Origin of the sequence: Winogradskyella sp. J14-2, assembly GCF_001971725.1 — a bacterium.
GTDB lineage: Bacteria > Bacteroidota > Bacteroidia > Flavobacteriales > Flavobacteriaceae > Winogradskyella.
On record NZ_CP019388.1, the window covers coordinates 3,025,929 to 3,141,271 of the forward strand.

Here is a 115,343-nt window from a genome sequence, read left to right on the forward strand (position 1 = left end):
TGCTAGGTGAAATCAAAGACTTGTTAAAACAGGTTTTATAAGTTGTCTTATTTGTTACTTTTGCATGAACGAACATAACGGTAAGATACTTTAATCAAATATTTTATTGTCAGTTTGCGTGGTTTTGTTTCCAAAATAGATTGGAAACAAAATTGAATCGAGAACTTGTTAGATAAAATTCTTTTTCTCGATACATATTTTGCTCAGGTTCAATCGTAAAATACACCCGAAATGACGAATTTCATTAAAGCCTCGTTAAAAAATAAAAATTTATAATGGGATTATTCAAAAAAAATCCTTTTGGTCATATACTTTGGGTAAAAAAATGGTTAATCAGAATCTTAGGCCTTTTAACGCATAGACGTTTTAGAGGTTTTAACGAGTTACAGATTGAAGGTTCTGAAATTATAAAAAACTTACCAGATACCAATGTGCTATTTATATCTAACCATCAAACATACTTTGCAGATGTTATAGCTATGTTTCATGTGTTTAATGCCAGTCTTAGTGGACGATTAGATAATATTAAAAATGTTGGTTATTTATGGAATCCTAAGCTAAATATGTATTATGTTGCTGCTAAGGAAACTATGAAATCGGGACTTATACCTAAGATTTTTGCATACACTGGTTCTATAAGCATTGAAAGAACATGGAGATCTAAAGGGCAAGATGTAAATCGCCAAGTAAAGATGAGCGATATCACCAATATTAAAAAAGCGCTTGATGATGGTTGGGTGGTTACGTTTCCGCAAGGGACCACGACACCTTTTAAACCCATTAGAAAGGGTACAGCTCATATTATAAAAACATACAAACCTTTAGTTGTGCCTATTGTTATTGATGGTTTTAGACGCTCTTTTGATAAAAAGGGATTACGCATTAAGAAGAAGAATATCTATCAATCTTTTGAAATTAAACAACCTCTAGAAATAGATTATGACAACGAATCTATTGCAGATATCGTAGAAAAAATTGAATATGCTATTGAGCAGCATCCTTCGTTTCTAAAGGTAATTCCGCAAGAAGAATTAGAGGAAAAAGAGCGCTTAAACAAAGAGCTTAGGGATTGGTAGATTTAGTAAACAGTAGACAGTAGACAGTAGACAGTAGACAGTAGACAGTAGACAGTAGACAGTAGACAGTAGACAGTAGACAGTAGGCAGTGGATACTTAAGCTTGTTTATGCAATACTTGTCTAACAAGTCTAAAACTCTAATAATCTAAACTTCCAGCTTTTTTAACTCATTGTAGTTTCTGTTAAGGCGTTTTAATAGAATACCATAGATAAGCTTATAAAACAGCCATATAATAACTAAGAAAACGGCTGTTATCAATATTGTTATTACTACTAAAATTGACATTTGAGTTGCGTCAAAAGCAGCTACCTGATCATGAAAATCTGAGTTTTGATTGAATTCAAAATAAAGCGAAAGTGGTATAGAAATAAAGATCATAACAAGATTATACAATACGTAGTACTTAATGACTTTTCTTGTTCTAAGAATACTCTCCATTAATTTTTTGGCATTATCTGTAGTAGATATGGACTTATGCGATTTGTAAAGTAGATATACAAATAATGCAACCACCGCAAACCCAAAAATAGTTAATCCTGTAAAAAGAGGGTTTTCATAGCTGGCTTCTAATTTTGCTCGCATTTTGTCTGAAAAGAAATACGGAACGTAACTAACAAGGATCCAAAAAATAAGCTCAGCAACACTAATGTGAAACAAGGTTTTTACAATAGATGATGATTTTTTGTGCAACATTGGGTAGATATCAGAATCTGAATAGTTTTTAAACTCATCACTTCCTTTGTTCCAATCCTTCTTTAATAATTCTAATTCATCCATAAGTTTACGGATTTAATATTGTTCTTAATTTCTTTTTTACACGGTTCATTTTTACGCGTGCATTAACTTCGGTTATACCAAGGGTTTCACTTATTTCCCTGTAATCTTTATCTTCTAAGTATAAAAAAACTAAGGCTTTTTCAATGTCATTTAGTTGTTGTACGGCTTCATACATTAACTTTAATTGTTGTTCTTCTGTATCGTCGTACTCCTCAGCTTTTATCTTAAACTTAACGTTATCAAACTCTTGTGTTTTAATTCTCCGTTTCGATTTTCTATACAACGTAATCGCTGTATTTAATCCCACACGGTACATCCATGTACTAAATTTTGAGTCGCCTCTAAACTTAGGATAGGCTTTCCACAATTGTATAGTGATTTCCTGAAACAAATCGTTGTGCGCATCAGCATTGTTGGTATACAAACGGCATACCTTATGCACAATGTTTTGATGCTTTTGCAACTGCTCTACAAAACTATGTTCTAGCTCTTTGTTCAATTAATCGTTTTGGTTAGTTAACTATAAGTAGCTCAATTTTAATTATTGTTACACAAATATTAATAAAGTATCATTTACGTACCTTAAACCGTATCTTTGTGAGTGTCCTTTAACCTCTGTTTTTTATGAATATACCTGAGTCTAATTTACCAAGAATTGTCATTGTTGGTGGTGGTTTTGCTGGCATAAATTTAGCAAAAACCTTAGCGAATAAAAAGTTACAGGTTGTGCTTATAGATAAGCATAACTATCATACATTTCAACCACTTTTATATCAAGTGTCTAGTTCTGGATTGGAGCCAGACTCTATAGCTTATCCTTTGAGGAAAATTATAAAAAAGCACAAGACCTCATTTTTTAGATTGGCTGAGGTAAATGAAATACAGCCAGAACAAAAAAATATTAAAACCAGTATTGGAGATTTAACTTTTGATTACTTAGTGTTGGCAACGGGAACAAAAACCAATTTTTTTGGAAACAACGAGATTGAAAACAACAGTATGCCAATGAAAACAGTGCCTCAGGCATTAAATATTAGAAGCTTAATTCTTCAAAATTTTGAAAAAGCTGCTATTGCAAATACTAAAGAAGAGCGTGAAGCCTATCTTAATTTTGTAATTGTAGGTGGCGGACCAACAGGTGTAGAACTGGCTGGTGCCATTGCAGAATTAAAGAATAATATTTTGCCAAGAGATTATCATGATCTTAATGCTAATGATATGCATATTCATTTGCTTGAAGGCTCAACAAGAGTATTACCTCCAATGAGTAAGCACGCTTCCGAAAAGGCAGAAAAGTTCTTAAAAACTTTAGGTGTCAACGTGCATTGCAATACGCAAGTTACAGATTATGATGGGTTAGAGGTATCGACAAACACAGATTTACAATTACAATCTGAAACTTTGATATGGGCAGCTGGTGTCACTGGTGCTCCAGTCAATGGTTTAAATGCTTCTGCTTTGGTAGAACGTGCCAACAGATACAAGGTTAACGAATTTAATCAAGTTGAAGGTTATGACAATATTTTTGCCATTGGAGATATAGCACAAATGACTTCTGAAGATTACCCTAAAGGCCATCCACAAGTAGCACAACCAGCTATACAGCAAGGCATTTTGTTAGGGAAAAATCTACTGAGATTAATTAATAATAAGCCAATGAAATCCTTTGTTTACAACGATAAAGGGTCCATGGCCACAATTGGTAGAAATAAAGCTGTTGTAGATTTAAAAGCCTTTAAATTTGGTGGTTTTTTCGCATGGTTCATTTGGATGTTTGTACATCTTATGTCTTTAGTAGGTTTTAGAAATAGAGTCATTGTATTCTTCAACTGGACGTATAACTACATTAATTTTGACAAAGCAGCAAGACTCATCATTAGACCGTTTAAGAGGTAGAGTTTAAACCGTTTTTATCTTAATAAAATTTGTCAGTTCGAGTGATTCTGAGGTACGAGGAATCGTATCGAGAACTTTTTTAATTGATATAATTCTAATTCTCGATAATTCTGCTGATGAGCTACGTCGAAGTACAAATTTTTCTCATTTCAATCGAAAAATCCACTCGAATTGACGCATCAATTAAAACATATTTTTAAAATACTAAAGTCGTGAGTCTTAACTCCTTTTCAACTTTAAAATTCCTATCACAATAAAAAACTGCGCCAATGCATAAATTAGCATAATACTTATGTTAGAAAAGGGTAGTGGCTCATAGAATTTGTTCAATGCTAAAATGCTATCAGAAATCATAAAGAAAATAGCACCAACAAAAACCAGATTGTAACTGAGGTTGTTTACCTTGCCTTTTCTCATAAATGCTGTGGTTGCCATGCTCAAAATTACAACCATATAGACAATTACAGGAATAAGCATTTCTCCCAAACCATCTTTTAACAAATAGAATAGTCCTGAAGCATAAGCTAATAGCAGTATCACAAAGCCTATAATTGGCTTTTGGTTATTTCTATGTTTTAAAAATACAAGGATGTACATTACATGTGCTAACAAAAAAGCAACTAGCCCAATGGTAAAAAAGTGTGGTGATTGATCTACAAACATTAATAGAATATCACCCAAAACCGAAAATCCTAATGCCAAAAGCGTAATCCGTTTTATAGATTTTGAAATGCTTCCAGACGTTTTGATAAATAGGAACATTAAGCTGAAGACTATAGCAGGTTTAGCTATATAATGTACTATTTCTAAGGTTCTTGTACTTCCTGTTATAATTTCAAAAAGTACAATTATGGAGTATAGAATACTAAATTGTTTCTCAGTGTTGGTTAGTTTCATGACTTTGAAATTAATTAAAAATATTCAATTCGTCCTTTAAAAATTACAACTCAGTAACATAGAATTTAGTAATAGATCATAATGATTGAAGTTTGTCACATCAAAACAAGATAAATCAAATCAGTCATACTGAACTAAATTCAGCACAAGAAAAATGAACAAATTAATTACACTAATAGTTTTATGTCTCATTAACCTAAGCTTTGCTCAGACCACGATCTCAGGAAAGGTATTGGATAACAAAAAACGACCTATTGAGGGAGCAAATATTTATCTCGACGGAACTTATGATGGTGCAACCTCTAACGTAGATGGGCAATTTTCATTTACGACCGAAGAAACCGGAACGCAAGCTTTGGTGATTTCTTTTTTATCGTATGAAACAAAAACCATTGTGAATGATGTTTCAAATTTTAATAATGTATCTGTTGTTTTAAGAGAAGATGTAGAATCGTTAGATACGGTAGTTTTGAGTGCAGGTACTTTTGAAGCTAATGACAATAGTAAAGTCTCGGTATTAAAACCACTAGATGTGGTAACTACAGCTAGTGCTCTTGGTGATTTTGTCGGTGCATTACAAACGCTTCCTGGTACTTCTAACAATGCAGAAGATGGTCGTTTGTTTGTGCGAGGAGGTGATGCCAACGAAACCCAGATTTTTATCGATGGTATACGTGTGTTTACACCATTTACTCCTACTACCAACAATCTACCTGCTCGCGGACGCTACTCGCCATTTTTATTTGATGGTATAACCTTCTCAACAGGTGGCTATTCTGCTGAGTACGGCCAAGCTTTATCTAGTGTATTGTTGTTAAATACAATAGACGAACCCGACCAAGAAAAAACCGATATTGGCATTATGAGTGTTGGTGCTACGCTAGGAAATACACAAAAATGGGAAAAGTCTTCATTAAGCTTTAATGCATCATACATTAATCTTGCACCATATTTTGAAATCTTTGATAACAGAAACACATTTCAGAAGCCATTCCAGGCAGCTCAAGGCGAAATGGTATTTAGAAGAAAATTAAACAATGGTCTTTTTAAATTCTACTCTGCTTTTGATACAACAGATTTTGAATTGACACAACAAGATATCAATTTTGAGGACGGCTTAAACTTTAGCTTAAACAACAGAAATTTTTACCTTAATTCCTCATACAAAGGTGTTCTAGGAAATAGTTGGTCAATACAAACTGGATTGAGTTTTACGCATGATGATTCTAAGAATGGTATCGAGACTATTGCTATTAATAGCTTTGAGAATTCAGCACATTTAAAGCTAAAATTAAAAAAACGATTTAGCAGTCGTTTTAAAGTGAGTTTTGGTGCCGAACAGTTCATAACTGGCTATAACGAAAATTTTAAAGACGATTCCTTTAATGTGTCTTATGGTTTTGAGAATAATATAACTGCAGGCTTTGCCGAGGCTGATGTAATTTTTTCTAAAAAATTAGCATTAAAAGCAGGTATACGAGCAGATTACAGTTCAGTTTTTAATGACACTGAATTAGGTCCGAGAGCAGCTTTGGCATACAAAAGTTCTAAGAATGGACAGTTTTCTGTAGCCTATGGTAACTTTTTTCAAAATCCAAGTAATAATATTTTGAGATTTGAACAAGATTTAGAAGCTCAAAAAACAACACAGTATATTCTTAATTATCAATATGTAAATAATGGTAAGATTTTTAGAGCTGAGGCCTACAGAAAAGATTACGACAATTTAGTAAAGTTTGATAGTGATTTTACCAATTTAAATAACGACTTAAACAATACTATAAATACCAATTTCAACACAAGCGGTAATGGTTATGCTCAAGGTGTTGATTTATTTTGGAGAGACAATACTAGCGTTAAAAATCTAGATTATTGGTTAAGTTATTCATACTTAGATACAGAACGTAACCATCAGAATTTTCCTGTAGCAGCACAGCCAAATTTTGCATCAAACCATAATTTTTCAGTAGTTGGTAAGTATTGGATAGATAGTTGGAAAAGTCAACTCGGTATAGACTACACTTTTGCTTCCGGAAGACCATACAATAACCCAAATACAGATGAGTTTCTTGCAGAGCGCACCAAACCGTTTAACAGCATAAGTCTTAATTGGGCTTATTTAATAGATCAACAGAAAATCTTATATTTTTCGGTAAACAATGTTCTTGGCTTTAGAAATATTAATGGCTATCAATACTCAAATACACCAAATGTAAACGGTCAGTTTAATCGTATGGCATTTCGGCCAGCAACGGATCAATTCTTTTTTATAGGCTTCTTTTGGACCATTAGTGAAGACGGAAGTGACAACCAATTAGACAACCTTTAAGATGTTAGAGTAGCTGGCTGGTTTTAAACATGACAAAAGTCATATGTTTTACGCTTTATGATGGGTAACTTTATAATATAAAATTAAACGTCATGGAATTAAAGAAGAACCCAAAAGCCAATGTAGGTCGAAACAGCAGTTTGTATTTTGCTGTTGGCTTAAACGTAATGTTACTCCTTACATACTTAGGACTAGAACATAAGACTTACGAAACTGAGACGGTTAAGGCTGATATCTTAATGATGACAGAGCAGTTAGAAGAAGATATTCCTATTACAACAATTAATATTCCGCCACCGCCACCACCTCCCAAACAATTAGTTACAGAGGTTATTACCGTAGTTGAGGATGTGGAAGAAGTAGAGGAGACCTTTGTTGAAAGTAGTGAAGTAGGTCAGGATGATATTATTGAAGAGCGCGTAGTAAGTGTAGAAGAAGTAGAAGTTGTGGAAGTAGAGGAAGATGTAGAAGTGCCATTTGCAGTCATAGAAAGAGTGCCACAGTTCCCAGGATGTAAAGGTAATAATGCTGAGTTAAAGGCTTGTTTTCAAGAAAAAATGCAAGAGCACTTACAAAAGCATTTTAGATATCCACCTACTGCAGCAGAGCTTGATATACAAGGCAAAGTATTTGTGTTTTTCTTAATAGATAAGTACGGTAAAGTAGCTAAGATTCAAACTCGTGGACCCAACGAATTGCTGGAGACCGAAGCAGAACGTATTATAAGTTTATTGCCAAAGATGGAACCAGGTAAACAGCGAAATAAACCAGTAGGTGTTCCTTATAGCATACCAATAAACTTTAAATTACAAGAACAATAAATTACATCTAAAAAGACGGTTTAGATAAGTTTTTGATTGATTGCAGAACCGCTTCGAAAGAAGGGGTTCTGTTAGTTATAGGTCTGGGTTTTTTAATGTGTACCAATTACAAAGTTCATTATCATAAGTGAAAGTGCCAGAAGGCTTTAAACCTATTTTTTTAAGAATTATATTAGAAACTTTATGTCTGGTATACGCAGCTGCACAAATTTCTTTGAGATTTAAATCATTAAAACCATAGCTTAAAGACGCAATTGCAGCTTCAGTTGCGTAACCATGTCCCCAAAATCTCTCTTTAAGTCTGTAGCCCAAATCATAATAATCAAATCCTTTACGTACTTCACGTTCAAATTTTAGTCCACACCAACCAATAAACTCACCCGTATCTTTTTTTATCATTGCTAAACGACCAACTCCATAATCTTTATACTGCTGTAAAATGCTTTTAATGTAGGCACGAGATTCTTCAATCGATGTTACTGGATTGTTTCCTAAAAACTCGTGTACTCTAGGATTAGAGTCTAACTCAAAGAAGTCTTGGTCATCGTCTTCGTTGATTGGTCTAAGGTAAAGGCGTTCTGATTCTATTTTGATGTTCATTTCCATTTAATATTGCAACCCATACTAGGTTTTTGGTTAGGGTTTATGGTGTCGTTATTTAGAAGTGCATCCATAGCAGATCTTAAATCTTCACCAGTAACAGGAATATCATTTCCTGGTCTAGATCCATCCAATTGCCCAGCATATACCAATTTTAAATCGTCATTAAAAAGAAAAAAATCTGGTGTGCAGGCAGCGTCATAAGCTTTTGCTACTTCTTGTGTTTCGTCATACAAATACGGAAAAGGATAGTGGTTTTCTTCGGCATGTGTTTTCATTTTATCAGGACCATCTTGTGGATAGTTTTCTACATCATTACTAGAAATAGCAATGCAATAAATGCCTTTTGACTCGTAATCTTGAGCTAATTTTACTAATTGTTCATTAACATGAATTACAAAAGGGCAGTGGTTGCAAATAAACATAATCAAAGTACCGTTTTTACCTTTAAGTTCGGTTAGTGATTTTTTTTGATTGTCTTTAGTATCTACTAAATTAAAATCTGGAGCCTTTGTGCCTAAAGGCAGCATATTTGATGGTGTTAGAGCCATTATATTTTTGTATTTTAGAAGTTTATTTAAAGGATTAAAAGAAGCTGAAATCAAAGATTCGGCTTAGCCAAACAAGTTCAGCATGACAACAAGTAATATAATAACATTTGAAGACTTTACAAAGGTAGATTTAAGAGTAGGAACTATTGTTGAAGTCAATGATTTTTTAAACGCACTTAAACCTGCTTATCAACTCACTATAGATTTTGGGGATTTAGGTGTAAAAAAATCTTCTGCTCAGATAACAACGCAGTACAATAAGGAAGATTTAAAAAATCGTCAGATTGTAGCTATCGTAAATTTCCCAAAAAAGCAAATTGCCAATTTTATGAGCGAATGTCTCGTTGTCGGAGCTGTAAAAGAAAATGATGTTTTTTTATTACATCCTGAAAGTAAGGTAAAGAATGGCTCGCAAGTATCGTGATATTTAATGTTTAACTGTGGAATTGCGTAAACGGTTAATCGTTGGTTCGTTGGGTTGTTGAGAAGTTTTTGAATCATCCTTTTTTGTGGATTTAGGCTATTCTTAGTTTCACTACTTACTACTCACTACTCACTACTCACTACTCACTACATCTCATTTCTAAAGAAAATAGCGTTCATCAATAATTTATTAGTACCATACCAAAACGCTCTAAAATTAGTGTTATCTGTAAAGGCCATGATTTTTCCTCTTCCAACTCTACCTGTTTTAAAGGGAATGGTTTGTTTTAAGCTGTCTAAATTTTCTTCAGAAATATAACCGCTCATTAGTGGGTTTGCGGTGTATTGAATGGGATTGTCATAACTATTCTTATTCGGTTTTATAAACAATGTTGTGTTTCTAAATAGCGCTAATTTATCATTTTTGTATCCAAAATTGACTGGGTGAGAACGGTCTAATGTTGTTTCAAAAATAGCACCACCAATAACTTGTGCTCCTCTAAAATTGCTTCGTTCTTCAAAAGATATAGTTTTTGCTTTTAGTGATTTTCTTTTCTTAAAATTAATCATCATTAATTCTTTAGAATTTAGCCAACGCAATGTATTTCTGTAGGCTATAAGAGAACCACCATCTTGTAACCATTGCTTTAGCTTTTTAGTGTTACCATCGTCTAATGCCGAATAAGAATTTACCATAATAATGGTATTGTATCTGCTTAAATCAGCTCTGCCAAAGTTCTTTGTGTCTAGTTTTGTAGGAATGATATCGTATCTATTATCCAACAAATGCCAAATCTCGCCAGCATCATAAGATGTGACTCCATCGCCAACTAACAACGCTATTTTAGGAAGCTCTAAAGCTCTAAAATTTCGGCTTCCGAGATCTATACCTTCATTTAGTCCTGTGGATACTGCGTCGATTATAATATGACTTTCTTGAGCAGCAGTATTTAAGAATGCATACAAAGCAGAAGAATCCATATCTTGATTTTGTACAGGAATCATAATTGTACCATAATCGTAAGCCTTTCCATTAGCTTTAAAGTTTTTCATGCTTACCTTGGCACGAATTCCTTTTTTAAGAATTGAATTTAGAAGTTTTGGTGCATAATATTCATTCCAAGGAAATAGATAAGCATATTCGCTTTTTGAATTTACTCCACCTTGTAAATGTTTTAAATCATTTACAATATTGCCGGCCTTTTCCATGCTGGTTTCTGCATAATCGAGGTTAAATGCAAGAGGAAATGTCCATGCAGAAATATCATAAAACAAACTATCTTGAAACGTTGTGCGCTTTTCAAACATGGCATTTATGAGTCTTGTATTCTTTTGGTTTTTAGGAATCACGTAACTATACCCTTTTTTATAGGTTTTACCATCTAAGCCAACATCAGATTTTAAATGATGAAATTTTATTTTGTGACGTTTAAGGATTTCTGCTAAATGGTAGGTTTTGGCTGCATCCTTTTCATCACCAAAGATTATGGCTTTGTTTCCTTCTTTTGAAGCTTCTCTACGTGCGTTTTTATAAAAATTATGTTGATATTCTAATAGTTCTTTTCGCATTCCATTTGCCGCTTCAAGCGTAGATAGTGCAGCCGTAAACTGATTTTTTATAGTAAATGGAAATGAAAGAAGTCCGTTTTCACTTTCTTGAATATGGCCACGAGAGCTGGCTTGCTCAAATAAAATACCAATACCACCATTTATATCGGGAAACGTAGAACCCTTACCGTAATAGAAATCATCAAAACTTTCTTCAGAATAATATAAAGAGCCTATTTTATCTAACGCTTTAGCATGAAATTTGGCAATATCTTTTGTTAATTCCTGATTTAATTTTGGAGTTAAAGGATGTGTGCGTGATGGGATACCAGGTTGAAAAAAGAAACTCGCATTAGTGCCCATTTCATGATGATCGGTTAAGATATTAGGTAACCACTCGTGAAATGTTTGTATACGTGCTCTAGACTCTGGTAACTGTACAGGTAGCCAATCTCTATTCATATCAAACCAGTAGTGATTGGTGCGTCCGCCAGGCCAGACTTCACTAAATTCTCTATCGTTAGGATCGGCATTAAGATTCATGCCACGATTAGTATTTGCCCAATATGCAAAACGTTGTAAACCATCTGGATTTAATGAAGGGTCGAAGAGTATTACAGTGTTTTCTAGTAAATTTTCAATTTTAGAACCTTCAGCAGCAGTGAGATAATAGGCTAGAGCTAGTGCTGCATTAGAGCCACTGGGTTCGTTACCATGTATAGAAAATCCCTGATACACTACTATGGGCATATCTTTAAAATTAGCCTTGTCTATATCGGTAGCTTCTATATGTTGTGTTTTTATATGGTCTAACTTAGAATGATTACTTGGTGAGGTTATGGTTAGTAGAATTAATGGCCTGCCTTCAAAAGTTTGCCCTCTATCTTCTATACTTACACGATTTGAAACTTCAGCAAGTTCTCGCATATACTGCACAAGTTTATCGTGTGTAATGTGCCACTCGCCAACTTCATGTCCTACGATACTCTTGGGAGTTGGTATATTAGGATTATATATAACACCGTCTGGTAGATAATATGATAGATCTGTTTGTGGCTGTGAGAAAAGAATAGCGGTAAATAAAAAGAAAACTAAAGCAATACGTTGCATGTACTTATTAGGTGTTGGTTAAGTTCTAAAAATAAAAAACCCTGACAAATTTTTGTCAGGGTTTTTATAATTTAACAGAAGTTGATTTTAGATGTCATCAAAACTTATGTCTGTAAAACTATCTGTACCATTTAAATCTTTTGAGGTTTTAGCTTCTTGAGCTACAAAATCGTCTTCTCGTTTAAAGTCTTTTTGGTGGCGCTCGCTTATCACTTCTTCACCTTTTTCAGAAATGATGTAGTCCGTCATTTCAGCTAAAATTTCTCTAAACTCAGAAAAATCTTCCTTATAAAGGTAAATTTTATGCTTTTTATAATGATAAGAGCCGTCGTCGTTTGTAAATTTTTTACTTTCTGTAATGGTTAGGTAGTAATCTTCTGCTTTTGTTGCTCTAACGTCAAAGAAATAGGTTCGTCTTCCTGCGCGTAGTACTTTAGAATAAATTTCTTCTTTATCCGTCATTTCATAATCGCTCATAAATCAATCTTTTTTTAATTTATTCTCAAAAATCTAAAAAAAAAGTAAACTGACAAATAATTTATTGTATTTCTTTTTCGGATAGTTGTTTCAAGTAAAGTTCCTTATAATACCCTTCTGCATTAATGAGGTTTTCATGGTTTCCCGTTTGCGTAATAATGCCATCTTCTAACACAATAATTTTGTCTGCGTTTTTTGCAGACGACACGCGATGACTAACTATAATAGTAGTTTTGTCTTTAGTTAGCCTAACTAAATTTTTTAGAATTTTTTCTTCAGTTTCTGTATCTACCGCAGATAAACAGTCATCAAACAGAAGTATTTCAGGCTTTTTAATAATAGCTCTTGCAATTGATACACGTTGTTTTTGGCCACCTGAAAGTGTAATGCCACGCTCGCCTAAAACTGTGTCATAACCTTTACTAAAACCAATAATGTTTTTATGAACTTTGGCATCTTTGGCTGCTTCAATAACTTCATTATCTGTAGCATCTTCTTTACCAAACTTAATATTGTTTTTTATAGTATCTGAAAACAAAAATGCATCTTGTGGTACATATCCAATACTTTCCCTTAAACTGAATAGATTAAGCTCTGATATTTTTTTACTATCTATGAGAATGTTGCCATTATCTATGTCGTAAAGTCTACCAATAAGGTCTAAAATTGTTGATTTACCTGAGCCGGTTTTGCCTAATATTGCTAAAGTTTCTCCAGATTTTAAAGTGAAACTAACGTCTTTAAGCGCTTCAATATTAGTATCTGGATAAACGAAGGAAACATTCTTAAATTCAATATCACCTTTTATGGGTGTAAGTTTATTAACCGTATTCTGAATTTCTGGCTCGGTTTTTAGAAACTCATTAATACGTTCTTGTGAGGCTTCTGCTTGTTGCACTAAAGATGTAACCCAACCTACCGTGGCTACAGGCCAAGTGAGCATATTTACATAGATTATAAATTCTGCAATGGTACCTATGTTTTCAATTTCGCCATTGATATATTGTACACCACCAACATAGATAACGATGAGGTTGCTAATGCCAATCAATAAAATCATTAATGGGAAGAAAAGAGCTTGTACCTTAGTTAGGTTAATTTGTTTTTGGCGGTTTTCTGCTGAAAGCCCTTCAAATTCATCGTTAGTTTTAGGTTCTATACCATAAGATTTTATTACCGAAATTCCACTAAAGGTTTCCTGCGCATAAGTAGATAAAGTAGATAATGATTGTTGTACAATCGTACTGCGTTTATTGATTAATCTGCTCAATTTATAAATTGAAACAGATAAAATTGGTAATGGTAATAATGTGTATAGTGTAAGTGTTGGTGCTGTATTTACCATGTAGATAATTGCTACTGTAAATAAGGTAATTGTGTTTATGGTATACATTAGAGCAGGACCAACGTACATACGTACTTTACCAACATCTTCACTTATACGATTCATTAAATCTCCTGTACGGTTAGATTTATAAAAGTTTAAAGAAAGAATTTGATAATGCTTGTAGATCTCATTTTTTAAATCATACTCAATATATCTCGATACGTTTATTATAGTCTGACGCATTAAAAATGTAAACAAACCAGCTAAAACAGCAGCGCCAATGATTAACAAGACATTAGTAATAAGGTCTGTTTTAAAGACTTCGTAAGTAATTTCACCACTAAGTTTATCTGAGATAATATTTATGGAATCTCCTATGAAACGTGGTGTGAATAAGACAAATATCTTAGAAATTATAGTAATAATTACACCTATAATTAATCGAAATCTGTATTTGTAAAAATATTTATTTAGATGTTTTAATGCTTTCATGTTACGTTTGGTCGGTCAAAAGTATTATGATAATCTGATTTTGACGTTAATATTTTGCTAATCCTCTAATTATAATTTATTTTTGCACGCTGTTTTTAAATTATTTTCAAACAGCCTTAAATCTTAATCAATAATGACTTCAGAATTAATAAGTTCTAAGGAACTTGCAAAAGTAGACCCTGTATTTGGTCAAATTTCATTTGATGACCACGAACAAATCGTTTTCTGCAACGACAAAGATACTGGTTTGAAAGCTATAATTGGCATCCATAACACTGTTTTAGGACCTGCACTAGGTGGTACAAGAATGTGGAATTATAATAACGAGTGGGAGGCACTAAACGATGTATTGCGTTTGTCTCGTGGTATGACATTTAAGTCTGCGATAACAGGATTAAATCTTGGTGGTGGTAAGGCTGTAATTATAGGTGATGCCAAAACTCAAAAAACTCCTGAGTTAATGAGACGTTTTGGTGAATTTGTACACTCTTTAAGTGGTAAATACATCACTGCAGAAGATGTAGGTATGGCTACTGAAGACATGGACACTGTGAGAGAAGTAACTCCTTATGTAACTGGTATATCCGAGAGTAAAGGTGGCGCGGGTAATCCTTCGCCAATTACAGCCTATGGCGTATTTATGGGAATGAAAGCTGCGGCAAAATTCAAATATGGCTCAGATGTATTAGAAGACAGGTCTGTTTACGTACAAGGTATTGGACATGTTGGTGAAGCACTTGTTGAACACTTGGTTAATGAAGGTGCCAAAGTAACAATTGCAGATATAAACCAAGAACGACTTGAAGAAGTGCGTTCTAAGTACGGAGCTACTATATATGGTGGTAATGATATTTACAGTGAACCTATGGATATTTACGCTCCATGTGCTTTGGGTGCTACTATTAATGATGATACAATAAATAGAATACAAGCAGATATCATTGCAGGTGCGGCTAACAATCAGTTAGCAGAAGAGAATAAACATGGTACAATCCTACAAGAAAGAGGTATTGTATATGCACCAGATTTCTTAATTAATGCTGGCGGTATAATCAATGTCTATGCAGAATTAGAAAATTATGACAGGCAAGAGATTATGCGTAAAACTGAAAATATATATAACACCACACTTGAGATTTTAGATAATGCTAAAGTAAATAATCTTACTACTAATACTGCGGCATTAAATATAGCAAGAGAACGTATAGAAACTCGTAAAAGAGAAAATTCTAAATAATTTTTTTCAGAGTTAAATAATAGTATTTTTGCAAGGTGAATTGATAGCGATTCACCTTTTTTAATAACCTATAAAAAGCAGTTCTGTATACATGCTTAACAGAAGACATATTAGAATAAAAGTAATGCAATCATTGTACGCTTTTAAAGGTCATGAAAGTGATGACTTGGCAAAAGACGAGAAGTTTTTGATGCACAGTTTAGATAGCATGTTAGATTTGTACCTTTCTATCTTGGCTTTACTCACAGAATTGCACAAAAAGAGTAAGGATTACAATAGTAAGCTTCAGAAAAAACTATTAGGATCAGACTCAGATAGAAATCCAAACACTAAATTTCAAGACAACTTACTGTTAGGTATTATCAGTGATAATAAAATGTTGCAGGAGGTTATAACAAAACGAAAACTGAATTTTTGGGATTTAGATTTTGAGTACGTAGATATTTTATTCAAAGAGATAAAAAACAGTAAACTTTACGAAGATTATGTAAATAATTCGGAAACAGATTTAAAAACAGATAAGCAATTTATTTTAGATATCTACACAGAAATCATAGCGCCAAATGATAAGCTTTATGATTATTTTGAGGATAAAAAATTAACGTGGGTAGATGATTTTCCTGTGGTAAATACTGTACTTTTAAAAGTATTGGGCAAAATAAAGCTTACATCTCCAGAAACTAAATTATTGCCAGATTTATATAAGGACGAAGACGATAAAGAATTTGCCAAAGAATTATTCAAAAAGACAATATTGAATAACTCTAAGTTTTCTGATGAAATATCTAAAAAGACTACCAATTGGGACACAGAGCGATTAGCAAGTTTAGATGGTTTATTGTTAAAAATGGCCTTGTGCGAATTTCAGAAATTTCCATCAATTCCTTATAAAGTAACTATTAATGAATATTTAGAGATAGCCAAAGAGTACTCCACACCAAAAAGTAGTTTGTTTATTAATGGCATACTAGATAAAATCGTGAAAGAATATCAGTCAAATAACTTACACGCAAAAACAGGGAGAGGACTAATGTAGTCGATTACGCTGTGTGTTTCTTTGGTACTTCTGTTAAGGACATTCTAAAAAATTTTAATTGCAGCGAATTATTGTTACCTTTGGCAACTTAGAAAATCAATAGTATTAATTAAAATATAAGTAATGAAAAAGATTATCTTAGGATTTAGTGCGTTATGCATGGTTGCTTTTACTTCTTGTAAAGACGATGCAGCTAGTAAAGTAAATTCAGAAAATGTAGCTGTTGCAGCAGAGAGAGATGCCAATGCTGGTGATTTCCCAGTGATGGAATTAGATAAAACTGTACACGATTTTGGTACAATTGAAAACGGTACTCCTGTAGAAACAATTTTTAAGTATACAAATAAAGGTAACTCTATGCTTGTAGTAAGTAATATTAAGAGTACTTGTGGTTGTACTGTGCCATCTAACTATACAAAGGAAGTTGCACCAGGTGAAACAGGTCAGTTTACTGTAAAGTTTAATGGTAAAGGAAATGGTAAAGTATCTAAGTCTTTAACCATGACAACTAATACAGAAAAAGGAACTGAGGTTGTTAAAATTACAGCAATGGTTAACAATCCAGAAGCTGCTAAGAGAGCAGCGGAAAAAAAGGCAGCAGCAGCGAATGCAACACCAAAGAATCCGATGCTAAACGCAAAAACATCAACAAAACCTGGCCACGAAGGTCATAACCACGACTAATTTATAATGGAAGGATTAAGTTCATTTTTACCATTTATAGCCATTTTTGCAGTGATGTATTTTTTTATGATTGCACCACAAATGAAACGCGCAAAACAAGAAAAGAAGTTTGCGAGTGAATTAAAACGTGGTGATCGCGTAATTACTAAAAGTGGAATGCACGGCAAAGTTGTAGAGCTAAACGATAAAGATAGTAGTTGCGTTATAGAAACGTTAGCAGGTAAGATTAAGTTTGACCGTTCTGCAATTTCAATGGAAATGAGTAAAAAATTAAATACTCCAGCTAAAGTAAAATAAGGCTAGATTATTTATCTTACAAGTAAAGCCATTCTAAACAGAGTGGCTTTTTTAATGTATAGTTCTAACAGTTTTTGTATTTATCATACAAACCAACACCTTTAAGAATCATAGGTGTTATTTTTTCTATTCTAGATTGTTTTGTAGCGTCTCGTTTAGCCTCACTAATATAATCACAATACGCTCTCTGTTTGCCTGATGTCAATAATTTAAAAGCAGCTTCTAATTTTTGGTTGGTAGAAAAAATACGCTCTAACTCTGTAGGAATAATTACAGCTTTAGTATTACGTTGAGGTTTTATCTCTTTACCTAAACGTTGATTTTCTATAGCCTCTTTTACATACTTTAGAACAGCACTTTTATTGATATCTGCTTTAGATTCAAAACGCATTTGCCTTAAGGCTTTCGTTTTGTTCTCTTGAGCGTTGATGAGTAACTTAGCTTCATCTTTTAAAAAGACACCTTGAAAAAACCAAATACCAAAATGGTTTTTAAAAGCACCAAGACCAACAACATTTTTCCCATTTAAAGTATAAGTAGGTGCGCTCCATTTTAGAGTTTCTTCTAATTCGGTAGAATTAATAATGTCTCTAATGATAGAGAGCTCTTATTCAAAGTGAGCATTTACTTCTATATATTCTTCAACTAATGAGACTTTTTTCATTTTAACAAGGTTTTAAGGTTCAAATTTACATTTTTCTACAATTTGAGTTTTGTTTCATAAGTCTTTTATGAGTTATATTGCTTTTGCTGATGTGTAAATTTTGATTAAGTTTACAACAATAAGTTTGCTCTATCTACAATTTCTACTTCTTCATTTTAAATGTTGGTTATGGTAAAATTTAAAATCAACTTTTAATTTTTGTAAAATGAAGATACTATCCTATATAATTTTTACTGTACTCGTTATTCTCTTTAATGTAAGCGTGTACGCAATAGATTCGAAAAATTTAAAAAAAGAAAAGCTAGAAGATAGTACAATATCTAACTGCCAATCAAGTTCTAGTTTAAATAATAATTTGAATATTGATAATCGTAAAGAACAAATAAACACAAAACCTAATAACTTAACGAGTTTAGGTCAATTGCGATTATCGCTCTACGAGAGCAGTGCACTAGCCAATAACGAAGCCGCTGCAGATGGTGTTTTAATTTTATTTGATTCAAATGGTAACAATGACGTCGATGCTAATGATGCACCAGACATTCCTAATCTAGATGAAAACTTTTCAACTAATAATAATGGTGTACTGTTAAGTATAGAAAGTAGAGCAGCGCCAGTAGATCTCGAAGAAATTCAGTTAGAAGTTAATACCTATCGAAGTACAAGCTATACTATAGTAGCTGAGGGTATCTCTATACAAAATGCAATCGCGTTTTTATATGATGATTTTACAGGAATTAGTACTGAAATACCACAAAGTGGCACAATCAGTTATAATTATTCCATCAACACTAGTGATGCTCAGTCCCTTGCTAGTGACAGATTTAGGATAGTTTTTGATGTTGAAACACTATCAGATAGTATAAGCAGTTTAGAAGAGATATCAATATATCCCAATCCTACTAGACTAGGTAAATTCTACTTATATATTCCATCAGAAATACATAATCTTAACATTTCAATATACAATATATTAGGCACTAAGCTTTACGCTGTTAACCGCGTTTTACAAGACCGAACTATAACAATAGTTACTGATGACGTGTTAAGTGCAGGTACCTACATTGTGGAGTTAAAGTCTCAAGGAAAAACAATTGTAAAAAAACTAATAGTACTTTGAGTTTTAGGTATTAAAATTTTACTATGCTTTATCCTTTTGTTGCTTTTTTGGGCCAGTTTTTCTGCATTTAAAAATTTATATTACATCTCAAAACATTTATAAGATAATAATTAATCTTAAAAACTTAACTACACCGTAAGTGTTCGCTTTGACTATTAAAATATTTCATCACTATTGCATGTTTTTCCTAAATTTTTAGCATACTGTTTAAAGAAAATATTAACATTTTAACGATTTGTTTAACATTATTTTAATATTAAGGCTATTTTTTTATTACATTGTAATGCTATTAATCATTAACTATCTAAACTTGTTTCAATAATTACAATTACCTATTATCATATTATATTGTTTGTATTAGGTTTGCAATACACATGTTGCATCTACTATACAACGCGTCTGATATATAAGAGTTGATTGACGAATCTACGCAAGTTTACCTTTTTTTGATTTAGGCATATTAAAATTGATGCCCTTACTCTGCAATAACTTACATCTACCCTTTATCCTTAAGGGATGTTTAGGTAAATTATTACTAACATTAATTAACCATGACATTATGAGAAGTTATACCTTAAAATTTAATTCATCATAGAACTATGTGTAGTCCCAATGAAGATTCTAACCTAATTACCTAACTTAAAGTAAATTTTATGAAAAAAATTATTTATGCATGTGTTGCTTTGCTTGCGTTTTGTTGGCAAAGTAATGCCCAATTAGTAAACGATTTGTGTTCAGGAGCTTCAATTATTGCCTGCGGCGATACTGTAAGTGGTACCAATGTGGGTGCAACAGACGGAGATGGAGTGGCTGGAGACGGTTGTGGAACATCGACTACAGCAGTAGGCGTATGGTATGCTTTTACAGGAACAGGAGATACAGTCACTGCTTCAACTTGTGATCAAGCAGATTTCGATACAGAAATTACAGTATATACTGGAGTATGTGGCGATCTCACTTGTTTGGGTAACAACGATGATGGATCGGGATGTGGTGGATTTACATCAGCGTTTGAATTTAACTCAGAGGTAGGAACTACTTACTATATATATGTAAGTGGTTTTGGCGCTGGTACCGGAACATTTGATTTAAGTATAACATGCGTAGAACCACAGCCAGCACAGCCGCAGGATATGTGTTCTACTGCAGAATCTATAGTTCCTGGCACGTATACAACGACAATTAATGATGGTTCGGGTAGTGCCAACATGACATTACCAAGCGGTTTAGATGCAGCATGGTTTGCGTATACAGCTACTGAAGACGGTACAATTGATGTATCGGCTTGTGGTAGTGGTGTTGATACTGATCTAGCTGTGGGTACAGGGCCATGTGAGGATTTAAGCAATATTCAAGCATCTGATGACACCGCAGGATGTACTGCTTTTTCATCAGAGATATTAGGTTATCCTGTAGTTGCGGGTCAGACCTATTATATAGAATGGTCAAATGAATGGGACTCAGGGCCGTTTGAGTGGACATTAACATTTACGGCACCACCAGAGTGTGTATCACCAACAATAGACAGTGCTACGGTAGTAGAGACGTGTAGCGAGGTTGATGGCACAGGCACGTTCAACGTAGAGGTTGTTGTATCCGATGCAGGATCAGCAGGAACTGTGATCAGCGATGGTACAAATACATATCCAGTAGTAGCAGGCACTGTAGTGGCAGGACCCTACAACAGTGGTGATACAGTGAACTTAACTGTAGATGCGACGGATGATGCCTGTGATGCAGATCTAGGGGAGTTTACGTTTACCTGTCCACAACCAGCACCAGGTAACGACCAATGTGCAAATGCAGCGATGGTCGCCTGTGGTGATACCGTAATGGGCTCAACGGCCAACGCTACAAATACGGCAGGCAACGATTCTAACGACGTATTCTATTCTTTATCAGGTACAGCCGATGGAGAAGAAGTCACGGTAAGTTTATGTGGTTCTTCATTCGATACCATATTAACCGTATTGGATGGATGCGACGGAACCGTAGTTGCCTCAAATGACGATTCATGTTCACTTCAGTCAGAAGTAACTTTTACATCAGATGGTGCTACGACGTATATCATTTTAGTAGAAGGATTCTTTAGTACGTTCAGCGGCACAGGTGCTTCTGGCGACTATACCTTGGCAGTAACATGTATACCACCACCAGAGTGTGTATCACCAACAATAGACAGTGCTACGGTAGCAGAGACGTGTAGCGAGGTTGATGGCACAGGCACGTTCAACGTAGAGGTTGTTGTATCCGATGCAGGATCAGCAGGAACTGTGATCAGCGATGGTACAAATACATATCCAGTAGTAGCGGGCACTGTAGTGGCAGGACCCTACAACAGTGGTGATACGGTGAACTTAACTGTAGATGCGACGGATGATGCCTGTGATGCAGATCTAGGGGAGTTTACGTTTACCTGTCCACAACCAGCACCAGGTAATGACCTATGTGCAAATGCAGCGATGGTCGCCTGTGGTGATACCGTAATGGGCTCAACGGCCAACGCTACAAATACGGCAGGCAACGATTCTAACGACGTATTCTATTCTTTATCAGGTACAGCCGATGGAGAAGAAGTCACGGTAAGTTTATGTGGTTCCTCATTCGATACCATATTAACCGTATTGGATGGATGCGACGGAACCGTAGTTGCCTCAAATGACGATTCATGTTCACTTCAGTCAGAAGTAACTTTTACATCAGATGGTGCTACGACGTATATCATTTTAGTAGAAGGATTCTTTAGTACGTTTAGCGGCACAGGTGCTTCGGGCGACTATACTTTGGCAGTAACATGTATACCACCACCAGAGTGTGTATCACCAACAATAGACAGTGCTACGGTAGCAGAGACGTGTAGTGAGGTTGATGGCACAGGCACGTTCAACGTAGAGGTTGTTGTATCCGATGCAGGATCAGCAGGAACTGTGATCAGCGATGGTACAAATACATATCCAGTAGTAGCGGGCACTGTAGTGGCAGGACCCTACAACAGTGGTGATACGGTGAACTTAACTGTAGATGCGACGGATGATGCCTGTGATGCAGATCTAGGGGAGTTTACGTTTACCTGTCCACAACCAGCACCAGGTAATGACCTATGTGCAAATGCAGCGATGGTCGCCTGTGGTGATACCGTAATGGGCTCAACGGCCAACGCTACAAATACGGCAGGCAACGATTCTAACGACGTATTCTATTCTTTATCAGGTACAGCCGATGGAGAAGAAGTCACGGTAAGTTTATGTGGTTCCTCATTCGATACCATATTAACCGTATTGGATGGATGCGACGGAACCGTAGTTGCCTCAAATGACGATTCATGTTCACTTCAGTCAGAAGTAACTTTTACATCAGATGGTGCTACGACGTATATCATTTTAGTAGAAGGATTCTTTAGTACGTTTAGCGGCACAGGTGCTTCGGGCGACTATACTTTGGCAGTAACATGTATACCACCACCAGAGTGTGTGTCACCAACAATAGACAGTGCTACGGTAGTAGAGACGTGTAGTGAGGTTGATGGCACAGGCACGTTCAACGTAGAGGTTGTTGTATCCGATGCAGGATCAGCAGGAACAGTGATCAGCGATGGTACAAATACATATCCAGTAGTGGCAGGCACTGTAGTGGCAGGACCCTACAACAGTGGTGATACGGTGAACTTAACTGTAGATGCGACGGATGATGCCTGTGATGCAGATCTAGGGGAGTTTACGTTTACCTGTCCACAACCAGCACCAGGTAATGACCTATGTGCAAATGCAGCGATGGTCGCCTGTGGTGATACGGTAATGGGTGATACTACTGATGCAACTTCAGATTCGGAACAATCATATTGCGGTACTAGTGCACCAAGTTCTTCTAATGGTGGAGTATGGTATTCATTTATGGGTGACGGAAGTGATGTAACATTTGATCTTTCTGGGTCGTCTTTTGATACGAAGATTTTTGTTTATACGGGAGTTTGTGACGACTTAACATGTTTAGATGGTGATGATGATGGTGGTGATAGTACAACGTCATCAATCACAATATCATCTATGACAGGAACAACATATTACGTGTATGTTACAGGTTTTGGTACAAATAGAGGAGCTTATACTATGAGTGTCTCTTGTGAAGTACCTCCACAAGCACCAGATAATGATTTATGTATGGATGCTGAGATGATTTCATGTGGCGAAACAGTAAGTGGAACTAATGTAAATGCTACAGACGGAGATGGTGTAGCAGCCGATGGTTGTGGAACGTCTAGTTCTGCGGTAGGTGTATGGTATGCCTATATGGGAACTGGCGATACAGTAACGGCTTCAGTATGTGACGCAGCTAATTTTGATACAGAAATAACAGTTTATACTGGTGTCTGTGATGATCTTACTTGTTTAGGAAATAATGATGATGGTTCGGGATGTGGTGGATTTACATCAGAGTTTACATTTGATTCTGAAGTAGGAACCACCTATTATATTTATGTAAGCGGTTTTGGTGCTGCAACAGGTGATTTTGATTTAAGTATAACTTGTGAAACACCAGATCCATGTGCTGGTCCATTACCACAATTAACGTGGACAGGGACTATGGATACCAATTGGGAAAATACAGGTAACTGGGATAATAATGAAGCGCCAGGCTTAATGGTGTTTGCAGATGTAACTATTTCGATGGGAGCACCTAATTATCCAGTGTTAACAGGAGGACAAGATTTATATATCTCTGAGTGTTCTACGGTAACTGTAGAAGATGGAGCATCTTTAAATGTCAGTCCAAATGTAGAAGTTACTAATGACGGTGTTGTTTCTAATGATGGTACAGTAACTTTTGAGTCTGATGCAACAGGTTCTGCTTACATTGGATCAGGAATGGGTATGTTTATGGGTGATTTCACTGTGGAACGCTATATTCCTGCGAAAAGAGCTTATCGCCAATTAGGTACTCCAGTTACAACAAGTACACCTATATCTGATAATTGGCAGCAAGATACCCATATTACTGGCCCAGCAGGTAATACAGATGGATTTGATGTAACGTTTACAGGAAACCCTTCGGCCTATATTTTTGATAACGTAGCTTATGAATATGTAGAGTTGGCTAATACAAATGCCACTAATTTAATTCCTGGTACCATGTATCATATCTTGATAAGAGGAGATAGAAATACAGATTTAGGGAATAATAATGCTACACCATCAGAGACTACATTAAATGCCACAGGTGAGTTAACAGCTGAAAATATTGGATCTCAAATGATTTCAGTAAATGTTCCTGAACAACGATTTATTGCAGTTGGTAATCCGTTCCAGGCGCAGATTGATATGAATACTGTGTTAACGACAGGTTCTACAAATATTAACCCTAATTTCTATTGGGTTTGGGACCCTACGTTGGGTACCAGAGGAGCATATACAGCTGTTGTCGCAGCTTCAGGTGTTGCTTCTACAACAGGATCTGATGCTAATCAATACTTACAGGCAGGACAAGCTGGTTGGGTTTATACAGCTGGTGCAGGACAGTCGTCTGTAATCTTTGACCAAACCAGTAAGAATAATTCTGGTTTAGAAACTTCAACATTTACGGATAATGGTGCAAGTACAAGTCTAAGTCAATTGCGTTTATCTTTATATGAAAGTAGTGCATTTGCTAATAACGACACAGCTACTGATGGTGTGTTAATATTATTTGGCGCTAATGGAAATAATGGTATAGATGCTAACGATGCATTAAGCATTACAAACTTAGACGAGAATTTTACAACCATTAATAACGGCGAATTGCTAAGTATAGAAAACAGAGCAATGCCGCAGGAAACAGAAGAAATTCAATTGGAGATTAATACTTATAGAAGTACAAATTATACGATTGTAGCTGAGGGTATATCAATAGAAGGTGTAACACCTTACTTATACGATAATTACACTGGTGCATATACTGAGATTCCTCAGACGGGTTCTGTTAACTATAGCTATGTTGTAGAAGCTGGTATTGCATCTTCATCTGCTAATGATCGTTTTAAAGTTGTATTTTTCCAATCAACTTTATCAACCGGTAGTTTTGATTTAGATGGTATTAAGCTCTATCCTAATCCAACTAACATTGGTAAATTCTATTTAAACGTTCCACTAGGTATGGATGACCTAGAAGTTACAATTTATGATGTTTTAGGAACTAGATTATATAACAAAACAGGATTTAATGCTGGTAGTAGAATTACAGTTGAGGCTGGTTCTGACTTTAGTATGGGAACCTATTTTGTAGAGTTGAGTTCTAAAGGTAGAACAACAACCAAAAAGTTAATTATTAATTAATAAATTTAAATATTATGAAGAATTCTAAAAAACGAATTTCTAGAGCCATAGGTACAATGGTTATAGTATGTGCGTTGTTTATGTCTACGGACATAAACGCACAAGGACCTCCAGGAGGAGCGACTGATACACAGGATGTTCCCTTAGATGGTGGCCTAATTGCCTTGGTAATTGGTGCTGCAGCGTTTGGAGTTAAAAAATTACGAGATAATTTGAAGTAACGTGATAAAGCTTAAGACATTATTAAGCGACATTCCAACACCAATAAGGCTTTTTTTAGGAAAAGCCTTATTGTTTTTTGTTGTATGGAAGATCGTATATATAGGTTTTTTGTTGGAATCCAAGGTTTTAGACCATGCGCTTACAACACATATAGGCGATGCATGTGTTGAGATATTAAATAATTGGACTTCTATGTCTGGTTTTAGAGCTGTTAGAGAAGCAAAGACTTCTATTTATGAAGGCGAGTCTACAACAGAAATTGCTTCACTCATATTACATAACGATAGAAGAGTTTTATATATCGCGGACCTTTGTAATGGCTTAGAATTAATTGCATTGTACATTGGCTTTATTGTATGTATACCTTCTTCATTTTGGCGAAAAGTTAGATATATAATTATAGGTGTAATTATACTCGATTTAGTGAATATAGCTAGGTGTATAGGCCTAATTTATTTACAAGAGTACTATGAGTATTATTTTGATATTGCCCATAAATACATATTTAATGTTACTGTATATTCGGTTACCTTTTTATTATGGGTAATCTATACCAGAAAAATCCATTTAAATAATGAAACTTTACAAATCAGATAAGATTCGTTTTATAATGGGTCTTATTATTATTTTTATACTATATTCTTGTTACTATATATTTATTGCTGAGCATAGAGATACAGCAATGATACCAAGAAGGCTAAGGCATTTTATAAGTCTTCTATTTACGGTTGCAGTTTACTTTGCAGGAACTTTTCATTTGGGAAAACTCAAAGCAACTTGGATGTCAAAGTTTTGGCACATGGTACACATCAGTGGATTGTGCATAATAACTGGTATAGGATTGTTTGATTGGTTGTTTCTTGAAGGAAATACTATACCAAGACTTAGCATCTTTGCAAGGTCAATTCAAGAAATACTAATTTCACCTTTAATGTATTTAGCAATGGGCTTGCTGAATAATTTACTTATAAAACCTGCAAATTAATTTTTTATAGCAGTAAGTTCAGCAATCTTACATATAACTTCTACAGCTTTTTGCATACTTTCTACTGGGACATACTCATAGCGCCCATGAAAGTTATGGCCACCAGCAAAAATGTTAGGACATGGTAAACCCATGTAAGACAACTGCGAACCATCAGTACCACCTCTAATAGGTTTTATCAATGGTTTTATACCCAAAGAAATCATGGCTTCCTCAGCAATATCTACAATATGTTTTACAAGTTCTACCTTTTCTTTCATATTATAATATTGATCTTTGATTTCTATTTCGAAGATCTCGGCTTCGAACTTAGTATTTAAGTCAAACACAATTTTTTCCATGAGAGCTTTGCGAGCTTCGAATTTATCTTTATCATGATCTCTGATAATGTATTGAAGTAATGTTTCTTCAACTTTACCATCTATGTTATGCAAATGGAAAAAGCCTTCGTAACCTTCAGTATGTTCTGGTGTTTCTAGTCTTGGTAAAGCATTAATAAACTCGGTAGCATAGTACATGGCATTTACCATCTTGCCTTTGGCATAACCAGGATGTACAATCTTTCCTTTTACTTTTATCTTTGCAGATGCAGCATTAAAATTTTCGTACTCTAATTCACCTATTTGACTACCATCCATGGTATAGGCCCAATCAGCTTCAAATTTTTCAACATCAAATTTATGTGCACCTCTCCCTATTTCTTCATCTGGTGTAAAACCTACTTTAATCTCTCCGTGTTTTATTTCAGGATGATTAATAAGATACTCCATCGCTGTTACAATTTCTGTAATTCCTGCTTTATCATCAGCGCCTAAAAGCGTTGTGCCATCAGTTGTTATTAGAGTTTGGCCTTTGTAAAGCAATAGATCTTCAAAATAATCAGGCGATAGAATGATGTTTTCTTCAGCATTTAAAATAATATCCTTACCATCGTAATTTTCAACAATTTGTGGCTTAACATTAGCTCCTGTAAAATCTGGTGAAGTATCAAAATGCGATATAAAGCCAATAGTAGGCACATCATGATCTATGTTACTAGGTAAAGTTGCCATTATGTAGGCGTTATCGTCTATACTTACATCGCTCATACCAATAGCTTTTAGTTCTTCAACCAATTTATTAGCTAAATCCCATTGTTTTTTGGTACTTGGAGTAGTGGTAGAGTTTGGATCTGACTCTGTGTCTATAGTTACATAGCTTATAAAACGATCTATAATATGCTGCATGTTTTAATCTTTTTATGTATTAAAGCTTAAAAGTAATAACTGGTAATTTTGAATGGTTTACCAAGTCTTCAGAAATACTACCACCAAAGAAATGACTTAGACCGGTTCTACCATGCGTTATTATAGAAACAGCATCTGCGCTCTCTCTTTTAGCGTAGTTTAAAACACCATCTTCTACCATATGGTCTGCTGTGTAAGCGATATTTACATTTTTTGTGTTTAGCTTAGACAATTTTAAAAATTCTTCTACTTTTTCATTAATCTCGTCTGTGCTTAAGAAACTTAAGTTTGGAAGGTTAACATGCAATAATGTTACTTTATCTGCTAATTTATTTAGTGTTTCTAATGCATTTTTAACTGCAGATACACTTTCATCGCTAAAGTCACAACCAAGTACAACGTTATTAAAGTTAATAGAATCAGGTTTGGACTTAACGACTAAGACCGGAGTATCACTATAACGCACCACTTTTTCTGTATTAGAACCTGTAAATACTCCATCATGGTCACTATGACCTCTGGATCCCATGACAATTAGGTCTGCTTTTTCATGACTAGCAATTTCAGAAACTTCTTTTAGTACTTTATGATGCTTAATTACTGGTGTTACCGTAATATCCTCTAAATAAGATTTATCCAGGAATTTTTCGAATTCTTTATTGGTTACCATAAGCATAAATGCAGTTTCCTCACTTTTTTCAGCTCCTGATGTAGAAAAAATAGATTCGGACAATTCTAGCATGTGCATAACAATAAGCTCTGCATTGTGCTGCTTAGCTAGCATAGCGCCAGTTTCTAATGCGTATTCTGAATGTTGAGAGAAATCTACTGGAATTATAATTTTTTTCATGACTGTATTTGATTAGTTATTGCTCAAAGTTAATAATTTGAATGATTAAAAATAATGATAAATGACAGTTTATGTTTTAATTATTAATCGAAGCCAGAGCACACATAAGTTTGTTAAGATTATTATTTTTGTAATGCAAAATTATTTCCATGTATAAAGCTATTATAAGACCAATTCTGTTCTGGTTCGATCCAGAAAGAGTGCACCATTTTACATTTTCTTTAATAAGAACCATTTCAAAAGTACCAGGCTTTAAAAGTTTGTTTAAAAAGTTGTATTTAGTTGAAGATAAAAAGCTTGAGCGAGAGCTTTTTGGCTTAACCTTTAAAAATCCTGTTGGTCTTGCTGCAGGTTTTGATAAGGATGCAAAGCTCTATAATGAGCTTTCTAATTTTGGTTTTGGGTTTATTGAAATAGGTACACTAACACCAAAACCTCAAGATGGAAATCCTAAAAAACGTTTGTTTAGATTAAAAGAAGACTCAGCTATTATTAATAGAATGGGTTTTAATAATGGAGGAGTAGAAGAGGCAGTTGAGCGACTAAAAAAGAATAAAGGAGTATTAATTGGTGGTAATATTGGTAAGAATAAGATAACACCCAATGAAGATGCAGTAAAAGATTATAAAATTTGCTTTAATGCTTTGTTTGATTATGTAGACTATTTTGTGGTTAATGTAAGTTCACCAAATACCCCAAATCTAAGAGCGCTTCAAGATAAAGAACCATTAACTGAATTACTTAAAGCCTTGCAAGTACTTAATTTTCAGAAGCCAGAGAGTAAACCTATCTTATTAAAAATAGCTCCAGATCTTACAAACGAGCAATTAGATGATATTATTGATATTGTAAAAACTACTAAAATAGATGGAGTAATAGCTACGAATACAACTATTTCTCGTGAAGGTTTACAAAGCAAAAATAAATCTGAAATTGGAGGTATGAGTGGTAAACCTTTAAAATCGCGCTCAACAGAAGTGATTAAATATTTGGCTGAAAAAAGTAATAAGGCATTTCCTATTGTTGGTGTAGGAGGTATTCACTCCGCAGAAGATGCCTTAGAGAAATTAGAAGCTGGTGCCGATTTGGTACAGCTGTACACAGGTTTTATTTATGAAGGCCCAAAACTAGTTGCTTCTATAAACAAGGCTTTGCTTCATAAAGCTTAACTATTATTGGTTGCTGAAACGCTCATATCATTTGCAATAGCTGCTTCTGTTTTGGCAATTTCGCCAGGACCGGACAACATTTATGTGTTAGTACAAAGTATTACTAATGGCAAAGCTTATGGTTTGGCAACGGTTTGTGGTTTAATAACAGGTTGCATTATTCATACCACACTATTGGCATTTGGTGTTTCTGCAATTATAAAAGCAAATGAAGATTTGTTTTTTGGTATTAAAGTCTTAGGTGCATTGTATTTGTTGTATTTAGCTTACAAAGTTTTTAAATCAGATTCTCAATTAGATTTTGATTCTGAAACAGCTCCGAAAAAAAGCCTAAAAGCGCTTTTTGTACAAGGGTTTTTTATGAATGTTCTAAACCCTAAAGTTACCATTTTCTTTTTGGCATTTTTTCCTGGTTTTTTGTTTAGTGATTCTATGAGTACAATTTGGCAATTTTACATTTTAGGTGGTATTTTTATGTTAGTGTCTTTCATCATTTTTTCTACTATAGCTTTATTGGCAGGACAAATTAAATCTTATACCTTAAAACATAAAAAATCGGGAGTTGTGTTTCAATGGCTGCAGATCGTTGTCTTTATTGGTATAGCTGTATTTATTTTAGTCTGAAAAATGACACTATGAAATCGTTTTCGGAAACCGTATATTTGAGGCAATGAATACAGCGGTTAAACTTATAGAATGTCCTAGAGATGCCATGCAAGGCATCAAAGATTTTATTCCAACTGAAAAGAAAGTACAATACATACAATCCTTATTAAGGGTTGGTTTTGATACTATTGATTTTGGAAGTTTTGTGTCTCCAAAAGCCATTCCGCAGATGGTAGATACAGCCAAAGTTTTGTCGCTGTTAGATTTATCTGCCACCAAAAGCAAATTACTGGCCATCATTGCAAACACAAGAGGTGCGAATGATGCTTCAATCCATCCTGAAATTCAGTACTTAGGATTTCCATTTTCAATTTCTGAAAACTTTCAGATGCGTAATACGCACAAAACAATTGCACAATCTGTAGTCACACTTCAAGAAATATTAGAAATTGCAGGTAAAAGTGACAAAGAAGTAGTTGTGTATATTTCTATGGGTTTTGGCAACCCTTATGGCGATCCTTGGAATGTTGATATCGTAGGAGAGTGGACAGAACGCTTAGCAAAAATGGGAGTAAAAATTTTATCGCTAAGTGATACAATAGGAAGCTCTAATCCTGAGAATATTAATTATTTGTTTTCTAACCTTATTCCCAAATATCCTAAAATAGAATTTGGAGCACACTTACACACCACGCCAACTACATGGTTCGAAAAGATAGATGCTGCATACAAAGCTGGTTGCCGTCGTTTTGATGGAGCTATCCAAGGTTTTGGCGGTTGCCCAATGGCAAAGGATGATCTTACAGGTAATATGCCAACCGAAAAAATGTTATCTTATTTTACACAACAAAAAGCTCACGACTTAAATGCCATGAGCTTTGAGAGTGCTTATAATGAAGCGACTAAGATATTTTCAAAATACCATTAAATAAAAAAGCGCTACTCTAATAAAGCAACGCCTTTTAACAATCAACCAATTAAAAAAATTAATTAAAATCTAAATTCAAATCCTAGACTTCCACCAAAAGGATGTCCTGGCCTTAATCCTGCTGGTACTCTAGATACAGCATAAGTTTCGTCTAAAAGGTTAATGATATTTCCCGTTAGACTTAAGGTTTTAGAGAGATGGTATTTTCCAGAAAAATCGATAATAAAGCTCGATGCTACTTTTTCATCATTTGGTATAGTACCAGTACCAGCCAATGTTCTAAACTCACCATTGTACCGACCACTTAAATTTAACTCGTATTTTGCATGCTCTAATGATATAGAGGTGTTAAATTGGTGCATTGGTATATATGGTAATTGATCACCTTCATTTACTTCGCCCCATAAATCATTACTACTTCCAAAACTATTTAAAAACTCCGTATGTGTAAATGTATAAGCAAAGGTTACAGGTAATTTAAAACTGCTGTTGTTCTTAAGCACTTCATAATTCAATAATAACTCAAGGCCGCTAACTGCGACTTCACCTGCGTTAAACTGGTCTAAAGATCCGGTCCCTCCTGTGGCTGCTAAATCACTGCCCAAAAGATTGGAGTAATCGTTGTAGAAACCAACTACCTCACCACGGATACCACCAATTGTAAACCTTGAACCAAGCTCATAATTTATACTTTCTTCAGATTCTTCGCCTACAGAACTTCCTGGAGGTGAAAACCCTTTGTGCACACCGCCAAAAACAGAAATATTGTTAGAAAAGGAATAATTAAAGCCCATTCCTGGAATAAAAATATCTACTTTATTTTCTCTAAATGCCAATTCAGAACCTGTTCTATTAGGGTCATTATTACCAAAGTTTTCACGTTGCAATACAATATTTTCATAGCGTAAACCTGGTGTTAGGGTTAGGTTATTGTATTTTAGTTTATACATGGCATAAGCAGCAAAGGCTGTTGCGCTGCTAATTCGATTACCCTGAGCACCTCTTGGACCTAAGGATGTTCTCGTCATTTCTTGGTTGATTATGCTATAACCATCTTCCCATTGAAAACGGTCTTCCTCATCATAGTGATAGCGCACACCAACTTCTATATCATGAAACGTGTTTTCACCATACCAATGGTAATCAAACTTTGTTTGTAGACCTTTAGAATAATATACACGGTTATTTGCTTTTAAAAGAAGCGCATCTGCCGCAGAATCAACCTCTCCGCGTACAATTGCCATGTGGTCTGCAAATGTTGTCGGATCAGAAACTACTGTTGCTATACGTTGAGCATCACCATTAAAGACAACGTCATCTAATTTAAACCAATTTCGCGAAAACTTATTGTAATATCCATTAGTTGTAAGTCTAACGTTTTTACTAAAATCTAAAGTATGGGTAAGCATTAATTGCAATTGTTGAGCTGTCATCCTATCGTCTTGTGATGCAGCATATCTACTGTAAGGTGCTAGGTCAAAGTCTTCTTCGGTTAACCCTAAGTACGTTTCATTAGAGCGCTCATCATAGTAGTGAAATTTAGTTTCTAAGGCTTGTTTTAATCTGGCATCCTTATTACTATTAATTTTGAATTTTGCGGTTACTTCATTAATATCAAACCCTGTATTACTGTCGTCTGGTAGATTTTTGAATCCGTCAGAGCCAAAATTTAAATATTCAACTAAATAGCCAAAATTCTCTTTGCGGTCACCAACTCTAGCCAATAATTGCTGAGTGTTAAAAAGACCGTAGCTTGCCCTTACTTCGCCATTTAATTTATTAGGAATTTGAGCAGATATCATGTTAATGGCACCACCTGTTGTAAAAGGACCAAACTGTACCTGACTACTACCTTTTAAAATTTCAACAGCCTCCATGCGCCCAACAGACGGAAAGTAGTAGGCAGCAGGCGCGCTGTAGGGAGCTGGTGCTATAAGTACACCATCTTCCATTAACGATATTTTAGCACTTCGTTGAGGAGATGTTCCTCTAAGACTTATATTTGGGCGTAATCCAAAACCATCTTCCTCGTAGAAGGTAACACCTGGTACAGATCTTAGCGCTCGATTAATATCTGTGTAATTAAATTTCTTTAACTCTTTAGGCGATATGTAGTAGGCAGAACCAGTGCGATGTCTTGCTACATATTTACTACCAAAAATCTGATTAGAATTAATAATAACTTCATCTAATTTTTGAATGGAATCAAGAGGTTTTTCTTGTCTTTCTTTGTTTTGTGCATTTAATAAAATACTTGTAAAACCAAGTATTGATAGAGCTAATTTTAATTTCATTTATTTAGACTTATTAAATATAGGTTGTTAATCTGGCGCAAAATTACAACCTGTTTTTATTTTTTCAAACTTTATTTAGAATAAATAAAAATAAAATAATCATAAGTATTGATAAACAGTTTCTTAAGAAGGATCACTTTTTCTATATAAATTTTATTTAACTGTAAGTTGACATTTGCTCATTGAAAAAAACTGTATATTTGCATGCAATTATATCTTAATTGCATTATGACAGCACACGAAAACAAAATCTTAGGTGAGGGTCTTACCTATGATGACGTCCTTTTAGTTCCAGCTTTTTCTGAAGTTCTTCCTCGCGAAGTAAATATTGAAACAAAATTCACAAGAAATATTACCATTAATATCCCTGTAATATCCGCAGCAATGGATACTGTTACAGAGAGTAGAATGGCTATTGCAATGGCTCGCGAAGGTGGTATTGGTGTGCTTCATAAAAATATGACTATTGAGCAGCAGGCGACCAAGGTAAGACGTGTAAAGCGTGCTGAAAGTGGCATGATTATAGACCCGGTTACATTAACGACTCAAGCTACAGTAGCTGATGCCAAAAATGCTATGAAAGAGCATAGCATTGGCGGTATTCCTATTGTTGATTTCAACGGAAACTTAAAGGGAATTGTTACCAACCGTGATTTACGTTTTGAGCACAATAATGACAGACCTATTGTTGAAGTGATGACTGGTGAAAATTTGGTGACAGCACCTGTTGGTACCTCATTGAAAGATGCCGAAGCTATTCTACAAGAAAATAAAATTGAGAAATTACTCATTGTTGAAGGCGATAAACTCGCTGGTTTAATAACGTTTAGAGATATTACTAAAGTAACACAAAAGCCAATTGCCAATAAGGATTCTTACGGTAGGTTACGTGTTGCGGCTGCTATTGGAGTTACGGTAGATGCTATAGATAGAGCCGAAGCATTGGTAAATGCAAGTGTAGATGCCGTTGTTATTGATACAGCTCATGGACATACTAAAGGTGTGGTATCGGTTTTAAAAGAAATAAAATCTAAGTTTCCAAATCTCGAGGTTATCGTTGGAAACATTGCTACAGCAGAAGCCGCTAAATACTTGGTTGAAGCTGGTGCAGATGCTGTTAAAGTGGGTATTGGTCCAGGTTCTATTTGTACAACACGTGTGGTTGCTGGCGTTGGATTTCCGCAGTTCTCAGCTGTTCTAGAGGTTGCCGCAGCTATCAAAGGTTCTGGTGTACCTGTAATTGCAGATGGTGGAATTCGTTATACTGGCGATATACCAAAAGCTATTGCTGCTGGTGCTGATACGGTAATGTTAGGGTCATTGCTTGCAGGAACTAAAGAGAGTCCTGGTGAGACCATTATTTATGAAGGTCGTAAGTTTAAATCGTATCGTGGAATGGGTTCTGTTGAAGCTATGAAACAAGGTAGTAAGGATCGTTATTTCCAAGATGTTGAAGACGATATTAAGAAATTAGTGCCAGAAGGTATTGTTGGTCGTGTACCATACAAAGGCGAATTGTACGAAAGTATTCATCAATTTGTCGGCGGACTAAGAGCCGGAATGGGTTATTGTGGCGCAAAAGATATTGCAACCTTAAAAGAAACAGGCAGATTTGTAAAAATCACTGCCAGTGGAATCCACGAAAGTCATCCACACGATGTAACGATTACCAAGGAAGCACCTAACTATTCTAGATAGGATATTTATAAATTTTGTTTTAGTCATTTAAGGTCCAAATAAGCGCTTTCTCTTTAGTTGCTCTAAAAATAGTGCTATGTTCCTCGTTAGGCTCATCAGAGTACTTCCAAGTTAAATTTGATGGTGCATCGTTCTGCAATGCCATTTCAACTTTTTTGGTGTATTGCGAAATATCTTCTGTATTTGAGCCTGCAAACCATAGTTTTATGTCTTTTTCAGGAAGTTTGGTTAAAAGCGTATTTGCATTATTAGCTAAGTAATTGTTGTTCCACCAAAGCGAAGGATCCATAGCAATGTAAAAATCAAAAGTTTCTGGCTTTGTAAAAAAGGTTTCCATAACAAACAGTCCAGCAAGAGATTCTCCAATAATACCTTTTTTAGCTTTTGTTCTGTATCTGCTATTAATTTTTGGTGTTAATTCTTCAGAGATAAAAGCTCTAAAATCTTTTGCTCCATCTGTAATTGGGCAATATTGTTTATCGTCTTCGGCTTCAGAAGAACCCGTTAAATCTCTTCCCCTTTCAGTGTTTTCTATGCCAACTAAAATAAAAGGTGGTATTTTATTTTCTTCTAACAATTTAGCCAATGTATTGGCAATATGTGGAAAATCTTCCTTAATACCTCCATCTGGCATGTAAAGTACCGGGAAATGTTCTTTAGAGTTTTTGTAATTCTGTGGTGTCCAGATATTAATAACGCGATCTTCATTGACATACTTAGATGTTATTGTTAAGCTGTCGTGTTCTGGTATTGGGTCGTTATATATTGCACCTTGATTTTTACAACTTATAGATAGTATAACAAAAGCGGTTATTATAATTATTTTTTTCATTAGTACAGGTTTATTGTTCGATAAACTAATATTGATCAAATTTAGAATTTAGCCAAGCTTCTAACATCTCATTTTTATCTTCCTCGTTGTTGTAGTTGATGTTAACACCAAAATCAAATCCGTTAATCAACCTGCCATACATACGTTGGTTAAGGAGCACATCTCCATTAGGCTTGTAAAGTGTGACGGTAAAATAATGAAAACTTAAGCCATCTATATTTGCAATTTTTGTGGCTGTAGTATCTGTTTTAATACCTTTTTCGGTATATAAATCATATAGTAATACTTTAATTGAGGCATTATTTTCTTCCCATTCACCATCATATTCTACTTTAAAGGGTTCGGATGTGGATTGAAAAACATTAAATCTATTTTTTTGAAAATTCAAAAGTTGCTTTAACTCGCTATCGTCATATTCTAAACCAGTAGATTCTTTTATGATATCTAGACCTTTTTTAGAACGTCGGTTAAGAACACTTCTATGGGTAACATTCCAGCCATTTGGTATATTCATAGTCCAGGCGATTTCGTCGCTATGATACGTGTTTTCGGTTATTTTGCCTTCGTCAATTTGCTTGTTAGGATCAGATTTGCAAGATGATAATGTGATTAAGATTAATAGGACTACGAGTTTTATTTTCATGCTTTACGTTGATAGCTAAGTTTAAAATTAGTGAAAACCTACTTAATTTTTAAATAGAACAGTTGTAGAAGTATAAAAAACTGGCCCTCATTGCAGTAGCCAACAAACTATTAAAACAGGCTTTTGCTATTGTGAAATCAGGATTATCGTATGAATCTAAATATGCTATAAATTAAATCAATATTTGTTTGGATATCAGCTTAGTACATCCTTGTGGCTAGTTTTTTTCAGTTTTTAAAATATCTCTCAAGCTTTTTACTTTTCTTAAAACATCAGTTCAATTTTAAAAATTCATCTTTAACTACTTGTTTTAGCATTAATAAATCGGTAGGTGACCAAAATTTTGTCAAATCAATTTTTGATAATTTATCAACTTTGAAGTCGTCCATCTTCATTGAATTTGCAGGTCTGATTCTTACATCATTGCCCTTTTCATCAGGTGCAGTAAATCCATTTTGAATCAATTTTCGATAGTAATTTGAAAGTTCAATTTCAACTTTGTCATTATTCGGATAAATAGGTACTTCAAGTGCCGTGGCTAGACCAAGAGTGTTTATAACCTCACGTTCAATGTCGGCATCATCGCCTTCGATTACACTATCCAAAAGATGATGATATGATAGTTTTAATTCTTTCGTGTCAAGCATTGGACAGATATAATGAAAGACAGGAACTCTGTTCTTAATATCAAAGACCAATTCTCTAGTCATTTTCATTAAATCATAATTTGAACTAAAAGGATATTTTTCTTCTGAATTATTACGACTATTCCTCTTTTCGAGAAATTCTTCGAAATCAGAATCAACTGGACTTTCAAATCCTAGAGGATGTTTTTCCTCTTTTTTCCATTTTGAAAGTCTATCTTTTTTCTTCATTCGTTAGTTTCTTGGAATTAGTTACACAAATACGATGTAAATATTAACTATATCCACATTATATGTTTTCTGTTACAATTTACAGAAAATAAAAACCACTAATAAAGCTATTAGTGGTTTTTTTATAAATAGTATTCTGTCTTAAAATTACGGAGTAGGCGTTACCACACCAAGTGTATAAAGTTGTTCCATCGTTGGGCTTTCACTACCACCTGCTGGCTCTAAGGTGATACCAAAGGCCTGGCTTTCGTTGGCATTGGCAATGGTAAATATTTTATTGTCGTCGGTGTTAAAATCGTCAATAGTACCTAAACTCGTTGGTGTTAATGGGTTTAGTGTTAAAGACCACACTTGCCATACTTTACCTTCTGGTGCGTTTGGCAGACCTTCACCATCTAAGTAAATGGTATTGTCGGCTTTGTTCCAATACACTTTGGCATAGGTAGAAGCGTAGTCTCCTTGGCCACCTAAAGGTACCGCAATAACATCCTTGTCTCTAATGGCATCTAACAGATTTTTGGTAGCTGTAAGATCGCCTCTGGCTTCTTCAATCTGTATTTCGAGATATTGCTTTTCGGTAGAAACGGTTTGTAGCTCTTCTTCAACCTTGTTCTTATTGTTAAGGGTCCATAATAAACCACCAGCAAGTAAAACGGAGGCTGCCCAACCTGTGTAGGAAATCCAACTAGGTTTTCTTGGTTTTAAGTCTACAACTTTGGTGTCTGTGTTTAATTTTCCTTTAAACGATTCAAAATCTATAGCATGAGGTGATACCGCAGCAGTAAGTTTTACGATAGCTGCTTCTATTTCTAAAACTTCTTGTAATATTTCTGGGTGTTGTTGCATAAGCTCATAAACTTCCTGATTTTCTTTTTCAGAAAGCTTACCAGCTACGTAAAGCTCTAAAATACCCGATTCTATGTATGCTTTTATATCCATATTACAATACCATATCCCTTAATTGCTGAATACAGTTTCTATTTCTTGTTTTTACTGTGCCAATTGGCATATTTAACTCTTCTGAAGCTTCTTTTTGAGTAAATCCTTTAAAGTACAATAGTTCTATAACTTCTTTACATTTTTTACCTAGGCTAGTTACAAACTTTTTTATTCCGATAGCATCTGTGCTGTTATCTAAATTATCGTTGCTTGTTATTATATCTACGAAATAATCTGAGTTGAGGTTTTGCTTGGATTGTTTAAAGGCCTTAGACCGTGTTACATCTATAGCTGCGTTGCGTGCTATATTAAGTATCCACGTAAAAAAACGCCCTTTTTTTGAAGAATAGGTATCCGCCTTGTGCCATGCCTTTATAAAGACATCTTGCATAATTTCGTCGGCAATATCAGCATCTTTTACGATGTTATAAACTACACCATGTATGCTATCACTATACATCTCGTATAGTTTTTTGAACGCAACTTGGTTTTTAGACTGAAACTGCTGTACTAATGTTTCTAATTCCGTCATATGTGACTTGATTAGAGTTTTTGCAGACAAGGGGAAGTATTAGCACTGCAATAGCTCTAGCTATTTTATGGTTAGTGTTTGTTTTTATTAATTATTACTCTATGATGGCACCGCAACTGATTCTACTACCAGCTGCTCCAGATGGCTGTGATGTAAAGTCATCTGTTCCTTGGTGTACTATTATAGCTTTACCAATAATATTTTTGGTTGGGTCTTCGCAAGTTAGGCACCACTCATCTGTTGTAAATTTAATTTCTCCTTTACCATCGTCATCAACTTTAAAGTTCCCAATATCTCCTTTGTGATACCCTGTTTCTGATCCCCATTTACCATGCGGTTGGGCTGTCGGATTCCAATGTCCACCAGTAGATTTACCATCTGGTGATGAACAATCAGCAGACTCGTGTATATGTATGGCGTGTTCACCTTTATCTAAATCAGAAAGATAGGCCATCATAGTAACCTTACCATTTTCTTCAATAAACTTTATAGTGCCAGTTGCATTAGAACCACTCTTAGGATCTAACTTAATCTTCATTTCTGTTTTTTCTAGTTTTACAGTATTATCTTCTTCGGTTTCAATAGTTTCTTCTACTTCTTTCTTATTGTCCTTACAAGCTGTAGCAAAAACTATAGCAATTGCAAAAACGCTCAATTTAATATATTTCATAGTTGTTATTAGTTTTTAGTAAAGTTAAGGATATAAGCTTTCTGATGCAAATACAGTAACATTAATCTTTAAAAGAAAATAAAAAAAGGTATCCTGTCTACTTGATAGGTTTACATATGCACTTACCTCGTTTAAGGATTTAAGATACTATTTCTAATGTTTTAGCCATTGGCATTTAGTTGTTAATTAAACCATTATATGACAAAAATCATATTTTATACAGTCGCTTCAGAGTAATTTTGATTTTAGACAAAAGTTAGTATGTGTCAAAAGTTAGTAAATAAATACAATGTGGCAGGTCCACGTTATACCAGCTATCCTACGGTTCCGTATTGGAATGCTGAGACATTTTCATTGCAACAATGGAAACAAGTTTTAAAGCAATCCTTTGATGAGTCTAATACAGAAGAAGGGATAAGTTTGTACTTGCACCTGCCATTTTGTGAAAGCCTCTGCACATTTTGCGGATGCCACAAACGTATTACCAAAAGGCACGAAGTAGAGTTGCCATACATAAAGGCAGTTTTAAAAGAATGGCAGTTGTACCGAGAATTATTAGGTACAAAACCAAAAATAAAAGAATTGCATCTTGGTGGAGGTACACCTACATTTTTCTCACCAGAAAATTTAAGCTTTCTTATTACGGAATTACTTAGAGTGTCTGACCTTGCTAAAGATTATGAGTTTTCGTTTGAAGGACATCCAAATAACACTACCCAAGCGCATTTGCAGGCACTGTACGAATTAGGGTTTAGACGCGTGAGTTTTGGAGTTCAGGATTATAATCTGAAAGTTCAGAAGGCGATAAACCGTATTCAACCTTTTGAAAATGTAAAACGTGCTACGGAAACAGCTAGAAAAATTGGTTACACATCTGTTGGACACGATATTATCTTTGGTTTACCGTTTCAAACGGAAATAGATGTCATAGAGACCATTCAAAAAACAAAAGCCTTAATGCCAGATCGCATTGCGTTTTATAGTTATGCACATGTGCCATGGATTAAAGGAAATGGACAAAGAGGCTTTAAAGATGAAGATTTACCAACTGCCGAGTCTAAGCGTAGACAGTACGAAACTGGTAAATCGCTTTTAGAAAAAATAGGCTATACCGAAATAGGTATGGATCATTTTGCATTAAAAACTGATGGACTTTACAAAGCCATGCAAAACGAAACCATGCATCGCAACTTTATGGGTTATACAGCCTCTAAAACACAAGCTATGATTGGCTTGGGTGTATCATCTATAAGCGATAGTTGGTATGGCTTTGCGCAAAATGTAAAGTCTATTGAAGAATATTACAACATATTAGAAAATAATATTATACCAGTTTACAGAGGGCATATTTTGAATGAAGAGGACTTAAAAATTAGAAAGCATATTCTCAATTTAATGTGTCACTTTAAAACCTCATGGAAACAACCGGAAGAAGTATTTGAAGAATTGCCAGAAATACTTATAAAACTAAAAGAACTAGAGCAAGACGGTTTAATTGAATTTGAAAGAAAGCAGATAACCGTAACTGAAAAAGGGAAACCTTTTATAAGAAATGTTTGTATGGCCTTTGATTTGCTGTTGCAACGCAAAAAGCCAGATACCCAACTATTTTCAATGACCATCTAAACACTAAAACCATGAAAAAAATTATTGTACCTATAGATTTTTCAGAGCATTCGGAATTTGCTTTGGAAGCGGCTGCGAACTTAGCTCAGAAGTTTGGTTCGGAACTTATAGTATTACACATGTTAGAACTATCTAATGCTATATTAACGGCTAATGGGAACTCTATTAATGAAGAAGCTGTTTTCTATCTAAAATTAGCGGAACAGAAATTTGATGCTTTTCTAGACAGACCTTACTTAGAAGGTATTAAAATTACACCGATTGTAAAGCATTTTAAGGTTTGGAGTGAGGTGAACGATGTTGCCAATGCACATAATGCTAACCTTATCGTTATGGGTTCGCATGGTGCTAGTGGAGTAAAGGAAGTACTCGTTGGTTCTAATACGGAGAAAGTAGTTCGCCATGCGGATATCCCAGTTTTAGTAATCAAACACAACCCAATATTATTAGATTTTGAAAATGGTGTATTTGCAAGTGATTTTACGGATGAGGCCATTACACCTTACCTCAATGCAAGAAAAACCTTTAAAAAAATAGGCGCGACTATGCACTTAGTGTATGTAAACTCACCAGATGGTAATTTTAGAAGTTCTACAGAAATAGATAAGCGTATATCCTTATTCCTTAAAAAAGCAGATGGTGATTTAGATAATCTTGAAAATGTTCATGTGGTATCAGATTATTCAATAGAAAAAGGCATTTTAAATTTCGCCAATACTATTGGTGCAGATCTTATTGCTGTAGCCACTCATGGCAGAAAAGGCTTGGCACATTTCTTTGAAGGTAGCATTTCAGAAGACATTGCCAATCATTCTACGTTACCAGTAATGACCTTTAAAATATAGTTCTTGATGTTTATTAGTTAGTGTTATTAATATCAAGTTAAAACGCCAAAGACGAGGGCTTTGGCGTTTTTTTATGCGTTTGTTTTTCGATAAAATTAAAAACGATATCCTATTCTTAGGTGTAGGTTAACAGCCACACCATTTTCATCTTCAAAGAGAAAAACATTATCTTTTTTGAATAAGTGGTAATAACCGATACCTATACCTGTTTCATAAGTGAAATGTTTGCCAACATTACGACGAATTCCCCAAGTTGGTATAATAGTAATGTCAGAAATGAAGACGGTATTTGCAGGTAAAGATCCTAAAACCAAATCTGGATGATAGGTAGTTTTTATTGAAACAAAATTTCCACTATTCCCATCAATACGTCTCTTTTTAGTCACTCTTTTACTTAGGTTGTAGTACCATCTTGGTTCTAGAGTTATTGCTGGTACCATGATAAAACTTTGTGAGCCAACAAAATTTTCCCCAAAAATGGCAGCATCCAAGCCTAGTTCACTTCTAAGTGCAATAGCGTTAGATAATTTAGACTCATTATGAGCCCAAACACCTAAAAAGCCGGTTTGAATTCCAAATGTAGATTTTTCTACACTTGCATTTTGTGCAGCTATTTCAAATACTGAAAGGGTGAAGACTAAGGCTAGAAGAAATTGTTTCATATTACAATTGATTGATGTTTTAATATTGCAATAATACCAAAAAAGTTAGTTGAAAATTAAACAGTGGAATTTTTTAATTTTAATGACAGTCTATAGCGCTAGTTGCCATTTCAACTACAGGAGCAGGAGAGATGTAAGGAATGCCTAATCCCAATCCTCTAAGAATGAATAAAACACCTATTAAGACTACAAAAACAGGAATGGCTTTTTGTATGCGTTGTTTTATGGTTTGGTTTAAAAACTTACCTAAATAAATAGCTGAAGTCATCAGAGGCAAAGTGCCTAAACCAAATAAAACCATATAAAAACTGCCTTGTAGTAAGCTGCCTGTGGCTACGGCACCAAACACTGCCATATATACCAAGCCACAAGGTAAAAATCCATTTAGAAAGCCAATGGTTAAAAACGTATCTGGTGTTTTTTTCTTTAAAGCTTGTCCAAGATTAGATTTTACTCTAGAAATGACTTTGTTTAAAGGTTTAGATAAATTGTATTTAGCAAAAGTTCGATAAGGGATAAGTACAACAACAATCATTAAAATTCCTACTGCTATTGAGAGTTGTTGTTGTACACCAAAAAGATTGAGGCTTTTACCAACGAGACCAAAAGCCAGTCCTATTAAACTGTAAGCCAATAATCTACCAATATGATAAACACCAATTTGAGATACTTTTTTTAAAGAATTAGAACGATCTACGGGCAACATAAAGGCTATTGGTCCACACATACCAACGCAGTGCAAACTACCTAATAAACCTAATACAAATGCCGAATATAACATGCTAATAGTTTATGGCTTTTTTGTAAAGATAAGCTTCATTATTGTAGGTCCAGTCAATGTTAATGTTCCAGCGACCATCTAACAATTTGTTGTCAGGTATGAGCAAATTGTGATCAGATAATGAAATAGGAATTTCAAAATCTAACGTCTTGTTAGATGGTCTGTATAGGAACACTGAACCTTTAATCTTTTTTATATCTAAATCTTTCGGGAATTCAACAAGGATGCCATCTTTAGTCTTCTTCCAACTAATATTGGTTTTTAGGTTTTTAGAATTTTCTTCTTTATCAATATCAGTTTGAAATTTTAACTCTTTTTGATAATAATCTTCTACAACCAAATCATGGTCGTACTTATTGTTTGTAGCCATATTCACTACAAAATACATTATAAAGCCTATAAAACCTGCAAAGGCTATAACTATTGCTGTTCCCCAATTTACTTTCATAACTCTACTTCCTGCAAAAGCAGGAATCTCCTTTTTTTTAGACCTGCTAGGTTTTCAAAACCCAAACCTGCTAGGTCATTGTTAATTATAACTTCTAGGGCCTAAAAAGCTCACAGAAGTTGTTTCTATTAATTTGTCTCCACTATAAACATCTAAAGTCAAGTTGTTCTTGTCGCCAGAAAGGTCACTTTGTTTTAGCTCTATAAATAACGTTCCTTCTGCTAGTCCACTTTCTTTTACTGTAAAGGTATCGCTTGTAGAAACCAATTTTATTTCACCATCAATACCTCTAAGCTTAAAGCTTACATCCTCAATAGTTTCAGTGGTTTTATTTACAATTTTATACGTATAGACGTTACTAATAATATTATTGTCTTTATGTTCATATAGCTGTCCTGGTAATCTAAGTACTCTTGCTTCAACATCATTTCTTAGGGCTAGCATACCCAGTAACACACCAATCAAAATGACAAGCACAGCAATGTAACCTTTCATTCGAGCCGTAAGTTTAAAAACTGTTTTCTTTTCTATATTATCTTCACTGGCATAACGGATTAATCCTTTTGGTTTGTTGATTTTTTCCATTATCGTATCGCACTCATCAATACAAGCAGTACAGTTGACACATTCTAACTGTGTGCCGTTTCTGATATCTATACCTGTAGGACAAACATGTACACATTGAAAACAATCTATACAGTCACCATGTCCTAGAGCTTCTCTGTCTTCATTTTTTCTAAACTTCTTTCTTCCACTTTCACCTTCACCACGTTTATGATCATAAGCTACAACAATAGATTTGTTATCTAAAAGTACACCTTGTAATCTGCCGTAAGGACAAGCAATAATACATACTTGCTCTCTAAACCAAGCAAAAATAAAATAGAACACTCCTGTAAAAATCAACAACGGAACTAAAGTGCCTAAATGTTGAGAAGGCCCTTCTTTAACATAACTTAGAAGCTTGTCGCCACCTATTAAGTAGGCTAAAAAAATGTTTGCTATTAAAAACGAAATCACTAAAAAGATAAACCACTTTAAGGTGCGTTTTCTAATTTTTTCTGCATCCCATTTCTGTCTTGCCAAACGCATTTGTTTATTGCGGTCACCATCTATCCAAAATTCAATACGTCTAAAGACCATTTCCATAAAAATGGTCTGTGGACAGATCCATCCACAGAAAATACGACCAAATCCTACTGTAAACAGTGTAATGAATACCACACCAATAATCATGGAAATCACAAACAGATGAAAATCCTGTGGCCAGAACGGAAAACCAAAGATGTTAAAACGTCTTTCTAGGACATTAAACATTAAGAATTGGTTACCGTTAATTTTTATAAATGGTGCAGCAAAGAGAAAAGCTAATAGAAAATAACTTACTAACTTTCTCTTTTCCCAATATGGACCTGAGGGTTTTTTAGGGAAAATCCAATTACGTTTACCTTCTTCATTGATGGTACCGATTGAATCTCTAAAAACTTCGTTCTCTGGCGTTTCCATTTAGATTTGGTTTTATGTCGCTTAATTAGAAGCTATTGTTTGGTCTTCTTCGTCAGCTTCATTGGTTTTTTCTTCTGTCTCTTCGGTAGATGATTCCTCAGAGTTGTCTTTAGATTCGTCTACCCAAATATCGCCTTCGGCTTCTTTAGGATTAGCTGGTGTAGTGCCTTGAAATTGTAATACGTAACTTGCTACTTGAGCCATTTCTAAAGGTTTTAAACTATTTTTCCAGGCAACCATGCCCTTACCGTCTCTACCGCCTTCGGAGATAGTTCTGAATACATTTTTTATACCACCACCAAGAATCCAGTGCTCATCAGTAAGGTTAGGGCCAATACCACCACCACCATCTGCCATGTGGCAGGCCACACAATTGACTTCAAAAATCTTTTTACCTGCGTTTAGGTCTGCAGCATCGGTCAGTACTACAACAGTATTAACGTCAACCAAGTTCTTTGCTGTCTTTTTATATTCTTCAATGGCTCTATTGGCTTCGGCATATTCAATCTCATATTCATCAAACTGGTCATCTGCATTAAATACATGGTATCTTGCCATATAAACCACACCAAAAATGATAGTTGCGTAAAATCCATAAAGCCACCAAGGCGGAAGGTTGTTGTCTAATTCTTTAATACCGTCGTAATTATGGTCTAGAATTATTTCACCTTCTTCCTCAATTGGTTTAGCTCCTTTGAGTTTGTCATAGGTTTTCTTAATCCATAATGCTAATTTAGATGGCGCAGCTCTTTGAGCATCATATCTGGCTTTACCTTCTTCGTCTAAACTTTGGTATAGGATGTTATCCATTGTACCAACAATACCTTCTATAGCAATTAAAAATAGAAGTACCAATAATAGGAACAAAAGGATGACAGGTTGCTCTATAAACGCTGGTTGGTCACCAGAATCTACAAAGTATTCTATGAGTCCTGCAATTGCAAAGAATACTACAGGTACTCTAATATATGATGGAATTAAATGTCTCATGATTGTGTGTCGTTTTGGTTATCTAAAGGAATATTACTGACTGTTGTTATATATTCTTTCTTAGCTGTGTATACCCAGAAAAACAGCGCTACAAAAAAGATAAAGAATATTAAAAGGGATATCAAGGGATAGATTTCTATTCCTGTGATACTTTCCATATGATTTTTTACAAATTTTAGCATGATGATTAATTTTGTGCCGTTTCATTAAGAATTTCTTTCACTTTAATATCTGTACCTAGACGTTGCAGGTACGCAATTAGAGCAACAATTTCACGATTTCGCATTTCTACGAAATTCTCACCAGCAGTGGCCTTATCTGCTTCATAAGATTTAGCAAAATCTGGATCTGTGTATAGGTTTTTCTCAATTTGAGTGCCTTGTTCTAACATAGAAATCTGGGCATTGGCAATATCTTCTTCGGTATACGGTACACCCAAACTCACCATTGTTTCCATTTTCTTTTCGGTCATAGACTTATCTAGTTTAGCACCTTCACCAACGATTAACCATTTGTAGGCAGGCATAATAGAACCTGAAGAAGTGGTTTGCGGATCGTACATGTGGTTAAAGTGCCAGTTGTCGTTGTATTTTCCACCAACACGATGTAAGTCTGGCCCTGTACGTTTACTTCCCCAAAGGAATGGGTGGTCATAAACAAACTCACCTGCTTTAGAGTATTCACCGTAGCGTTCTACTTCACTTCTAAATGGTCTTACCATTTGAGAATGACAGCCTACACAGCCTTCTCTAATATAAATATCTCTACCTTCTAGTTCTAAAGGAGTGTAAGGTTGAACACTACTAATGGTAGGAATATTAGATTTTACAACTATGGTTGGTATAATTTGCACAATACCTCCAATTAAAATTGCAATGGTAGCGTAGATCGTTAATAATACAGGCTTACGCTCTAACCAAGTATGCCACCCTTCACCAGCAACACGTCTTTTTGACACACGCTTTAATGCTGGCGCTTCAGCAAGTTCGTCTGTTACTTTGCTGTCAGATTTAGCAATGGTAACAATAACATTATACACAAGAATTAACATACCAGTAATGTAAAGGGTACCACCAATAGCACGCATCCAGTACATAGGCATAATCTCAGTTACTGTTTCAAGGAAGTTACCATAAACTATACTTCCATCTGGGTTAAATTGTTTCCACATACTCGCTTGAGTAAAACCTGCAACGTACATAGGTAATGCATAGAGTATAATACCTAGAGTTCCTACCCAGAAGTGTAGGTTGGCTAAACCGATAGAATGCAATTTAGTTTTAAATAAACGTGGTATTAACCAATAAATCATACCAAAGGCTAAGAAGCCGTTCCAAGCTAATGCACCTACGTGAACGTGAGCAATAATCCAGTCTGTAAAGTGTGCAATGGCGTTAACGTTTTTAAGTGATAGCATAGGACCTTCAAATGTTGCCATACCATAACCAGTAATCGCAACTACCATAAATTTAAGTACAGGATCTGTACGTACTTTATCCCAAGCACCACGCAAGGTTAATAAACCATTAATCATACCTCCCCAAGAAGGTGCAATTAACATAACAGAAAATGCAACACCTAAATGTTGAGCCCATTCTGGTAAAGCTGTATATAATAAGTGGTGAGGACCAGCCCAGATGTAGATAAATATTAATGACCAGAAGTGAACAATAGATAATCTATATGAGTAAACAGGTCTGTTAGCTGCTTTTGGTACAAAGTAGTACATTAAACCTAAGAAAGGAGTTGTTAAGAAAAATGCAACTGCATTATGTCCATACCACCACTGCACTAAGGCATCTTGTACACCAGCATAAACAGAATAACTTTTCCAGCCAGTTAAGCTAACAGGAAGTTCTAAACTATTAAAAATATGTAGTACTGCAACAGTAACAAATGTAGCGAGGTAAAACCAGATAGCAACATATAAGTGACGTTGACGACGTTTTAAGATTGTACCAATCATGTTGACACCAAAAACCACCCATACTAAAGCAATAGCGATATCAAAAGGCCACTCTAATTCGGCATACTCTTTAGATGTTGTAATTCCTAATGGCAACGTTATTGCCGCACCAACAATGATTAATTGCCAGCCCCAAAAGTTAATGTTGCTTAGTAAATCACTAAACATTCTGGCTTTAAGTAAACGCTGAAGCGAATAGTACACACCAGCAAAAATAGCATTACCTACAAAGGCAAAAATTACTGCGTTGGTGTGTAATGGTCTTAATCGCCCAAAGCTTAGCCACGATATACCATCGGTCATATTTGGGAATAAAAACATAAAGGCTAGGATAAGCCCAACGAGCATACCAACTACGCCAAAAACTATGGTGGCGTAGAGGAATTTTTTAACGATTTTGTTATCGTAGTAAAATTGTTGCATTTCCATATGAAATAATTTAGTCAGATTCTATATTTATTGTTTAGTCTTTTCTTTAACGAGTTCATCTTCAAACAACATGCGTACCGAAGGTGTATAGTCATCATCGTATTGACCAGACTTTACAGCCATTAAAAAAACGATAAAGAAAGCCACACCAACAATGACGCTTACTGTTAAAACTATATATATAACACTCATACCTATTTTGAAGTTATGGTTCAAATTTACAGTTGAACCTTTTTTTAAAACATGACTTTTATCATGTCGCTCTATTTATTTCTAATTATTATTTAAGCGTTCTACCAATATAATTAGTGCATACCGTTGTAAACACCACTATGCTTATAGAACTTAAAGGCATTAAAATTGCAGCAACAACAGGAGCTAACTGGCCTGTAACAGCAAAATATAATCCTATTACATTATATATAAATGAAAGCACAAAGCTCCATTTTATGGTCTTTATAGCTGATTTTGAGGCCATAATATAGCGATACAGGTGCTTAAATTTTGAAGCATCCAAGATGGCATCACAGGCAGGCGAGAATACATTAACATCTTCAGAAATTGCAATACCTACATCACTTTGTGCCAAAGCACCTGCATCGTTAAGTCCATCTCCAATCATTAAGACTTTTGCACCTTCAGACTGGTGGTATTTTATAAACTCTAACTTATCATCTGGCTTTTGGTTGAAAATGAGTTTCGTTTTTCCTGGTAGTAATTTTTTGAGATTTTCGCGCTCACCCTCATTATCTCCTGATAGAATTACCAAATCAAAATGTTTTTTAAGCTTATTAAAGAGCTTTGAAACACCTTTTCTATAACTGTTGTAAAATGTGAATTTTCCTTTGTAACTATTATTACTGCTTATATGTACTGTGGTATTGAGCGTAGAGGTTTGTTCAGCATTGCCAACAAAACTAGCGGACCCAACTTTTAGGTTAATATTATCATGCTCAGCTTTAATACCTTTACCAACGTGTTCTTCAAACCTATCTAAGGTAATGATGTCATGTTCATCTAAAATGTTGTATAGTGTTCTACTCAATGGATGGTTAGATCCTCTTAAAGAGTTTTTTAGAACCAAGCTTTCTGAACTAGATAACGATATACCCTTATACTCAGCATTGCTTTGTTTGTTAGATGTAATAGTTCCTGTTTTGTCAAAAATAACAGTATTAATATGTGCCAGTTGCTCAATGACACTGGCATTTTTTACGTAAAATTTTAGCTTGCCAAAAATGCGAAGTAGGTTTCCAAAGGTAAAAGGTGCAGACAAGGCAATAGCACAAGGACACGCAATGATTAACACTGCCGTAAATACATTCATGGCTTTACTGGGATCGGTAAACAGCCAGTAGCTTGTTGCAATTAGGGCTATTGTAAGTATGGCAATAGTAAAGTGCTTACTTATACTATTGGTAATAGTAGTAAAACCATCTTCCTTATTTTTATTAAAAACATCATTACTCCACAATTGTGTAAGGTAACTCTGCTCCACAGATTTTAAAGCTTCGATTTCTATGACACCAGATGTCTGTTTACCACCAGCAAAAAGTTTGTCACCAGATTGTTTAGTAACAGGTTGAGATTCACCTGTAACAAAACTGTAATCTATTTTTCCTCTACCATTGATAAGGATACCATCAACAGGAATTAACTCTTCATTTCTTATTAATAATCGGTCACCCTTTTCTATATCGTAAACCTGAATTGAGTTTTCGTTTCCATCTTTTTCAATTTTAGTAACTGCAATTGGGAAATAACTTTTATAATCGCGCTCAAATGATAAAAAAGCGTAAGTTTTTTGCTGAAAAAATTTACCCAATAAAAGAAAAAAAACCAACCCTGAGAGACTATCAAAAAATCCAGAACCAATGTCAAAAGCTATTTCTACTGTGCTTCTTAGAAATAATACCGAAACACCTAAGGCAATAGGAATATCAATGTTTAATAGCTTTGCTTTTAAGCCCTTGTATGCAGAAATGAAATAATCTTGGGCAGCATAAAATACTACAGGAATAGATAAGGCAAACATAAGCCAACGGAACATGTGCTTGTATTGTTCTAACCAAAATTCGTTGATCTCAAAATACTCAGGAAATGACAAGAACATTATATTTCCAAAGGCAAAACCAGCTATACCCAGTTTATAAATAAGCGTTCTATTGATTTGCTTCTTACCGGTTTTAAAATCATCTAAACTGATGTACGGTTCATAGCCAATTCTGCTTAATAAAAGCACAACAGACTTTAGGTCCGTTTTTTTGGAATTATAAGTGACTCTAACCGTTTTTTTACCAAAATTAACTTGAGAATCTGATATGCTTGGATTCAGTTTTTTTAGATTTTCTAAAATCCAAATACAAGAACTACAATGAATATGTGGAATATAAAGTGTTGCCACCTCAATCTCATCGCTTCTAAATTCCGTGAGTTTTTCGACAATATTTCCCTGAGATAGAAAATCATATTTCCCTTCAATTTCTTTTGGAATTGCACCTGGCGAACTTTGTAAATCGTAGTAACAGGTTAAATCATTTTCGTTAAAAATTTCGAAAATAGTTTTGCAACCATTACAACAAAACGATTTATCCTGAAACGTGATAGGGTGGCTGCCACAGTCGTCACCACAATGAAAACAAGAGTTGTTTTCCATAGTTTAATTTGCTCATTTATACCTGTAACAAAGGTGACACATTGTGCAGTTTTAAAATATGATATTTGTCATGTAATTAGTATATTTGAATTAAGTCACTAAATCAATTGGTATGAGTAAATGTGAGTCTTGTATTATTAAGGAGTTTAATTCCTTAAAGTCTCTGACGCGCGATGAATTAATGCGGGTTTCTGCATGTAAAACAGGTAAGTTTTATAAAAAAGGTCAAATCATTTTTGAAGAAGGCGAAACACTAAATGGTGTTTATTGTGTAAGGGATGGGGTCTGTAAATTAACAAAGTTGAGCGAAAACGGAAAAGACCAAGTCGTAAAGCTTGTGGTTAAAGGAGATCTATTGGGTAAGCGCTCTTTAGTATCTGATCAAAAAACAAATTTGAGCGCTGTTGCCCTAAACGATATGGAAATGTGTTTTATTCCTAAAAGTGAAATAATTGACGATTTATCAAAAAATCCAAAGTTTACCATGGATGTCTTAAGAGAGATGGCTAATGACTTAAAAGAGTCTGACGTATCTCTAGTAAATATGGCTCAGAAGTCCGTAAAACGCAGAATGGCTGAAACATTATTGTACGTTCATGATAATTTTGGTACGGATAATGAAGGCTACCTAAGTATAGTACTATCTCGTGAGGACTATGCTAGTATCGTGGGTACAGCAACCGAGTCTGCCATTCGCATTTTATCGCAGTTTAAAAAAGAAGGGCTTATATCGACTACGGGCAAGCGAATAAAGGTTGAAGATTACAATGGCCTTAAATGGATGGAATAAAAAAGCGCTCTTTTTTAGAGCGCTTTTTGTTTAGTCTATACTAAAGCTTTTAGTCTCTTTAAATGGATCGATTTTTAAATCTTTCATTGTATTTTGATAATCTTTCCATGTGGTATTAAAGAAATTATTGGTTTCGCCAAAAACTTTGTCGAAAGCGTCTTTAGCATGTTGTATTAATGTAGTTTCTGTAGTAGTTAGTCCTGTTTGGCTATTACTAACATAACTTCTTGCAGTGCCAAGGCGCTGCATTGGTGTCACTTCAGGATTTCTGGTAATACCTTGACGCTTATCTACTTTGCCTAAATATCTGTCAATTAAACTATCAATGGCTTTGATTGCTTCTTTAGAACTTTCAACTTGTGCTTTGTACAATTCTTTGTCAAGCTTAGATAATTCTTTCTTATAGTTTACGGCAATAGTTTTACTTTTTACCAATTGTTCAACGGCTTCAGCGGCCTTTTGCTGTAACTGTTCTAAGTGCTTTGAAGCAGTATAAACTTCATCAATATTCTTTTGTGATATATTTAATCGAGGATCTGACTTTACGGAAATCTTTGTTTCTGAAGTTATATCTCCATAATACAATACAGCTTTGTAATTTCCAGGTTTTACACTAATTCCACTTGGTTCTCGGTCTTGTTTACGTACTCTGCGAGAAGGTCTACTTACACCAGCTTCGTCCATATACCAAGTCCATTTATGCAGTCCGTTTTCTTTAGGTGCCTTTTGCTTTAGTGTTCTAATTAAGCGGTCTCCATCATAAATTTTTAAAGTTAGAGAGTCCCAACTAATCTCATTTACAACTTTTTTGTCACTTATATTTTTATCACCTTTTTTAGCATCTGTTTTAATGTCGGATTTAACAGGTTCTTTTTTATTAAATAAGTACGAAAAGTGAGCACCATAACCACGATTTTCACCATGATACATTGCATCTGCACCAAAACGACTTCCCGTTGGTTGTTGGTAAGCCGCTTGATATGCTGTAGGTGGATCAAACAATTCAATATTTGAATTGATGATCGATTTGTTTTTTGCTATAGCCCTTAAAGGTCTTATGTCGTCTAATACCCAAGCCGCTCTGCCAAACGTACCTATAACTAAATCATGTTCTCTGGGATGAATTACTAAATCCTTTACAGATGTTGTTGGGAAGCCTTCCGTCCATTTGGTCCATTTTTCGCCTGCGTTTAGGGATATATATAGTCCATCATCAGTTCCTAAAAACAAAAGATTTGGTTCTTCAATATCTTCAACTATAGCTAACGTGTAACTTTTTACATCTCTTTCATCTACAATACGTTCCCAAGATTTCCCATAATTCTTGGTTCGGTAAGCATAAGGCGCGTAGTTAAAGCGACGGTAATCATTGGCAATTAACAATGCTTCACCTTTGTTTTTGTTGGAGGCTTTTATTTGTGCAATCCAACTTCCTTTTGGTAAACCTGTTATGTTTTTAGAAACATCGTTCCAGTTTTTGCCACCATCTGTAGTGTAATGTACACGACCGTCATCTGTACCTGCCCAAAGCATATCTTTTTCCACAGGTGAAGGTTCTATGACTAAGATTGTACAGTGATTTTCTGCACCAGTAGCGTCCATGGTTAAACCTCCGCTTTCAGATTGTTTCTGTTTTTCTGGGTCATTAGTGGTAAGATCTGGTGAAATTATAGTCCAAGTTTCGCCTTTATCGGTAGATTTATGAACAAACTGGCTACCAAAATAAATGGTGCTATTATCAAACGGATCAATATTTATGGCCGAATTCCAGTTAAAACGCAATTGCATCTCTGGATCGGGATGCGTTGGTCGCACGCCATAATTGTTCCCTGTTTGCCAATCGTAACGGCTTACATAGCCTTGTTGGCTCATGGACCAACCATAGCGCGAATCGTCTCTATCTGGGACCACATCAAAGCCATCGCCAAAACTAATTTCTTGCCAGTAACTATTTCTTATGCCTTGGTCTTTCCACACATAAGCAGGTCCTCGCCAAGAGCCATTATCTTGCATGCCTCCATAAACATTATATGGAAATTCGTTATCTACATTAATATGGTAAAACTGAGCTACAGGAAGATTACCAATAAAACGCCAAGATTTTCCTCCATCTTTGGTAATATTCATTCCACCATCATTGCCATCGATCATAAAACTACCATCTTCTGGATGAATCCACCACGCATGATGATCTGGATGTACACCATTGCTTACACCATAAGCAGGCATAAGCTGTTCAAAATTTTTACCACCATCTTCAGAAACGTTTACGTACGTAAAAACGGAATACACACGATTCTCATTTTGAGGATCTACATAAATTTCAGAATAGTAAAACGGACGATTACCAATATCGTTTTTATCATTAATTTTTTTCCACTTAAAACCACCATCTTCACTTTTATAAAGCGCATTTTTTTCGGCTTCAACAAGTGCGTATACAATATTTGGTTTGTTAGCCGCAATGGCTACGCCAATACGGCCTAAATTTCCTTTGGGAAAACCATCATCTGGCGTAATTTTTTTCCATGTTTTACCACCATCGTGCGTCATGTGTAAACCAGAGCCTTCTCCACCAGAGTTAAAAAACCAAGGATCGCGTTTATGTTCCCACATAGCTACAAACAACTTATTAGGATTTGTAGGGTCCATTACCATATCTGCTACACCAGTTTTGTTATTGGCAAATAATATTTTATTCCAAGTTTTGCCACCATCAGTAGTTTTGAAAACGCCGCGTTCTGGGTGTTCTCCCCAAGGTGAGCCAATAGCACCAACATAAACCACGTTTGGGTTGCTTGGGTCCACAATGATTCTGTGGATATGCCTAGTTTTTTCCAGACCCATAGCCATCCACGATTTACCACCATCGAGAGATTTGTAAATACCGTAACCGCCATTAAGGGAATTTCGTGGATTGCCCTCACCAGTACCTACCCAAATAACACTTGGATTTGACTGCTGAATTTCTACCGCACCAATTGAAGCAGTAACTTCTTTATCAAAAATAGGCTCCCATTTTATACCGCCAGATGTTGATTTCCAAAGCCCACCAGAAGCCGTACCTACATACATAATGTCAGGATTGTTATTTACAACATCAATGGCAGTAACACGGCCAGACATGCCTGCAGGACCAATGTTTCTTGGTGTCATTTTTTTTACTAAATCCATCGAGAATTCTTGCGCAGAAATAAAGCTTATGCAGAATAGAAAAACCAAGGGAAAGATATGTTTCATTGTTATTAGGTTAGTTTAATTCAGCCTAAAAATAACGAAAACTTATTTGTGAAATCTTAAGGAGTTGTTAAGGTCAATTTATACCTGTTTTTTAATTTAAAAAGTAGTATTTTTATGATGCTATGAATGAAAAACAAAACAGATCAGGATTCGTATTTAAAACTTACGAAGCACCACACCAATCTCCTTTTGAAAAACTCTTCGAAATTTTTAAAGAGTTGATTACATACACATCGGGAGATTTTGATGAAGCCATTGATTGGTTACGCCAACTCGATAAGGAATACGAGCTTACCACACCAGACTATACCATTGACGATTTTATTGAAGACCTTAAAAATAAAGGTTATATACGCGAAGAGATTGAATTTGGCGACGAAGGTGATGGCAGCGGAAAAGGAAAACTATCTATTACCGCAAAGACCGAACGTGCTATTCGTAAACAGGCCTTAGAACATATTTTTGGTAAAATAAAGCGAAGCGGTTCTGGCAACCACAAAAGCAAAGGTCTTGGTATTGGCGATGAGCATACAGGCGATTTTAGAGCTTACCAATTTGGCGATGCACTCGAAAAAGTATCTGTGACCGAAAGTTTGCGTAACGCTCAAATTAACAATGGCATCGGTGATTTTAGCCTAACCGAAGACGATTTGGTGGTTGAAGAAACCCTACACAAAAGCCAAATGAGCACAGTGCTGATGATAGATATTAGTCACAGCATGATTTTGTATGGCGAAGATCGTATTACACCTGCCAAAAAAGTAGCCATGGCCTTGGCCGAATTAATCACCACACGCTACCCTAAAGATACACTTGAAATTTTGGTATTTGGCAATGATGCTTGGCCCATTAAAATAAAGGAATTACCGTATTTAAAAGTTGGGCCATTTCATACCAATACTGTTGCAGGTTTACAATTGGCTATGGATATGTTACGTAGAAAACGAAATACTAATAAACAGATTTTTATGATAACCGACGGTAAACCCAGTTGCTTGCGTATGCCAGACGGCCAATATTATAAAAACAGTAATGGCTTAGATCCTTTTATCACCAATAAGTGCTATGCTATGGCGCAACAAGCCAGACGTTTGCACATTCCTATCACCACATTTATGATTGCGGAAGATCCGTACTTAATGCAGTTTATTAGGGAGTTTACACAAGCTAATCGCGGAAAGGCTTTCTACACAGGCTTAAAAGGATTGGGACAAATGATATTTGAGGATTATGAAAACAACAGAAAAAAACGTATCTCCTAATTTAATATCACGAAATGTTCCCTTGAGGGGACTTTAGGGGTGTCTTAGAAATATAAGAAAATAGAATATAGAGCATAGACTTAAGACTTATGAAAAAAAATAAAATTACCACACTAGGCGAATTAAAACAATCTGGTTACCAGCCAAAATCCATAAAGGACGAACTACGAGATAACCTCATTGCCAACATTAAAAATAAAAAGAATACGTTTGAAGGGATCCACGGTTACGAAAACACGGTAATACCAGAATTGGAACGTGCCATTTTATCGCGCCACAACATCAATTTATTAGGATTGCGAGGCCAGGCAAAAACGCGTTTGGCACGTATGATGGTGAACCTCTTAGATGAATACATTCCTGTGGTTGAAGGCTCGGAGATTAATGACGATCCGCTCAATCCAATATCAAGATACGCCAAAGAATTAGTTGCCCAAAAAGGCGACAACACACCAATCTCTTGGTTACATAGAAATGAGCGCTTTGCAGAAAAACTCGCCACACCAGATGTTACCGTTGCCGATATTATTGGCGATGTGGACCCAATAAAAGCCGCTAACCTAAAACTGAGTTATGCAGATGACCGTGTGATTCATTACGGCATGATTCCGCGTGCCAACCGTTGTATTTTTGTTATTAATGAGTTACCAGATTTACAAGCCAGAATTCAGGTAGCTCTATTTAATATTTTGCAGGAAGGTGATATTCAAATTAGAGGATTCAAATTACGACTGCCTTTAGATATGCAGTTTGTGTTTACGGCAAACCCAGAAGATTATACCAATCGTGGTAGTATTGTAACACCATTAAAAGATAGAATTGGTTCACAGATTTTAACGCATTATCCTGAAAGTGTAGAAATTGCACGTACCATTACCTCACAAGAGGCCAAGTTAGTTGAGAGTCAGGCAACCTCTGTATATGTACCAGATTTGGCCAAGGATTTATTAGAACAAATTAGTTTTGAAGCACGCGAGAGCGAATACATTGATGCAAAAAGTGGTGTAAGTGCCAGAATGAGCATCACCGCTTTTGAAAATTTGCTGAGTACCGCAGAGCGACGTGCGTTGTTGGCTGGTGATGAAAGCACTTCTGTAAGACTTTCAGACTTTATAGGTGTTATTCCTGCCATTACAGGAAAAGTAGAATTGGTGTATGAAGGCGAACAGGAAGGTGCCGATTTTGTCGCCAACGAATTGTTGAACAGTGCTATAAAAACATTATTTCCTGAATATTTTCCGAAGATTGAAAAATTAGAAAAGCAAGGTGACGAGACACCTTACGATGCATTGATTTCATGGTTTTTTAATGGTGATGGTTTTGAATTGTTGGATGATTTTGATGATGCCACTTACCAATCAAAATTAGATGAAATAAAACCTTTAGACACATTAATTGCCGATTATCAACCAGATATAGACCCAAAAGATGTGTATTTTGAAAAAGAATTCATTCTTTGGGGATTAACCCAGTTTAAAAAACTGAGCAAATACAGATATGCAGAGGGAACTCAATTTAAGGATCCTTATGGCAGTTATATTAGTGGTCTGTAGTTTAGTAAAATCAAATAACTGTCAGTTCGAGCGTAGTCGAGAACCTTTTAGGGATTGCATTTTTTTGCTTCGCCATGTGTTTTCGGAAAAAAATTCCTCAACCAATTCTCGAACTGACAGATTAACTAACATATATTAGTTCTTACTTTCTTCAACAGGCTCAAAAACCCACCAAGTTTCTCCAGTTTTGGGTCTAAAACTTAGTTTTATAATTCCATCTTTAGAATAAATAACATAATATCCTTGGATTTTAAGATTTTCATCATTCAAAGTGGCTGTCATTTCGCCATCATTATACGTTGCAACGATGCCATTGTTAAACTCAAACGTAGCATTGTACATTTTAGGATTAAGCGTTGATGGCGTCATTGTTTTCTTCATGCTCAAGCTTTTTGTAAAATCTTTGGCATCGTAATTATACATTCCGTAATCTTCCTTTTTCTTTTTGGTTTTATTATGCTCTTTTTGAGTATCGTAATAAGCAATATTGCTTTTAATTTCAACTTTTCCTTTTTTTAAATAATAAGTATTGCTTGATGTTTTGTATGGCGGATTAACAACAAGCGTATAAGGCTTATTAATATTAAAAGATTTTTCTTTTGATGTATTGCTGAAAACAACGCTGTCGTTTTCGTCCTTTAGCTGAAACTCTGTGCCTGGCGGATATTTTATAAAGTCATTTTCCGTATGGCTTCGTGTAATTTTTAAATAATTGCTCTGTGCCAATCCTAAGTTCATTATTGCTAAAAGGAATAGTGTTGTTACTGTTTTCATTTTGTTCGTGATTTTCATAATTTTTGTTTTTAATTAATATTAATTTTTAATTCATTCTGTTTTTTTCATTTTCAATTCCTGTATCACGCTTTCTAGCTTTTTTAATCTCATTACGACCGAAATTATAAGTTAAGTTAAAACGGACTTGTCGGCTATCGCTACCACCATTTCCATCGATGAATAAATCACCAAATCGCGTGGAACCTTGCCAAGGTGATGTAAACAATATATCGTTAAAGCCCAATCTTGCCGTGAGTTTTTCATCAAAAAATTTCTTTTGAAAGGCAAGATTTAATGAACCCAAACTTCGGGTTTCGTAGGTGCCTCCCCAAACTGAAGGTGAACTGTACCAACCTGAAACTTCAAAAGTGATATCCTTAGGTAGCTTAAAGGTGTTTTGCGCATACAAGCTCAGTGTATTTTGCTTTGTTGAAACAAAGTCTGGATTTGTTGCTTCATAAATACTTCTATAAGCATTAAGGCTAAAATAAACACGCCACCAATCATTAAATTTTGTTGGATATGAAATGCCTAAATTGATGATTTTTTGGTTGGCTACATTTCTTTGAATGATAAAGTTTTGGTCATCACCTAAAGCTTCTGTCACCTGCGCAAAAAAATCGGATATAAAACTGTAGCTCAATGATGTTGTTAATCTATAATTGTAGGTATGCGAGAGCTTTAAATTATCCGTGTATTGCGGCTGTAAAAAGGGATTACCTTGTCTAAATGATAACTCGTCAATGCGGTATTGAAACGGATTTAAACTTTGATAATTTGGTCTTTGAATACGCTTGCTATAGATTAATGCCAAACTGTTCTTTTGATTAACTTGATAGGTAATGCCACCACTCGGAAACCAATTCGTGTAATTTCTAGTCACACGGTCGTCTGCGTTATCCTGCATACTTTCCAACTGTCCATCGGAAATGGTTGTTTCGGTACGTAATCCAATCTGAAAATTAAATTTTTTAAATTTTCTATTGTAGTTAAAATATGCCGCAATAATCTGTTCGTCGTAAATGAAATCGTTTGATTGTGTTTCGTCTAAATTGTTATTACCATTGGTTCTGTCAAAAGCATCGAAACTGTTGTCGGTATTGACTTTAGAATATTTTGCACCCAAACCCAGCTTTCCTTTCAGAAAATTTTGTTCATAATCTGCTTGGGCTGAAAAGATGGAAATATCAATCGGTGTATCAAAAAAGACAATGTTTTCACTTAAAACTTGAGTTTCATTACCATTTAAATAACGATTGGGTTGAAGGTTGGTACGGTCACTATCATATTTTCCGAAATCGACATCAATATTTAAAGAATGACCCAAAGTATCTTTAAATCGGTAATTGAGGTTGGCATAGAGATTTGAGGTTTGATTGTCCGAATCACTTTCAGCAATTAAAACTTGATTAGGATTGTCGTTACCAAGGGGTGTAATTGGTGTACGGCTATCGCTTTCAGAATTTGAATTGTTGAAATTTCCTGTTAGGATAATTCCAAAAGTAGATTCTGGTGTTGTGAAATAGTCAAAACCTATTCTAATGTTGTTGCTATTATTGTCAAAAATAGTTTCAGTTCTGGCATCGAAATTAGTACCATTTTGTGTTCGGTTGAGGTTTATAAAACTAAAACTCTTCCCAAAATTATTGCTGTAGGTGCCGTAAATACTTGTCTTTTTATTTCGGTTATTGAATGAAACAGAACTGCTCGTTCTGGCAAATTCACCAACAGTCAAACTTGAAGCTAAACTTCCGTTTGTGCCTAAGGTTTTATCGCGTTTCAATTTAATATTGATGATGCCTGCGTTACCTTCCGCATCATAGCGTGACGAAGGTTGCGTTATAATTTCTAAAGCTTCAATATCGCTGGCTTGCAATGTTTTAAGAAAGTTTACCAAATCCTGACCTCGTAAAACGGATGGTCTATCATCAATATAAATAAGGACACCAGCTTTTCCTTCAACCACAATATTATCCGAATTATCGATAATGATGCCAGGTGCTTTTCGCAGCAGTTCAAAACCCGAATCGCCAATGGCATTAATCGTTCCAGCAACGTTAAAAACGGTTTTATCGGCTAGAACTTGAATCATGGGTTTTTCGGCGACCACGGTTACTTCTTCCAAGGCTTCCGAGGCTTCTTTCATCACTATAGTTTCAAAGTTTTTGGCATTATTTTCAATACTGAAATTTTCAAATTTATAATCTTCCATACCTAAACTGGTAATCAATAATGTGTACGTTCCATTTTCAATGGATTTGTACTTAAATATGCCGTTTTCGTTAGTTAATTCACCTTTTATAAATGCACTAGTTTCTGCATTAAGAAGCGAAACAATAGCGTTTGATATCGGTTGGTTGTTTGCATCCACTACTTTACCTGTAATACTATTTTGGGCAAATGCGAAATTTATGGATAGCACTACTGTTAATTGTAAAAGTCGTTTCATCGTGTAATTTTTTATTCTGATACAAATCTGCAAAACACAATTAGGAACTACACGTTGAAAATGTTGAGTCGGCATATGGACTGATGAGTTGCCTTTCCCATTCATCTGTATATAGGACAACTCGTCTGTTTTTACTTTAAAATGGGTAAAGTAAAAAGTATATTTAGGCTTAATTTATTTCGGGATTAAAATGAAAATTAAAGCAAGACATATAGCCATCATAGCATTATTTTACCTGTTCTTTTCGGTACTTTACCGCATTGTCCTTTGGTATAGCGGAAATAATTATCCAGAAGAAGGATTTTGGGGTTGGGCCAATCCAAAGGGTTATTGGAATATGTCAGGTATGCAGTATCTATTTTATTTTTTTGCATCACTATTAATATGGTTTTTAGGTGTTTATCTTTTGAGGCATAAGCCAAAATTGGTTCAGATATTAGCAGTAGTAATTATGATACCAATTGTAGTTTATGGTGTGCGTGAAGGACGCTATTGGTTTATTGACATTACTGGAAAAACAAGATATCTCAGAGGTCCAGGTGTGGTTTGGGATTGGTACATTCCGTCATTGTTTATGATGATACAATTTGGTTGTTTGTTCACCTATCGCTATTTTAAGGAAAATCAACAAAAATTGAGGGTTGAAGGTGAGTTGAAAACGGCAGCTTTAAAAAGTGAACTTTCGGCTTTAAAAGCACAATTAAACCCACATTTTCTATATAACATTTTTAATACGATTAGCGCTTCTGTACCACCCGAAAATGAAAAAACAAGACGAATGATTGCCGAGCTTTCAGATCTATTTAGGTATCAATTGAAAGCTTCAAAGGTAGAAAAAGTACCACTGGGTGAAGAATTGGAATTTGTTAATAAATATCTCGATTTGGAAAAAGAACGCTTTCAAGAGCGATTGAAAGTTGACGTTAATGTTGAAGAGCATTTAAAAGAAGAAATGGTTCCACCAATGTTGTTGCAACCTTTGGTAGAGAATTCCATAAAGCACGGTTTGTCGTCTTTGATTGAAGGTGGCGAAATTCATATTTCTATCTTTAAAAAAGATGATAAATTACATTTTGAAATTGCCGACACAGGTATTGGTATTGAAGACAAAAAAGCTGTTTTTGAAAAAGGTATCGGACTTACCAACACGAAGCTAAGACTCGAAAAAATGTACCAAAGCACTTTAAAACTAACAGATAACGAGCCTAAGGGTTTAAAGGTTGAATTTGCAATATGAAAAAAGTAATCATAGTAGATGATGAAGCGGCTGGACGAAAGTTAATTAAGGAATACCTAAAAGATTATCGAGATTTAATTCTTTTGGGCGAAGCCAATAATGGCGTAGATGCCGTTAAAATGATCAATGAGTTTAAACCCGATTTGGTGTTTTTAGATATTCAAATGCCCGGAATGACAGGCTTTGATGTACTTACGCATTTAGATGAACTGCCACAAATCATATTCTCAACAGCTTATGATCAGTATGCGCTAAAAGCCTTTGAGGTTCATGCTGTAGATTACTTGTTAAAGCCTTACACAAAAGACCGTTTTAAGCTTGCTGTAGAGCGTTTAAATGAGAATAAAGTTGAAAACAAAGCAAGACCATTGGCAGAAAGTTTACTCATGGAAACAGCTAAATCGCCAAATAAGATTTTAGTACAAAGTCAAAACAAACTAGTAACAATTGCTTTAGAAAATGTAATACGTATTGAAGCCTACGGTGATTATTCTAAACTAGTGACTGACGATAAAACTTATGTGAGTAATTATGGTATTTCTACCCTTGAAGAAAAGTTAAATTCGGCAATATTTATAAGAGTACATCGGTCTTCAATTATTAACTTAAATGCCGTGAAGGAATTGCATAAATATTCTAAAAGTTACGATGTAATGATGAAAAATGGTGACGTGGTAAGAGTTAGTCGTGGTTATATGGACAATATCAAGAAATTGATGTTTTAAATTAAGCTCAGCAAGACAAGGCATCATTAACTAAACACTTCGACTTTTAATATTTGCTTCACAAAGCCTTATAATTTCTGTAATTCTTTTTTGTTGGGTATCTTCACGTTTAGCGCTTTGTAACCATGAAAGATAGCTCTTTCTGTAGCCTTTAGAGAAATTTTTATAATTTTCAAAAGCTCGTGGATTTTTATCAAATGCTTGTTGAAGGTTCTTAGGAATAACACCATTTTCAACATCATCCATAGCAGACCAAGTTCCAGATTTCTTGGCTAATGCAATCATTTTATAGCCAGCCTCTTGTATTAATCCTGCAGCCTCTAATTCTTCAACGTATGCTTTATTAAGTGCGCTCCACGTACTTTTGGGGTTTCGTTTTGTAAAATATTGAATCCGTTTTCCTTGGCCAAGGCTCTTTACGGTTGCATCAATCCAACCAAAACATAAAGCCACTTTTACAGCTTCTTCCCAGCGCATCGTTGGGATGTTCATTTCCAATTTATAGAAAATAAGATAAACGGCTTTGTGTTTATAATGGTTGTTTTGCAGCCAATCGTACCAGTCAGTGTCGCGTTCAAAGTAGAGTTCTGGTATGTTTTTCAAGGTTAATGTTTATTAGTTTCAAATATTTTTTGATTCCACATAAAAATCCCTGTCAATCTTTATATCGTTAGCTTTTACAGATTTTATCTGCCACTCTGCTTTAGGGAAAAGCCACTCTGATTTTCCGTCAATTTCAATTTGAACTGGCATATCAAAACCATCTACAATGTTTATCCAACGGTATTTTAATTCTCCGTTTTCAATTTTGTATTCTAAAGTTGGAATCATCGTTGTTCTCAAATACTGATCGAAAAATTCAGCTAAATCAATTTTAGATTGTTCGCTTATGTAATCTTCAATCTGTTTGGTGGTAACAGTTTGGTGGTAAAATTCAGAATTTAAACCACGAAGTATTTGTCTCCATTTTTCATCATCTCCAATAAGTTGTCTTAGTGTATGCAGCATATTGGCGCCTTTGTAATACATATCGCTAGATCCTTCGTTATTTACGTGGTATTGCCCAATTAAAGGTCGGTCGTTTTGAATGTTGGCGCGTGTGCCTATTACATAATCTGCAGCAGCTTCCTTACCGTAATAGTAATCCAAAAATAAGTTTTCGGAATACGCGGTAAATCCTTCATGAATCCACATATCTGCAATATCTTTATTGGTAATGTTATTGGCAAACCACTCGTGGCCAGCTTCGTGAATGATGATAAAATCGAATTTTAGTCCCCAACCAGTGCCAGATAAATCGTTTCCTAAATACCCATTCTTAAACTTATTACCATAAGTCACCGAACTTTGGTGCTCCATGCCCAAATAAGGCACTTCAACCAACTTAAAGCTATCCTCGTAAAACGGATAAGGCCCAAACCAATGTTCAAAGGCTTTCATCATTTTTGGTGCATCTTTAAAATGTTCTTTTGCTTTTTCAAGATTGTAAGAAAGTACCCAGTAATACATGTCTAGATTTCCTTTTTCTCCTTCGTATGACTCAGAAAAATTCTCATAATCTCCAATATTTATATTCACTCCGTAGTTATTTATCGGGTTGCTCACAAACCAACTCCATCTTTCGGTATTATCATTATTTAGCCTAATGTCGCGAAGTCTTCCATTTGAGATGTTTTTTAGTCCTCTAGGAACTGTAACACTAATAAGCATACTGTCCACCTCGTCGTACATGTGGTCTTTGTTAGGCCACCAAACACTCGCGCCCAAACCTTGGCAAGAGGTCGCTACAAAATGATTACCGTTTTTGTCCTTTTTCCATGAAAAGCCGCCATCCCAAGGAGCGCGGACTGCTTCTTTTGGTTGTCCAGAATATTGAACATATAACTCATTGTAGTCTCCCGGCACCTGTTCTTTTTGTAAAAACACAAAATAGGCCGACCCAATTTTATTATAGTCTAACTGAACATCGTCTTGCACAAAAGCCACGATTTCTAATGGGTCTTGCAAATCAATTTGTATTATGTTATGTGATTTTAAAACTTTATAGCGTATAATATTGTAACCAGCAATAAACTTCTTATCTGGTTGGACTTTGATATTAAGATCATAATAATTTAAGTCCCACCATTCGCGCTCAGGTGTTATGCTTCCTCTCAAGGTATCTTGTTTGGTAAATTGAGCTTTGTCTTTAAGTAACTGTGCATTAATTGAAGTTGTTATGAGTATACCAAGTATAAGTAATCTATATTTCACTATTAAATCATTTTTTGTTTTAAATATTTAACAAGCATTGTTCCACCTAAAACCAAATTTGTTCCTAAGTATAAGATTCCAAAAATTAGAAGGTTCGTATAGTTTTGGTTAGCAACATCGAATTCTGATAATTCAGAAAACAGTGCCAAAACTAAAAATAAAGTGAGCGCTATAACCGTAATAGAAATGATTAAACCAAAAGTTGCTTTTTTATTTACTATTTGATAGGCAAGAACAGCTAATAAGCCAATAGCAAATGGATTGAGAAGATTTGCGGTTAAAGCCCAATAATAAATGACAGAAGCAATTAAAAATAATTCTGGAATATGAGGTTTTAATTTTTTAAGCATATGTTCTAAATTTTATTTAATTTTTTATTTCTGCAGAAATTGTAAACACTATCTCATTATTTTATTTGGAAACACCACCAAGCTCTCATGCCCATCCTCACCCACAGCTGCCACGCCAAAAAGGAAATTATCAATAACGATGCCTTCTAAAGTAAATTCGGTAACGTCGCCAACATAGCGGCTATAATCCCAACTTGGAGATGTGGTATCTCTCCAATAAATTTTGTACCCTTTGGCACCATCAACCTTGTTCCATTCCAATTTTGCTGATGGTTCTACAATACCACCAATACCGACGTCATTGGGTGCTGGTGGAGCGGAGGCAAGGCTCGCCATGGTAATGGCATTAACGGCTGTTAGTTTTTTGGCATAACCAAAGTTAACGTGCTCAAAGGTATCGCCATAATTGATGCCGTTTTCGGTTCGGATGTCTTGATGTTGTTGCGTATAGTTTTCGTGGGCTTCCATAATACGAATGCCTGCAAAACCAGCATCGTTAAAAGGTCTGTGATGGCCACCACGACCAAATCGGTCTAGACGGTAAATCATCATTGGGTTCATCTCTGGCATATAGGTTTGTGTGGTTTTATGAACGTAGCGCGCTAATTGCCTTGAGATACCATCAACTTCACCACCATAAAAACGTCTTGCTCTAGCTGATCTGGCCAGTTTTTCTGGATCGGTTTCATCAGTCGTAATAGGTTCAGAAAAGATGCGGAAGGCTCTATTGTCAATCACTCCATCAACACCTTTAATATTTCCTATCATATCATTGTTTAGCACACCAATAATGTCCCAATTGTTGTCCTTGGCATACTTGGCCATGCCTTGGCCGCCAAACAAACCTTGTTCCTCACCAGATAGTCCTAAATACACAATACTGCTTTCAAACTTATATTTTGAAAGCACTCTAGCAGCCTCAATAGCACCTGCCATACCTGTAGCATTATCGTTAGCACCTGGCGAATCTGATGTAAAATCTGTTGGGTCTGACACTCTAGAATCAATATCGCCACTCATTATAATATAGCGATTAGGATATTTGGTACCTTTTTGAATGGCAACAACGTTGACGATATTTACGTCTTTTATAATGCGCTGATTTGTTCCTTTTTTGAAGAAATTCTCTTGGAAAAATACCTCTAAGCAGCTGTTGCAATCTTTTGAAATATTGTCAAATTCAGCTTTAATCCAACGTCGTGCCGCACCAATGCCACGTGTTTCAGAAACTGTATCACTTAGGGTGTGGCGTGTGCCAAAATCGGCCAAGGTTTTAACATCTTGTTTTAGTCGTTCTACCGATATAGAATCGATGATACTATATAACTTAGAATCTAATTGGCTATATGTAGCTTGTGTTATACAAAAAAAGGTGAGCGTAATTTTTATAAAACGAGTCATTTTTATTTTTTACTTTAAACGGTTATATTTTTTAGAATTTTAGATAAGTATTAAAAGCAGTACTTTTTTATTGGATAAAGGTAACTTTTGAAATGAGACCATCCTCAACTTCATAAATTGCTATAGCGTAATAGACTTTTTCATTTATAGTAGCTTTTTCATAATCTATAACCTTGTTGCCCAAAACAATTCTATTCATAATTTCTGCATTTAGATCTGGTACTTTCTCAAAGATAACTTCATATCTTTTGACTAATTCGTCTTTACCGTTAGAAGTTATATCTTCTGGAAATTGGTAAAGCTTAATGTCTTTTGTATAGGTTTTACCGAACTCTTCGATATCGCGTTTGTTATAAGCTTCTAACTGCTCGTTTACAATAGTCTCAGGATTAGATGTAGTATTTTTATTTCTAATAAATGTCATGGATTTTATACCATCTTTATCTACATTATATACTGTAGCTTGTCTTATGGTAAGATTATTAAGTGTTACCAATTCTTCATCAACAACATAATTATTGAGCACCATGCGGTTTAAGACTTTGACGTTAGATTTTTTGTTATTTCTAAAAAACTCTCTGTAATTTTCTTTGAGAGTGTTTCTGCCTGAATACATGTAATCTTTTGGAAACTTATTGACTACCACATTAGCATCAAAAGCATTTGAAAAAGCATTAAGATCTCTAGTATTAAATGGTGCAATGTGTTTTTGCACTATGGCAGCTGCTTCGGTATCAGATAATAGTGTTATAGCTTCAGTTTGGTCATTTGTACTATCACTAACTTCTAAATTTTCATTTTCTGAATGTATATCTGCAGCAATAAGAAGTTTTGAGCCATCTTTGTTAGTCGCAAGACGCGTAATGTTTTTAATACCATAAGACGATAAATCCGCAATTCTTTTCCAGTTGTTATCTTGTTTAAGCGTTAATTTATACAATATTCCATTTTTGCCAGATAGAAGTGTTTTGCTGTCTAGCCAGCAAATATCTTCAACACCTTCCATAGTATTTGCGATGAGTCTTGTAACACCGTTTTCAGGATTTAAAGATCTTATTTGCCATGGTTTGTTAGCTTCTTTATAAATAAAACTCACTAAATCGGATTTAGGGATTTTATGAAACGAACGACCTACACTTGTAGCATATTTTCTGCTTTTACCATCTGTAATGTTTGTGAGATATAAATTTAGTTGCTCGTTTTCAATAACAGCAGAAACTATTGAGTTTTCATCGTACCAAGTATAGTAGGCAACGATCAAATCTTTTATTAACTCTGTAGATTCACCATTACTTAGATTATAACTATATAGACGTTGTTTGCCATCTGTATCTAATCTAACAGCAGAAACAGCATTTTTATTCGGAATTTTCAAAGGTGTGTATTCACCTCCTTTAGTAAAATTTATAAATGTTTTTGATTTGTAGGTTATATGATATTGAGCAATATCGGTTTGCCCACTTCTCGTAGAAGCATACAAAATATTGGTGTCTCCAAAGAACGAAGGTTGGTTATCATATCCTTCATTATTTGATATGTTGGTACCATTTGAAACTTTAATTTTAGCGTTGTTCTTATTTAAGTCAAAAAGAAAGATTTCAGAATTAGATTGCGCAAAGCCAAGAGTGAAAAAAAAGGGAAATAAGATTAAAAAACAATATTTCATAAGGTAGCAAGATTGATTCCTTAAATATAAGCATTATCTAGATTGCTGTTTTCTAAAATGCTTTAAATTAAGGTTGAAGGCATAAGAATCAATTATTATTTTAAAGAGAATACAATTTATCGACAAAACTTGCAATTGATAACAGTTTAGCGAATTAATAGGCTTTTAAAAAGGATTAGCCTGATAATGAGGGACTTTTTTTAATATTAGATATATCAAACCAAACAAAGACACCAATCCTTAGTATAACTTAATCCCTCTAGAGTTATGAATCCTATCAAATCATCCATTAACACCATAAGTTTTTTTATGTGTCTATTGCTACTACAAACTAGTTTTGGGCAAAATAGTACGGCTGAAAACGAAAACAACGTTCTACCTACAGACGAAATGAATATATCTACAGAAACCGCTGAAGTTGATGACAGGCCTAAAATAAGACTGTTATTTACTTCTATAGGTATTATAAACAGAGAAATTCTCTTAACTGTCGACGAAAGATGTACAGATGGCTATGATTGGGGATTTGATGGTCACCTAAATGACGTACAGGTAGATGATATGTCTTGGTTAATCAATGAAGAACTGTTTGTGATACAGGGCATTGGCGCTGTAGATACTGAAGAAACTTCTTTACCTCTCAATATACAAAAAAGTGCTGTCGGTGATGTAGTAATAGCTATTCAATCTTTAGAAAATGTACCAGATGAATGGGGTATTATACTTTATGATACCGAGCTTGGTATGCATTACGATTTAAGAAGTACTAATTATGAGGCAACCTTACCTGCAGGTATTTATCAAGATAGATTTGTTTTGGGATTTCAAAATCCTAGTGCTTTGAGTATTGATGATAATGAAGAAAATCAATTAGAGTTTTATTATGAAATGAATAGTGATAAGTTAGTAGTTCTTAATCCTACAAACTCAATTTTAACAAATATTGAAGTTTATAATATTTCAGGTCAATTAGTTTATAATATTAAAGATGTAATAGATAATATTCGTTCGGAGTATAGGATAGATAATTTAACTTCTGGTACTTATATTGTTAGGATTAATACAAATGATAATAAAGTCATTACAAAGAAAATTATTGTTAACTAGTCTAACTAACACGGTGAAATAAAAAAGCCAATTCTATTGAATTGACTTTTTCCATTTCTGACTTAAACTTAAACTAAAAGCAGTATTTATTTTCTGCCTTTACTTTTTCGGCAATTTCGTTTCGTAAATCAACGATATCCGGATAATTTTGATATTTAGTGAAACGTTTTAAGCCCATAAGCATCATACGTTGCTCATCTCCTTCAGCAAACGAAATAATACTTTCTTTACCTTTATCTTCAATAATATTTACCGCATTAAATAAATATAGCTTAGACATAGCAATTTGTACAGATTGAGCCTCTTCACCAAAACGTTTTGCATTTTTTTCAGTTCTTAAAATTGTAGATTCTGCCATATATATTTCTATTAAAATATCTGCAGCAGCAACTAAAAGCTGTTGGTGTTTTTCCATATCTGGACCAAACTTTTGAACTGCTGCACCAGCTACCATTAAGAATACCTTTTTAAGCTTAGCAATCATTTCTTTTTCTTCGGAGAAAAGCTCTGAGTAGTCTGGTGTGTCAAAAGAAGGAATACCCATTAGCTCTTCTTGCACTTTCATTGCAGGACCTAATAAATCTACATGACCTTTCATGGCTTTTTTAACGAGCATACCAACAGAAAGCATTCTGTTAATTTCGTTGGTGCCTTCGTAAATACGTGCAATACGAGCATCTCTCCAAGCAGCTTCCATTGGTGTTTCTTCAGAAAAGCCCATGCCTCCAAAGATTTGGATACCTTCGTCAGCACAGTTTTGTACATCTTCTGATACAGCTACCTTTAAAATCGAACATTCAATAGCGTATTCCTCAACACCTTTTAATTCGGCTTCCTGATGTGAGTTTCCAGCAGCAACACGCAGCGCAATGCGGTCTTCAATATTTTTAGCTGCTCTATACGTTGCAGATTCGCCAGCATAGGCACTTGTAGCCATTTGTGCAAGCTTTGCTTTTATGGCACCAAAATCGGCAATTGGTGTGTTAAACTGTTTGCGCTCATTGGCGTAATTTACTGCGGTAGTTAAAATTCGACGTTGCGAATCTAAGCAAGCCGCAGCTAATTTAATACGGCCAACATTTAGGGCGTTCATGGCAATCTTAAAACCTTCGCCACGACCAGCCAACATATTTTCTACTGGTACAATGGTATCGTTAAAAAATACTTGTCTAGTAGAGCTGGCACGAATACCGAGCTTATGTTCCTCTTCGCCGAGTGTAATACCGTTTGGATTTTCAGGATCGTATTCTACGATGAATCCTGTAATGTTTTTGTCGTTTTCAATACGTGCAAAAACAATCATTAAACTACAGAAGCCTGCATTAGAAATCCACATTTTTTGACCGTTAATTTTATACGATTTACCGTCAGCCGATAGTTCAGCACTTGTTTTACCAGAGTTGGCATCAGAACCTGCACCAGGCTCTGTTAAACAGTAAGCACCAAACCACTCACCAGTGGCTAATTTAGGTACGTATTTTTTCTTTTGCTCTTCAGTACCGTAAAGTGTAATAGGCATGGTGCCAATACCTGTGTGCGCACCAAAAGCTGTGCTAAATGAGCCTGTGCCAGACGAAATATAATCGCATACCAAGCAAGTAGATACAAAGCCCATGCCTAGGCCATCGTAAGCCTCAGGTACAGCCACACCTAAGAAACCAAGCTCTCCTGCTTTGCGCATTACTTCTTCTGTAAGCGCATAATCTTTAGCTTCAAAGCGGTCTCTGTGGGCAACAATCTCACGATCGTTAAATTCCATAACCGCTTCTTTCATCATGTTTTGTTCTTCTGAAAAATCTTCAGGCGTAAAGATGTCTTCACAATTTGTTTCTTTTACCAAGAATTGACCTCCACGAAGGATGTCTTTTTCTATTTCTGACATATTTTTGTAAGATTAAGAGATTCAAGATTCAAGATTCAAGACTTATAAATCAAGTCTAGATTGAAATCCCGAAATCATTTTTTGTATTTGTTTTATTTGTTGTTCTAATTCTAAAAATTTTTCTTCTGTAATATAGTTTTCATTAAAAGCTACATTCAATTGTGTTTCCCATTCAAAAGCAGAACCTAAGCTATTTTCTAAATAAATATTGAAATGCTTATCTGAACTTTTGCTTGATCCTTCTGAGATATTAGAAGGTATAGAAACTGCACATCGGTTCATTTGACTCATTAATCCATAAGTTTCAAATTTTGGAAAAGCTCTAGTAATCTTATAAGAATCAGAAACTAATTTCATGCTTTCATTCCAAATTTTTAATTTTTTAAAATTATGCATATTCAAGTCCTGTTTCTTGATTCTTAAAATCTTGGTTCTAACTTAAAAATTCAAATATTCCAGCAGCACCTTGTCCAGTTCCAACACACATAGTAACCATACCATATTTATTTTTCATGTCACGCTTACGCATTTCATCAAACAGTTGAACTGAAAGTTTTGCTCCTGTACATCCAAGTGGGTGTCCTAGTGCAATTGCACCTCCATTAACATTAACAATATCTTGGTTAAGGTCTAACTCTCGCATCACTGCTAAAGATTGTGATGCAAAAGCCTCATTAAGTTCAATTAGCTCAATATCTTTTTGAGATAAGCCTGCTTGCTTCAACGCTTTTGGAATAGCAGCTACAGGACCAATACCCATAATTCTTGGTGGTACTCCTGCAGCAGCATAACTCACTAAACGCGCAACTGGCTCTAGATTTAATTCTTTAACCATGTCTTCACTCATTACTAATACAAACGCAGCGCCATCACTGGTTTGAGAAGAATTTCCCGCAGTAACTGAACCACCTTGAGCAAAGACAGGTCTTAATTTTGCTAATGCTTCTTTGCTGGTTCCTTTTCTTGGACCTTCGTCTTTATTAACAGTAAACTTTCGTGTTGCTTTTTTACCATTGGCATCAACATAAGTTTCTTCTACTTCAATAGGTACTATTTGGTCTTGAAATCTGTTTTCTTCAAGAGCTTTTAAAGCTTTCATGTGCGAATGGTAAGCAAACTCATCTTGGTCTTCTCGAGACACGTTGTATTTGTTTGCTACAGCTTCAGCAGTATTACCCATTCCCCAATAATAGTCTTCATGACCAGCGTTAACGATATCGTAGTTTAATTCTGGTTTAAAGCCTGTCATAGGAACAGAGCTCATACTTTCGGCTCCGCCAGCAATAATACATTCTGCCATACCAGCTTGAATTTTAGCAACTGCCATAGCAATGGTTTCTAATCCTGAAGAACAGAATCTGTTAACCGTTACACCTGGTACGTCTACTGTATTTAATCCTATTAACGAAATTATACGTGCCATATTAAGACCTTGAGATCCTTCTGGCATTGCATTACCAACAATAACGTCATCGATACGAGTAACATCAAAGTCTGGCAATTTACCCATCATATACTGAATGGTTTCAGCAGCGAGCTCATCGGCTCTTTTAAATCTAAAACCGCCTTTTTTAGACTTACCAACTGCAGTTCTATATCCTTTTACTATATATACTTGTTTCATTTTCATTGAGTATTGAGTATTGAGTTATTAGTATTGAGAATTATAACTTTTGTTGAAAAGCATAATTCATTTTTTGAATTTCAATACATAGCTCAATAATCGGTTGTACTTTGTCTTTTTTTATTAAATCTAATTCAATTATTAAAAGTAATTGTGTTTGAAGCTCACAAGCAGAGCCATTAGCAATACTTAAAAAATGTTTGAATTCCTTTTTGGAATTTCTTCCAGCTCCTTCAGCAATATTAGAAGGAATTGAAATAGCACTTCTTTTAACTTGAGATGTTAATCCAAATTTTTCTTCTGATGGTAGTTCCGCAATAAGTAAGTACACAGTTTTTGCCAATCTAATTGACTTTTGCCATATTTTTAAATCTTCAACTTTGTGCATTTCTAACTACTTAATACTAATATCTCAATACTATAAATAATTTAGTTACGAAGTGGTTTACCTGTTTTTAGCATGTGCTGAATACGTTCTAGCGTTTTACGCTCTGTACAAAGCGAAAGGAATGCCTCACGCTCTAAGTCAAGTAAATATTGTTCTGTAACTAGAGTCGGCTCTGATAAATCTCCACCAGCCATAACGTAAGCCAGTTTATTAGCAATCTTTTGGTCGTGCTCACTGATGTAGTGACTAGCTTCCATAGCATCTGTTCCTACTAAGAACATTCCTAAAGCTTGTTTACCAAGTACCTTTATATCTTTACGTTTTACAGGTTGCGTATAACCAGCATCTGCTAATAGTCTCGCATGTGCTTTAGCGGTTGCAATCTGACGATCTTTGTTAACCACCACGACATCTTTTCCTTTTTGAAGTACGCCTAAATCAAAAGCTTCGTAAGCTGAGGTTGCAACTTTAGCCATACCTATAGTTAAGAAATACTCTTGTAATACGTTAAGCTCTACATCACCTTTATGAAATTCATCTTGAGCTCTAAGCGCCATTTCTTTGGAGCCTCCACCGCCAGGAATAACACCAACGCCAAACTCTACTAAGCCTATATATGTTTCTGCAGCAGCAACAACTTTGTCTGCATGCATTGATAACTCACAACCACCACCAAGAGTCATACCATGAGGTGCTGCAATTGTTGGTATTGAAGAATAACGCATACGCATCATTGTGTCTTGGAAATACTTGATAGCCATATTAAGCTCGTCATACTCTTGCTCAACAGCCATCATAAAAATCATTCCAATGTTAGCACCAACAGAGAAATTAGCTCCTTGATTACCAATTACTAAACCTTCAAAATCTTTTTCTGCTAAATCCACAGCTTTGTTTAATCCTGCTAAAACGTCACCACCAATGGTATTCATTTTAGATTGGAATTCGCAGTTTAAGATACCATCACCTAAGTCTTCAATTAGAACTCCAGAGTTTTTAAAGACTTCTTTAGATTTTCTGATGTTGTCTAAGATGATGAAACTATCCTGACCAGGAATTTTTTGTTGTGATTTTGAAGGAATATCGTAAGCATAAGAAGCTCCGTCTTTTACGGTGTAGAATGACGTGCTACCAGATGCCAACATGTCGTTAACCCAAGCATTTGGTTCTAGACCTTCTGCTTTCATCATTTCAATACCAGCTTCTACACCAATAGCATCCCAAATTTGGAAAGGACCATGTTCCCAACCAAAACCGGCTTTCATAGCATCATCAATTTTATATAAATCGTCTGTAATCTCTGGAATACGATTAGAGACATATGCGAATAGAGCAGCAAAACTTTTTCTGTAGAATTCACCTGCTTTATCTTTTCCTTTTACTAATACTTTAAAACGATCTACAACTTTATCAATCGTTTTCGTTAGTTCTAATGTTGCAAATTTTGCACGTTGTTTTTCTCTATAATCAAGGGTATTAAGATCTAGCGATAAAATTTCTTTTTTACCGTCATTAGAGACAACTTTTTTATAGAATCCTTGGCCTGTTTTGCTTCCTAACCATTTGTTTTCCATCATGGTATTGATGAAATCTGGTAGTTGAAATAACTCATGTCTCTCGTCATTTGGACAGTTTTCTCTAATACCGTTTGCCACGTGTACTAGAGTGTCTAAACCAACAACGTCTACAGTTCTAAACGTTGCAGATTTTGGACGACCAATTACAGGACCAGATAATTTGTCTACTTCTTCAATAGTTAGATCTAAGTCTTTTACTGTGTGAAACAGACTCATTATACTGAAAATACCGATTCTGTTACCGATAAAAGCAGGAGTGTCTTTGGCAACAACCGAAGTTTTTCCTAAGAACTGTTCTCCGTAACCATTTAAAAACTCTAATACCGAAGCATCAGTTTTTGGTCCTGGAATAATTTCGAATAGCTTTAAATATCTCGCTGGATTAAAAAAGTGTGTGCCACAGAAGTGTTTTTGAAAATCTTCACTTCGGCCTTCGCTCATAAATTTAATAGGAATACCAGAGGTGTTTGAGGTTATTAAAGTACCAGGTGTTCGGTGTTTTTCAAGCTTTTCAAAAACTTGTTTTTTAATATCTAAGCGCTCCACAACTACTTCCATTATCCAATCTACATTTGCAACTTTCGCAATATCATCTTCTAAGTTACCTGTTGTAATGCGGTCTTTAAAAGATGGGTGGTATAGTGGCGCAGGCTTAGATTTAATTGATGCAGTAAGTGCGTCATTAACAAGGCGATTGCGCACAACTTTATCTTCTAGAGTAAGTCCTTGTGCTTTTTCTTTATCATTCAGTTCTCTAGGAACAATGTCTAATAATAAGACATCTACACCAATATTGGCAAAGTGACAAGCAATACCGCTTCCCATAATACCAGAACCAATGATGGCAATTTTCTTTATTCTACGTTTGCTCATTGTTTTAATATGTGTTCTTTTTGATTGTATATTTTTTTATTAGAAATCATGTTATTGATAAGCTCAGCGACTTCATAAAAATGTTCTATTTTTTGGGAGCTTATATTAGACTTTATGGCATCATTGAACGTTAATACACGTTCTTTTGAGTAGGCTCTTTTCTCTTTACCAAATTCTGTTAAATGAATTAAGACACCACGTCCATCTTCAGGGTTTGGTTTACGTTCAATTAACCCTTTTTCTTCCATAGTTTTAAGTGTGCGCGAAAGGCTTGTGGCCTCCATTCCCATTTTGGGACCTAGAGAAGTGGATGGTGTACCTTTTTCGGGATCAATGCTTAATAAAGCAAAGCCAGTAGCCATGGTAGTATCAAATTTTGAGGCTTCTTCGTTATACATTTTGTTAACTGCTAACCATGTAGTTCTTAGCACGTAGTCTATAGTTTTATCCTTCATTTGTATTTAGTTAGAAACCAAATATAATAAAAAATACTATGCACGCATAATATATTTTGAAAAATTATGCATGCATAGTATTAAGGCGTCTAGACCTAAGAAGACTTATGTATTAGGGTCTGTAAATTTTTTGGTATAAAGCGTCATATTTCTCTCTAATAACACTTCGCTTCATTTTCATGGTAGGTGTGAGGTGACCATCATCTATAGTCCAAATTTCAGGCGTAAGTTCAAAACGTTTAATTTGCTCCCACTTGCCAAAGTTTTTGTTGTATTTGTCAACTTCTTTTTGGATGCGCTTTATCACAATTTCGGAAGTACCAATTTCTTTTTCAGATTTACCAATCTTATGTTTTTTATGATCTATCCAATCTCTGATAAATTCAAAATTCGGTTGAATTATAGCTGCTGGCATTTTTTCTCCTTCACCAATAACCATAACTTGCTCAATGAATAATGATTGCTTTAAATCATTTTCTAAAAGTGTTGGGATAATGTATTTACCTCCAGAGGTTTTAAACATTTCCTTTTTACGACCTGTAATTTTTAAGAAGCCGTCTTCGTCAATTATGCCTTTGTCACCTGTATGAAAGTAAGCGCCAGTCATTACACTATCCGTTTTCTCTGGGTCTTTATAATAGCCCATCATTACGTTGGGGCCTTTAATTAAAATTTCGCCATCTTCTGCAATCTTAACTTCTACATTATCTATGGGTTTACCTACAGTTCCTACTTTATAGTGCTTATCTTTATACATTCCTACAGAAACTACTGGTGAGGTTTCTGTTAGGCCATACCCTTCCATAACTTGCATCTTACCAGCAGAAAACACTCGAGATAAACGTGGCTGAAGTGCAGCGCTTCCGGAAACCATAGTTCTTAGTTCGCCGCCTAAGGCTTCGCGCCATTTGCTAAAGATTAATTTATTAGCAATACTGAGCTTAAATTCATACCAGGAGCCATTTGCTTTGTAAGGCTCCCATTTTTCGCCTAGTTCTACAGCCCAATAGAAGAGCTTTTGCTTAATACCAGAAAGTTCGTCTGCCTTAAGCATAATTTTATCAAACACTTTTTCTAGGAGCCTCGGTACAACACTCATTAAGTGAGGTTTTATTTCTTTTGCATTTTCACCAATTTTGTCTAGACCTTCTGCAAAATAAACACTAGTGCCAGCATATTGATATATGTATATGAGCACACGTTCAAAAATATGGCAAATAGGTAAAAAACTTAGTACTCTAGTTTCACCATCAATTTTAGGGAGACGTTTAGAAGCATCTAAGGCGTTACTGGTTATATTCCAGTGAGATAGCATTACACCTTTGGGCTTACCTGTTGTGCCAGATGTATAAATAATTGTAGCTAAATCGTCTGGTTTAACATTGTCTTTTCTAGCCTCTACTTCTTGTTGGTTGTTTTCATCTTTTCCTAGTTCAAATAATTCTGAATAATGTTTACAACCTTTAATATGGTTAAAGGAATATACTTCTTTTAGTTTGGTGTTTGATTGAACTTTTCTAACTTTTTCAAGCACTTCTTCATCTGAAACAAAGCAGTAAATAGATTCGCTATGATTTAAAACGTACTCGTAATCTTCTGCTGAAATTGTTGGATAAATTGGAATATTTTGCGCGCCTAACTGCAAAATTCCAATATCCATGATATTCCATTCGGTTCTGTTAGTTGAGGAAATGATGGCAATTTTATCATCTTTTTCCACACCTAATTTAAGAAGTGCGCGACTTACTGCATTGGCTTTATTAATGTACTCTTGAGTGGACATAGGTGTCCATTGACCATCGTACTTTGTTACTAAAGCTTTAGCGTTTGGTTTATGCTTTAGTTGATAATAAGGAAAATCAAAAAGGCGTTTAACGTCTGTCATAATCTAAAAATCAGCAAAAATGTGTAGGAGTTTTTACGAAAATAACAAATATAGGATTAATTATTTTGGAGTGAATAATTAATTTTTTTTTCAATTTTTAGTTGGGTTTCTTTTTGAGCTCTAATTAAAACAAGCTTCTTAAAAAAAGAAACCTATTTCTATGGTGTGCCTTTAAGCTAAAAATAACTTAAAAGTTTTTAGTGCTTATTTTAACGTATTAACTAATGTCGCTATGAAAAAAAGCACTATTTTCTGTATTAAAATAGCAAACGCTAAAGATCCTAACGACCCATTAATTAGTGGTTTTCAATCCACTTTTTGGCATTTACAAAAGCCTCTAGCCAAGGAGACACTTTATCTTGTCTTCCATCAGGATAATTTGCCCAATTCCACTGAAATATAGAACGTTCAATATGTGGCATAGTTACCAAATGTCTGCCTGTTTTATCAGTCATCATGGCTGTATTAAAATCTGAACCATTTGGATTATGAGGATACTCTTCATAGCCGTACTTTGCTACAATTTTATATTGATCTTCTGTATAAGGAAGGCTAAATTTACCTTCGCCATGAGAAATCCAGACACCTAATGTGCTACCTGCTAATGTAGAAAGCATGACGGAGTTGTTTTCTTGAATTTTTACAGATGTAAATGAACTCTCATGCTTGTGAGAATCATTGTGCACCATTTTGCCATGCTGCGCGTGCTCCGGATTAATAAGATCTAGTTCCATCATTAACTGGCAACCGTTACAAATACCAACAGATAAAGTGTCTTCTCTTTCAAAGAAATTTTTAATCACTTCGTTAGCCTTGTTGTTATATTTAATGGCGCCAGCCCAACCTTTAGCTGAGCCAAGTACATCTGAATTACTAAATCCACCAACTGCACCTAAAAATTGAATGTCCTCAAGTGTTTCACGACCATTAATTAAATCAGTCATATGTACATCCTTAACATCAAAACCGGCTAAATACATGGCGTTTGCCATTTCGCGTTCAGAGTTACTTCCTTTTTCACGCAGAATTGCTGCTTTTGGTCTTGGTTTACTAACGTCAATATTGGGTAATTTGCCTGTAAAGTGACTTGGGAATGTATATTGAAGTGGTTGTTTTTTGTAATTGTTGTAACGCGCTTTAGCTAAGCTATTTGCTGTTTGTTTTTGGTCGAGTAGGAAAGAGGTTTTGTACCACATATCTCGTAATCTCGAAACTGTCATTGTAAATACCTCGCTTCCGTTGATGATACTTAATACATCTGTATCAGTTACTTTACCGATATTATGGAAGGTAATTCCTGCTGCGGACAATGTGTTTTCAATACTATTATCTTTAGACTGAATAACAATACCTGCGTTTTCAGCAAATAAAACTTTGAATGAATCCTTTTCAGCCAAAGCCGTAATGTCTAATTCTGCACCAAGATTATTATCTGCAAAACACAGTTCTAGTAAGGTTGTAATCAATCCACCTGAAGCCACGTCATGTCCAGCAACAATCTTATTGTCTTTTATCAATTGCTGGATGGTATTAAACACAGTTTTGGTATAGGCAGCACTTTTTACATTTGGTGTACTGTTTCCTATTTTATTATTGATTTGTGCAAACGAGCTACCACCAAGTTTAAAGTCGTCTTGAGAAATATTGATGTAATAAATATCTCCTTTATTTTTCTTAAAGACAGGTTCTACCACCTTGGAAATATCATTACAATTGGCAGCAGCAGAAATGATAACTGTACCAGGAGAAATGACATCACCATCAGGATATTTTTGTTTCATTGATAATGAATCCTTTCCTGTTGGTACGTTAATACCTAAATCTATTGCAAATTCTGAAACCGCTTTTACAGCTTCGTATAAGCGTGCATCTTCACCATCGTTTTTACAAGGCCACATCCAGTTAGCTGAAAGCGAAACACTTTGTAATCCATCTTTTAATGGTGCCCAAATAATATTTGTTAAGGATTCTGTAATAGAGTTGCGACTACCTGCCACAGGATCTATTAATCCTGAAATAGGTGAGTGGCCAATGCTTGTAGCAATACCTTCTTTTCCTTTATAATCTAGAGCCATTACACCAACATTATTTAATGGCAGTTGTAACGGACCAACACACTGCTGTTTGGCAACCTTACCACCAACACAACGGTCTACTTTATTTGTAAGCCAATCTTTGCAAGCCACAGCCTCTAGCTGTAAGATCTGATCTAAGTAATCGTAAAACTTATCTGAATCATAGGATATGTCGCTATAGTTTTTGTTAACCGTACGATCTGTCATTATGGTTTTTGGGGAGCTACCAAACATGTCTTCTAAAGCCAAATCCATTGGTTTGTAACCGTTAGTTTTAGATTGAAAAGTAAAACGATGCTTGCCAGTAACCTCACCAACATCGTAGATAGGAGAACGTTCTCTGTCTGCAATTTTATGAAGTGTGTCTAAGTGTTTTTCAGAGATAACTAATCCCATACGTTCTTGAGACTCGTTACCAATAATTTCTTTAGCTGAAAGGGTAGGATCGCCTACAGGCAATTTGTCTAAGTCTATGTGTCCGCCAGTATCTTCAACCAACTCAGATAAACAGTTAAGATGTCCACCAGCACCATGATCGTGAATAGAAACGATTGAATTTTCATCACTTTCTACCATGCCTCTAACAGCATTGGCAGCACGTTTTTGCATTTCTGGGTTTGAACGCTGTACGGCATTTAACTCAATGCCAGAATCGAATTCACCTGTATCTGCCGAAGATACTGCAGCACCTCCCATACCAATTCTGTAGTTATCACCACCAAGAATTACAATTTTGTCACCTGCTTTTGGTATATCTTTTATGGCTTGGTCTGCTTTTCCGTAACCAATACCACCAGCTTGCATAATCACTTTGTCATAACCGATTTTATCGCTGCCTTCTTGGTGTTCAAAGGTTAAAACAGAACCACAAATAAGAGGTTGGCCAAATTTGTTACCAAAATCTGAAGCGCCGTTAGATGCTTTAATTAGAATATCCATTGGAGTTTGGTACAACCATTTGCGTTCAGGAAAGGCCTTTTCCCAAGGACGCTCTTCTTCTAAACGCGAATACGATGTCATATAAACAGCTGTTCCTGCTAAAGGAATAGAACCTTTACCACCAGCAAGTCTATCTCTAATTTCACCACCAGAACCTGTTGCAGCTCCATTAAAAGGCTCTACAGTTGTTGGAAAGTTGTGTGTTTCTGCTTTTAACGAAATTACAGATTCAAAATCTTTAGTTTGGTAATATTCAGGAACATCGGCACGCTTTGGTGCAAACTGTTCTACAACAGGTCCTTTTATAAACGCTACGTTATCCTTGTATGCAGAAACAATATCGTTTGGATTTTGCTTCGATGTTTCCTTAATCATTTTGAATAACGATGTTGGTTTCTCTTCGCCATCGATAACAAAAGTTCCGTTAAAAATTTTATGACGACAGTGTTCTGAGTTCACTTGTGAGAACCCGAATACTTCAGAGTCTGTTAATGGACGACCAATCTTTTTTGAAACACCTTCTAAGTACTCAATTTCTTCGTCACTTAGTGCTAAACCTTCCTGTATATTGTAGGCTGAAATATCTTCAATATTTTGAATCGTTTCAGGTTGAATATTTATGGTGAAGATGTCTTGATTTAAGCTTGAAAATTTTTCAGAAATCATTGGATCGTACCCTTTAAAATCTTCCGAAATAGCTATGAATTCTTCAATACGTAAAATACCAGAAATTCCCATGTTTTGAGTAATTTCTACAGCATTTGTACTCCAAGGTGTTATCATTGCAGCTCTTGGGCCAACAAAAAAAGCATCTAATGATGCTTGTTCTATTTTTGGTTGGTTGCCAAATAACCATACTAATTTAGAGATGGTTTCTGGTGATAATTCTTTTGTGGCTTGAACAGCGAAAACTTTGCTGTTTTGGTTTCCAAAGAAATGAATCATTTGCGTATTGTGTTTGGTGTAAAAAATAAAGTCACAAAGTTAATTTATTTTAAAATAACGAGACTATAAAAAAAGTGCCAATTATAGGAGTTATTCAACAGGTTTTAAACAAAAAAGAGCAGCTTTTTGGCTGCTCTTTTTTGTTAGGACTTAATCAGTTTTTTACTGATTGTTTTGTTATTTTGGGTCAGTTTAATGATATACACTCCTATTTTTAAATCTTGGAGATTAATGTTTTTAGAAGTTGATATTGAATCTTTGTACACCTGTTTTCCTAAAATATCAAAAATTTCAATTGTTGTTGGTTGTTGTTTTGTTAAATTGATATTTAGATTAGATTTTATAGGGTTTGGATAAAGTGCAATGTTATCTAAGCTTAAGTCTTGTACGGATAATAGTCCACAGGTCCAAGAAAGATTATCTAACATTACTCTGTTTGAGGGGTTGCTGTTATTTGTTATTACTAATGAGGTGGCAGAGAATTCACCAACAACTACAGTTGTGGTAGTAGGTGTATCGTTATAAGGTATTGTGCCAACAACATTACCATTTACTACCAGATCAAAAGTTCCTGAATCACCACTAAAAACTCTTTGGGTTGTAACTGTCAATTCTTCTATAAAACCAAAATCCGAGAAACTATGAGTAGCTTCTAAACTACCATTTCTAATCGTTATAGCTCTGTTATCTAAAGTTTGATCAGTTCTGGCGTCTGTGGCATTCCAAGTTATGTCCAAATCGTCTCCTACCCAAGTTCTACTTGTATATTGGCTAGAATTTGCTGGGATGTTTTCAAAACTTTCTGTAACACAGTTTAATTCACTACCATCATTCAAGGTAACTTCGCAAGATTCATTACTAAAATCAGATTCATTACCAGCCGCATCTTTTGCTTTTATAGTAAAACAATAAACAGTATCTGGGAATAAACCAGTAGCTGTTGTATTGGTATTAGAATTACCAGTATTAAATGCAAACACAGAATTGATATAAATATCATAAGAGGTTACGCCTACATTATCAGTTGAGGCATTCCAACTTAAGTCGATACTATTTGCTGTAGGATTTGAAGCAACCAGATTTGTTGGAGTGGTAGGGTCTACATCGTCTGACGTTATGTTTCCCCATATCATTGTAGCATAGGCAGGATTATCCACAAATGGGTTTCTATTATTTTGATAGTTGAAAACTGTATTATTTCTGTCAATTTCTTTTTGAGAAACAGGGTCGTTAGTATGCCATGTTAGTAAAATAGACAAGAAGGGATCTTCTAAAACCTTATTGTTAGTGCCATCAAACATAGGGTAACTGCTCCAGTTGTCTACTTGGTCTTCGTAGCGCGTTACAAAATAAAAATACATTCTTGCAATATCTCCTTTAAACTCGTCTAGAGGCTCAAAAACAGTACCTGTGTAGCCTGCTGAGTAACCAGTATTTAAGTTACCACCAGCTTTAGAGCCATTCATTGTAGGGTTATTTACGCCTCCTTGAGAAATCAATTGGTTGTCATCTACTACTCCAAAAGGGAAATTACTTCTCAAACCGTTAACTCTTCCGTCGGTTGGAATTACAGTATGCCCATCATCTACCATTGGGCTGTTTTCGTTGTAAACTGATTTTGGAATAATATGTTCCTTATTGTAGCATTCGCCTTCGCTACTAAAATTTCCTGCACATTCATCTACCGGGAAATTGTAGTTATAGGGATCTATACCATTAGGGTTTTCTGAATAAATATCTAAAATAGTTCCATCGTTTTCATAGTACAAGTCTATATCGCTTGTACCATAAAGATTATCTAAATTATCTCCTTGGTCGTTGTGTGTAAACTCTGTTGCTAGTCCATCGTTAATGTCATTGATGATTTGTTTTAATTGTGTTTTTAATGTATATCCAGTGCCTGTAGCGTGGTCATAATATCCAGACGGAGCTTGGGCAGCAATAGTTAGTGTTACGGTAAGTAATAGTAAAAAGTAGATGTGTTTCATTTTAGGAGTATTTTTAATTCTTTTCTAGTAGTGCCATGTAAAATCCGTCATAACCAGATTTGTGGGCTAATATTTTTTTATCTTTTACAAGTTTAAACGCTTTTCCGTGTACTGAAGTTAAGAAATTATCAATTTGTTCTTCATTTTCAGAAGGTAAAATGGAGCATGTTGCGTACACCATTTTGCCACCAGGCTTTACCATTTTTGAGTATTGCTCTAAGACCTCTGCTTGTGTCTTTTTAATATTATCGATAAACTCAGGCTTCAATTTCCATTTTGCATCAGGATTTCGTCTTAACACTCCTAAACCAGAACATGGTGCGTCAATCAATAAGCGGTCTGCTTTACCATGAAGTTTTTTTATTGGTTTTGTAGAGTCAATAACCTTCATCTCTATATTGTGCACACCATTGCGTCGCGCTCTAACTTTCAGTTTTTTTAGCTTACTCTCATAAATATCCATAGCAATGACTTGGCCTTTATTTTCCATTAGCGATGCTAGGTGCAATGTTTTTCCGCCAGCACCTGCACAGGCATCTACAACTTTCATGCCTGGTTTTACATCTAAGAAATCCGCTACTAATTGTGATGATGCATCTTGAACTTCGAACCAGCCATTTTTAAAAGCTTCGGTAATAAAAACGTTTGTACGTTCTTTAAGTTTTAATGCCCAAGGATGCCCTGGTAAAAACTCAGTTTCGATATTTTCAGATTGCAGTTTTAACTGCAGGTCTTTTTTGTTGGTCTTTAAAGTATTTACTCTTAAAATAACATCTGCCTGCTCGTTTTGCATGGCAATTTCATTAGTCCAAATGCGTTCACCAAGTTCCTTTATACCTAAGTCGTCCATCCAATCTGGTATAGATTCGCGATACTTTCTAATTTTGGAAAGTTCATCAAAACGCCCTTTAATTTTTCGAGTAGGTGTGTCTGTAAAATATTTCCAATCAGGCAGTTTTATACCTTTTAGTGTTGCCCAAACAGCAAATAATCTCCATAAATTATCTCTATCATAAGGTGCTTTTACATCAGCAATTTCTGAGTAGAGTCGTTTATATCTGACAATTTCGTACACAGTTTCTGCAACAAAACCTCTATCTCGACTTCCCCAGCGCTTATCACGCTTAAGTAATTGTTGTACAACCTTGTCTGCATACTCATTTTCATTGAAGATTTTGTGTAAACCATCAATAACTGCAAAACATAAATTTCTATGTAATCTCATTGCAAAAAAATTAGCATGCAAAGGTAGTATAAAAGTTGAGAAGTGCTACTGTATTACTATTTAGTCTTTGTTAATTAAAAAAGTGAGTACAAGTTTTTTATTGTTAATGCATCTAAATTAAATTGCATTGGTTTCTTGTAAAATAATTTGGAAGAAGAGAAGATAATAGAACAGTTAAAGCAAAAAAACACAGCAGTGTTTTCTCAACTTATTGATGATTATCAGCAAAAGGTTTTTGGCACTTGTTTGTCTTTTGTGCCTAATAAGGAAGATGCTGAAGATCTGGTGCAAGAAGTGTTTTTAGAAGTCTATAATTCTATCTCTAGTTTTAGGGGAAACTCTAAGCTTTCTACGTGGATTTATAGAATAACAACCAATAAGTGTTTGGCATTTATAAGAAAAAAGAATACCAAAAAGCGCACAGGTTTTTTAAAACCTTTGTTTAGTGAGGATTTTTCGATAGACAAGACTAATTATTTTACGGAGTTTAACCATCCTGGATTTTTATTGGAAAACAAAGAGCTAAATGAAACATTGTTTAGAGCTATTAATAGGTTGCCAGAAAATCAGGCTTCGGTTTTTACATTACACAAGATTGATGGTAAAAGCTATCAAGAGATTGCAGCTATAACAGATAAAAGTGTGTCTTCTGTTGAGTCTCTTATGTTTAGGGCAAAGAAAAACCTTCAGCAGTTATTATATGACTATTACAAAAATGAAATGTAGCACAAGTTTTTTAAAACTTATGCATCTAAATATCAAATGATTTATGGTGAAAGATTCTGAGATTAACAAAAAAGTAAATGCTACGCTAAATGCTGTAGATGCTATCCAAGAGGTTAAGGTGTCTCCTTTTCTTAGGGATAGAATATTAAATAATTTAACCGTTGAGCGCAAAGAAACTCAAAGGATTTGGTCCTGGTTTACTCCTAAGTTTCAGATCGCAACATTGGTGGTGGTTATTTTACTCAATATATATGCATACAAAGTATTGATTTCGGATGAGTACAATGCAACAGTTGAAGAATTTGTTGACACTTATGATTTTGGTGATGAAACGTATACGTCTATTTTTAATTAACCAAACATGAAAAAGCAAACTATAATATACATACTGCTTATTGTTCTTTTTTTGTCTAATGTGTTTTTTATTTTTCATCATGTTGGCAGATTTGGACATAAAGATCATAAGCACCGTTTTTCTATGGTTGAAGAGTTACACTTTAGCCAAGAGCAGCAAGAGGCTTACAAAGGGCTTAGAAGTAAGCATTTTAACAAGATGAAAACTTACTCGAAGCGAATAAGCGAACTTAAAAAGGAAATATATTCTAAAGTAGGAGAACAAGAAATAACAGACGTTTTTTTAGATTCTGTAGCAGATTTAATTGCACTAGAGGAGAAAAAAAAAGATATAGAAATGTATAAGCATTTTAGAGAGGTTAGAAAAATATGCAACGACAAGCAGAAAGGGCAACTTTCTAAAATTATTAACGATGCTATAGAGCGTCGTGGTAAAAGAGGAAAGCCTAAAAAAAAGGATTGAGTTAGTTCTATAATTTGCCAATGAATTTATAGGTAAGGAAATTATAGAAACTTTTATTTGATTGATTATTGTTAATATGAAAAGCTTTGCGGTAATATCGTAAAGCTTTTCTATTTTTAAGGAAAATTGAAAGTATGCGAATTTTACTGTTTTGTTTGTTGTTATTTAACTTGTGTTCTTGTAAATCTGAAGAACCCTTAAAACAAAGAAATTTTTCTGAAGTTGAGATTGAAACTTTATTGAAAGATTCGTTATTGAATGTTAGGGCTTTGGAGATTAATGAGGGAAGGGTTGTAGCTGCGACTTCTAACGGTAAAATTTTAAGTAGTATATTATCTTATATGTCAGATTTCGAGGAAGGCAATTATTGGTCTTTTACCGACGATTCATTAATGCCTAGTAATTTCAGATCAATAGCTTTTCAAGGAGATAATACTTTTACATTATCAATAGGGAGTCCAGCAAAACTATTTCAAGATGGGAGACTTGTCTATTATGAAAACAATGAAAAAGCCTTCTACGATTCCATGGACTTTTGGAATGACCAGGAAGGTATTGCTATTGGTGACCCAACGGACGATTGCATGAGTATTATTATTACCAGAGATGGAGGTGAAACATGGTATAAACTCTCTTGCGATGATTTGCCAAAAGCAAAAGAAGGTGAGGCAGCTTTTGCAGCGAGTGACACCAATATTTCAATAGTTGGTAACCATACTTGGGTAGCCACAGGAGGTAAGGCTAGTAGAATTCTATATTCACGAGACAAAGGAAAAACATGGGAGGTTTTTGAGACACCAATTATTCAAGGAAAAGCAACTACGGGAATGTATTCTTTAGATTTTTATGATGAAAACAATGGTTTTGCCATTGGTGGAGATTATACAAAACCTAATGATACTTTAAATAACAAAATAAGAACAATAGATGGTGGAAAAACCTGGCAAGTTGTAGCTAATGGCAAAGGACCAGGTTATAGAAGCTGTGTGCAATACATTCCAAATTCTGATGCTAAGGAATTAGTGGCTATAGGTTTTAGGGGTATTGATTACAGCAATGACTCTGGTGACACATGGAAGCATCTCAGTGACGAAGGTTTTTATACCATTAGATTTTTAAATGATTCTATAGCTTATGCAGCTGGAAAAGGACGTATAAGCAAACTGACTTTTAGGGAATAGAAAAGGTGTTTTGGTCAATCTGAACTTGCTTGTGCTATACTCGTTTTCAGTATTTCAGATTCTAAAACTGGTAAGAAATTTATGAAATAAGATTCTGATATACACTTCGCCTCACTTCGACTTCGCTCAGTGACCAACGCTCAGTGGAACAATTCAGAATGACAGATTGATTTCAGTTCCGTCTGTTTTGTCTACGTTCTCTAAACTCTTTTAACCTATCTAAAAGTTTTTGATTGAATTGGTCTTCTGCCACTTTAAGCATAATTATTTTTTTGGCAGATATAACTGTTTTTAAGTCTTCTACAAGTTCTAACTTGGCGTTGTGCATTTCTGTTTCTGCTTCAAGAAGTTTATCTAAGATCTCACCAGCGCGTTTATCGCTAACATTACTTTGACGCATTTCTCTCTTTAAAGGTCTTAAGTCTTCAGATTTAATCTTCTCTACTTTGGCTTCAAAGGCATTGTAAATTGGCCAAAATTGTTGAGCTTCTTTACTTGTAAGTTCAAGCTTTTCTGTTATAAATGCTATTTTTTGGGCTTTAATTTTTTCTTGAATTTCTCCACCTCGTTGAGCAAAGCCTGTGAGACTTACAAGTAAAATTAGCAATGGGATTAATTGTTTACTCATGTTTTTTATATTTTACGAAGCATTCGTGAATCTTCGATTTCATTGTAATATTTTTATTGTTGTAAAATTGTTTCAATATCTGTGTTTTCTAAAAGGTAAGATTCTAAGTTTTCTTCGTTGTATTCGGTTTCTACTAGAGTGAAATCTTCTTCAAGAATATCTGCATTAATCAATAATTCAGCCAGCTCATAACTGTCTAAATTTCTGTTTTTTAGATAGGTTTCTACCATTTCTGCAGATAATTCTTTTGCCTCACTACCATTGTTTGTAAAAATTGCAATCAACAATAGGAGAGAAGCTGCAAAACCAGCTACATAGTATAATGTTTTTCTCGTATGAAGTCTAACGACAAGCTTGTCTTCTAATTTGCTTAAAATTTTGTCATCTAACGTTTCAAAATAATCCTTTGGTGTTGTAAAACCAGAATCAGTGATACCTTCAATATTCTCTTTAATGTTAAGACGTTCAAAGAGTTTATCGTCAAAAGCATCAAAGTAATTCTCTGGTGTTTTAAAACCACTAGATTTAATATTATGTAATTTTTCTTTTTTCACTTTATGCTGAACTTGTTTCAGAATCTATTTCTATGACTTTAAAATAATACAATGGTTTAATTTGAAGTTAAAAAGCGCTCTATTTTTTTTACTGCTATATGGTATGAGGCTTTTAAAGCTCCCTCACTGGTTTCTAAAATTTCTGCAATTTCTTTGTATTTAAGATCATCAAAATATTTCATATTGAAAACGAGTTGCTGTTTTTGTGGAAGCGACGCTATAGCCTTTTGTAATTTTAGCTGAATTTCATCACCTTCAAAGTAAACATCTGCAGTAAGGTTATTAATGGCTAAATTTTGGTGTTCCTCATTAGTAATCTGCATACGTTTAGCATTTCTATTAATATGAGTAATAGATTCGTTTGTAGCAATGCGATATAACCAAGAGTATAGCTTGCTGTCTCCCTTAAATTTATCTATACTACGATATACCTTAATGAATGTATTTTGTAACACATCATCCGCATCATCATGAGAAATTACAATCTTTCTGATATGCCAATACAGTCGCTCTTTATAGAGACTTAAAAGTTCTCTAAAAGCGGCTTCTTTATATTTGGGATCCTTGAGGCGTAATATGAAATCCGTTTCGTTTATCAAGTAAAATACTTTGGTATTTAGACCATTGAAGTTAGTAAAAGTTTAAAGCTATATGAGTAAAGATTTTCTGTTTATTTTTATGTTGCTGATATAGAGTTATTTATAGTTTTATAAATCGATAAAATGCAAAAAAATACGATAAAAAGCAGTTTTTTCTTGTTTCGTAGATTTATTTGTTATATGTTTGGCACAGCTTAACCTATTAACTGTTATCAGTTTCCCCAAATCTGGTAACAAAAACGAAAAGGATGCATGTAACGTGCATCCTTTTTAATGCTATGTAATTTTAATTATACTAAAGTCTCTAGTTGCCTGATGTTTTTGTAGTTACACGAATATATTTTTAGATTGTTGTTTAAAAATCGTAAATTGTGTTGTTCTATTTATAAGACTTATACGCAATGAAAATTTATTCCCTACTATTTTCGCTGATTTTTTCTACTTGTGTTTTTGCCCAAGTAGGTATTGGTACTACCAACCCTCAGGCTCAGCTAGACGTCGTCACAGAGGCAACAGCAACGTCTGAGCGCAAAGGTCTTCAAGTTGATGTTAATAGCACTTCGGCATCTACAACGCAAAGCACATATTCTTTACATTTAACAAATTCTAGTACTCCTGCAATTGGTGGTGCTGCAGCAAAGTTTGGCATTTTTAACAATGTTTCTGGATCAGGCACAGCTAACCGTTATGGTATTTACACTGAGGTGTTTAAACCAGGCACAGGTGCAACCACAACAGACATGTATGGTGTGTATGCTGAGCTTGGACTTTCTACGGGAGTAACCAGTAATAGCTATGGTTTGTATGCAGACATAACAAATGCAGGTAATACGGCGAATATTTATGGTGTGTACAGTACTGTAAATGGGTCTGCAGCCAATAATGACATATATTCTGGTTATTTTATTGGTGGTAAGTTTTCTATCGGTCAAACAACAACTGATAACTATATTTTACCTGAGTCTAGAGGAACTGATGGGCAAATTATGCAGACAGACGCTACAGGTGTTGTTACTTGGGAGGATAATATTAATCCTGTGTCTTCTATTCCTATATATTCAAACGGTAATTATAACATGAATCATGGAACTGGCGGAATTGATCTAAATACTATGACATCTTCAATAGAACCATCTATTTATAACGCAACGGGTAACATACAAGTTAAGTTAATTATACGCTACACAAATCCATTAGGTACAAATAATTTTCAATTGAGGGCTCATGATGGGACTACACAAAATTTTCCTATTACTAATGCTTCGGGTTGGACATTTGCTAACACGCAAAATGGTGGTGTTGCAACTAGCGATTGGGTTAATTGGAATGCAGGTACTAATGCACAAGAAATCCACGTTTTTGGATGGAATAATACCAATAATCCAGCAACGGATAGTATAACAATTAACAATGCTTATTTATTAGTACGTTCGCAGTAACTTAATCAAAACTCTGCATTTCTACAAGTTTTTTGTAAACTCCATTTTTTGCAATTAATTCAGAGTGCGTACCTTGTTCAGCAATTTCACCTTTTTGCATCACCACAATTAAGTCTGCATTTTGAATAGTAGATAGTCTATGTGCAATAACAATAGATGTTCTGTTTTTCATCATATTCTCTAATGCATCTTGAACTAAGCGCTCACTTTCTGTATCTAAGGCTGAAGTTGCTTCATCTAAAATCATGATAGGGGGATTTTTCAGCACAGCTCTAGCAATACTCAAACGTTGTTTTTGTCCACCAGAGAGTTTGTTACCAGAGTCTCCAATATTGGTATGTATACCTTGAGGTAATTCTTTTACAAACTCCCAGGCATTAGCAACTTTTAAAGCATCGATAATTTCATTGTCGGTAGCATCTTCTTTACCTAATAACACATTGTTTTTAATGGTGTCATTAAACAATATTGAATCTTGAGTAACAAGTCCCATTAAGTTACGTAGTGAATGTTTTGTGAGGTCTTTTATATTTTCTCCGTCAATAGAGATACTTCCTTCGTTAACATCGTAAAATCGTGTTACAAGATTAGCAATGGTACTTTTTCCACTACCAGACTGGCCAACTAAAGCCACACTTTTTCCTTTTGGTACATTAAGATTAAAGTTTTTAAGCACATAATCTTCTTCGTACTTAAATGAAATCTTTTCTATATTAAGTTGAGATGTGAAATCTAATTTCACTTTTGCGTCTGGCTTATCTTTAAGAGGCGATTCTGTATTAAGAATTTCTAATACACGATCTGCTGCTGCATTACCTGCTTTAACTTTATAGCTAGCTTTACTAATAGCTTTTGCCGGTGTAAGAATTTGCCAAGCTAAACCTATATAGCCAATAAAGGCACCACCTGATAACGTTTTGTCTACAAGCACCATGCTGCCTCCATACCAGAGTAAAACAGCTATGGTTATAATACCTAAAACTTCACTTGTTGGAGATGCTAGATTTTGACGATTCATCAAAGTATTAGAAAAACTATAAAAACGGTTGGTGGATTTTTGAAACTCGTCATTAAATCTTTTTTCTGCATTAAACCCCTTTATAACCTTAAGACCACTCAAGGTTTCTTCTAAAGCGGAAAGAAAAATACCTTGCTCTGTCTGAACTCTGTTAGACTTTTTCTTTAAACTTTTACCTATTCTTGAGATTATAAAACCAGAAACAGGAATAAATAAAAAAACAAAAATTGTAAGTTTTACCGATATCATAAACATTGCAATAATTGCAAATAAGATGGTTAAAGGCTCCTTTACAATGAGTTCTAAAATAGCTAACAATGAGTTTTTTACTTCATTTACATCACCTGAAATTCGGGCTATAATATCACCTTTCTTTTTTTCAGAATAATAAGATATTGGTAGATGGGTAACTTTATTATAGATTTCATTTCTAAGATCTTTTAGTACTCCGTTGCGTAAAAACGTGATAAAGTATAATCCCAAATAATTAAAAAGGTTCTTTAATAAAAAAAGACTTATTATTAGAATAATCATATACAACAGTGAACGTTGCGCTCCATATTGCTCAGATGTTGTTGTAATTAAATAGTTAATTGAGTCTTCAGCATAAGACTTAATATTTTTTATGCCTTGGTATATTGGTTTTTCTATTACCTTTTTACCTTCACCAAATAACACGTTAATCATAGGCATTAAAGATATCATTGCCAAGGTGCTAAAAAGTGCGTAAAAGATATTAGAGATTATATTTAAAATGCCGTAACGTTTGTACGGAATAATAAATCGAGATAGTTTTTTTATGTAATCCATGTACTATAAATTCATATCCTTAAGGATAGCATCAATCTTGTTTTCCAATAACTGCTCCGTTGCTGCAAAAGCAGACACATTGTCAAGATCTGTATTAACACTGATATAGAATTTAATTTTTGGTTCTGTACCACTTGGTCTAAGCGCAATCTTACTGCCTTCTTCTGTGTAATAGATTAATACATTGGATTTTGGCACATCTATGATTGTTTCCTCTAAAGTTTGAAGATTTTTAGAAATTGAAGTTTGATAATCTTCAATAAGCACCACTTTTTCTCCATTAATTTCTTCTAAAGGGTTATTTCTGGCATCAATCATCATTTGTTTAATTTCAGCAGCACCTTCAATACCTTTTTTAGTAAGCGATACTAAACGTTCCTTAAAGAAACCATGTTCTACATATAGATCTATCAGTTTTTCATATAAAGTTTTGCATTCAGCTTTAGCCTGTGCAGCTATTTCGCACGCCAAAAGAGTAGAGGTTACAGCGTCTTTATCTCTCACAAAATCACCAACCATAAAACCAAAGCTTTCTTCACCACCACCAATAAATTCTAGTTGAGGAAAGTCTTTTATCATTTTGGCAATCCATTTAAAACCAGTTAAGCCAATTTTGCACTCTACATTGTAAGCGTCTGCTAAAACAGACATCATTGGTGTAGATACAATGGTAGAACCTACAAACTGTTTACCATTAATTTTTCCTTGGTTTTTCCATTGTTTTAAAAGGAAATCGGTCATTAAAATCATGGTTTGGTTTCCGTTAAGAATCACTAATTCGTTTTCTAGGTTTCTAACGACAACGCCTAATCTGTCACAATCTGGATCTGTGCCAATAACAATATCACCATCTACTTTTTTAGCTAATTCCATTGCCATTTTTAGAGCTTCTGGCTCTTCTGGATTTGGAGACACTACTGTTGGGAAATCTCCGTTAGGATCTTTTTGTTCTTCAACAATATTGACGTTGGTATAACCAGCACGTTTTAAAGTTTCTGGTATTGCCATAATTGAGGTGCCATGAAGTGATGTAAAAACGATGTTTAAATTTTCTTTAGCTTCAGCTGATATATTAAAACTTCCATTTTTTATAGAAGCATCAATAAATGCATCATCAACATCTTTTCCTATAAATTGAATTAAATCTGAATTGGCTTCAAATTTAATTTCAGAATAATCTAGTTTATTTATTTCAGTAATGATTTCATTATCCTGTGGTGGCACTAATTGACCTCCATCTTGCCAATATACCTTATAGCCATTGTATTCTGGTGGATTATGAGACGCAGTTAATACAATACCACAATGACATCCTAAATGCTTAAGCGCAAAAGAAAGCTCTGGAGTTGGTCTCAAATCTTCAAATAAATATACTTTTATACCATTGGCAGAAAACACATCAGCAACCACTTTACCAAACGCTTTACTGTTATGTCTACAATCGTAAGCTATAGCAACTTTTACTTGTTCACCAGAAAAAACTTTCTTTAAATAATTACTTAAGCCTTGGGTGTTTTTTCCTAATGTATATTTATTAATACGGTTAGTGCCAAGACCCATTATACCTCGCATTCCACCTGTACCAAACTCTAAATTTTTATAAAAACTTTCTTCTAACCCTTTAGGGTCAGAAGCAATCATATTTTTAATTTGGTTCTGAGTTTCTTCGTCAAAAGTTGGTGTTAACCAAGTGTTTACGCGTTCTAGTATTTCTGGTTTAATATAAATCATGGGTAAAAATAATTGTTATACAAATGTAAAAAAACTTGTGTAAGCTTAATTTAAAAAGGTAATCAAAAAGCTGTTATTCAGAAACATTTAAGGCTTCCTTGATGTAATAGCGTTGTTGTTGACGCTTAGATCGTAAAATAAGTTCGCCTAAAAACCCTGCAATAAATAATTGCGAGCCTATGATCATTGTTGACAGGGCAATGTAAAATTGTGGGCGCTCTGTTATAAGTCTGCCAGTAGGGTTAAAAAACAATTTATCTAAACCCAAATAGAAAGCAAACGCAAAACCAATGATAAACATAATTACTCCAAGTGCACCAAAGAGGTGCATAGGACGTTTACCAAAGCGTGAAACAAACCAAATAGTAATAAGATCTAAAAATCCATTAATAAAACGATTCATGCCAAATTTGGTGTGCCCATATTTTCTGGCTTGGTGTTTTACAACTTTCTCTCCAATATTGGTGAAACCAGCATTTTTAGCCAATACAGGAATGTAGCGATGCATCTCGCCATAAACATCAATATGTTTTACAACAGTATTAGTGTAAGCTTTAAGTCCGCAGTTAAAATCGTGAAGTTTTACGCCAGATGTTCTTCTTGCAGCCCAATTAAAAAGCTTAGAGGGTAGGTTTTTTGTAATTACGGAATCGAAACGTTTCTTTTTCCAGCCAGAAACAAGGTCAAAACCTTTATGGGTTATCATGTCGTATAACTCAGGAATTTCATCAGGATTATCTTGTAGATCAGCATCCATAGTGATTACAACATCTCCTTTGGCAGCATTAAAACCAGCATGTAAGGCTTGAGATTTTCCAAAGTTTTTTAAAAAACGGATACCTTTTACATTGGTATTGGCTTCGGCAAGTTGTGAAATCACTCTCCAAGAATCATCAGTACTACCATCATCTATAAATAGAATTTCATAAGAAAACGAATTGGATTGCATCACAGATACAATCCAATCGTGTAGTTCTTTTAAAGATTCGTGTTCATTGAGTAGTGGTATAACTACTGATATATTCATATTTTGATAGGTCTAATTGTAGACTTCAAAAATAAGTAAATTATTTAAGGCATTAGTTATCGTTTTTCATTATTAGGCCAGCAATTAAAGAATAAATTAAACCGAAAATTGCACTAAAAGCTATCCATATTGAAAACCCAAAAATAGGATTTTGAAATTTCTCAATCCATTCTATACTCTGCTCTACTTGTTGCTCAGTCATGTTTGGATTTTCAAGCATTTTTTCTTTCGCAACCTCTAAAGCTTGCTGGGAAAACTCAGGGTCAATGACATAATTAAATAATAATCCATAAACTACAAACACAAGTGCACTAATAACTGCAATTGCCAAACCTACCTTAAGAGCGTCTCCTAAGCTCAGTAAATTAGCGTTAGCTTTTTTATACTGACTAATGGCATAAAAGATGATTACAGGGAAAACAATGTAGTAAATAATATTAGGCCATTGGGCACCTTCTAATGCAAGTCCGGTAACATAAGTAACTACAGCAATGGTGACCATTACTAACCCCAGAATGAGCCCATAGTTAGTTGCAAATTTACCTGTTGTTGGTTTTTCATTTTCCATAATTGTTGAGATGTTTAGTGGTTAATTGATTAGTTAGTACTCAAAGATACTAAATTGTTACACTAAAAGGTGAAATAAAAAATCTTAAAAAGATTGTAGAATTACAAAATTTGCTTAAATTTGCACCTCGAAAAAATCGAAATTATTTAAAGCATTTAGTGATGAAAGCAGGAATACATCCAAAAAATTACAGAGTAGTAGCATTTAAAGATATGTCTAACGACGAGGTGTTTTTAACTAAATCTACTGCAGATACAAATGAAACTATTGAGGTTGATGGTGTTGAATATCCATTAGTAAAATTGGAAATTTCTAGAACTTCTCATCCTTATTATACTGGTAAGTCTAAATTGGTAGATACAGCTGGTCGTATTGATAAATTCAAAAATAAGTACGCTAAGTTTAAGAAATAAGCCTAGCAGTCTAGATAATTTAAAAAAGCCTTTCTTTTGTAGAAAGGCTTTTTCTATTTTTACATAAATACAAATAAAAATGAATTATATACTTTTTGACGGACCGTACAGAGATAACCTCTTGCCTTTTACATTTACTAGACCAGTTGCTGATATAAGAGTAGGTATATTAACGATTCGTCAAAAGTGGGAATCTTTTTTAGAATACACCACTACAACAGTAACAGAAGATTACCTGTCTCATAAATTTCCGATGGTAGAAATGGAAGAAAACATAATGATAAATGCTTCATTTTTACCTAATGCAGAGGTTGTAGAAGTAATTAAAAATTTAGGTAGCAACCAAGCGGTGTTTAAAGGAGAAGATGTCATTGCTTTTTTTGCTAATGAAGGCGAGGAGGTGAGTGATTTTTCAAATTTTGAAGCCATTGAATTTGATGGTGACATTTTAAAAATTGAGCATACTTGGGATATTTTTTCCAAAAATGGTGATGCCATAGAAGAAGACTTTAATCTAATAACAAATGGTAGAAAATCACAACCTATTCCTGCTACAGTAAAGACACTTAATCCTGAAAATATTTTTATTGAAAAAGGAGCAAAATTAAATTTTGTAACGCTAAATGCAAGTTCTGGTCCCATCTACATAGGCAGAGATGCTGAGATTATGGAAGGTACTGTTGTTAGAGGACCTTTGGCACTATGCAACAATGCCACGCTAAAATTAGCAACCAAAATTTACGGGCCAACTACGGTTGGGCCATATAGTAAGGTAGGAGGTGAAGTAAACAATTCGGTAATTTTTGGTTTTTCTAACAAAGGACACGATGGTTTTTTAGGAAATTCGGTATTAGGAGAATGGTGTAACATAGGAGCAGATTCTAACAATAGCAACCTTAAAAACAACTATGCAGAAGTAAGACTCTGGAATTACCAAACAGGTGGTTTTGCTAAAACAGATTTGCAATTTTGTGGTCTTATGATGGGAGACCATAGTAAATGCGGAATTAACACAATGTTTAATACAGGAACAGTTGTTGGCGTTAGTGCCAATATCTTTGGAAGTGGTTTTCCGCGTAACTTTGTGCCTAGCTTTTCTTGGGGAGGCAGTAAAGGTTTTGTAACCTATAAAACAAGTAAAGCTTTTGAAGTTGCAGAAGTTGTTATGGGAAGGAGAAATGAAGAATTTACAAGTAAGGATAAGGCCATTTTAGAACACGTTTTTGAACAAACAAAACAGTATAGAAGAGAATAACAATAGTTTATACAAATGAAAACCAAATTTACCCTACTAATTACTCTATTGAGTTTTACTCTCGTATTTTCGCAAAGTGAAGATATTGAGGTGAAAAAACTGAAAATCAACACAGATTTAGACCATTTTGCGGCTCGTGTAGTTGGCGATAAAGTATTTTTTAGTCATAACCTTACTACAAAACGAGGTAAGCCTATTAAAGATAAGTACGATGGTTTTATTTACATTATGTATGAAGCACCATTAAGTGACGATGGTGAAATTGAAAATGAAAAACCAATTGTTAAAACAGAATTGGGACGTTTTAATATGTCTTCTGCAACATTTTCAAAAGATGGTAAATACATGTACTTTACTACCAATCAAATTGATAAAGGTACTAACAAACTAAAAGGTGTAGAAACATATAATTTACAAATTCAGCGTGCAGAATATGAAGAGGGTAAAGGTTGGACAAATTTTGAAACTCTACCATTTTGTGATCCAGATTATAACTATGCGCATCCGGCTTTGAGTCCAGATGACAATACACTTTATTTTATTGCTGACGTCAAGGGCAATAAAGGAAAATCAGATTTGTACAAAGTTTCAGTTTCTAATCACCAAACGTATGGTGACGTGACAAGTATGGGAGAAACCATTAACTCTTCGCGCACAGAAATCTTTCCTTTTATTAGTGCAGATAACAAGTTATATTTTACTTCCGATAGGAGGGGAGGAAATGGAGGCCTAGACATTTATGTTTATGATTTAGATTCAGAAGATGCTGAGCAAGAACCAAAACCTTTAGAAGCACCTATAAATAGTAGGGGTGACGATTTTTCATTTTTCTTAAATGATGACTTAACTACTGGTTATATCTCTTCTAGAAGATCTAGGGGTGAAGGTGGTGACGATCTTTATTATTTTTCAGGTTATAAATAATCAAAGTAATAGCATACAAACCTTAATTTCAAAATCAAATTAATTTATTATAATTGTCTGGTAATCAAAGTGCTTTATAGGCTGTGTAAAGGTTACTAAATTACATTTAGTATGCTATAATACCTCAAGATTATGCAAAAATTTTTATCTTTTAAGCTCATCAATTATTTAACCTTAATCATCGTAGTGATATTGGTTAATGTAGTTTTAAAATATGGTGGTGTTTCTGTTTATTACCGATATGTTGTAAAATCATTAGTTCCAATACTTATATTGCATTACTTCTTTAAATCTATTCAGAATTATAAGAGAGAAAAAGCTACACTAATAGTACTTGGGATACTATTATTTTTTATTGGTGACTTATTTTTTCTAGATCGCTATTCTACCTTAAGTTTTAATGTGGCTATAGTACTATTGGTTTTTGCCAAAATTTGTTTTATCGTTTGTTTTTTAAATTATGAAGATTTCAAGTTTAAGCGTTTATTGCCTTTTTTAATTTTCTGTAGTGCATATATGCTTTTTATATTAACAGCTATAATTAATAGTATAAAGGATATATATTTTGTACAGGTTTTAATATACTTGTTTTTTACGCTCTTATTTGGTCTATTTACCTATCTAAGGTATAGAGCAGTAAATAGACTTAGTTTTATTTTGGTTTTAGTGGGTTTTTTGTTGATGTTAGTTACAGATGGGCTAACAGCATTAAATATGTTTTCGCCGAGCTTTAAGTATACGTTATTAAGTAGTAGTATAATTGCCTTGGCATTTAATCTATCTCAGTTTTTTATAGTAGTTGGATTATTAAAAGAATATCCTCAAAAATCTATGGAATAAAAAAATATGTGCTGTAACTATTGTTTTTTAACATTTTTTAATTCTAACAAATTAGTGGCATTAATGCCAAGACCTTTAACTTTTTTTCTTGTAAACCGAACGACTTCGTCATAAAACATTGGGACAACGGGAGCAGTGCTCATTACCAAAGAATCCATTTTAGTGTAAAGGTTAGCTCTAATTTTTGGATCAGTTTCTAGATAAGCCGCTTCATATATTTGGTCAAATGCATCACTTTTAAAATGTGTGTAATTTGGGCCATTTGGCGCAAAGTTTTTGCTGTAATAAAGCGATAAGTAATTTTCAGCATCTGGATAATCAGCAATCCAGCTTGCTCTAAAGAAATCGAGTTGGCCATTAGCTTTAGCATCTTTTAAACTCGAAGCAGGAATCACATCAACATTTACTTTAACACCAATTTTTTGTATCTCTCGCTGAATATATTCACAAAAACTTAAGTAGTTGCTTGTTGTGGTTAAAGTTACCTCAGGATTAGAAATTCCAGTTTCAGATTTAAACTCTAGTACCAATTGTTTTGCTTTTTCTGGTTGATATGTAAAACCAATAGCAGCATCAAATCCAGGCAAACCTTTAGGAATAAAACCACCTGTTGCAGGTATTCCAATCCCGTTTCGTAGGTAAGTAATCATTTTATTTCTATCAAAACCAAGATTAATTGCTTGTCTTAATTTTTTAGATTGTATTTCTTCACCCTTAGTTTCCATAAAAAATGCCAAATACTCTGTATTGAGGTATGGTCCTCTAATCATATTTACATCATTAGCATAGCGTGGTCTAAGTTTACCATCGGCCGTTAAAATTTCATCTTTATAAGAAGCATCTAATCCAGAAACAAAATCAATATTGCCTTGTGCAAACTGCAAAAATTCGCTTTGCTTGTCTGGTAAAAATGTAACAGCTACAGCTTCTAGATATGGAAGTTGTTGTCCTTTTTCATCAGTTTCAAAATAACTGTCATTACGTCTAAAAACGAGTTTGATGTTTTCTTCCCAGCGTTTAAATTTAAAAGGGCCAGTACCAATAGGATTGGATCTAAAATCACTGCCATAATATTCAACAATTTCTTTTGGCACAACTGAGCAATATTTCATAGTGAGCAAGCCTAAAAAAGCAGGAAATGGTTGTTTTAACCTTATTTGAAATGTAGAATCGTTTAGCGCAGCGTAGCTTTCTACTTTTTTGAGTACCCAACTTCCTGGTGAGACTAGTTTTTCGTCTTTTAGTCTGTTGAAACTGTATTCAAAATCTGAAGCATTAACCGTTCTTGTAGAATCTTGTTTGCTAGGTGAGGTCGAAGAACCAAATAAATAATGCTTGTGAAAATACACATCATTTCTTAGTAAAAATGTGTAAGTTTTAGCACTGTCTGTAACCACCCACTTTTTAGCAATACAAGGGGCTATATTGAGCTGGTTGTCCATCTGTACAAGCCCATTAAAAAGCTGGTGTGTGGCCCAAATATCTGCTAAATCTTTAGAGAATGCTGGGTCTAATGAGCTAATATTTTTATGCTCATTATACCTAAAAACTAAGTGGTCTTTATCTGCATCCTTTTTTGAAGAGCAAGAAAAGAAAGTGACACTCAGAATTAAGAGTTTAAAAAATAGGGATTTTGCGTGTTTTTGCATCTCAATTAATATGTTGTAACTTTGCCCACTTGGTAAAAATACAAGAATGAACCCAACAAAAAAAGTCGCATTTTACACTTTAGGTTGTAAGCTTAATTTTTCTGAAACTTCAACAATAGCAAGACGTTTTAAAGATGAAGGTTTTAATCGTGTAGACTTTAATGAAAAGGCAGATATCTATGTAATTAATACGTGTTCGGTAACGGAGAATGCAGACAAACGTTTTAAGACGATAGTAAAGCAAGCGCAAAAAGTAAATCCAGATGCTTTTGTAGCTGCTATTGGTTGCTACGCACAGTTAAAGCCAGAAGAGTTGGCAGACGTAAATGGTGTGGATTTAGTTTTGGGTGCAACGGAAAAGTTCAATGTTACCTATTACATCAATGAACTTCTAAATAATCCAGAGCGTGGTCGAAGGGTTGGCGAAGTACACAGTTGTGAGATAGAAGAAGCAGACTTTTATGTTGGCAGTTACTCAATAGGAGATAGAACCAGAGCGTTTCTAAAAGTTCAAGATGGTTGCGATTATAAATGTACATACTGTACTATTCCGCTAGCTAGAGGTATTTCGCGAAGTGACACCATGGAAAATGTCCTTAAAAATGCGAGAGAGATTTCTGAACAAAACATAAAGGAAATAGTTTTAACAGGAGTAAATATTGGTGATTACGGAAAAGGAGAATTTGGAAATAAAAAGCATAAACACACCTTTCTAGACTTAGTAACAGCGTTAGATAAGGTAGAAGGTATAGAGCGCTTAAGGATATCTTCTATAGAACCTAACTTATTAAAAAACGAGACCATAGAATTGGTCTCGAAATCTAGGGCATTTGTACCGCATTTTCATGTTCCTCTACAAAGCGGAAGCAATGACATTCTTAAAAGGATGAAACGTCGCTACATGCGAGAACTTTATGTAGATCGCGTTTTAAAAATAAAAGAAGTTATGCCACACGCCTGTATTGGTGTAGACGTTATTGTTGGGTTTCCTGGAGAAACAGACGATCATTTTTTAGAAACCTACAACTTTTTAAATGAGTTAGACATATCTTATCTACATGTATTTACTTACTCTGAGCGCGACAATACCGAAGCTGCAAAAATGGACGGTATTGTGCCCAAAAATATAAGGTCTAAGCGTAGTAAAATGCTTAGAGGTCTTTCTGCTAAAAAACGTAGAGCATTTTACGAAAATCAGTTAGGAACCACAAGAACTGTTTTATTTGAAAGTGAAAACAAAGAAGGTTATATACACGGGTTTACGGAGAACTATGTAAAAGTTAAAGCTCCTTGGAATCCAAGACTTGTTAATACGCTGCATGAGGTTGCACTAACCAAAATTGATGAAGACGGATTGGTAAGGTTCGATTTTGTATCTCAGTTACAATTAAATTGAACCTAATAAATTAGTATATTTGTTTATAACTATTTTATAAACAAACGATTATGAATAAAGTTCTTTACTTCTTTTTTAAAATATCCTTGGTGGCCGTGTTAGTTTGTTGTAGCAAAAGCGACCCAATTCCTGAACGATTAGAAGTAACAATAAACAACGAGGAATTAATCTTCAATTCAATCATTGTAGATCGCCAGGCTACAACAAATTATAGACACTTTACAGCCATTATAAATAGCAATACAAACAAGATTATAAGCTTTCAGGTAATGTCTATTGAAGATAGTGCTAGTTTACAGAATTTTAGCTACACTACCAGAGGCAAAATATATAAAGTACAGCAGGATAGCGATTATTTTAACGCAACAATTAATGTTAATACTAATGCACGTTTCGCAATGTCCTTTTCTGGTGTGCTATCTACTTTTAATGCCCAAACAAATACCTATGACGCAATACAACTCGATAATGGTAAAATGGATGTGGAATATTAGGAAATAAAAAAAGCCAAAGTGACACACCTTGACTTTTCATAAATATATTTTGTATTAGATACGAATACCAACAGGGAGCATACGTTTATATTTTCTGTTGCTTCTTACAAATTTTGCAATTTCAGGACTTGTAGGCACTACACTGATATTTCTTTCCTTAATATCATTAAAGACCATTGCCAAAAACTCTTTTTCAAATTCATTAGACTTGATGGATGAGGGAATTATCATTTTTGTTAAGAATATTTTGCGTTCTTGCAAAGAATATTCAATAACAGCCATATCATCATCAACCTTTAGTTCGTATTGTCGCAGAAAATCATTGTCGATTAATTCAGCAGTTTCAGTCATAATTTCCTTGTTTTAAGTTAGCGGTTGGCAAGTAGATACTATATTTTATATAGTTTTGCTGTGCAAAGGTACAAAAAATCGACGTAAATTTTAAGTTAATGTTGTTAAAACGTTAAATAATAAGTTATTAAAGTTTTAAGCGTCAACATAAAATTAGATTTGTAAAGTAAAAATTATCTATGATCTCAAATATTACACATGTCTACCTAATGCCAGGAATGGCCGCTAATCCCTCAATTTTTGAGTATATAAAACTGCCAGAAGACCGTTACAAAATTCATTGGTTAGAATGGCAAATACCAGAAAAGGAGGAGACCTTGCAACAATATGCAAAGCGTATGTGTAAGTTTGTAAAGCACGATAATGCGGTATTACTTGGTGTTTCTTTTGGCGGTATGCTGGTACAAGAAATGAGTAAATTCTTAAAACTTAAGAAGCTTTTTGTGGTGTCTAGTGTTAAGTCTCACCATGAGCTTCCTAAACGCTTAAAGTTATTAAGATACACCAAAGCCTATAAGATTCTGCCAACACAACTGGTAGGCAATATAGAGCTTTTAGCAAAGTATGCATTAGGTGAAACTATTAAAAAACGTGTAGATTTATATAAAAAATACCTCTCTGTAGATGATACTGTTTATTTAGATTGGGCAATAAAACAGGTAGTGTGTTGGGAACAAGAAGCGCCAAATCCGCAAGCCATATATATTCATGGAGATAAAGATCTTGTTTTTCCGCATTCGTGTACAGGAAATTGTATTATAATTAAAGGCGGTACACACATAATGATTATAAATAAACACAAATGGTTTAATGAAAATTTACCAAAACTTATAGAGTCTGGTATTTGAAAGATTTCACTAGATTACTTACATTTATAAAAAATAATAACATGAAGATTTTAAAAAATATATTGGCCTTAGTAGGGCTTTTTTGCGTGTCAGGATTATTTATTTTTTCTGTTCAAAAAGCACCTTCAGATAAAACTATCGGAAAAGAAGATCCGTTGGTTAACGATTATAACGTTTATGCCTTAGAAATGCCAGAGGGTTTAAATTTTGCAGGCGAAAAAGTTCCGGTAGAAAATCCGGATATTTATGAGCGCATGGATAGAGAACTTTTAGTTAATACCTATTGGCAGTCTAATGGACTGCTTTTATTTAAACGTGCTCAGAAATATTTTCCAATTATAGAACCAATCTTAGAAAAAAATGGCGTGCCAGACGATTTTAAATATTTAGCTGTAATAGAAAGCGGATTAATACCAACAGCTGTATCACCAGCAAAAGCGTCTGGTGTTTGGCAAATAATGGAGGCTACAGGAAGAGAAAATGGGTTAGAAGTTAACTCTAACGTTGACGAGCGTTATAACCTAGAAATGGCTACAGAAGTAGCTTGTAAATATTTAAAAAAGGCAAAAGAACAACTTGGCACATGGACATTGGCTGCAGCAGCATACAATGCTGGTAATGCTGGTATATCGAGACGCCTAAAGGAGCAAGGCGTAAGTAACTATTATGATTTATTGCTTGGCGAAGAAACAGGGCGTTATATGTTTAGAATTGTAGCCTTAAAAGAAATTTTAAACAATCCATCTAAATACGGATTTAACTTCAATAAAAGCGATTTGTATAAGCACATACCAACTTACAAAGTAAAAGTGGATACCGCAGTTACCGATTTTTCTAAATTCGCTAAACAATTTGGTATTAATTATAAGATATTAAAAATTCATAATCCTTGGTTAAGAGAAGGACATCTCAACAACAGATCACGCAAATTGTATAATATAGAAATTCCTGAAGAAGGTTATTATAATGTACTTCCTTAATTCTTGGAATACGTTAAGGAACATATCTGGCAAATTCTTATAGCGCTCAATTACGTTCTAGCTATATCAGCTGTATTCACGGTTCTATTAAAAAAAATAAACCCAACAAAAACATTAAGTTACATTATTGTTTTGTTAGTTTTTCCTTTTGTCGGCTTAATTGTTTACTATTTATTTGGGCAAGAATACCGTAAGACTAAAATTTTTAGTAGAAAAAACGTTTTAAACCAATCGGTTGTTAAACAAATTCAAGAAGAGCTAGAGCTAGATACAAAAACCATAGAAAATGTAGACGATTTATTAGAAGAAAAGTCAAAACTCATTAGACTTCTATATAATAATGAAAAGTCAAAACTCACCGTAAATAATGACATAAAACTCATTAAAAACGGTGACAAAAAAATGCAGTTATTATTAGAGGATATAAAAGATGCTAAGCACCATATTCATATTGAATATTTTATAATTAAAGACGACACCATAGGTACTAAATTCTTAGACCTCTTATGCAGTAAAGCCAACGAAGGTGTAATTATAAAAATAGTAATAGATGATGTAGGCAGTGCAATATCCTCTAAAATGAAACGTAAATTAAAAGATAGTGGTGTAGAGCTTTACAAGTTTATGCCAGTGCTATTTTCTAAATTTACAGGAAAAATGAATTATCGCGATCACAGAAAAATTGCCATAATCGACGGAAAGATAGGATACATTGGTGGTATTAATATTTCTGATAACTACATCAATTCAAACAACACAAGGTATTGGCGCGATACACATATTAGAATAGTTGGAGAAGCAGTGAAGCAACTTCAAATAGTGTTTCTAACCACCTTAGATTTTGTGAGTGATGGAGAACTAAAGATTTCAAAAGATTATTTTCCCGCACACAAATGCAAAGAAAATGTGGCACTACAAATTGCAGCTAGTGGTCCAGATACAGATTGGTCTAATATTATGGAATCTATTTTTGTTGCTGTAACCAATGCCGAAAAATATATACATATTACAACACCCTATTTTATTCCAAATGACGAAATCGTCACTGCCTTACAAGTAGCCGCTAGAAGTAATATTGAAGTAAAACTTATTGTACCCAAAAAATCAGACTCTTGGATTGCAGAATATGCTACCAATTCGTATCTAGAAAAATTACTCGAAGCAGGTGTAAAAGTATACCAGTATACCAAAGGATTTGTACATGCCAAAACCATTGTTATAGATGATGTTTTTAGCACTGTTGGTACAGCAAATATGGATTACAGAAGTTTTAATATAAACTTTGAGGTTAACGCACTAATCTACAACAAACCGCTTGCTCAGCAACTTAATACTATTTTTAGTGCCGATTTAGAGAACGCAACCGAAATAGATTTAAATGTTTGGCAAAAAAGATCTAAGCGAACCAAGCTCATTGAAGCTTTAGCGCGCTTAGCAGCACCATTATTATAAAATTATCGTCTACTTCTTCTGTTTTGTCTAGCAGAAGTTGGCTGTCCGTAATGTTGTCTCGGTATAGATGCTTTCTTCATTTGTTGCTTCATCATCTTTATTTGGTCGGCGAGCATATTGCGCTTGTCAAGTTTTTCGGCTTCAGATAATAATTTTTGTGCTTCTTGTTTTCTGCGCTTAGAAAACGCAATGCCAGCTAAATTTAGTTTTGCCATTGCTAAGTCATGATCCATCGATAAGCCAAGGCTTATGGCTTTTTTAAAGAATTTTTCGGCATCGTTCATGTTGGTTTGAGAAACCATTATGCCATTGAGGTAGTTTAAATACCCTTGTTGCTTTTTTACCAATGCGGCTTCAGGATTCTTAATCTTATCTAACCATCTTTTAGCACCAGCAAAGTCTTGCTTGCGCAGTTTAAAAAAGGCTAAAAGAATCATTTCATTTTTAAAGTATAGAAAAATGAATATGGTAGAGAGTAATAAATACATTATGCCATTGCCTATGTAACCTTCAGTGAATTGATATATGGCATACCCAATAATTAATGCAGCTATTACTAATTTTATATTTTTATTAAACATTTTTTTGGTTTAAATATTGAAGTGTGCAAAGGTAATAAAAACAAATAATTTTTTTTTGAAAATAGTACTTGCTAAAGCAAAAACTTGTTGTATATTTGCACCCGGTTTTTAAAAGAACCTCTATCGACGATTAAATAAAGAATTCAGGATTTTAAAAATATAAGACAATGCCAAAAAGAACGTTTCAACCGTCAAAAAGAAAGAGAAGAAACAAGCACGGTTTCAGAGAAAGAATGGCTTCTGTTAACGGAAGAAAAGTTTTAGCAAGTAGAAGAGCTAAAGGAAGAAAGAAATTGTCTGTATCTTCAGAATTAAGACATAAAAAATAATGATTAACAATTGTTAATATTTTAAAGGTGTTACTTAGGTGTAACACCTTTTTTTATACCTAATCGATATTTATTTTTGCAAACCAAAAGATAATCTCATGCCAAAAAACAAAAACATTAAATCTATTCTATTAATTGGTTCTGGTCCAATTATTATCGGTCAAGCTTGTGAGTTTGATTACTCGGGTTCTCAAGCTTTACGTTCGCTAAGAGAAGACGGAATAGAAACAATTCTTATTAACTCTAACCCAGCAACGATTATGACGGATCCTGCCATGGCAGATCATGTTTACCTGTTGCCGCTTACTACCAAATCGATAATAAAGATTTTAAAAGAGCACCCTCAAATTGATGCAGTTCTACCAACAATGGGAGGACAAACAGCATTAAACCTTTGTATAGAAGCCGATGAAAAAGGCATCTGGGAAGATTTTGATGTAGAAATTATTGGTGTAAACATCGACGCTATTAACATTACTGAAGATAGAGAGAAATTTAGAGAATTAATGCTGAAAATTGGTGTTGGTATGGCACCACAGGCAACAGCAACATCGTTCTTAAAAGGCAAAGAAATAGCTCAAGAATTTGGTTTTCCTTTATGTATTAGAGCTTCTTTTACTTTGGGTGGCGCTGGCGCATCAATCGTATACGACGAAAAAGAATTTGATGAATCCCTTACAAGAGGTTTAGAAATTTCGCCAATCCACGAGGTTATGATTGATAAAGCTATGATGGGATGGAAAGAGTACGAGTTAGAGCTACTTAGAGACAAAAATGATAACGTTGTTATAATCTGTACTATTGAGAATATGGACCCAATGGGTATCCATACTGGTGACTCTATAACGGTAGCACCAGCAATGACATTGTCAGATAAAACCTTCCAGAAAATGCGCGATATGGCAATTCATATGATGCGTAGTATTGGAGATTTTGCAGGTGGTTGTAACGTTCAGTTTGCAGTTAGTCCAGATGAAGAAGAAGAAATTATTGCAATTGAAATTAATCCACGTGTATCGCGCTCTTCAGCATTAGCAAGTAAAGCAACAGGTTACCCAATTGCAAAGATTGCAGCAAAGTTAGCTTTAGGTTATACATTAGATGAGTTAAGTAATCAGATTACAAAATCTACATCTGCTTTATTTGAACCAACTTTAGACTACGTTATCGTAAAAATACCACGTTGGAATTTTGATAAATTTGAAGGATCAGACAGAACTTTAGGTCTTCAAATGAAAGCGGTAGGTGAGGTAATGGGCATTGGACGTTCTTTCCAAGAAGCATTGCATAAAGCTACGCAATCATTAGAGATAAAACGTAATGGTTTAGGTGCAGATGGTAAAGGTTATAAGAACTACGATCAAATTATAGATAAGCTTACCAATGCAAGTTGGGATCGTGTATTTGTGTTGTATGATGCTATACAAATGGGAATTCCATTAAGTCGTATTCACGAAATCACCAAAATAGACATGTGGTTCTTAAAGCAATACGAAGAACTGTATCATTTAGAGAAAGAAATCTCAACTTATACAATTGATAATATTGATAGAGAGCTATTACTAGAAGCTAAGCAGAAAGGGTATGGAGATCGCCAGATTGCACATATGCTTAAGTGTCTAGAAAGTGAAGTTTACAACAAACGTAGAGAACTTAAAATAAACCGTGTTTACAAACTTGTAGATACGTGTGCGGCTGAGTTTAAGGCACAAACACCATATTACTATTCTACATTTGAGAGTGAAGTAGAGACTGCAGACGGACAAGTTTCTGTAGCTAACGAAAGTGTTGTTACAGATAAGAAAAAAATTATCGTTCTTGGCTCTGGTCCAAACCGTATAGGGCAGGGAATAGAGTTTGATTATTGTTGTGTGCATGGTGTTTTAGCAGCATCAGAATGTGGTTATGAAACCATTATGATTAACTGCAACCCAGAAACGGTTTCTACAGATTTTGATATTGCAGACAAATTATATTTTGAACCTGTATTCTGGGAGCATATTTACGATATAATTCAACATGAAAAACCTGAAGGTGTCATAGTTCAACTTGGTGGACAAACTGCTTTAAAGCTTGCTGAAAAGTTAGAGCGATATGGTGTAAAGATTATGGGAACAAGTTTCCAGTCTTTAGATTTAGCAGAAGATAGAGGGAGTTTTTCAACCTTATTAAAAGAAAATAATATTCCTTATCCAAAATTTGATGTGGCTACAAACGCAGAAGAAGCACTTAAAGTAGCAGAAGAATTGAATTTTCCAATTCTTGTAAGACCGTCTTACGTTCTTGGTGGACAAGGCATGAAAATAGTTATTAATAAACAAGAACTTGAAGAGCACGTTATAGATCTTTTAAAGTCTATACCAGGAAACAAGTTGCTTTTAGACCACTATTTAGATGGTGCGATTGAAGCCGAAGCTGATGCGATTTGTGATGGTGAAAATGTTTACATCATTGGTATAATGGAGCACATTGAGCCTTGTGGTATTCACTCTGGCGATAGTAATGCAACATTACCACCATTCAACCTAGGTGAGTTTGTAATGCAGCAAATAAAAGATCACACTAAAAAAATTGCGTTAGCGCTTAACACTGTTGGTTTAATCAATATTCAGTTTGCAATTAAAGATGATACAGTTTACATTATAGAGGCTAACCCAAGAGCGTCGCGTACAGTACCATTTATTGCAAAAGCATATAAAGAACCTTACGTTAACTATGCAACTAAAGTTATGTTGGGTAAAAACAAAGTAACAGATTTTGAGTTTAACCCACAATTAGAGGGTTATGCGATAAAACAACCGGTTTTCTCATTTAATAAATTCCCTAATGTCAATAAAAAATTAGGGCCAGAAATGAAGAGTACAGGAGAGAGCATATTGTTTATAGAAAGTCTAAAAGAAGACGAGTTTTATGATCTCTATTCAAGACGAAAAATGTATTTGAGTAGGTAAAAGTTTAGTTTTTTTGATAAATGGCTAAAATGTTATGATATAAATTGTTAACTTAGCATAAAAATTTTATCTATGAAAAGAACTTTACTACTATTTTCTTTTTGTTTAATATTTAGCAGTGTTTTTTCTCAAGTTGCAATTAATCAGGTTGATGATTTTGAAGATGGAACCACTCAAGGATGGTTTGAAAGTGGAAGCCCTAGCGATACTAACGAAAACATTGCAAGCGATGGTCCTGATGGTACTGATGATAATTATTTAAGAGATTTTACCTCTGGTGTTGGGGCAGGAAGTGGCTCTAGAATGGTAATTAGAAATACTACCAGCTGGATAGGAAATTTCACCAGCGAAGGGATCCTATCTATTACAATGGATGTTCGTGCTTTAACAAATGATGTTACAGTAAGAGTGTCAGTTACTGGTCCTGGTGGAAAATTTTCTTCATCAACAGGTGTAGTAATTGCAGCGGGTTCAGAATGGACGGAAGTTACAATTCCTATTTCACCCTCGGATATGGTTTCTGTTGCCGATGGTTTTGATGGTGGTAGTCCTGGTACAGATATTAATGCAACGCTAGCAAATGTTACCGAGTTTAGAATTTTGAGTAATCCAAACCCTGCGTGGCGAGGTCAAGTAATAACTGCAGAAATGCATTTGGATAATATTACTGCAACAGGTTCTTTAAGTATAGAGGATTTAAATAAACAAGATATTGAATTTTCTATATCTCCAAATCCAGCCAAAAATAAACTGAATGTTGTAATGCCAGTTGGTAGTGAAGAAATGATTCTTGAGGTTTTCGATGTTTTGGGTAAACGTGTTTACAAAGGTGCTATAACCCAACTAACATCTTCAGTGAATGTAACAAGCTGGAAAAGTGGAGTATATCTAGTAAGAGTTTCTAACGATACATCTACGCTAGTAAAACGCTTTGTGAAACAGTAAATTTATAATACAAAGACTTACAGTAAAGAGCAATCTAAATGTTTAGATTGCTTTTTTTTATTATTAGTTTCTAGAAAGTTCTATTTTTACTCTGTAGCCTTCAAGCTGCTTAATATAATCTTTTAGTGAAAAGCTGGTAGAATCAAACTCTTCTTGTCTTTGTCTTTTTGTTTCAATACGTTTTATGGCTTTTAAAAAACGTTTTATTTCGGTTTCGTCATTTATAATAATTCCTGGAACTTCCTTTGATTGTCCATTATCATCTCTCGCAACCAAGGTAAAATAAGACGAGTTACAGTGTTTTATTTTTCCTGTTTGGATATTTTCAGATTCTACTCTTATACCAATTACCATAGATGTTCTGCCTACATAATTTACCGAAGCTTTCATGGTTACTAGTTCACCAACTTCTATCGGATTTATAAAATCTACAGTATCTACCGAAGCTGTAACACAATAAGCACCAGAGTGTTTTGAGGCGCACGCAAAAGCAATTTGGTCCATGAGATTTAATATATAGCCTCCATGAATTTTTCCACTAAAATTAGAATGTGAAGGTAACATTAATTGCGAAATCTGTATTCTTGAGGCATCTACTGTTTTATACATAAGATTTAAGGTTTAAAAATAATAAACTTACTATTATGGCAATTCCAAAACTAAGCAGTGTACCTATTAAAATATACTCTGTTAGCTTTCGTTCTTTAGTTGAGGTTAAATCACCAAATCTAAATACGGATTTGGCAGTGATAAGAAAGCCTACAGCTTCCCAATGACCAACTATGATAAAGATAAATACTAAAAGTCGTTCTAATACACCAATATACTTACCAGCATCTTTTAAAGATTCATTATCCTCAGTATATTTTGAAATATCCCATTTTGTAAAAATGGTTTTCATAATAATCGATGTTGGTTGTGTTAGAAATACGATACAAATCAATAAGAATAGCGCTGATGTATCTATATATAGCGATAATGTAATGTCCTTGTGGTGCATTACTATGGTTAAAACAAATATGGCGACCATATGTAGAACTTGATCTACAAAAAAATAGAATTTTTTTGTTTTTTTCTTTTGCAGAAGAAGCTTAAGGGCGTCAATGATGAGGTGTGAAGCACCAATCAGTAGAATCAAAAACCAATGAGAAAAGTCCCAGACCAAAAGAAACATCAAAGCTATATGAATTGCAATATGAATGTATAGCCACTTAGACTTTAGTTTCTTTTTTTCTTTATCCTTTACCCATTTTTGCGGTTGAAGAAAAAAATCACCTAAAATATGGGCAAGAATAAGTTTTAAGATTATTAGATTCATGGCTGATCTATTTTTTGTCTATACAGTTTATCTAATTCTAATATTTCATCTAAATAAGCTCTTTTTTGACGCTTGCTTACTGCATCTTGGCTAATACCAATAAGTTTTGCCAATTCTGCTTGTATCATAGTAGGGTTTTCTATGCTAAGTTTTACAATTTCAGCCGAATTCGTAGTCCAGTTATCCATTGCAATCAATGCAAGTTTAAAATATAAGTTCAACTCTTCATTAAGTACAAAATCTCTGGTCTTAACCTTTAGATTTACCTTTTCTTTTTTTAGGGTTTCAAAAGTTTCTCCAGAATGTACAAATGCCTCACCATTAGATTCACTTACGGTGTTGCCTTCGTGATCTTTCGTTCCGATACCGATAGACATTCTTACATCTAAACCTTTGATAGTTTTAATGCAGGATTTTATATATACAGCATTTATAAAACTATCATAAATATCTCTGCATTCATATTGAAAGCTGTCTCCACGATAAATTTCATAGTAGGATTTATTAGATGATAGTGTATTAAGAGCATATTTCAATTGCTCCATCCAAATATTTTGATCCTTAAGATTTCTGGATTTGATGATGTCTCCAGTTATAACACTAGTCATAGTATCATTATTTACTTCAAATATATGCCTTAAAAATGGAATAAACAAAAATATTCCCTTAAAAAGGAATATTTTTAATTATGCTTTTAAAAAGGAATACTTAAATATCATCTTCTGAAGCTCTTTTAATAATACTTTCAGGAAGCGCTTTTTTGGCTTTGGCACCCATTTTCTTAATTTTTTCTACTCTAGAGATAAGG

The 115,343-nt window shown here is 34.6% G+C and carries 103 protein-coding genes and 1 pseudogene (2 of these 104 cut by a window edge); 45 read left to right on the forward strand and 59 right to left on the reverse strand.

All coding sequences use genetic code 11. The annotated features are described in order from the left end of the window. Both BWZ20_RS13635 and BWZ20_RS13640 read left to right on the forward strand, forming a co-directional pair. Positions 1-41: the end of an NUDIX hydrolase gene (locus BWZ20_RS13635; RefSeq protein WP_076620737.1), read on the forward strand. The gene continues 601 nt to the left of window position 1, outside the view; only the last 41 of its 642 coding nucleotides appear in the window; its start codon lies off the left edge, out of view; its stop codon occupies positions 39-41. Positions 42-275: 234 nt separating this feature from the next. Further along, complete coding sequence (locus BWZ20_RS13640; protein ID WP_076620738.1) at positions 276-1,076, forward strand: lysophospholipid acyltransferase family protein; 801 nt, start codon at positions 276-278, stop codon at positions 1,074-1,076. A 147-nt stretch (positions 1,077-1,223) separates the two neighbouring features. Here BWZ20_RS13640 and BWZ20_RS13645 read toward each other — a convergent pair whose 3' ends face one another. Beyond that, the gene (locus tag BWZ20_RS13645) at positions 1,224-1,856 is read right to left on the reverse strand and encodes a hypothetical protein (protein ID WP_076620739.1); all 633 of its coding nucleotides are present in this window, start codon (positions 1,854-1,856) and stop codon (positions 1,224-1,226) included. A 4-nt stretch (positions 1,857-1,860) separates the two neighbouring features. After that, positions 1,861-2,355 carry an RNA polymerase sigma factor gene (locus tag BWZ20_RS13650; protein WP_076620740.1) on the reverse strand — a complete coding sequence of 165 codons (495 nt, stop codon included), beginning with the start codon at positions 2,353-2,355 and terminating at the stop codon, positions 1,861-1,863. 125 nt (positions 2,356-2,480) lie between these two features. On the opposite strand from BWZ20_RS13650, the gene BWZ20_RS13655 reads away from it, so the two are divergent. Beyond that, positions 2,481-3,752, forward strand: a complete 1,272-nt coding sequence (locus BWZ20_RS13655; RefSeq protein WP_076620741.1) for an NAD(P)/FAD-dependent oxidoreductase — start codon at positions 2,481-2,483, stop codon at positions 3,750-3,752. Between the two features lie 219 nt (positions 3,753-3,971). Here BWZ20_RS13655 and BWZ20_RS13660 read toward each other — a convergent pair whose 3' ends face one another. Continuing rightward, complete coding sequence (locus tag BWZ20_RS13660) at positions 3,972-4,649, reverse strand: lysoplasmalogenase (protein ID WP_076620742.1); 678 nt, start codon at positions 4,647-4,649, stop codon at positions 3,972-3,974. Between the two features lie 154 nt (positions 4,650-4,803). Here BWZ20_RS13660 and BWZ20_RS13665 point away from each other — a divergent pair, with 154 nt between their 5' ends. Together BWZ20_RS13665 and BWZ20_RS13670 are read left to right on the forward strand one after the other, a co-directional pair. Next, on the forward strand, positions 4,804-6,978 hold the full coding sequence (locus tag BWZ20_RS13665; RefSeq protein ID WP_076620744.1) for a TonB-dependent receptor: 2,175 nt from the start codon (positions 4,804-4,806) through the stop codon (positions 6,976-6,978). 92 nt (positions 6,979-7,070) lie between these two features. Next, complete coding sequence (locus tag BWZ20_RS13670) at positions 7,071-7,799, forward strand: energy transducer TonB (RefSeq protein ID WP_076620745.1); 729 nt, start codon at positions 7,071-7,073, stop codon at positions 7,797-7,799. Between the two features lie 75 nt (positions 7,800-7,874). Here BWZ20_RS13670 and BWZ20_RS13675 read toward each other — a convergent pair whose 3' ends face one another. Further along, positions 7,875-8,399, reverse strand: a complete 525-nt coding sequence (locus tag BWZ20_RS13675) for a GNAT family N-acetyltransferase (protein ID WP_076620746.1) — start codon at positions 8,397-8,399, stop codon at positions 7,875-7,877. After that, on the reverse strand, positions 8,396-8,950 hold the full coding sequence (locus tag BWZ20_RS13680) for a thioredoxin family protein (RefSeq protein ID WP_076621371.1): 555 nt from the start codon (positions 8,948-8,950) through the stop codon (positions 8,396-8,398). Before BWZ20_RS13680 ends, BWZ20_RS13675 begins: the two co-directional genes overlap by 4 nt. Positions 8,951-9,032: 82 nt before the next feature. On the opposite strand from BWZ20_RS13680, the gene BWZ20_RS13685 reads away from it, so the two are divergent. After that, entirely contained in the window at positions 9,033-9,374 is a 342-nt protein-coding gene (locus BWZ20_RS13685) for a tRNA-binding protein (RefSeq protein ID WP_076620747.1), read from the forward strand. A gap of 146 nt (positions 9,375-9,520) precedes the next feature. Here BWZ20_RS13685 and BWZ20_RS13690 read toward each other — a convergent pair whose 3' ends face one another. The 3 genes from BWZ20_RS13690 to BWZ20_RS13700 all read right to left on the reverse strand — a co-directional run bounded on the left by BWZ20_RS13690 (position 9,521) and on the right by BWZ20_RS13700 (position 14,327). Beyond that, on the reverse strand, positions 9,521-12,031 hold the full coding sequence (locus BWZ20_RS13690; protein ID WP_076620748.1) for a M14 metallopeptidase family protein: 2,511 nt from the start codon (positions 12,029-12,031) through the stop codon (positions 9,521-9,523). A gap of 87 nt (positions 12,032-12,118) precedes the next feature. After that, on the reverse strand, positions 12,119-12,508 hold the full coding sequence (locus tag BWZ20_RS13695) for a PUR family DNA/RNA-binding protein (protein ID WP_076620749.1): 390 nt from the start codon (positions 12,506-12,508) through the stop codon (positions 12,119-12,121). A gap of 61 nt (positions 12,509-12,569) precedes the next feature. Then, positions 12,570-14,327, reverse strand: coding sequence for an ABC transporter ATP-binding protein (locus BWZ20_RS13700; protein WP_076620750.1), 1,758 nt, complete (start codon positions 14,325-14,327; stop codon positions 12,570-12,572). A gap of 133 nt (positions 14,328-14,460) precedes the next feature. Here BWZ20_RS13700 and BWZ20_RS13705 point away from each other — a divergent pair, with 133 nt between their 5' ends. The 4 genes from BWZ20_RS13705 to yajC all read left to right on the forward strand — a co-directional run bounded on the left by BWZ20_RS13705 (position 14,461) and on the right by yajC (position 17,581). Continuing rightward, complete coding sequence (locus BWZ20_RS13705) at positions 14,461-15,564, forward strand: Glu/Leu/Phe/Val family dehydrogenase (RefSeq protein WP_076620751.1); 1,104 nt, start codon at positions 14,461-14,463, stop codon at positions 15,562-15,564. Positions 15,565-15,655: 91 nt separating this feature from the next. Further along, positions 15,656-16,600, forward strand: coding sequence for a transcription antitermination factor NusB (gene nusB, locus BWZ20_RS13710; protein WP_076620752.1), 945 nt, complete (start codon positions 15,656-15,658; stop codon positions 16,598-16,600). Between the two features lie 123 nt (positions 16,601-16,723). Then, a complete protein-coding gene (locus tag BWZ20_RS13715) occupies positions 16,724-17,284 on the forward strand; it encodes a DUF1573 domain-containing protein (protein ID WP_076620753.1) in 561 nt (186 codons plus the stop codon). Positions 17,285-17,290: 6 nt separating this feature from the next. After that, the gene (gene yajC / locus BWZ20_RS13720) at positions 17,291-17,581 is read left to right on the forward strand and encodes a preprotein translocase subunit YajC (protein WP_076620755.1); all 291 of its coding nucleotides are present in this window, start codon (positions 17,291-17,293) and stop codon (positions 17,579-17,581) included. A 64-nt stretch (positions 17,582-17,645) separates the two neighbouring features. On the opposite strand, the gene BWZ20_RS13725 is transcribed toward yajC, so the two are convergent. Beyond that, positions 17,646-18,179, reverse strand: a complete 534-nt coding sequence (locus BWZ20_RS13725) for a YdeI/OmpD-associated family protein (protein ID WP_232217173.1) — start codon at positions 18,177-18,179, stop codon at positions 17,646-17,648. 271 nt (positions 18,180-18,450) lie between these two features. Here BWZ20_RS13725 and BWZ20_RS13730 point away from each other — a divergent pair, with 271 nt between their 5' ends. The 5 genes from BWZ20_RS13730 to BWZ20_RS13750 all read left to right on the forward strand — a co-directional run bounded on the left by BWZ20_RS13730 (position 18,451) and on the right by BWZ20_RS13750 (position 26,877). After that, positions 18,451-19,365, forward strand: coding sequence for a T9SS type A sorting domain-containing protein (locus BWZ20_RS13730; protein WP_076620757.1), 915 nt, complete (start codon positions 18,451-18,453; stop codon positions 19,363-19,365). A 653-nt stretch (positions 19,366-20,018) separates the two neighbouring features. Further along, positions 20,019-25,670 (forward strand): T9SS type A sorting domain-containing protein, encoded by a 5,652-nt coding sequence (locus tag BWZ20_RS13735; RefSeq protein WP_076620759.1) that lies wholly within the window; start codon positions 20,019-20,021, stop codon positions 25,668-25,670. 14 nt (positions 25,671-25,684) lie between these two features. Then, positions 25,685-25,891: a PID-CTERM protein-sorting domain-containing protein gene (locus tag BWZ20_RS13740; protein ID WP_076620760.1), complete on the forward strand. Its 207-nt coding sequence runs from the start codon at positions 25,685-25,687 to the stop codon at positions 25,889-25,891. Position 25,892: 1 nt separating this feature from the next. After that, positions 25,893-26,489, forward strand: a complete 597-nt coding sequence (locus BWZ20_RS13745; protein WP_076620762.1) for an archaeosortase/exosortase family protein — start codon at positions 25,893-25,895, stop codon at positions 26,487-26,489. Then, positions 26,467-26,877: a hypothetical protein gene (locus BWZ20_RS13750; RefSeq protein WP_076620764.1), complete on the forward strand. Its 411-nt coding sequence runs from the start codon at positions 26,467-26,469 to the stop codon at positions 26,875-26,877. Before BWZ20_RS13745 ends, BWZ20_RS13750 begins: the two co-directional genes overlap by 23 nt. Here BWZ20_RS13750 and pepT read toward each other — a convergent pair. Further along, positions 26,874-28,103 carry a peptidase T gene (pepT, locus tag BWZ20_RS13755; protein WP_076620766.1) on the reverse strand — a complete coding sequence of 410 codons (1,230 nt, stop codon included), beginning with the start codon at positions 28,101-28,103 and terminating at the stop codon, positions 26,874-26,876. The two genes, BWZ20_RS13750 and pepT, sit on opposite strands and share 4 nt — an antisense overlap. A gap of 19 nt (positions 28,104-28,122) precedes the next feature. Beyond that, positions 28,123-28,953: a universal stress protein gene (locus BWZ20_RS13760; protein ID WP_076620768.1), complete on the reverse strand. Its 831-nt coding sequence runs from the start codon at positions 28,951-28,953 to the stop codon at positions 28,123-28,125. 149 nt (positions 28,954-29,102) lie between these two features. On the opposite strand from BWZ20_RS13760, the gene BWZ20_RS13765 reads away from it, so the two are divergent. The 3 genes from BWZ20_RS13765 to BWZ20_RS13775 are packed head-to-tail and all read left to right on the forward strand — an operon-like array spanning position 29,103 to position 31,656. Further along, complete coding sequence (locus BWZ20_RS13765; protein WP_076620769.1) at positions 29,103-30,122, forward strand: quinone-dependent dihydroorotate dehydrogenase; 1,020 nt, start codon at positions 29,103-29,105, stop codon at positions 30,120-30,122. Positions 30,123-30,128: 6 nt separating this feature from the next. Further along, the gene (locus tag BWZ20_RS13770) at positions 30,129-30,746 is read left to right on the forward strand and encodes a LysE family translocator (protein ID WP_076620770.1); all 618 of its coding nucleotides are present in this window, start codon (positions 30,129-30,131) and stop codon (positions 30,744-30,746) included. Positions 30,747-30,792: 46 nt separating this feature from the next. Next, a complete protein-coding gene (locus tag BWZ20_RS13775) occupies positions 30,793-31,656 on the forward strand; it encodes a hydroxymethylglutaryl-CoA lyase (RefSeq protein WP_076620771.1) in 864 nt (287 codons plus the stop codon). A gap of 62 nt (positions 31,657-31,718) precedes the next feature. On the opposite strand, the gene BWZ20_RS13780 is transcribed toward BWZ20_RS13775, so the two are convergent. Then, entirely contained in the window at positions 31,719-33,950 is a 2,232-nt protein-coding gene (locus BWZ20_RS13780; RefSeq protein WP_076620772.1) for a TonB-dependent receptor family protein, read from the reverse strand. A gap of 228 nt (positions 33,951-34,178) precedes the next feature. Between BWZ20_RS13780 and guaB the strand changes: the two genes are divergently transcribed. Further along, a complete protein-coding gene (gene guaB, locus BWZ20_RS13785; protein ID WP_076620773.1) occupies positions 34,179-35,648 on the forward strand; it encodes an IMP dehydrogenase in 1,470 nt (489 codons plus the stop codon). Positions 35,649-35,667: 19 nt separating this feature from the next. Here the strand turns inward: guaB and BWZ20_RS13790 are convergent, their stop codons facing one another. Both BWZ20_RS13790 and BWZ20_RS13795 read right to left on the reverse strand, forming a co-directional pair. Beyond that, positions 35,668-36,480, reverse strand: coding sequence for an alpha/beta hydrolase (locus BWZ20_RS13790; protein ID WP_076620774.1), 813 nt, complete (start codon positions 36,478-36,480; stop codon positions 35,668-35,670). A 25-nt stretch (positions 36,481-36,505) separates the two neighbouring features. Further along, the gene (locus BWZ20_RS13795) at positions 36,506-37,123 is read right to left on the reverse strand and encodes a hypothetical protein (RefSeq protein ID WP_076620775.1); all 618 of its coding nucleotides are present in this window, start codon (positions 37,121-37,123) and stop codon (positions 36,506-36,508) included. A gap of 68 nt (positions 37,124-37,191) precedes the next feature. On the opposite strand from BWZ20_RS13795, the pseudogene BWZ20_RS15515 reads away from it, so the two are divergent. Continuing rightward, a pseudogene (locus BWZ20_RS15515) lies at positions 37,192-37,299 on the forward strand (IS110 family transposase); the annotation flags it as partial. A 96-nt stretch (positions 37,300-37,395) separates the two neighbouring features. Here the strand turns inward: BWZ20_RS15515 and BWZ20_RS13800 are convergent. The 4 genes from BWZ20_RS13800 to BWZ20_RS13815 all read right to left on the reverse strand — a co-directional run bounded on the left by BWZ20_RS13800 (position 37,396) and on the right by BWZ20_RS13815 (position 40,139). Next, positions 37,396-37,998, reverse strand: coding sequence for a hypothetical protein (locus BWZ20_RS13800; RefSeq protein WP_076620776.1), 603 nt, complete (start codon positions 37,996-37,998; stop codon positions 37,396-37,398). A 147-nt stretch (positions 37,999-38,145) separates the two neighbouring features. Continuing rightward, a complete protein-coding gene (locus BWZ20_RS13805) occupies positions 38,146-38,937 on the reverse strand; it encodes an anti-sigma factor domain-containing protein (protein ID WP_076620777.1) in 792 nt (263 codons plus the stop codon). A 1-nt stretch (position 38,938) separates the two neighbouring features. Continuing rightward, positions 38,939-39,469 (reverse strand): RNA polymerase sigma factor, encoded by a 531-nt coding sequence (locus BWZ20_RS13810; RefSeq protein WP_076620778.1) that lies wholly within the window; start codon positions 39,467-39,469, stop codon positions 38,939-38,941. Between the two features lie 94 nt (positions 39,470-39,563). After that, on the reverse strand, positions 39,564-40,139 hold the full coding sequence (locus tag BWZ20_RS13815) for a superoxide dismutase family protein (protein ID WP_076620779.1): 576 nt from the start codon (positions 40,137-40,139) through the stop codon (positions 39,564-39,566). A 261-nt stretch (positions 40,140-40,400) separates the two neighbouring features. Here BWZ20_RS13815 and hemN point away from each other — a divergent pair, with 261 nt between their 5' ends. Together hemN and BWZ20_RS13825 are read left to right on the forward strand one after the other, a co-directional pair. Then, positions 40,401-41,765 carry an oxygen-independent coproporphyrinogen III oxidase gene (hemN, locus tag BWZ20_RS13820; RefSeq protein ID WP_076620781.1) on the forward strand — a complete coding sequence of 455 codons (1,365 nt, stop codon included), beginning with the start codon at positions 40,401-40,403 and terminating at the stop codon, positions 41,763-41,765. Between the two features lie 11 nt (positions 41,766-41,776). Beyond that, complete coding sequence (locus BWZ20_RS13825; protein ID WP_076620783.1) at positions 41,777-42,610, forward strand: universal stress protein; 834 nt, start codon at positions 41,777-41,779, stop codon at positions 42,608-42,610. A gap of 95 nt (positions 42,611-42,705) precedes the next feature. On the opposite strand, the gene BWZ20_RS13830 is transcribed toward BWZ20_RS13825, so the two are convergent. From BWZ20_RS13830 to BWZ20_RS13870, 9 genes are all read right to left on the reverse strand, one after another. Next, positions 42,706-43,272, reverse strand: coding sequence for a hypothetical protein (locus BWZ20_RS13830; RefSeq protein ID WP_076620785.1), 567 nt, complete (start codon positions 43,270-43,272; stop codon positions 42,706-42,708). A 79-nt stretch (positions 43,273-43,351) separates the two neighbouring features. After that, the gene (locus BWZ20_RS13835; RefSeq protein ID WP_076620786.1) at positions 43,352-44,053 is read right to left on the reverse strand and encodes a sulfite exporter TauE/SafE family protein; all 702 of its coding nucleotides are present in this window, start codon (positions 44,051-44,053) and stop codon (positions 43,352-43,354) included. A 1-nt stretch (position 44,054) separates the two neighbouring features. Then, positions 44,055-44,501: a FixH family protein gene (locus BWZ20_RS13840; protein ID WP_076620788.1), complete on the reverse strand. Its 447-nt coding sequence runs from the start codon at positions 44,499-44,501 to the stop codon at positions 44,055-44,057. Between the two features lie 81 nt (positions 44,502-44,582). Next, positions 44,583-46,007, reverse strand: a complete 1,425-nt coding sequence (ccoG, locus tag BWZ20_RS13845; RefSeq protein ID WP_076620790.1) for a cytochrome c oxidase accessory protein CcoG — start codon at positions 46,005-46,007, stop codon at positions 44,583-44,585. 21 nt (positions 46,008-46,028) lie between these two features. Beyond that, the gene (locus BWZ20_RS13850) at positions 46,029-46,997 is read right to left on the reverse strand and encodes a cbb3-type cytochrome c oxidase N-terminal domain-containing protein (RefSeq protein WP_076620792.1); all 969 of its coding nucleotides are present in this window, start codon (positions 46,995-46,997) and stop codon (positions 46,029-46,031) included. After that, positions 46,994-47,179, reverse strand: coding sequence for a cytochrome C oxidase subunit IV (locus BWZ20_RS15520; RefSeq protein WP_076620793.1), 186 nt, complete (start codon positions 47,177-47,179; stop codon positions 46,994-46,996). The genes BWZ20_RS13850 and BWZ20_RS15520 overlap by 4 nt, the downstream gene beginning before the upstream one ends. A 5-nt stretch (positions 47,180-47,184) precedes the next feature. Further along, positions 47,185-49,392: a cytochrome-c oxidase, cbb3-type subunit I gene (ccoN, locus tag BWZ20_RS13860; RefSeq protein WP_076620795.1), complete on the reverse strand. Its 2,208-nt coding sequence runs from the start codon at positions 49,390-49,392 to the stop codon at positions 47,185-47,187. A gap of 27 nt (positions 49,393-49,419) precedes the next feature. After that, positions 49,420-49,584: a cbb3-type cytochrome oxidase assembly protein CcoS gene (gene ccoS / locus BWZ20_RS13865; RefSeq protein ID WP_076620797.1), complete on the reverse strand. Its 165-nt coding sequence runs from the start codon at positions 49,582-49,584 to the stop codon at positions 49,420-49,422. Positions 49,585-49,672: 88 nt separating this feature from the next. Continuing rightward, a complete protein-coding gene (locus tag BWZ20_RS13870) occupies positions 49,673-52,048 on the reverse strand; it encodes a heavy metal translocating P-type ATPase (RefSeq protein WP_076620798.1) in 2,376 nt (791 codons plus the stop codon). Between the two features lie 112 nt (positions 52,049-52,160). Here BWZ20_RS13870 and BWZ20_RS13875 point away from each other — a divergent pair, with 112 nt between their 5' ends. Then, positions 52,161-52,838 (forward strand): Crp/Fnr family transcriptional regulator, encoded by a 678-nt coding sequence (locus tag BWZ20_RS13875; RefSeq protein ID WP_076620800.1) that lies wholly within the window; start codon positions 52,161-52,163, stop codon positions 52,836-52,838. Positions 52,839-52,868: 30 nt separating this feature from the next. Here the strand turns inward: BWZ20_RS13875 and BWZ20_RS13880 are convergent, their stop codons facing one another. Beyond that, the gene (locus tag BWZ20_RS13880) at positions 52,869-56,078 is read right to left on the reverse strand and encodes a WD40/YVTN/BNR-like repeat-containing protein (protein ID WP_076620801.1); all 3,210 of its coding nucleotides are present in this window, start codon (positions 56,076-56,078) and stop codon (positions 52,869-52,871) included. A 122-nt stretch (positions 56,079-56,200) separates the two neighbouring features. On the opposite strand from BWZ20_RS13880, the gene BWZ20_RS13885 reads away from it, so the two are divergent. Further along, a complete protein-coding gene (locus BWZ20_RS13885; RefSeq protein WP_076620803.1) occupies positions 56,201-57,340 on the forward strand; it encodes a vWA domain-containing protein in 1,140 nt (379 codons plus the stop codon). A gap of 89 nt (positions 57,341-57,429) precedes the next feature. Further along, entirely contained in the window at positions 57,430-58,893 is a 1,464-nt protein-coding gene (locus BWZ20_RS13890; RefSeq protein WP_076620804.1) for a magnesium chelatase, read from the forward strand. A gap of 135 nt (positions 58,894-59,028) precedes the next feature. On the opposite strand, the gene BWZ20_RS13895 is transcribed toward BWZ20_RS13890, so the two are convergent. Beyond that, positions 59,029-59,667 (reverse strand): hypothetical protein, encoded by a 639-nt coding sequence (locus BWZ20_RS13895; protein ID WP_157358417.1) that lies wholly within the window; start codon positions 59,665-59,667, stop codon positions 59,029-59,031. A 46-nt stretch (positions 59,668-59,713) separates the two neighbouring features. Beyond that, a complete protein-coding gene (locus BWZ20_RS13900; protein ID WP_076620806.1) occupies positions 59,714-62,116 on the reverse strand; it encodes a TonB-dependent receptor domain-containing protein in 2,403 nt (800 codons plus the stop codon). A gap of 190 nt (positions 62,117-62,306) precedes the next feature. Between BWZ20_RS13900 and BWZ20_RS13905 the strand changes: the two genes are divergently transcribed. Then, positions 62,307-63,353, forward strand: coding sequence for a sensor histidine kinase (locus tag BWZ20_RS13905; RefSeq protein WP_076620807.1), 1,047 nt, complete (start codon positions 62,307-62,309; stop codon positions 63,351-63,353). Beyond that, complete coding sequence (locus BWZ20_RS13910; protein ID WP_076620808.1) at positions 63,350-64,078, forward strand: LytR/AlgR family response regulator transcription factor; 729 nt, start codon at positions 63,350-63,352, stop codon at positions 64,076-64,078. Before BWZ20_RS13905 ends, BWZ20_RS13910 begins: the two co-directional genes overlap by 4 nt. 30 nt (positions 64,079-64,108) lie before the next feature. On the opposite strand, the gene BWZ20_RS13915 is transcribed toward BWZ20_RS13910, so the two are convergent. The 5 genes from BWZ20_RS13915 to BWZ20_RS13935 form a co-directional block, all read right to left on the reverse strand. Continuing rightward, positions 64,109-64,681, reverse strand: coding sequence for a YdeI/OmpD-associated family protein (locus BWZ20_RS13915; RefSeq protein ID WP_076620809.1), 573 nt, complete (start codon positions 64,679-64,681; stop codon positions 64,109-64,111). A gap of 18 nt (positions 64,682-64,699) precedes the next feature. Then, positions 64,700-66,331, reverse strand: coding sequence for a M1 family metallopeptidase (locus BWZ20_RS13920; RefSeq protein ID WP_076620810.1), 1,632 nt, complete (start codon positions 66,329-66,331; stop codon positions 64,700-64,702). 2 nt (positions 66,332-66,333) lie between these two features. Continuing rightward, entirely contained in the window at positions 66,334-66,681 is a 348-nt protein-coding gene (locus BWZ20_RS13925) for a hypothetical protein (protein ID WP_076620811.1), read from the reverse strand. A gap of 48 nt (positions 66,682-66,729) precedes the next feature. Continuing rightward, a complete protein-coding gene (locus BWZ20_RS13930; RefSeq protein WP_076620812.1) occupies positions 66,730-68,082 on the reverse strand; it encodes a M28 family metallopeptidase in 1,353 nt (450 codons plus the stop codon). Positions 68,083-68,149: 67 nt separating this feature from the next. After that, the gene (locus BWZ20_RS13935; RefSeq protein WP_076620814.1) at positions 68,150-69,748 is read right to left on the reverse strand and encodes a nuclear transport factor 2 family protein; all 1,599 of its coding nucleotides are present in this window, start codon (positions 69,746-69,748) and stop codon (positions 68,150-68,152) included. 267 nt (positions 69,749-70,015) lie between these two features. On the opposite strand from BWZ20_RS13935, the gene BWZ20_RS13940 reads away from it, so the two are divergent. Further along, positions 70,016-70,855 carry a T9SS type A sorting domain-containing protein gene (locus BWZ20_RS13940; protein ID WP_076620815.1) on the forward strand — a complete coding sequence of 280 codons (840 nt, stop codon included), beginning with the start codon at positions 70,016-70,018 and terminating at the stop codon, positions 70,853-70,855. Positions 70,856-70,928: 73 nt separating this feature from the next. On the opposite strand, the gene BWZ20_RS13945 is transcribed toward BWZ20_RS13940, so the two are convergent. The 10 genes from BWZ20_RS13945 to BWZ20_RS13990 all read right to left on the reverse strand — a co-directional run bounded on the left by BWZ20_RS13945 (position 70,929) and on the right by BWZ20_RS13990 (position 86,711). Further along, positions 70,929-72,737 (reverse strand): acyl-CoA dehydrogenase family protein, encoded by a 1,809-nt coding sequence (locus BWZ20_RS13945; protein ID WP_076620816.1) that lies wholly within the window; start codon positions 72,735-72,737, stop codon positions 70,929-70,931. Positions 72,738-72,779: 42 nt separating this feature from the next. Further along, on the reverse strand, positions 72,780-73,133 hold the full coding sequence (locus BWZ20_RS13950; RefSeq protein WP_076620817.1) for a four helix bundle protein: 354 nt from the start codon (positions 73,131-73,133) through the stop codon (positions 72,780-72,782). Between the two features lie 37 nt (positions 73,134-73,170). Next, positions 73,171-74,361 carry an acetyl-CoA C-acyltransferase gene (locus tag BWZ20_RS13955; RefSeq protein WP_076621372.1) on the reverse strand — a complete coding sequence of 397 codons (1,191 nt, stop codon included), beginning with the start codon at positions 74,359-74,361 and terminating at the stop codon, positions 73,171-73,173. A gap of 40 nt (positions 74,362-74,401) precedes the next feature. Further along, on the reverse strand, positions 74,402-74,749 hold the full coding sequence (locus tag BWZ20_RS13960; protein WP_076620818.1) for a four helix bundle protein: 348 nt from the start codon (positions 74,747-74,749) through the stop codon (positions 74,402-74,404). Between the two features lie 41 nt (positions 74,750-74,790). Next, entirely contained in the window at positions 74,791-77,199 is a 2,409-nt protein-coding gene (locus tag BWZ20_RS13965) for a 3-hydroxyacyl-CoA dehydrogenase/enoyl-CoA hydratase family protein (protein WP_076620819.1), read from the reverse strand. After that, positions 77,196-77,654, reverse strand: a complete 459-nt coding sequence (locus BWZ20_RS13970) for a MarR family winged helix-turn-helix transcriptional regulator (protein ID WP_076620820.1) — start codon at positions 77,652-77,654, stop codon at positions 77,196-77,198. Before BWZ20_RS13970 ends, BWZ20_RS13965 begins: the two co-directional genes overlap by 4 nt. A 112-nt stretch (positions 77,655-77,766) precedes the next feature. Then, positions 77,767-79,539 (reverse strand): AMP-dependent synthetase/ligase, encoded by a 1,773-nt coding sequence (locus BWZ20_RS13975; RefSeq protein WP_076620822.1) that lies wholly within the window; start codon positions 79,537-79,539, stop codon positions 77,767-77,769. Between the two features lie 296 nt (positions 79,540-79,835). Continuing rightward, positions 79,836-83,498, reverse strand: a complete 3,663-nt coding sequence (gene purL, locus BWZ20_RS13980; protein ID WP_076620824.1) for a phosphoribosylformylglycinamidine synthase — start codon at positions 83,496-83,498, stop codon at positions 79,836-79,838. 143 nt (positions 83,499-83,641) lie between these two features. Then, the gene (locus BWZ20_RS13985) at positions 83,642-85,486 is read right to left on the reverse strand and encodes an endonuclease (protein WP_076620825.1); all 1,845 of its coding nucleotides are present in this window, start codon (positions 85,484-85,486) and stop codon (positions 83,642-83,644) included. Between the two features lie 13 nt (positions 85,487-85,499). Further along, positions 85,500-86,711 carry an RsmB/NOP family class I SAM-dependent RNA methyltransferase gene (locus BWZ20_RS13990; RefSeq protein ID WP_076620827.1) on the reverse strand — a complete coding sequence of 404 codons (1,212 nt, stop codon included), beginning with the start codon at positions 86,709-86,711 and terminating at the stop codon, positions 85,500-85,502. Between the two features lie 147 nt (positions 86,712-86,858). On the opposite strand from BWZ20_RS13990, the gene BWZ20_RS13995 reads away from it, so the two are divergent. The 4 genes from BWZ20_RS13995 (at position 86,859) to BWZ20_RS14010 (ending at position 89,435) form a co-directional block, all read left to right on the forward strand. Further along, positions 86,859-87,437 (forward strand): RNA polymerase sigma factor, encoded by a 579-nt coding sequence (locus tag BWZ20_RS13995; protein ID WP_076620830.1) that lies wholly within the window; start codon positions 86,859-86,861, stop codon positions 87,435-87,437. A 43-nt stretch (positions 87,438-87,480) separates the two neighbouring features. Then, a complete protein-coding gene (locus BWZ20_RS14000) occupies positions 87,481-87,792 on the forward strand; it encodes a hypothetical protein (protein ID WP_076620831.1) in 312 nt (103 codons plus the stop codon). Positions 87,793-87,798: 6 nt separating this feature from the next. After that, entirely contained in the window at positions 87,799-88,254 is a 456-nt protein-coding gene (locus tag BWZ20_RS14005; RefSeq protein WP_076620832.1) for a hypothetical protein, read from the forward strand. 134 nt (positions 88,255-88,388) lie between these two features. Then, the gene (locus BWZ20_RS14010) at positions 88,389-89,435 is read left to right on the forward strand and encodes a WD40/YVTN/BNR-like repeat-containing protein (RefSeq protein ID WP_076620833.1); all 1,047 of its coding nucleotides are present in this window, start codon (positions 88,389-88,391) and stop codon (positions 89,433-89,435) included. Between the two features lie 172 nt (positions 89,436-89,607). Here BWZ20_RS14010 and BWZ20_RS14015 read toward each other — a convergent pair whose 3' ends face one another. From BWZ20_RS14015 to BWZ20_RS14025, 3 genes are read right to left on the reverse strand one after another with little or no spacing between them, the layout of a single operon-like run. Beyond that, positions 89,608-90,063, reverse strand: coding sequence for a hypothetical protein (locus BWZ20_RS14015; RefSeq protein WP_076620834.1), 456 nt, complete (start codon positions 90,061-90,063; stop codon positions 89,608-89,610). A 53-nt stretch (positions 90,064-90,116) separates the two neighbouring features. Further along, complete coding sequence (locus tag BWZ20_RS14020; RefSeq protein ID WP_076620835.1) at positions 90,117-90,617, reverse strand: hypothetical protein; 501 nt, start codon at positions 90,615-90,617, stop codon at positions 90,117-90,119. 56 nt (positions 90,618-90,673) lie between these two features. Next, the gene (locus tag BWZ20_RS14025) at positions 90,674-91,216 is read right to left on the reverse strand and encodes an RNA polymerase sigma factor (RefSeq protein ID WP_076620836.1); all 543 of its coding nucleotides are present in this window, start codon (positions 91,214-91,216) and stop codon (positions 90,674-90,676) included. Positions 91,217-91,617: 401 nt separating this feature from the next. Between BWZ20_RS14025 and BWZ20_RS14030 the strand changes: the two genes are divergently transcribed. After that, positions 91,618-92,655 (forward strand): hypothetical protein, encoded by a 1,038-nt coding sequence (locus BWZ20_RS14030; RefSeq protein ID WP_076620837.1) that lies wholly within the window; start codon positions 91,618-91,620, stop codon positions 92,653-92,655. 1 nt (position 92,656) lies between these two features. On the opposite strand, the gene BWZ20_RS14035 is transcribed toward BWZ20_RS14030, so the two are convergent. From BWZ20_RS14035 to BWZ20_RS14050, 4 genes are all read right to left on the reverse strand, one after another. Further along, positions 92,657-94,483, reverse strand: coding sequence for an ABC transporter ATP-binding protein (locus BWZ20_RS14035; protein WP_076620838.1), 1,827 nt, complete (start codon positions 94,481-94,483; stop codon positions 92,657-92,659). A gap of 3 nt (positions 94,484-94,486) precedes the next feature. Continuing rightward, positions 94,487-96,214, reverse strand: a complete 1,728-nt coding sequence (locus BWZ20_RS14040) for a phospho-sugar mutase (RefSeq protein WP_198034954.1) — start codon at positions 96,212-96,214, stop codon at positions 94,487-94,489. 73 nt (positions 96,215-96,287) lie between these two features. Continuing rightward, complete coding sequence (locus BWZ20_RS14045) at positions 96,288-97,241, reverse strand: glycosyltransferase family 2 protein (RefSeq protein ID WP_076620841.1); 954 nt, start codon at positions 97,239-97,241, stop codon at positions 96,288-96,290. 52 nt (positions 97,242-97,293) lie between these two features. Beyond that, positions 97,294-97,809, reverse strand: a complete 516-nt coding sequence (locus BWZ20_RS14050) for a DUF4199 domain-containing protein (protein WP_076620844.1) — start codon at positions 97,807-97,809, stop codon at positions 97,294-97,296. Between the two features lie 161 nt (positions 97,810-97,970). On the opposite strand from BWZ20_RS14050, the gene BWZ20_RS14055 reads away from it, so the two are divergent. The 4 genes from BWZ20_RS14055 (at position 97,971) to BWZ20_RS14070 (ending at position 101,241) form a co-directional block, all read left to right on the forward strand. Continuing rightward, positions 97,971-98,222 carry a type B 50S ribosomal protein L31 gene (locus BWZ20_RS14055; RefSeq protein ID WP_076620846.1) on the forward strand — a complete coding sequence of 84 codons (252 nt, stop codon included), beginning with the start codon at positions 97,971-97,973 and terminating at the stop codon, positions 98,220-98,222. A gap of 79 nt (positions 98,223-98,301) precedes the next feature. After that, entirely contained in the window at positions 98,302-99,477 is a 1,176-nt protein-coding gene (locus BWZ20_RS14060) for a GlmU family protein (RefSeq protein ID WP_076620848.1), read from the forward strand. Between the two features lie 15 nt (positions 99,478-99,492). Continuing rightward, positions 99,493-100,401, forward strand: coding sequence for a TolB family protein (locus BWZ20_RS14065; protein ID WP_083677231.1), 909 nt, complete (start codon positions 99,493-99,495; stop codon positions 100,399-100,401). 132 nt (positions 100,402-100,533) lie between these two features. Further along, positions 100,534-101,241, forward strand: a complete 708-nt coding sequence (locus BWZ20_RS14070; RefSeq protein ID WP_076620852.1) for a lysoplasmalogenase family protein — start codon at positions 100,534-100,536, stop codon at positions 101,239-101,241. A 17-nt stretch (positions 101,242-101,258) separates the two neighbouring features. On the opposite strand, the gene BWZ20_RS14075 is transcribed toward BWZ20_RS14070, so the two are convergent. Next, positions 101,259-102,890, reverse strand: a complete 1,632-nt coding sequence (locus tag BWZ20_RS14075) for an ABC transporter substrate-binding protein (protein WP_076620854.1) — start codon at positions 102,888-102,890, stop codon at positions 101,259-101,261. Positions 102,891-102,936: 46 nt separating this feature from the next. Here BWZ20_RS14075 and mtaB point away from each other — a divergent pair, with 46 nt between their 5' ends. Both mtaB and BWZ20_RS14085 read left to right on the forward strand, forming a co-directional pair. Then, positions 102,937-104,286 (forward strand): tRNA (N(6)-L-threonylcarbamoyladenosine(37)-C(2))-methylthiotransferase MtaB, encoded by a 1,350-nt coding sequence (gene mtaB, locus BWZ20_RS14080; RefSeq protein WP_076620855.1) that lies wholly within the window; start codon positions 102,937-102,939, stop codon positions 104,284-104,286. A gap of 50 nt (positions 104,287-104,336) precedes the next feature. Beyond that, a complete protein-coding gene (locus tag BWZ20_RS14085) occupies positions 104,337-104,780 on the forward strand; it encodes a hypothetical protein (protein ID WP_076620857.1) in 444 nt (147 codons plus the stop codon). Between the two features lie 54 nt (positions 104,781-104,834). Here the strand turns inward: BWZ20_RS14085 and BWZ20_RS14090 are convergent, their stop codons facing one another. Continuing rightward, complete coding sequence (locus BWZ20_RS14090) at positions 104,835-105,131, reverse strand: N-acetyltransferase (RefSeq protein WP_076620859.1); 297 nt, start codon at positions 105,129-105,131, stop codon at positions 104,835-104,837. A gap of 179 nt (positions 105,132-105,310) precedes the next feature. Here BWZ20_RS14090 and BWZ20_RS14095 point away from each other — a divergent pair, with 179 nt between their 5' ends. Genes BWZ20_RS14095 through cls form a run of 3 tightly spaced genes read left to right on the forward strand, consistent with a single transcriptional unit; the run spans position 105,311 to position 108,411 of the window. Next, entirely contained in the window at positions 105,311-105,979 is a 669-nt protein-coding gene (locus BWZ20_RS14095) for an alpha/beta hydrolase (RefSeq protein WP_076620860.1), read from the forward strand. A gap of 41 nt (positions 105,980-106,020) precedes the next feature. Continuing rightward, positions 106,021-106,959, forward strand: coding sequence for a lytic transglycosylase domain-containing protein (locus BWZ20_RS14100; protein WP_076621374.1), 939 nt, complete (start codon positions 106,021-106,023; stop codon positions 106,957-106,959). A gap of 3 nt (positions 106,960-106,962) precedes the next feature. Beyond that, complete coding sequence (gene cls, locus BWZ20_RS14105) at positions 106,963-108,411, forward strand: cardiolipin synthase (RefSeq protein WP_076620862.1); 1,449 nt, start codon at positions 106,963-106,965, stop codon at positions 108,409-108,411. 2 nt (positions 108,412-108,413) lie between these two features. Here cls and BWZ20_RS14110 read toward each other — a convergent pair whose 3' ends face one another. Next, complete coding sequence (locus tag BWZ20_RS14110; protein ID WP_076620864.1) at positions 108,414-108,992, reverse strand: hypothetical protein; 579 nt, start codon at positions 108,990-108,992, stop codon at positions 108,414-108,416. Positions 108,993-109,159: 167 nt separating this feature from the next. Between BWZ20_RS14110 and rpmH the strand changes: the two genes are divergently transcribed. The 3 genes from rpmH (at position 109,160) to BWZ20_RS14125 (ending at position 113,217) form a co-directional block, all read left to right on the forward strand. Continuing rightward, positions 109,160-109,321: a 50S ribosomal protein L34 gene (gene rpmH, locus BWZ20_RS14115; protein ID WP_076620865.1), complete on the forward strand. Its 162-nt coding sequence runs from the start codon at positions 109,160-109,162 to the stop codon at positions 109,319-109,321. Between the two features lie 98 nt (positions 109,322-109,419). Then, on the forward strand, positions 109,420-112,272 hold the full coding sequence (carB, locus tag BWZ20_RS14120) for a carbamoyl-phosphate synthase large subunit (RefSeq protein WP_076620867.1): 2,853 nt from the start codon (positions 109,420-109,422) through the stop codon (positions 112,270-112,272). 72 nt (positions 112,273-112,344) lie between these two features. Next, the gene (locus BWZ20_RS14125; protein ID WP_076620869.1) at positions 112,345-113,217 is read left to right on the forward strand and encodes a T9SS type A sorting domain-containing protein; all 873 of its coding nucleotides are present in this window, start codon (positions 112,345-112,347) and stop codon (positions 113,215-113,217) included. Between the two features lie 63 nt (positions 113,218-113,280). Here the strand turns inward: BWZ20_RS14125 and BWZ20_RS14130 are convergent, their stop codons facing one another. The 4 genes from BWZ20_RS14130 to rmuC all read right to left on the reverse strand — a co-directional run. Next, a complete protein-coding gene (locus tag BWZ20_RS14130; protein WP_076620871.1) occupies positions 113,281-113,826 on the reverse strand; it encodes an acyl-CoA thioesterase in 546 nt (181 codons plus the stop codon). Further along, the gene (locus tag BWZ20_RS14135) at positions 113,819-114,535 is read right to left on the reverse strand and encodes a DUF3307 domain-containing protein (RefSeq protein WP_076620873.1); all 717 of its coding nucleotides are present in this window, start codon (positions 114,533-114,535) and stop codon (positions 113,819-113,821) included. Before BWZ20_RS14135 ends, BWZ20_RS14130 begins: the two co-directional genes overlap by 8 nt. Further along, positions 114,532-115,143 (reverse strand): SatD family protein, encoded by a 612-nt coding sequence (locus BWZ20_RS14140; RefSeq protein WP_076620875.1) that lies wholly within the window; start codon positions 115,141-115,143, stop codon positions 114,532-114,534. The genes BWZ20_RS14135 and BWZ20_RS14140 overlap by 4 nt, the downstream gene beginning before the upstream one ends. Positions 115,144-115,243: 100 nt before the next feature. Beyond that, positions 115,244-115,343, reverse strand: the end of a protein-coding gene (gene rmuC / locus BWZ20_RS14145; protein WP_076620877.1) for a DNA recombination protein RmuC. Its footprint extends 1,289 nt past the window's final position; 100 of the gene's 1,389 nt are visible here — the last part of the coding sequence; the start codon falls outside the window, past its right edge; its stop codon occupies positions 115,244-115,246.

What these genes read in the sequence shown, in the direction of transcription:
- BWZ20_RS13795 (WP_076620775.1), bottom strand. Translation starts at nt 37,123, where the DNA reads ATGAAAATAAAACTCGTAGTCCTATTAATCTTAATCACATTATCATCT.
- BWZ20_RS14060 (WP_076620848.1), top strand. Translation starts at nt 98,302, where the DNA reads ATGAATTATATACTTTTTGACGGACCGTACAGAGATAACCTCTTGCCT.
- BWZ20_RS13960 (WP_076620818.1), bottom strand. Translation starts at nt 74,749, where the DNA reads ATGCACAAAGTTGAAGATTTAAAAATATGGCAAAAGTCAATTAGATTG.
- BWZ20_RS13940 (WP_076620815.1), top strand. Translation starts at nt 70,016, where the DNA reads ATGAATCCTATCAAATCATCCATTAACACCATAAGTTTTTTTATGTGT.
- BWZ20_RS13705 (WP_076620751.1), top strand. Translation starts at nt 14,461, where the DNA reads ATGACTTCAGAATTAATAAGTTCTAAGGAACTTGCAAAAGTAGACCCT.
- BWZ20_RS14085 (WP_076620857.1), top strand. Translation starts at nt 104,337, where the DNA reads ATGAATAAAGTTCTTTACTTCTTTTTTAAAATATCCTTGGTGGCCGTG.
- BWZ20_RS13675 (WP_076620746.1), bottom strand. Translation starts at nt 8,399, where the DNA reads ATGAACATCAAAATAGAATCAGAACGCCTTTACCTTAGACCAATCAAC.
- BWZ20_RS13870 (WP_076620798.1), bottom strand. Translation starts at nt 52,048, where the DNA reads ATGGAAAACAACTCTTGTTTTCATTGTGGTGACGACTGTGGCAGCCAC.
- hemN (WP_076620781.1), top strand. Translation starts at nt 40,401, where the DNA reads ATGTGTCAAAAGTTAGTAAATAAATACAATGTGGCAGGTCCACGTTAT.
- BWZ20_RS13930 (WP_076620812.1), bottom strand. Translation starts at nt 68,082, where the DNA reads ATGACTCGTTTTATAAAAATTACGCTCACCTTTTTTTGTATAACACAA.
- BWZ20_RS14135 (WP_076620873.1), bottom strand. Translation starts at nt 114,535, where the DNA reads ATGAATCTAATAATCTTAAAACTTATTCTTGCCCATATTTTAGGTGAT.
- mtaB (WP_076620855.1), top strand. Translation starts at nt 102,937, where the DNA reads ATGAACCCAACAAAAAAAGTCGCATTTTACACTTTAGGTTGTAAGCTT.
- BWZ20_RS14130 (WP_076620871.1), bottom strand. Translation starts at nt 113,826, where the DNA reads ATGTATAAAACAGTAGATGCCTCAAGAATACAGATTTCGCAATTAATG.
- BWZ20_RS13875 (WP_076620800.1), top strand. Translation starts at nt 52,161, where the DNA reads ATGAGTAAATGTGAGTCTTGTATTATTAAGGAGTTTAATTCCTTAAAG.
- BWZ20_RS14055 (WP_076620846.1), top strand. Translation starts at nt 97,971, where the DNA reads ATGAAAGCAGGAATACATCCAAAAAATTACAGAGTAGTAGCATTTAAA.
- BWZ20_RS13880 (WP_076620801.1), bottom strand. Translation starts at nt 56,078, where the DNA reads ATGAAACATATCTTTCCCTTGGTTTTTCTATTCTGCATAAGCTTTATT.
- BWZ20_RS13910 (WP_076620808.1), top strand. Translation starts at nt 63,350, where the DNA reads ATGAAAAAAGTAATCATAGTAGATGATGAAGCGGCTGGACGAAAGTTA.
- BWZ20_RS13780 (WP_076620772.1), bottom strand. Translation starts at nt 33,950, where the DNA reads ATGAAATTAAAATTAGCTCTATCAATACTTGGTTTTACAAGTATTTTA.
- ccoN (WP_076620795.1), bottom strand. Translation starts at nt 49,392, where the DNA reads ATGGAAATGCAACAATTTTACTACGATAACAAAATCGTTAAAAAATTC.
- pepT (WP_076620766.1), bottom strand. Translation starts at nt 28,103, where the DNA reads ATGCAGCATATTATAGATCGTTTTATAAGCTATGTAACTATAGACACA.
- BWZ20_RS15520 (WP_076620793.1), bottom strand. Translation starts at nt 47,179, where the DNA reads ATGCTAAAATTTGTAAAAAATCATATGGAAAGTATCACAGGAATAGAA.
- BWZ20_RS14050 (WP_076620844.1), bottom strand. Translation starts at nt 97,809, where the DNA reads ATGGAAAATGAAAAACCAACAACAGGTAAATTTGCAACTAACTATGGG.
- BWZ20_RS13815 (WP_076620779.1), bottom strand. Translation starts at nt 40,139, where the DNA reads ATGAAATATATTAAATTGAGCGTTTTTGCAATTGCTATAGTTTTTGCT.
- BWZ20_RS14140 (WP_076620875.1), bottom strand. Translation starts at nt 115,143, where the DNA reads ATGACTAGTGTTATAACTGGAGACATCATCAAATCCAGAAATCTTAAG.
- BWZ20_RS14040 (WP_198034954.1), bottom strand. Translation starts at nt 96,214, where the DNA reads ATGATTTATATTAAACCAGAAATACTAGAACGCGTAAACACTTGGTTA.
- BWZ20_RS13670 (WP_076620745.1), top strand. Translation starts at nt 7,071, where the DNA reads ATGGAATTAAAGAAGAACCCAAAAGCCAATGTAGGTCGAAACAGCAGT.
- BWZ20_RS13665 (WP_076620744.1), top strand. Translation starts at nt 4,804, where the DNA reads ATGAACAAATTAATTACACTAATAGTTTTATGTCTCATTAACCTAAGC.
- BWZ20_RS14015 (WP_076620834.1), bottom strand. Translation starts at nt 90,063, where the DNA reads ATGAGTAAACAATTAATCCCATTGCTAATTTTACTTGTAAGTCTCACA.
- BWZ20_RS14125 (WP_076620869.1), top strand. Translation starts at nt 112,345, where the DNA reads ATGAAAAGAACTTTACTACTATTTTCTTTTTGTTTAATATTTAGCAGT.
- BWZ20_RS13885 (WP_076620803.1), top strand. Translation starts at nt 56,201, where the DNA reads ATGAATGAAAAACAAAACAGATCAGGATTCGTATTTAAAACTTACGAA.
- BWZ20_RS13970 (WP_076620820.1), bottom strand. Translation starts at nt 77,654, where the DNA reads ATGAAGGATAAAACTATAGACTACGTGCTAAGAACTACATGGTTAGCA.
- BWZ20_RS13950 (WP_076620817.1), bottom strand. Translation starts at nt 73,133, where the DNA reads ATGCATAATTTTAAAAAATTAAAAATTTGGAATGAAAGCATGAAATTA.
- BWZ20_RS14070 (WP_076620852.1), top strand. Translation starts at nt 100,534, where the DNA reads ATGCAAAAATTTTTATCTTTTAAGCTCATCAATTATTTAACCTTAATC.
- BWZ20_RS13715 (WP_076620753.1), top strand. Translation starts at nt 16,724, where the DNA reads ATGAAAAAGATTATCTTAGGATTTAGTGCGTTATGCATGGTTGCTTTT.
- BWZ20_RS14035 (WP_076620838.1), bottom strand. Translation starts at nt 94,483, where the DNA reads ATGGATTACATAAAAAAACTATCTCGATTTATTATTCCGTACAAACGT.
- BWZ20_RS13660 (WP_076620742.1), bottom strand. Translation starts at nt 4,649, where the DNA reads ATGAAACTAACCAACACTGAGAAACAATTTAGTATTCTATACTCCATA.
- BWZ20_RS13955 (WP_076621372.1), bottom strand. Translation starts at nt 74,361, where the DNA reads ATGAAACAAGTATATATAGTAAAAGGATATAGAACTGCAGTTGGTAAG.
- BWZ20_RS14075 (WP_076620854.1), bottom strand. Translation starts at nt 102,890, where the DNA reads ATGCAAAAACACGCAAAATCCCTATTTTTTAAACTCTTAATTCTGAGT.
- BWZ20_RS13990 (WP_076620827.1), bottom strand. Translation starts at nt 86,711, where the DNA reads ATGAGATTACATAGAAATTTATGTTTTGCAGTTATTGATGGTTTACAC.
- carB (WP_076620867.1), top strand. Translation starts at nt 109,420, where the DNA reads ATGCCAAAAAACAAAAACATTAAATCTATTCTATTAATTGGTTCTGGT.
- BWZ20_RS14095 (WP_076620860.1), top strand. Translation starts at nt 105,311, where the DNA reads ATGATCTCAAATATTACACATGTCTACCTAATGCCAGGAATGGCCGCT.
- BWZ20_RS14100 (WP_076621374.1), top strand. Translation starts at nt 106,021, where the DNA reads ATGAAGATTTTAAAAAATATATTGGCCTTAGTAGGGCTTTTTTGCGTG.
- BWZ20_RS13730 (WP_076620757.1), top strand. Translation starts at nt 18,451, where the DNA reads ATGAAGATACTATCCTATATAATTTTTACTGTACTCGTTATTCTCTTT.
- BWZ20_RS13965 (WP_076620819.1), bottom strand. Translation starts at nt 77,199, where the DNA reads ATGAGCAAACGTAGAATAAAGAAAATTGCCATCATTGGTTCTGGTATT.
- BWZ20_RS13925 (WP_076620811.1), bottom strand. Translation starts at nt 66,681, where the DNA reads ATGCTTAAAAAATTAAAACCTCATATTCCAGAATTATTTTTAATTGCT.
- BWZ20_RS13850 (WP_076620792.1), bottom strand. Translation starts at nt 46,997, where the DNA reads ATGAGACATTTAATTCCATCATATATTAGAGTACCTGTAGTATTCTTT.
- BWZ20_RS14110 (WP_076620864.1), bottom strand. Translation starts at nt 108,992, where the DNA reads ATGTTTAATAAAAATATAAAATTAGTAATAGCTGCATTAATTATTGGG.
- BWZ20_RS13645 (WP_076620739.1), bottom strand. Translation starts at nt 1,856, where the DNA reads ATGGATGAATTAGAATTATTAAAGAAGGATTGGAACAAAGGAAGTGAT.
- BWZ20_RS13945 (WP_076620816.1), bottom strand. Translation starts at nt 72,737, where the DNA reads ATGTCAGAAATAGAAAAAGACATCCTTCGTGGAGGTCAATTCTTGGTA.
- BWZ20_RS13685 (WP_076620747.1), top strand. Translation starts at nt 9,033, where the DNA reads ATGACAACAAGTAATATAATAACATTTGAAGACTTTACAAAGGTAGAT.
- BWZ20_RS14090 (WP_076620859.1), bottom strand. Translation starts at nt 105,131, where the DNA reads ATGACTGAAACTGCTGAATTAATCGACAATGATTTTCTGCGACAATAC.
- BWZ20_RS13830 (WP_076620785.1), bottom strand. Translation starts at nt 43,272, where the DNA reads ATGAAACAATTTCTTCTAGCCTTAGTCTTCACCCTTTCAGTATTTGAA.
- BWZ20_RS13975 (WP_076620822.1), bottom strand. Translation starts at nt 79,539, where the DNA reads ATGACAGACGTTAAACGCCTTTTTGATTTTCCTTATTATCAACTAAAG.
- BWZ20_RS13840 (WP_076620788.1), bottom strand. Translation starts at nt 44,501, where the DNA reads ATGAAAGTAAATTGGGGAACAGCAATAGTTATAGCCTTTGCAGGTTTT.
- guaB (WP_076620773.1), top strand. Translation starts at nt 34,179, where the DNA reads ATGACAGCACACGAAAACAAAATCTTAGGTGAGGGTCTTACCTATGAT.
- BWZ20_RS14000 (WP_076620831.1), top strand. Translation starts at nt 87,481, where the DNA reads ATGGTGAAAGATTCTGAGATTAACAAAAAAGTAAATGCTACGCTAAAT.
- BWZ20_RS13805 (WP_076620777.1), bottom strand. Translation starts at nt 38,937, where the DNA reads ATGGATATAAAAGCATACATAGAATCGGGTATTTTAGAGCTTTACGTA.
- BWZ20_RS13690 (WP_076620748.1), bottom strand. Translation starts at nt 12,031, where the DNA reads ATGCAACGTATTGCTTTAGTTTTCTTTTTATTTACCGCTATTCTTTTC.
- BWZ20_RS14045 (WP_076620841.1), bottom strand. Translation starts at nt 97,241, where the DNA reads ATGAATATATCAGTAGTTATACCACTACTCAATGAACACGAATCTTTA.
- BWZ20_RS13765 (WP_076620769.1), top strand. Translation starts at nt 29,103, where the DNA reads ATGTATAAAGCTATTATAAGACCAATTCTGTTCTGGTTCGATCCAGAA.
- rpmH (WP_076620865.1), top strand. Translation starts at nt 109,160, where the DNA reads ATGCCAAAAAGAACGTTTCAACCGTCAAAAAGAAAGAGAAGAAACAAG.
- BWZ20_RS13905 (WP_076620807.1), top strand. Translation starts at nt 62,307, where the DNA reads ATGAAAATTAAAGCAAGACATATAGCCATCATAGCATTATTTTACCTG.
- BWZ20_RS13760 (WP_076620768.1), bottom strand. Translation starts at nt 28,953, where the DNA reads ATGAAAAAAATTATAATTCCAGTAGATTTCTCTCAACATTCAGAATAC.
- nusB (WP_076620752.1), top strand. Translation starts at nt 15,656, where the DNA reads ATGCTTAACAGAAGACATATTAGAATAAAAGTAATGCAATCATTGTAC.
- BWZ20_RS14010 (WP_076620833.1), top strand. Translation starts at nt 88,389, where the DNA reads ATGCGAATTTTACTGTTTTGTTTGTTGTTATTTAACTTGTGTTCTTGT.
- ccoS (WP_076620797.1), bottom strand. Translation starts at nt 49,584, where the DNA reads ATGAGTGTTATATATATAGTTTTAACAGTAAGCGTCATTGTTGGTGTG.
- BWZ20_RS13935 (WP_076620814.1), bottom strand. Translation starts at nt 69,748, where the DNA reads ATGAAATATTGTTTTTTAATCTTATTTCCCTTTTTTTTCACTCTTGGC.
- ccoG (WP_076620790.1), bottom strand. Translation starts at nt 46,007, where the DNA reads ATGGAAACGCCAGAGAACGAAGTTTTTAGAGATTCAATCGGTACCATC.
- BWZ20_RS13700 (WP_076620750.1), bottom strand. Translation starts at nt 14,327, where the DNA reads ATGAAAGCATTAAAACATCTAAATAAATATTTTTACAAATACAGATTT.
- BWZ20_RS14030 (WP_076620837.1), top strand. Translation starts at nt 91,618, where the DNA reads ATGAAAATTTATTCCCTACTATTTTCGCTGATTTTTTCTACTTGTGTT.
- BWZ20_RS13790 (WP_076620774.1), bottom strand. Translation starts at nt 36,480, where the DNA reads ATGAAAAAAATAATTATAATAACCGCTTTTGTTATACTATCTATAAGT.
- BWZ20_RS13655 (WP_076620741.1), top strand. Translation starts at nt 2,481, where the DNA reads ATGAATATACCTGAGTCTAATTTACCAAGAATTGTCATTGTTGGTGGT.
- BWZ20_RS13775 (WP_076620771.1), top strand. Translation starts at nt 30,793, where the DNA reads ATGAATACAGCGGTTAAACTTATAGAATGTCCTAGAGATGCCATGCAA.
- BWZ20_RS13890 (WP_076620804.1), top strand. Translation starts at nt 57,430, where the DNA reads ATGAAAAAAAATAAAATTACCACACTAGGCGAATTAAAACAATCTGGT.
- BWZ20_RS13985 (WP_076620825.1), bottom strand. Translation starts at nt 85,486, where the DNA reads ATGAAACACATCTACTTTTTACTATTACTTACCGTAACACTAACTATT.
- BWZ20_RS13825 (WP_076620783.1), top strand. Translation starts at nt 41,777, where the DNA reads ATGAAAAAAATTATTGTACCTATAGATTTTTCAGAGCATTCGGAATTT.
- BWZ20_RS13810 (WP_076620778.1), bottom strand. Translation starts at nt 39,469, where the DNA reads ATGACGGAATTAGAAACATTAGTACAGCAGTTTCAGTCTAAAAACCAA.
- BWZ20_RS14005 (WP_076620832.1), top strand. Translation starts at nt 87,799, where the DNA reads ATGAAAAAGCAAACTATAATATACATACTGCTTATTGTTCTTTTTTTG.
- BWZ20_RS13740 (WP_076620760.1), top strand. Translation starts at nt 25,685, where the DNA reads ATGAAGAATTCTAAAAAACGAATTTCTAGAGCCATAGGTACAATGGTT.
- BWZ20_RS13735 (WP_076620759.1), top strand. Translation starts at nt 20,019, where the DNA reads ATGAAAAAAATTATTTATGCATGTGTTGCTTTGCTTGCGTTTTGTTGG.
- BWZ20_RS13800 (WP_076620776.1), bottom strand. Translation starts at nt 37,998, where the DNA reads ATGAAGAAAAAAGATAGACTTTCAAAATGGAAAAAAGAGGAAAAACAT.
- BWZ20_RS13900 (WP_076620806.1), bottom strand. Translation starts at nt 62,116, where the DNA reads ATGAAACGACTTTTACAATTAACAGTAGTGCTATCCATAAATTTCGCA.
- BWZ20_RS13640 (WP_076620738.1), top strand. Translation starts at nt 276, where the DNA reads ATGGGATTATTCAAAAAAAATCCTTTTGGTCATATACTTTGGGTAAAA.
- yajC (WP_076620755.1), top strand. Translation starts at nt 17,291, where the DNA reads ATGGAAGGATTAAGTTCATTTTTACCATTTATAGCCATTTTTGCAGTG.
- BWZ20_RS13695 (WP_076620749.1), bottom strand. Translation starts at nt 12,508, where the DNA reads ATGAGCGATTATGAAATGACGGATAAAGAAGAAATTTATTCTAAAGTA.
- BWZ20_RS13680 (WP_076621371.1), bottom strand. Translation starts at nt 8,950, where the DNA reads ATGGCTCTAACACCATCAAATATGCTGCCTTTAGGCACAAAGGCTCCA.
- purL (WP_076620824.1), bottom strand. Translation starts at nt 83,498, where the DNA reads ATGATTCATTTCTTTGGAAACCAAAACAGCAAAGTTTTCGCTGTTCAA.
- BWZ20_RS13835 (WP_076620786.1), bottom strand. Translation starts at nt 44,053, where the DNA reads ATGTTATATTCGGCATTTGTATTAGGTTTATTAGGTAGTTTGCACTGC.
- BWZ20_RS13895 (WP_157358417.1), bottom strand. Translation starts at nt 59,667, where the DNA reads ATGAAAACAGTAACAACACTATTCCTTTTAGCAATAATGAACTTAGGA.
- BWZ20_RS13750 (WP_076620764.1), top strand. Translation starts at nt 26,467, where the DNA reads ATGAAACTTTACAAATCAGATAAGATTCGTTTTATAATGGGTCTTATT.
- BWZ20_RS14065 (WP_083677231.1), top strand. Translation starts at nt 99,493, where the DNA reads ATGAAAACCAAATTTACCCTACTAATTACTCTATTGAGTTTTACTCTC.